Source organism: Helicobacter acinonychis (assembly GCF_900461455.1).
GTDB lineage: Bacteria > Campylobacterota > Campylobacteria > Campylobacterales > Helicobacteraceae > Helicobacter > Helicobacter acinonychis.
The window spans coordinates 865,071-980,413 of sequence record NZ_UGIA01000001.1 but is presented as its reverse complement, the minus strand read 5'-3'; the positions used below and the strand labels follow the sequence as shown (position 1 = coordinate 980,413).

General features: G+C 38.1%; 100 protein-coding genes, 4 tRNA genes and 11 pseudogenes (1 of these 115 only partly in view). 51 read left to right on the top strand and 64 right to left on the bottom strand.

The window, feature by feature from the left end:
- Window positions 1-61 precede the first annotated feature (61 nt).
- Together DYI00_RS04680 and uvrB are read left to right on the top strand one after the other, a co-directional pair.
- Window positions 62-337: pseudogene (locus DYI00_RS04680) on the top strand (hypothetical protein); the annotation flags it as partial.
- 83 nt (window positions 338-420) lie between these two features.
- On the top strand, window positions 421-2,397 hold the full coding sequence (uvrB, locus tag DYI00_RS04675; RefSeq protein WP_011577373.1) for an excinuclease ABC subunit UvrB: 1,977 nt from the start codon (window positions 421-423) through the stop codon (window positions 2,395-2,397).
- Here uvrB and DYI00_RS04670 read toward each other — a convergent pair.
- The 6 genes from DYI00_RS04670 to DYI00_RS04645 all read right to left on the bottom strand — a co-directional run bounded on the left by DYI00_RS04670 (window position 2,394) and on the right by DYI00_RS04645 (window position 7,911).
- Window positions 2,394-3,227 carry an outer membrane protein gene (locus DYI00_RS04670; RefSeq protein ID WP_011577374.1) on the bottom strand — a complete coding sequence of 278 codons (834 nt, stop codon included), beginning with the start codon at window positions 3,225-3,227 and terminating at the stop codon, window positions 2,394-2,396. The genes uvrB and DYI00_RS04670 overlap by 4 nt on opposite strands.
- A 110-nt stretch (window positions 3,228-3,337) precedes the next feature.
- On the bottom strand, window positions 3,338-4,660 hold the full coding sequence (purB, locus tag DYI00_RS04665) for an adenylosuccinate lyase (RefSeq protein WP_011577375.1): 1,323 nt from the start codon (window positions 4,658-4,660) through the stop codon (window positions 3,338-3,340).
- A 92-nt stretch (window positions 4,661-4,752) separates the two neighbouring features.
- Window positions 4,753-5,697: a thiamine pyrophosphate-dependent enzyme gene (locus tag DYI00_RS04660; protein WP_011577376.1), complete on the bottom strand. Its 945-nt coding sequence runs from the start codon at window positions 5,695-5,697 to the stop codon at window positions 4,753-4,755.
- A 12-nt stretch (window positions 5,698-5,709) separates the two neighbouring features.
- A complete protein-coding gene (locus tag DYI00_RS04655) occupies window positions 5,710-6,933 on the bottom strand; it encodes a 2-oxoacid:ferredoxin oxidoreductase subunit alpha (RefSeq protein ID WP_011577377.1) in 1,224 nt (407 codons plus the stop codon).
- A gap of 9 nt (window positions 6,934-6,942) precedes the next feature.
- A complete protein-coding gene (locus DYI00_RS04650) occupies window positions 6,943-7,335 on the bottom strand; it encodes a 4Fe-4S dicluster-binding protein (RefSeq protein WP_011577378.1) in 393 nt (130 codons plus the stop codon).
- Between the two features lie 15 nt (window positions 7,336-7,350).
- Window positions 7,351-7,911 (bottom strand): pyruvate flavodoxin oxidoreductase subunit gamma, encoded by a 561-nt coding sequence (locus DYI00_RS04645; protein ID WP_104709332.1) that lies wholly within the window; start codon window positions 7,909-7,911, stop codon window positions 7,351-7,353.
- Window positions 7,912-8,174: 263 nt separating this feature from the next.
- Between DYI00_RS04645 and DYI00_RS04640 the strand changes: the two genes are divergently transcribed.
- Entirely contained in the window at window positions 8,175-8,828 is a 654-nt protein-coding gene (locus DYI00_RS04640) for an outer membrane protein (RefSeq protein WP_011577380.1), read from the top strand.
- Window positions 8,829-8,830: 2 nt separating this feature from the next.
- Here the strand turns inward: DYI00_RS04640 and DYI00_RS04635 are convergent, their stop codons facing one another.
- On the bottom strand, window positions 8,831-10,141 hold the full coding sequence (locus tag DYI00_RS04635) for a hypothetical protein (protein WP_011577381.1): 1,311 nt from the start codon (window positions 10,139-10,141) through the stop codon (window positions 8,831-8,833).
- 178 nt (window positions 10,142-10,319) lie between these two features.
- Here DYI00_RS04635 and DYI00_RS04625 point away from each other — a divergent pair, with 178 nt between their 5' ends.
- Window positions 10,320-11,576, top strand: coding sequence for a glycosyltransferase (locus DYI00_RS04625; RefSeq protein ID WP_104687410.1), 1,257 nt, complete (start codon window positions 10,320-10,322; stop codon window positions 11,574-11,576).
- A 12-nt stretch (window positions 11,577-11,588) separates the two neighbouring features.
- On the opposite strand, the gene DYI00_RS04620 is transcribed toward DYI00_RS04625, so the two are convergent.
- The 4 genes from DYI00_RS04620 to DYI00_RS04605 form a co-directional block, all read right to left on the bottom strand.
- The gene (locus DYI00_RS04620; protein ID WP_011577383.1) at window positions 11,589-12,641 is read right to left on the bottom strand and encodes an NAD(P)-dependent alcohol dehydrogenase; all 1,053 of its coding nucleotides are present in this window, start codon (window positions 12,639-12,641) and stop codon (window positions 11,589-11,591) included.
- A 306-nt stretch (window positions 12,642-12,947) separates the two neighbouring features.
- On the bottom strand, window positions 12,948-13,958 hold the full coding sequence (locus DYI00_RS04615) for a glucokinase (protein WP_011577384.1): 1,011 nt from the start codon (window positions 13,956-13,958) through the stop codon (window positions 12,948-12,950).
- Window positions 13,945-14,628 (bottom strand): 6-phosphogluconolactonase, encoded by a 684-nt coding sequence (gene pgl, locus DYI00_RS04610; RefSeq protein ID WP_011577385.1) that lies wholly within the window; start codon window positions 14,626-14,628, stop codon window positions 13,945-13,947. Before pgl ends, DYI00_RS04615 begins: the two co-directional genes overlap by 14 nt.
- Before the next feature lie 10 nt (window positions 14,629-14,638).
- Complete coding sequence (locus DYI00_RS04605) at window positions 14,639-15,916, bottom strand: glucose-6-phosphate dehydrogenase (RefSeq protein WP_011577386.1); 1,278 nt, start codon at window positions 15,914-15,916, stop codon at window positions 14,639-14,641.
- A gap of 62 nt (window positions 15,917-15,978) precedes the next feature.
- Here DYI00_RS04605 and edd point away from each other — a divergent pair, with 62 nt between their 5' ends.
- The 3 genes from edd to DYI00_RS04590 all read left to right on the top strand — a co-directional run bounded on the left by edd (window position 15,979) and on the right by DYI00_RS04590 (window position 19,428).
- The gene (edd, locus tag DYI00_RS04600; protein WP_011577387.1) at window positions 15,979-17,805 is read left to right on the top strand and encodes a phosphogluconate dehydratase; all 1,827 of its coding nucleotides are present in this window, start codon (window positions 15,979-15,981) and stop codon (window positions 17,803-17,805) included.
- Window positions 17,806-17,827: 22 nt separating this feature from the next.
- On the top strand, window positions 17,828-18,460 hold the full coding sequence (locus tag DYI00_RS04595; protein WP_041600261.1) for a bifunctional 4-hydroxy-2-oxoglutarate aldolase/2-dehydro-3-deoxy-phosphogluconate aldolase: 633 nt from the start codon (window positions 17,828-17,830) through the stop codon (window positions 18,458-18,460).
- 95 nt (window positions 18,461-18,555) lie between these two features.
- A complete protein-coding gene (locus DYI00_RS04590) occupies window positions 18,556-19,428 on the top strand; it encodes an SEL1-like repeat protein (protein WP_041600262.1) in 873 nt (290 codons plus the stop codon).
- A 102-nt stretch (window positions 19,429-19,530) separates the two neighbouring features.
- On the opposite strand, the gene DYI00_RS04585 is transcribed toward DYI00_RS04590, so the two are convergent.
- A complete protein-coding gene (locus DYI00_RS04585; RefSeq protein ID WP_104709333.1) occupies window positions 19,531-21,066 on the bottom strand; it encodes a hypothetical protein in 1,536 nt (511 codons plus the stop codon).
- An 87-nt stretch (window positions 21,067-21,153) separates the two neighbouring features.
- On the opposite strand from DYI00_RS04585, the pseudogene DYI00_RS04580 reads away from it, so the two are divergent.
- Window positions 21,154-22,287: pseudogene (locus tag DYI00_RS04580) on the top strand (DUF3519 domain-containing protein); the annotation flags it as partial.
- A gap of 93 nt (window positions 22,288-22,380) precedes the next feature.
- Here DYI00_RS04580 and ureB read toward each other — a convergent pair.
- The 15 genes from ureB to pheS all read right to left on the bottom strand — a co-directional run bounded on the left by ureB (window position 22,381) and on the right by pheS (window position 41,719).
- Entirely contained in the window at window positions 22,381-24,090 is a 1,710-nt protein-coding gene (gene ureB / locus DYI00_RS04575; RefSeq protein ID WP_011577392.1) for an urease subunit beta, read from the bottom strand.
- A gap of 10 nt (window positions 24,091-24,100) precedes the next feature.
- Window positions 24,101-24,784, bottom strand: coding sequence for an urease subunit alpha (ureA, locus tag DYI00_RS04570; RefSeq protein ID WP_011577393.1), 684 nt, complete (start codon window positions 24,782-24,784; stop codon window positions 24,101-24,103).
- Between the two features lie 422 nt (window positions 24,785-25,206).
- The gene (cheW, locus tag DYI00_RS04565; RefSeq protein ID WP_011577394.1) at window positions 25,207-25,704 is read right to left on the bottom strand and encodes a chemotaxis protein CheW; all 498 of its coding nucleotides are present in this window, start codon (window positions 25,702-25,704) and stop codon (window positions 25,207-25,209) included.
- Window positions 25,701-28,124 (bottom strand): chemotaxis histidine kinase/response regulator CheAY2, encoded by a 2,424-nt coding sequence (gene cheAY2 / locus DYI00_RS04560; protein ID WP_011577395.1) that lies wholly within the window; start codon window positions 28,122-28,124, stop codon window positions 25,701-25,703. The genes cheW and cheAY2 overlap by 4 nt, the downstream gene beginning before the upstream one ends.
- 55 nt (window positions 28,125-28,179) lie before the next feature.
- Window positions 28,180-29,118: a chemotaxis protein CheV3 gene (cheV3, locus tag DYI00_RS04555; protein ID WP_011577396.1), complete on the bottom strand. Its 939-nt coding sequence runs from the start codon at window positions 29,116-29,118 to the stop codon at window positions 28,180-28,182.
- A gap of 3 nt (window positions 29,119-29,121) precedes the next feature.
- Window positions 29,122-29,883, bottom strand: a complete 762-nt coding sequence (locus tag DYI00_RS04550; protein ID WP_011577397.1) for a UDP-2,3-diacylglucosamine diphosphatase — start codon at window positions 29,881-29,883, stop codon at window positions 29,122-29,124.
- 1 nt (window position 29,884) lies between these two features.
- The gene (locus DYI00_RS04545) at window positions 29,885-30,553 is read right to left on the bottom strand and encodes a YggS family pyridoxal phosphate-dependent enzyme (protein ID WP_011577398.1); all 669 of its coding nucleotides are present in this window, start codon (window positions 30,551-30,553) and stop codon (window positions 29,885-29,887) included.
- 9 nt (window positions 30,554-30,562) lie between these two features.
- Window positions 30,563-32,413: a menaquinone biosynthesis decarboxylase gene (locus DYI00_RS04540; protein WP_011577399.1), complete on the bottom strand. Its 1,851-nt coding sequence runs from the start codon at window positions 32,411-32,413 to the stop codon at window positions 30,563-30,565.
- 2 nt (window positions 32,414-32,415) lie between these two features.
- Window positions 32,416-33,990, bottom strand: coding sequence for a phosphoglycerate dehydrogenase (gene serA, locus DYI00_RS04535; RefSeq protein WP_011577400.1), 1,575 nt, complete (start codon window positions 33,988-33,990; stop codon window positions 32,416-32,418).
- 15 nt (window positions 33,991-34,005) lie between these two features.
- Entirely contained in the window at window positions 34,006-34,518 is a 513-nt protein-coding gene (locus DYI00_RS04530; RefSeq protein ID WP_011577401.1) for a hypothetical protein, read from the bottom strand.
- Between the two features lie 28 nt (window positions 34,519-34,546).
- The gene (locus DYI00_RS04525; protein ID WP_011577402.1) at window positions 34,547-36,205 is read right to left on the bottom strand and encodes a 30S ribosomal protein S1; all 1,659 of its coding nucleotides are present in this window, start codon (window positions 36,203-36,205) and stop codon (window positions 34,547-34,549) included.
- A 117-nt stretch (window positions 36,206-36,322) separates the two neighbouring features.
- A complete protein-coding gene (locus tag DYI00_RS04520; RefSeq protein ID WP_041600179.1) occupies window positions 36,323-37,147 on the bottom strand; it encodes a 4-hydroxy-3-methylbut-2-enyl diphosphate reductase in 825 nt (274 codons plus the stop codon).
- Window positions 37,137-38,426: a 3-phosphoshikimate 1-carboxyvinyltransferase gene (gene aroA / locus DYI00_RS04515; protein ID WP_011577404.1), complete on the bottom strand. Its 1,290-nt coding sequence runs from the start codon at window positions 38,424-38,426 to the stop codon at window positions 37,137-37,139. Before aroA ends, DYI00_RS04520 begins: the two co-directional genes overlap by 11 nt.
- Window positions 38,427-38,441: 15 nt before the next feature.
- A complete protein-coding gene (gene pheT, locus DYI00_RS04510) occupies window positions 38,442-40,733 on the bottom strand; it encodes a phenylalanine--tRNA ligase subunit beta (protein ID WP_011577405.1) in 2,292 nt (763 codons plus the stop codon).
- Window positions 40,733-41,719 carry a phenylalanine--tRNA ligase subunit alpha gene (gene pheS, locus DYI00_RS04505; RefSeq protein ID WP_011577406.1) on the bottom strand — a complete coding sequence of 329 codons (987 nt, stop codon included), beginning with the start codon at window positions 41,717-41,719 and terminating at the stop codon, window positions 40,733-40,735. Before pheS ends, pheT begins: the two co-directional genes overlap by 1 nt.
- A gap of 80 nt (window positions 41,720-41,799) precedes the next feature.
- Here pheS and DYI00_RS04500 point away from each other — a divergent pair, with 80 nt between their 5' ends.
- From DYI00_RS04500 to DYI00_RS04450, 11 genes and pseudogenes are all read left to right on the top strand, one after another.
- Window positions 41,800-42,114, top strand: coding sequence for a histidine triad nucleotide-binding protein (locus DYI00_RS04500; protein ID WP_011577407.1), 315 nt, complete (start codon window positions 41,800-41,802; stop codon window positions 42,112-42,114).
- 18 nt (window positions 42,115-42,132) lie between these two features.
- Complete coding sequence (locus tag DYI00_RS04495) at window positions 42,133-43,455, top strand: aminotransferase class V-fold PLP-dependent enzyme (protein ID WP_011577408.1); 1,323 nt, start codon at window positions 42,133-42,135, stop codon at window positions 43,453-43,455.
- A gap of 25 nt (window positions 43,456-43,480) precedes the next feature.
- Window positions 43,481-44,071, top strand: coding sequence for a DUF3972 domain-containing protein (locus tag DYI00_RS04490; RefSeq protein ID WP_011577409.1), 591 nt, complete (start codon window positions 43,481-43,483; stop codon window positions 44,069-44,071).
- 329 nt (window positions 44,072-44,400) lie between these two features.
- Window positions 44,401-44,880 (top strand): hypothetical protein, encoded by a 480-nt coding sequence (locus DYI00_RS04485; protein ID WP_011577410.1) that lies wholly within the window; start codon window positions 44,401-44,403, stop codon window positions 44,878-44,880.
- A gap of 10 nt (window positions 44,881-44,890) precedes the next feature.
- Complete coding sequence (guaA, locus tag DYI00_RS04480; protein WP_011577411.1) at window positions 44,891-46,417, top strand: glutamine-hydrolyzing GMP synthase; 1,527 nt, start codon at window positions 44,891-44,893, stop codon at window positions 46,415-46,417.
- Between the two features lie 78 nt (window positions 46,418-46,495).
- Entirely contained in the window at window positions 46,496-47,245 is a 750-nt protein-coding gene (locus tag DYI00_RS04475) for an HpaA family protein (protein ID WP_011577412.1), read from the top strand.
- A gap of 180 nt (window positions 47,246-47,425) precedes the next feature.
- Window positions 47,426-47,503: transfer RNA gene (locus DYI00_RS04470), tRNA-Pro, on the top strand.
- A gap of 62 nt (window positions 47,504-47,565) precedes the next feature.
- Window positions 47,566-47,642 (top strand) — tRNA-His (locus tag DYI00_RS04465).
- A gap of 64 nt (window positions 47,643-47,706) precedes the next feature.
- Window positions 47,707-47,783, top strand: a tRNA-Arg gene (locus tag DYI00_RS04460).
- Window positions 47,784-47,800: 17 nt separating this feature from the next.
- A tRNA-Arg gene (locus tag DYI00_RS04455) sits at window positions 47,801-47,877 on the top strand.
- 764 nt (window positions 47,878-48,641) lie between these two features.
- Window positions 48,642-49,379 (top strand): annotated as a pseudogene (locus tag DYI00_RS04450) (SPOR domain-containing protein).
- Window positions 49,380-49,510: 131 nt separating this feature from the next.
- On the opposite strand, the gene DYI00_RS04445 reads toward DYI00_RS04450, so the two are convergent.
- Complete coding sequence (locus DYI00_RS04445) at window positions 49,511-50,041, bottom strand: hypothetical protein (RefSeq protein ID WP_011577414.1); 531 nt, start codon at window positions 50,039-50,041, stop codon at window positions 49,511-49,513.
- Between the two features lie 201 nt (window positions 50,042-50,242).
- Between DYI00_RS04445 and DYI00_RS04440 the strand changes: the two genes are divergently transcribed.
- The 3 genes from DYI00_RS04440 to gdhA all read left to right on the top strand — a co-directional run bounded on the left by DYI00_RS04440 (window position 50,243) and on the right by gdhA (window position 53,799).
- Window positions 50,243-51,466 (top strand): M48 family metallopeptidase, encoded by a 1,224-nt coding sequence (locus DYI00_RS04440; protein WP_011577415.1) that lies wholly within the window; start codon window positions 50,243-50,245, stop codon window positions 51,464-51,466.
- The gene (gene prmC / locus DYI00_RS04435; protein WP_011577416.1) at window positions 51,463-52,293 is read left to right on the top strand and encodes a peptide chain release factor N(5)-glutamine methyltransferase; all 831 of its coding nucleotides are present in this window, start codon (window positions 51,463-51,465) and stop codon (window positions 52,291-52,293) included. The genes DYI00_RS04440 and prmC overlap by 4 nt, the downstream gene beginning before the upstream one ends.
- Window positions 52,294-52,452: 159 nt before the next feature.
- A complete protein-coding gene (gene gdhA, locus DYI00_RS04430; RefSeq protein ID WP_104687421.1) occupies window positions 52,453-53,799 on the top strand; it encodes an NADP-specific glutamate dehydrogenase in 1,347 nt (448 codons plus the stop codon).
- A 128-nt stretch (window positions 53,800-53,927) separates the two neighbouring features.
- Here the strand turns inward: gdhA and DYI00_RS04425 are convergent.
- The 8 genes and pseudogenes from DYI00_RS04425 to hemH all read right to left on the bottom strand — a co-directional run bounded on the left by DYI00_RS04425 (window position 53,928) and on the right by hemH (window position 63,059).
- Window positions 53,928-55,248 (bottom strand): annotated as a pseudogene (locus tag DYI00_RS04425) (GmrSD restriction endonuclease domain-containing protein).
- A gap of 59 nt (window positions 55,249-55,307) precedes the next feature.
- On the bottom strand, window positions 55,308-56,576 hold the full coding sequence (locus DYI00_RS04420; protein WP_115365292.1) for a glycosyltransferase family 10 domain-containing protein: 1,269 nt from the start codon (window positions 56,574-56,576) through the stop codon (window positions 55,308-55,310).
- A 180-nt stretch (window positions 56,577-56,756) separates the two neighbouring features.
- Entirely contained in the window at window positions 56,757-57,380 is a 624-nt protein-coding gene (gene serB / locus DYI00_RS04415) for a phosphoserine phosphatase SerB (protein ID WP_104709353.1), read from the bottom strand.
- A 15-nt stretch (window positions 57,381-57,395) separates the two neighbouring features.
- The gene (locus DYI00_RS04410; RefSeq protein WP_011577426.1) at window positions 57,396-57,899 is read right to left on the bottom strand and encodes a ferritin; all 504 of its coding nucleotides are present in this window, start codon (window positions 57,897-57,899) and stop codon (window positions 57,396-57,398) included.
- A 220-nt stretch (window positions 57,900-58,119) separates the two neighbouring features.
- Window positions 58,120-58,455: pseudogene (locus tag DYI00_RS04405) on the bottom strand (glycosyltransferase family 10 domain-containing protein); the annotation flags it as partial.
- Between the two features lie 9 nt (window positions 58,456-58,464).
- A complete protein-coding gene (gene ccsA, locus DYI00_RS04400; RefSeq protein ID WP_104687424.1) occupies window positions 58,465-61,275 on the bottom strand; it encodes a cytochrome c biogenesis protein CcsA in 2,811 nt (936 codons plus the stop codon).
- Between the two features lie 9 nt (window positions 61,276-61,284).
- A complete protein-coding gene (locus DYI00_RS04395) occupies window positions 61,285-61,959 on the bottom strand; it encodes a SoxW family protein (RefSeq protein WP_011577429.1) in 675 nt (224 codons plus the stop codon).
- 83 nt (window positions 61,960-62,042) lie between these two features.
- Entirely contained in the window at window positions 62,043-63,059 is a 1,017-nt protein-coding gene (gene hemH / locus DYI00_RS04390; RefSeq protein ID WP_011577430.1) for a ferrochelatase, read from the bottom strand.
- 65 nt (window positions 63,060-63,124) lie between these two features.
- Here hemH and DYI00_RS04385 point away from each other — a divergent pair, with 65 nt between their 5' ends.
- The gene (locus tag DYI00_RS04385; RefSeq protein ID WP_011577431.1) at window positions 63,125-63,544 is read left to right on the top strand and encodes a hypothetical protein; all 420 of its coding nucleotides are present in this window, start codon (window positions 63,125-63,127) and stop codon (window positions 63,542-63,544) included.
- Window positions 63,545-64,225, top strand: coding sequence for a 16S rRNA (uracil(1498)-N(3))-methyltransferase (locus tag DYI00_RS04380; protein ID WP_011577432.1), 681 nt, complete (start codon window positions 63,545-63,547; stop codon window positions 64,223-64,225).
- 117 nt (window positions 64,226-64,342) lie between these two features.
- Here the strand turns inward: DYI00_RS04380 and DYI00_RS04375 are convergent, their stop codons facing one another.
- The 3 genes from DYI00_RS04375 to dcd form a co-directional block, all read right to left on the bottom strand.
- Window positions 64,343-64,900: a hypothetical protein gene (locus DYI00_RS04375; protein WP_011577433.1), complete on the bottom strand. Its 558-nt coding sequence runs from the start codon at window positions 64,898-64,900 to the stop codon at window positions 64,343-64,345.
- Window positions 64,900-65,862 carry a type II restriction endonuclease gene (locus tag DYI00_RS04370; protein ID WP_011577434.1) on the bottom strand — a complete coding sequence of 321 codons (963 nt, stop codon included), beginning with the start codon at window positions 65,860-65,862 and terminating at the stop codon, window positions 64,900-64,902. Before DYI00_RS04370 ends, DYI00_RS04375 begins: the two co-directional genes overlap by 1 nt.
- Window positions 65,863-65,941: 79 nt before the next feature.
- A complete protein-coding gene (gene dcd / locus DYI00_RS04365; RefSeq protein ID WP_000523107.1) occupies window positions 65,942-66,508 on the bottom strand; it encodes a dCTP deaminase in 567 nt (188 codons plus the stop codon).
- A gap of 123 nt (window positions 66,509-66,631) precedes the next feature.
- Between dcd and accB the strand changes: the two genes are divergently transcribed.
- The 4 genes from accB to DYI00_RS04345 are packed head-to-tail and all read left to right on the top strand — an operon-like array spanning window position 66,632 to window position 69,440.
- The gene (gene accB / locus DYI00_RS04360) at window positions 66,632-67,105 is read left to right on the top strand and encodes an acetyl-CoA carboxylase biotin carboxyl carrier protein (RefSeq protein ID WP_011577436.1); all 474 of its coding nucleotides are present in this window, start codon (window positions 66,632-66,634) and stop codon (window positions 67,103-67,105) included.
- 5 nt (window positions 67,106-67,110) lie between these two features.
- Window positions 67,111-68,478: an acetyl-CoA carboxylase biotin carboxylase subunit gene (locus tag DYI00_RS04355; RefSeq protein ID WP_011577437.1), complete on the top strand. Its 1,368-nt coding sequence runs from the start codon at window positions 67,111-67,113 to the stop codon at window positions 68,476-68,478.
- Window positions 68,479-68,499: 21 nt separating this feature from the next.
- A complete protein-coding gene (locus tag DYI00_RS04350; RefSeq protein WP_104709330.1) occupies window positions 68,500-68,925 on the top strand; it encodes a hypothetical protein in 426 nt (141 codons plus the stop codon).
- Entirely contained in the window at window positions 68,907-69,440 is a 534-nt protein-coding gene (locus DYI00_RS04345; RefSeq protein WP_104709329.1) for an FkbM family methyltransferase, read from the top strand. The genes DYI00_RS04350 and DYI00_RS04345 overlap by 19 nt, the downstream gene beginning before the upstream one ends.
- 439 nt (window positions 69,441-69,879) lie before the next feature.
- Here the strand turns inward: DYI00_RS04345 and DYI00_RS09035 are convergent, their stop codons facing one another.
- The 11 genes and pseudogenes from DYI00_RS09035 to murJ form a co-directional block, all read right to left on the bottom strand.
- Window positions 69,880-70,098 carry a hypothetical protein gene (locus DYI00_RS09035; RefSeq protein WP_011577441.1) on the bottom strand — a complete coding sequence of 73 codons (219 nt, stop codon included), beginning with the start codon at window positions 70,096-70,098 and terminating at the stop codon, window positions 69,880-69,882.
- Between the two features lie 86 nt (window positions 70,099-70,184).
- Complete coding sequence (locus DYI00_RS09030; protein ID WP_011577442.1) at window positions 70,185-70,319, bottom strand: hypothetical protein; 135 nt, start codon at window positions 70,317-70,319, stop codon at window positions 70,185-70,187.
- Between the two features lie 24 nt (window positions 70,320-70,343).
- A pseudogene (locus DYI00_RS09025) lies at window positions 70,344-70,784 on the bottom strand (hypothetical protein).
- A gap of 63 nt (window positions 70,785-70,847) precedes the next feature.
- Window positions 70,848-71,063 (bottom strand): hypothetical protein, encoded by a 216-nt coding sequence (locus DYI00_RS09020; RefSeq protein WP_496559737.1) that lies wholly within the window; start codon window positions 71,061-71,063, stop codon window positions 70,848-70,850.
- Window positions 71,064-71,170: 107 nt separating this feature from the next.
- Window positions 71,171-71,491 (bottom strand): vacuolating cyotoxin family protein, encoded by a 321-nt coding sequence (locus tag DYI00_RS09015; protein WP_256594185.1) that lies wholly within the window; start codon window positions 71,489-71,491, stop codon window positions 71,171-71,173.
- A gap of 16 nt (window positions 71,492-71,507) precedes the next feature.
- A complete protein-coding gene (locus DYI00_RS09010; RefSeq protein ID WP_256594183.1) occupies window positions 71,508-72,059 on the bottom strand; it encodes a vacuolating cyotoxin family protein in 552 nt (183 codons plus the stop codon).
- Window positions 72,060-72,241: 182 nt separating this feature from the next.
- Window positions 72,242-73,168, bottom strand: a pseudogene (locus tag DYI00_RS09005) (vacuolating cyotoxin family protein).
- The gene (locus DYI00_RS09000) at window positions 73,143-73,433 is read right to left on the bottom strand and encodes a vacuolating cyotoxin family protein (RefSeq protein WP_011577452.1); all 291 of its coding nucleotides are present in this window, start codon (window positions 73,431-73,433) and stop codon (window positions 73,143-73,145) included. The pseudogene DYI00_RS09005 and the gene DYI00_RS09000 overlap by 26 nt, the downstream one beginning before the upstream one ends.
- Before the next feature lie 66 nt (window positions 73,434-73,499).
- Window positions 73,500-73,694, bottom strand: a complete 195-nt coding sequence (locus DYI00_RS08995; protein WP_011577453.1) for a vacuolating cyotoxin family protein — start codon at window positions 73,692-73,694, stop codon at window positions 73,500-73,502.
- Between the two features lie 361 nt (window positions 73,695-74,055).
- Window positions 74,056-75,453 carry a cysteine--tRNA ligase gene (gene cysS / locus DYI00_RS04335; RefSeq protein ID WP_011578109.1) on the bottom strand — a complete coding sequence of 466 codons (1,398 nt, stop codon included), beginning with the start codon at window positions 75,451-75,453 and terminating at the stop codon, window positions 74,056-74,058.
- Window positions 75,454-76,914: a murein biosynthesis integral membrane protein MurJ gene (gene murJ / locus DYI00_RS04330; RefSeq protein WP_104687617.1), complete on the bottom strand. Its 1,461-nt coding sequence runs from the start codon at window positions 76,912-76,914 to the stop codon at window positions 75,454-75,456.
- 93 nt (window positions 76,915-77,007) lie between these two features.
- Between murJ and DYI00_RS04325 the strand changes: the two genes are divergently transcribed.
- Window positions 77,008-78,843, top strand: coding sequence for a hypothetical protein (locus DYI00_RS04325; RefSeq protein WP_104709362.1), 1,836 nt, complete (start codon window positions 77,008-77,010; stop codon window positions 78,841-78,843).
- Window positions 78,844-78,873: 30 nt separating this feature from the next.
- Window positions 78,874-79,425 carry a Holliday junction branch migration protein RuvA gene (gene ruvA / locus DYI00_RS04320; protein ID WP_104687615.1) on the top strand — a complete coding sequence of 184 codons (552 nt, stop codon included), beginning with the start codon at window positions 78,874-78,876 and terminating at the stop codon, window positions 79,423-79,425.
- 77 nt (window positions 79,426-79,502) lie between these two features.
- Here ruvA and DYI00_RS04315 read toward each other — a convergent pair.
- From DYI00_RS04315 to DYI00_RS04310, 3 genes and pseudogenes are all read right to left on the bottom strand, one after another.
- A pseudogene (locus DYI00_RS04315) lies at window positions 79,503-80,975 on the bottom strand (outer membrane beta-barrel protein); the annotation flags it as partial.
- Window positions 80,976-81,084: 109 nt separating this feature from the next.
- Window positions 81,085-81,498, bottom strand: a pseudogene (locus DYI00_RS08735) (hypothetical protein); the annotation flags it as partial.
- A 216-nt stretch (window positions 81,499-81,714) separates the two neighbouring features.
- A complete protein-coding gene (locus DYI00_RS04310; RefSeq protein WP_011578101.1) occupies window positions 81,715-82,446 on the bottom strand; it encodes an NYN domain-containing protein in 732 nt (243 codons plus the stop codon).
- A 132-nt stretch (window positions 82,447-82,578) separates the two neighbouring features.
- Between DYI00_RS04310 and ruvC the strand changes: the two genes are divergently transcribed.
- Window positions 82,579-83,052: a crossover junction endodeoxyribonuclease RuvC gene (gene ruvC, locus DYI00_RS04305; protein ID WP_011578100.1), complete on the top strand. Its 474-nt coding sequence runs from the start codon at window positions 82,579-82,581 to the stop codon at window positions 83,050-83,052.
- A 273-nt stretch (window positions 83,053-83,325) separates the two neighbouring features.
- Here the strand turns inward: ruvC and DYI00_RS04300 are convergent, their stop codons facing one another.
- Window positions 83,326-85,695 carry a TonB-dependent receptor gene (locus DYI00_RS04300; RefSeq protein WP_104709336.1) on the bottom strand — a complete coding sequence of 790 codons (2,370 nt, stop codon included), beginning with the start codon at window positions 85,693-85,695 and terminating at the stop codon, window positions 83,326-83,328.
- Window positions 85,696-85,995: 300 nt separating this feature from the next.
- Here DYI00_RS04300 and DYI00_RS04295 point away from each other — a divergent pair, with 300 nt between their 5' ends.
- The 3 genes from DYI00_RS04295 to DYI00_RS04285 all read left to right on the top strand — a co-directional run bounded on the left by DYI00_RS04295 (window position 85,996) and on the right by DYI00_RS04285 (window position 88,822).
- The gene (locus DYI00_RS04295; protein WP_011578098.1) at window positions 85,996-87,513 is read left to right on the top strand and encodes a catalase; all 1,518 of its coding nucleotides are present in this window, start codon (window positions 85,996-85,998) and stop codon (window positions 87,511-87,513) included.
- Between the two features lie 150 nt (window positions 87,514-87,663).
- Entirely contained in the window at window positions 87,664-88,539 is an 876-nt protein-coding gene (locus DYI00_RS04290; protein WP_011578097.1) for a hypothetical protein, read from the top strand.
- A gap of 67 nt (window positions 88,540-88,606) precedes the next feature.
- Window positions 88,607-88,822 (top strand): hypothetical protein, encoded by a 216-nt coding sequence (locus DYI00_RS04285; protein ID WP_011578096.1) that lies wholly within the window; start codon window positions 88,607-88,609, stop codon window positions 88,820-88,822.
- A 38-nt stretch (window positions 88,823-88,860) separates the two neighbouring features.
- Here DYI00_RS04285 and DYI00_RS04280 read toward each other — a convergent pair.
- A pseudogene (locus DYI00_RS04280) lies at window positions 88,861-89,209 on the bottom strand (zinc ribbon domain-containing protein YjdM).
- Between the two features lie 239 nt (window positions 89,210-89,448).
- Here DYI00_RS04280 and cdh point away from each other — a divergent pair.
- From cdh to gmhA, 15 genes are all read left to right on the top strand, one after another.
- Window positions 89,449-90,189, top strand: coding sequence for a CDP-diacylglycerol diphosphatase (gene cdh / locus DYI00_RS04275; RefSeq protein ID WP_011578094.1), 741 nt, complete (start codon window positions 89,449-89,451; stop codon window positions 90,187-90,189).
- Window positions 90,190-90,408: 219 nt separating this feature from the next.
- Entirely contained in the window at window positions 90,409-92,565 is a 2,157-nt protein-coding gene (flgE, locus tag DYI00_RS04270) for a flagellar hook protein FlgE (protein WP_011578093.1), read from the top strand.
- Between the two features lie 60 nt (window positions 92,566-92,625).
- Window positions 92,626-92,979, top strand: a complete 354-nt coding sequence (hypA, locus tag DYI00_RS04265; protein ID WP_000545288.1) for a hydrogenase/urease nickel incorporation protein HypA — start codon at window positions 92,626-92,628, stop codon at window positions 92,977-92,979.
- A 5-nt stretch (window positions 92,980-92,984) separates the two neighbouring features.
- Window positions 92,985-93,443 carry a nickel-binding protein Mua gene (gene mua / locus DYI00_RS04260; protein WP_011578092.1) on the top strand — a complete coding sequence of 153 codons (459 nt, stop codon included), beginning with the start codon at window positions 92,985-92,987 and terminating at the stop codon, window positions 93,441-93,443.
- Window positions 93,443-94,525 (top strand): lipid-A-disaccharide synthase, encoded by a 1,083-nt coding sequence (gene lpxB, locus DYI00_RS04255; protein WP_011578091.1) that lies wholly within the window; start codon window positions 93,443-93,445, stop codon window positions 94,523-94,525. Before mua ends, lpxB begins: the two co-directional genes overlap by 1 nt.
- 40 nt (window positions 94,526-94,565) lie before the next feature.
- A complete protein-coding gene (greA, locus tag DYI00_RS04250) occupies window positions 94,566-95,060 on the top strand; it encodes a transcription elongation factor GreA (RefSeq protein ID WP_011578090.1) in 495 nt (164 codons plus the stop codon).
- Window positions 95,050-95,487 (top strand): dUTP diphosphatase, encoded by a 438-nt coding sequence (dut, locus tag DYI00_RS04245; protein ID WP_011578089.1) that lies wholly within the window; start codon window positions 95,050-95,052, stop codon window positions 95,485-95,487. The genes greA and dut overlap by 11 nt, the downstream gene beginning before the upstream one ends.
- A complete protein-coding gene (locus tag DYI00_RS04240) occupies window positions 95,484-96,110 on the top strand; it encodes a hypothetical protein (protein ID WP_011578088.1) in 627 nt (208 codons plus the stop codon). Before dut ends, DYI00_RS04240 begins: the two co-directional genes overlap by 4 nt.
- Before the next feature lie 25 nt (window positions 96,111-96,135).
- Window positions 96,136-97,812, top strand: a complete 1,677-nt coding sequence (pgbB, locus tag DYI00_RS04235; RefSeq protein WP_104709338.1) for a plasminogen-binding protein PgbB — start codon at window positions 96,136-96,138, stop codon at window positions 97,810-97,812.
- Window positions 97,813-97,816: 4 nt separating this feature from the next.
- Window positions 97,817-98,482 (top strand): type III pantothenate kinase, encoded by a 666-nt coding sequence (locus tag DYI00_RS04230; protein WP_011578086.1) that lies wholly within the window; start codon window positions 97,817-97,819, stop codon window positions 98,480-98,482.
- Window positions 98,473-99,225, top strand: a complete 753-nt coding sequence (locus DYI00_RS04225) for a sulfite exporter TauE/SafE family protein (RefSeq protein WP_172460803.1) — start codon at window positions 98,473-98,475, stop codon at window positions 99,223-99,225. The genes DYI00_RS04230 and DYI00_RS04225 overlap by 10 nt, the downstream gene beginning before the upstream one ends.
- A complete protein-coding gene (gene gmhB / locus DYI00_RS04220; protein ID WP_011578084.1) occupies window positions 99,215-99,736 on the top strand; it encodes a D-glycero-beta-D-manno-heptose 1,7-bisphosphate 7-phosphatase in 522 nt (173 codons plus the stop codon). Before DYI00_RS04225 ends, gmhB begins: the two co-directional genes overlap by 11 nt.
- Before the next feature lie 8 nt (window positions 99,737-99,744).
- Window positions 99,745-100,737, top strand: a complete 993-nt coding sequence (rfaD, locus tag DYI00_RS04215; protein WP_011578083.1) for an ADP-glyceromanno-heptose 6-epimerase — start codon at window positions 99,745-99,747, stop codon at window positions 100,735-100,737.
- Complete coding sequence (rfaE1, locus tag DYI00_RS04210; protein ID WP_011578082.1) at window positions 100,734-102,125, top strand: D-glycero-beta-D-manno-heptose-7-phosphate kinase; 1,392 nt, start codon at window positions 100,734-100,736, stop codon at window positions 102,123-102,125. Before rfaD ends, rfaE1 begins: the two co-directional genes overlap by 4 nt.
- Window positions 102,118-102,696 carry a D-sedoheptulose 7-phosphate isomerase gene (gmhA, locus tag DYI00_RS04205; RefSeq protein WP_041600215.1) on the top strand — a complete coding sequence of 193 codons (579 nt, stop codon included), beginning with the start codon at window positions 102,118-102,120 and terminating at the stop codon, window positions 102,694-102,696. The genes rfaE1 and gmhA overlap by 8 nt, the downstream gene beginning before the upstream one ends.
- 2 nt (window positions 102,697-102,698) lie before the next feature.
- On the opposite strand, the gene DYI00_RS04200 is transcribed toward gmhA, so the two are convergent.
- Window positions 102,699-103,796, bottom strand: coding sequence for a hypothetical protein (locus tag DYI00_RS04200; protein ID WP_011578080.1), 1,098 nt, complete (start codon window positions 103,794-103,796; stop codon window positions 102,699-102,701).
- Window positions 103,797-103,805: 9 nt separating this feature from the next.
- Window positions 103,806-105,341, bottom strand: coding sequence for an MBOAT family peptidoglycan O-acetyltransferase PatA (gene patA / locus DYI00_RS04195; protein ID WP_041600214.1), 1,536 nt, complete (start codon window positions 105,339-105,341; stop codon window positions 103,806-103,808).
- Window positions 105,342-105,453: 112 nt separating this feature from the next.
- Between patA and DYI00_RS04190 the strand changes: the two genes are divergently transcribed.
- Complete coding sequence (locus tag DYI00_RS04190) at window positions 105,454-107,055, top strand: ABC-F family ATP-binding cassette domain-containing protein (protein ID WP_011578078.1); 1,602 nt, start codon at window positions 105,454-105,456, stop codon at window positions 107,053-107,055.
- A gap of 1 nt (window position 107,056) precedes the next feature.
- Entirely contained in the window at window positions 107,057-107,974 is a 918-nt protein-coding gene (locus DYI00_RS04185; protein ID WP_104687606.1) for an HrgA protein, read from the top strand.
- 241 nt (window positions 107,975-108,215) lie between these two features.
- On the opposite strand, the gene DYI00_RS04180 is transcribed toward DYI00_RS04185, so the two are convergent.
- The 7 genes and pseudogenes from DYI00_RS04180 to DYI00_RS04150 all read right to left on the bottom strand — a co-directional run.
- Window positions 108,216-108,908 carry a phosphatase PAP2 family protein gene (locus DYI00_RS04180; protein ID WP_011578076.1) on the bottom strand — a complete coding sequence of 231 codons (693 nt, stop codon included), beginning with the start codon at window positions 108,906-108,908 and terminating at the stop codon, window positions 108,216-108,218.
- Between the two features lie 163 nt (window positions 108,909-109,071).
- Window positions 109,072-110,024: pseudogene (locus DYI00_RS04175) on the bottom strand (HaeIII family restriction endonuclease).
- Window positions 110,021-111,004, bottom strand: a complete 984-nt coding sequence (locus DYI00_RS04170) for a DNA cytosine methyltransferase (RefSeq protein WP_011578074.1) — start codon at window positions 111,002-111,004, stop codon at window positions 110,021-110,023. The pseudogene DYI00_RS04175 and the gene DYI00_RS04170 overlap by 4 nt, the downstream one beginning before the upstream one ends.
- Window positions 111,005-111,141: 137 nt before the next feature.
- A complete protein-coding gene (locus DYI00_RS04165) occupies window positions 111,142-111,879 on the bottom strand; it encodes a hypothetical protein (RefSeq protein ID WP_011578073.1) in 738 nt (245 codons plus the stop codon).
- Window positions 111,879-113,156, bottom strand: coding sequence for a bifunctional phosphopantothenoylcysteine decarboxylase/phosphopantothenate--cysteine ligase CoaBC (gene coaBC, locus DYI00_RS04160; RefSeq protein WP_011578072.1), 1,278 nt, complete (start codon window positions 113,154-113,156; stop codon window positions 111,879-111,881). Before coaBC ends, DYI00_RS04165 begins: the two co-directional genes overlap by 1 nt.
- Window positions 113,153-114,136, bottom strand: coding sequence for a UDP-N-acetylglucosamine 4,6-dehydratase (inverting) (pseB, locus tag DYI00_RS04155; protein ID WP_041600287.1), 984 nt, complete (start codon window positions 114,134-114,136; stop codon window positions 113,153-113,155). Before pseB ends, coaBC begins: the two co-directional genes overlap by 4 nt.
- Before the next feature lie 21 nt (window positions 114,137-114,157).
- Window positions 114,158-115,343: the 3' portion of an OmpP1/FadL family transporter gene (locus DYI00_RS04150; protein WP_011578070.1), read on the bottom strand. It continues 581 nt past the right edge of the window; the window shows 1,186 of its 1,767 coding nt (coding positions 582-1,767); its start codon lies beyond the right edge, outside the window; the stop codon is at window positions 114,158-114,160.

Sequence of the window (115,343 nt, the reverse complement as noted above, 5' to 3'; positions counted from 1 at the left end):
GACGGAGTGGGCTACCATTGAAATGTTACCACAAAAACTTTAACCAGTCAAGGAGGCATGCATGAACACCCTTAACTTACCTGACAGCGTGCTAGGAATAAGCGAACAACCGCGAGTCAAAGAACTCATGAACGCGTTGTTAAAAGAATTGCAAGACGCTTTAAAAGAAAACAGCCACTTTACCGATCAAGTCCGGCTCAGCCTTAAAGGCATCGTTAGGATTTTAGAAGTGCTTTTGAGTTTGGATTTTTTCAAAAACGCCAACGAGATTGATAGCAGTTTGAGGGATTCTATTGAGTGGCTCATTAACGCCGGTGAGCAGCTAAACAAACGATTGTTATCAAAACATTGATTTTTTTGAGTTTGAATAAGGCGTGTTAAAAACTACTATAATACCCCTAAAAAATGCGAGTTTAAAAGATGCCATTATTTGATTTAAAAAGCCCTTATTCACTAGCTGGTGATCAGCCCCAAGCCATAGATACCTTAACGAAGAGCTTAAAAAATAAAAACCATTACCAAACTCTCGTGGGCGTTACAGGGAGCGGTAAGACTTACACGATGGCTAATATCATCGCTCAAACCAACAAACCCACTTTGATCATGAGCCATAATAAAACCTTATGCGCACAGCTTTATAGCGAGTTTAAGGCGTTTTTCCCGCACAATAGAGTGGAGTATTTTATCTCCCACTTTGATTACTACCAGCCTGAGAGCTATATCCCTAGAAGGGATTTATTCATTGAAAAAGACAGCTCTATTAATGACGATTTGGAGCGTTTGAGATTGAGCGCGACCACCTCACTTTTAGGTTATGACGATGTGATTGTGATAGCGAGCGTATCGGCTAATTATGGTTTGGGTAACCCTGAAGAATATTTGAAAGTCATGGAAAAAATCAAAGTGGGTGAGAAGCGTGCTTACAAGAGCTTTTTACTCAAACTAGTGGAAATGGGGTATAGCCGTAATGAAGTGGTGTTTGATAGGGGGAGTTTTAGAGCGATGGGGGAATGCGTGGATATTTTCCCCGCTTATAATGATGCAGAATTTATTAGGATTGAATTTTTTGGCGATGAGATAGAAAGGATTGCGGTCTTTGACGCCTTAGAAAGAAATGAAATCAAGCGATTAGATTCTGTCATGCTTTATGCGGCTAGTCAATTTGCAGTAGGGAGTGAGAGGTTAAATTTAGCCATTAAAAGCATTGAAGATGAGCTTGCTTTAAGATTGAAATTTTTTAAAGAGCAGGATAAAATTCTTGAATACAACCGCCTTAAACAACGCACCGAGCATGATTTAGAAATGATTAGTGCAACCGGTGTGTGTAAGGGTATTGAAAATTACGCACGCCATTTTACAGGTAAAGCCCCTAACGAAACACCTTTTTGTTTGTTTGATTATTTAGGGATATTTGAGCGAGAGTTTTTAGTCATTGTAGATGAAAGCCATGTGAGTTTGCCGCAATTTGGGGGGATGTATGCAGGGGATATGAGCAGGAAAAGCGTTTTAGTGGAATATGGCTTTAGATTGCCTAGTGCTTTAGACAACCGCCCCCTAAAATTTGATGAATTTATCCATAAAAATTGCCAATTCCTTTTTGTGTCCGCTACGCCCAATAAACTAGAATTAGAGCTTTCTAAAAAGAATGTCGCTGAGCAAATCATTCGTCCTACTGGGCTTTTAGACCCTAAATTTGAAGTGCGAGACAGCGATAAACAAGTCCAAGATTTATTTGATGAAATCAAATTAGTGGTGGCTAGAGATGAAAGGGTTTTGATTACCACGCTCACTAAAAAAATGGCAGAAGAATTGTGTAAATACTATGCTGAATGGGGCTTGAAGGTGCGTTATATGCATAGCGAAATTGATGCGATTGAAAGAAATCACATTATCCGCTCTTTAAGGCTTAAAGAATTTGATGTTTTAATAGGGATCAATCTTTTAAGAGAAGGGTTGGATTTACCTGAAGTGTCTTTAGTAGCAATCATGGATGCGGATAAAGAAGGGTTTTTAAGGAGTGAAACAAGCCTCATTCAAACCATGGGGCGAGCCGCTAGAAACGCTAACGGAAAGGTTTTATTATACGCTAAAAAAATCACTCAAAGCATGCAAAAAGCCTTTGAGACCACTACCTACAGACGCGCCAAGCAAGAAGAATTTAACAAACTCCATAATATCACCCCTAAAACCGTTACACGCGCTTTAGAAGAGGAATTGAAATTAAGAGATGATGAGACTAAAATCGCTAAAGCTTTGAAAAAGGACAAAATACCTAAAAGTGAAAGAGAGAAAATCATTAAAGAGTTGGATAAAAAAATGCGAGAATGCGCGAAAAATTTGGATTTTGAAGAAGCGATGCACTTGAGAGATGAAATCGCTAAATTAAGAACGCTCTAAAAACTATAAGTGTAGTTGAAATAAATTGCATAATTGCGCCTGAAATCAACCCGATACAACAAGCTATTAATCCCATATTCCAAAAATCGCAAAACTTTTAGGACATATTCGTTGTTGTTACTGATATTATTCATAGAATAATAATGGTTAAAATAATAAGTAGGGATTTTAATCCCAAAGCCAAATTGGTTGTGTTTATTCCCTAAACGAACCCCTAAATTCACTAAAAACTGGAAGCCATTTGGATCCACTTTTCCGCCAAAAGTGTCTTGAAGAAGTGCTTGATATAATAATGCATCACTCACTTTATCATACACTCCGGCAAATGCAATCCCTAGATTAAACCCAGCAAAAAACTTATCCCCATTATAAGCGTTGAGCAATGCATCCATATAAGTGCCATAAGTGGAAATGATAATGGACTGCGATTCTTTGGAGCCATAAAGAGAGGCACTCAAGTCATAAAATAGCCCCCACCTAAAGCCAAACCACTTCGTTTCTTCATGCTTACCCACCCATTTATAGCCCACTTGGACGCCAAGACCATTAGACACATACGAATTTTTAAAAACAGGGCTTAGACTATCGCTAAAAATGATCTGACTCTTACTAAATTGTTGGAATAAATTCAAATTGCTAAAGTTGTGCTGAATGCTCCCTAATTGATACCCAAGCCCTAAATAAAACGCCGATTGATCCGCATAGCGTTTGATAGGCGAAACCACCTTTTTATTGGCAAAAGTATAATCCCCCTTAGTCAAAACATCTTTAAAACTATCCGCATGCAGGGCATAAGAAAGCCCCAAAATTAAACATAATACTCGCTTCAAAAATCCCCTTTGAGTGAAATTTTAATTTTTTAAAAAATGAAAACTTTATTTTATTATTTTAAACTTTATCACTCAATGAATAAAGCCAAAATTTTTTGTAAAATCGCGCCTTATTCAAACACCCTTTTAAAAATCGCATCTACATTTTTAGTGTAATAGCTATAATCAAAACACGCTTTGATTTCATCCTTGCTCAAATATTTTTTCAAGCGTTCATCATCAAGCAGGGCGTTCAAAAACAAATTTTCATCAGCGTTTTTAAAGGTGCCTTGTTGCAAAACTTCCCATATTTTCATCGCATTTTCTTGCACGATTTTATAGCTTTCTTCTCTGCTCAAACCTTTTTTAGGCAATTCTAATAATACTCGTTGCGAAAAGACTAACCCCCCACTCAAGGCTAAATTTTTAAGCATGTTCTTGGGATAGACCACTAAATTTTCAACCACGCCATTCAAGCGGCTGAGCATAAAATCGCTAGTGATAAATAGATCGGGTAAGGCAAAACGCTCCACAGAGCTATGGCTCATGTCTCTTTCATGCCATAGGGCAACATTTTCTAGCATAGGGGTCGTAAAAGAGCGAATCACCCTACAAAGCCCAGTGATATTTTCGCTCAATATGGGGTTTCTTTTATGGGGCATCGCAGAGCTTCCCTTTTGCCCTATTGAAAAGTATTCTTCCACTTCATAGACTTCACTGCGTTGCAAATGGCGGATATTGATAGCGATTTTTTCACAACTGCTCGCTAAAAGAGCCAAATCGCATGCAAGCCTAGCGTAGCGATCTCTTTGAATGACTTGATTGCTGATACTGGCTGTTTTTAAACCTAAAAATCCGCACGCTAATTCTTCTAATTCTAAGGGAGCGTGCGCGAAATTCCCCATAGCTCCACTAATCGCCCCCACGCTAATAAACTCCATCGTCAAATCCAAGGCTTTTAAATGCCGTTTGATTTCATCAGCAAAAAGGGCTAAAACTAAACCAAAAGTGATGGGTTCGCCAAACACCCCATGGCTTCTGCCTACCATTAGCGTGTCTTTATGCTCTAAAGCCCTATTTTTAAGTGTTTCATAGAGGTTTTTAACGCTTTTTTGAATGAGCTTTAAACTTTTTGTCATCAATAATGCCATAGCTGTGTCAATGCAATCACTAGAAGTGATGCCATAATGAAAAAAGCGAGACTCTTCGCCCAAGCTTTCAGCCACGCACATAGTGAAAGCGATTAAATCATGTTTAGTGGTCTTTTCAATTTCTTTGATGCGCTTCAGGTTAAACTTCGCTTGAGAGCAGATTTTTTCGCAATCGCTATCATTGATTTGTCCAAGCTTATTCCATGCCCTAACCACAGCTTTTTCCACTTCTAAATAGGTTTCAAACTTGGTTCGCTCGCTCCATAAGGCTTTCATTTCTTCATTCGCATAGCGTTCTAACACCAACAATCCTTAAAATCTAGAATTTATTCGAAAGGGGTAAAATCAAGGGGATAAAAGATGCACCCAAAAAGCCCCTTGATTTGATTGAAGAGTTATACTTTAGCTTCTTCTCTGCGTTGCAAGTATTCCCAACGCTCATTCACATCTTTTTGCAATTCTTCAATGACATGCTCGTTTTCCTTTTTGAAAAGGTGTTTGAAGCGTTTTTGTGCCCCTAAATAATCCCTTACAGGAATGATATTTCTTGGGCGGTAAGTGATTTTTAATTCTCTGCCATTAAAAATTTCAAATAAGGGGAACATCAAGCTATCCACAGCCATATCCGCTAATTCAATGGTTTTATTGGATTCAAATTTCCATTCAGTTGTGCATGGGCTAAGAGCGTTAATAAAGCAAGGCCCTTCAGTGTCTAGTGCAGTTTTAATCTTTTTGTTCATGTCTTTCCATTTGTTAGGAGAGAGTTGTGCCACATAAGGAATTCCGTGGCTTGCCATGATATTGACAATGTCTTTTTTCTTTTCTTTTTTGCCAAAGCTAACTGATCCCGCTGGCGTGGTGGAAGTGCTTGCCCCTAATGGCGTAGAACCGCTTCTTTGACCACCGGTATTGGCGTAGTTTTCATTATCTAAGCAAATATAAGTCATGTCATGCCCTCTCTCCATGCAACCGCTGATAAATTGAAAACCAATATCATAACTAGCCCCATCGCCTCCAAACGCCACGAATTTGGGCTTTTGACCATTATAACGACCCTTATTCACTAGTGCCTTATACATAGCCTCTACCCCTGAAATAGCCGTAGAGCCATTTTCAAAACCAATATGAATCCAAGGCACATCCCATGAAGTGTGCGGATACACAGCCGAGCATACTTCTAAACAACCGGTAGAATTACCTAAAACAATAGGCCCATCTACGGCGTTTAGAACTTCACGCACGATAATGCCATGCCCACAACCTGGACAAAGCAAGTGCGAGCCTTGGAATTTTTCAGCACTTTGGCTAAAACCTTTGAGTGTTTTGACTTCTTTTACCATGATATTTCCTTTTTAAAAAAAGCTTATTTTAGGACCGCGCAAGCCTACGAATTGTTGGGTAGGGTGCGTGAGCGTGCTTTTAAGAGCGTCTTCATTGATTTCTTCAAAAATCTCGCATAAATGCGCGATCGTCATATCCCTTTCGCCTAAACCATAGATATAGTTAGACACTACCGGATGTTTAGTCCCTTGGGTTTGATACACCGCACTCGTTACTTCATTAAACATCGCCCCCATAGCACCGGCTGGAGAGCTTTTATCCAAAATTGCTAAAGCTTTAAGATTTTTCAAATCCTGCCCCAATCTTTCATAAGGGAAGGGGCGTAAAGAATGGATGGTCGCCACGCCGGCCTTAATGCCTTTTTTACGCATTTCTTTAGCTGCTACGATAGCGGATTCATAAGTAGTCCCTAACGCAAAGATAGCGATTTCAGCGTCTTCTAGCTGGAAAGTTTTGGTTAAATGGTATTGCCTGCCTGTCAGTTTAGCGAAATCATTAAACACTTCTTCAATCACAGAAGGCGCGTTCATGATCGCATGGTGGAGTTGGGCTTTATGCTCATAATGCCATTCTTCTTCAGCTTGTGCTCCATAGCTTACCGGTTTATCAAAATCTAAAAGGGAATGTTTGGTTTGGTATTCGCCCACAAATTGATAAGCCACTGCATCGCTTAAGGGACGGACATTTTGCACGGTGTGTGAGCATAAAAAACCATCTTGATTGACAATAGTAGGCACGCGCACCTTTTGATGCTCTGCGATCCTAAACGCCATTAAAGTGAAATCATAGGCTTCTTGAGGGTTGCATGTGCATAAACTTATCCAGCCAGAATCCCTACTCAAATACATATCAGAATGATCGCCATGGATATTTAAAGGGGCTGCTAAAGCACGATTGACCAAGTTTAAAACAATAGGCAAACGCATGCCAGAGGCTTGGTATAAAACTTCTACCATTAGCGCTAAACCTTGAGAGCTAGTCGCAGTGCTCACCCTTCCTCCAGCAGCGGCCGCTCCTACGCATGCACTCATAGCAGCATGCTCAGATTCCACTAAAACAAATTCGCCATCAATATAGCCATTATCCTTAAATGAGCCATAATTTTGTACGATGGGCGTCGATGGGGTGATAGGGTAGGCTGCGATGACATCAATTTGAGCCTGTCTTAAAGCGTTAGAGCTAGCGGTATTGCCATCCCACACTTCTATTTCTTGCAATTCAATACTTTTTGCCATATTTTTTCCTTATGATTTTTTCTTTTCTTCTTTTTGCGGCCATTGAGTGAGTGCGGTGGCAGGCTCAATTTGTTCTTCAAACATCCATAGCGATTTAGGGTTGGTGGGGCAGACACTCACGCACACGCCACAGCCCTTACAATGAGAATAATCTACACCCTTTAACTTGCCCTCTCTTGAAAGAATGGCAGCGTCTGGGCAATAAACCCAACAATTAAAGCAATTGATGCAAATGTTATTATTATGCACAGGCTTAGCCACACGCCAATGAGCCACTGAAGTGGTGAAGTAACTTTGCTTTGTGTAATGGCGCTCATCGTTGTGTTTTTCTATTTCGCTTTGCGCGTTTTTTTCAAAAGGGAATAGCACCGCTCCCATTTCAAATTCATTCCAATCTTTCATCTTTTTTCCTTAATGTTATTGAACTTCTTCATAAGCTCTTTGGATAGCGAGCATGTTAGCGTCAATGACTTCTTGCGTGAGTTTTTTGCCTAAAACTTTCTTAAAAGCTTCTTTAAAAGCCCCAATTTCAAGCATGCCAGACACTTTCATCAACGCTCCCAACATAGGCGTGTTAGGGATAGGGCGCTTCAAGGTTTCCATAGAGATTTTTAAGCAATCCACCAAAAACACCTTACGGGTTTTTAATTCGGGTTTTTTTTCAAACAACTCTTCTTTGCTGAGGTAACTAGTGATAATATAGGTAGTGTCTTCTTTTTCGTCAGCGAAGATATTTTCAATGAAAACCAAACCCGGATCAATCACTAGCACATAATCAGGCTGCATGAAGTGCTCATGGTTTAAAATAGGCTCATCATCAACGCGGTTATAAGCCATCATAGCAGCCCCCCTTTTGGCTGAACCATAAGAAGCGAACGCTTGCACTTCTTTACCTGTTTTTGAAATCACATCAGCTAACCCTTTAGCGCCTGTGATAGCACCCTGACCAGCTCGTGCATGCCATCTAATTTGAAGCATGATAGTATGTCTCCTTAATATCGTATAAAAATAAACTGAATATATCCAAATTATACAAGAAAAACCACTAACATGTCTTATAACAGCACCTTTTTAGGAATTTTATAAAAAAATAGGGGGCATATTGCCAAAAATTAAGGTTGTTTTTACGGGTATTTGATAAAAACCGCTCATATTTATTTTAAACTTTGTTATTATTTAGGGTGCGATTTGATCTTAATGTGGGGCGAGTGTGGGGCAAGATAAAACAAAAGGGTTTGGTTATGGATAAAGCAACGATCAAAATATTGATTGGCATGGCGTTATTATCATCGCTTCAAGCCGCAGAGCTTGATGGAGCGAAAAAACCTAAATTAGCGGACAGGAATGCGTTTTATTTAGGGGTTGGGTATCAGCTTAGTGCGATCAACACATTTTTTAGCTCTAAAACGACAAATGAATCGTATTTTATGACAGGCAATGGCTTTGGCGTGGTGCTAGGGGGGAAATTTGTGGCTAAAACAAAAGATATAGAGCATGTGGGTTTGCGCTATGGGTTGTTTTATGATCAGACTTTTTCTTCGCACAAATCCTGTATTTCTACTTATGGTTTGGAATTTAGCGCTCTATGGGATGGTATCAATTCGCCAAAAAGGTTTTTGGGGGTAGAGTTTGGTTTGGGAATTGCAGGGGCGACTTACACACCAGGAAATGCTATGCATGGGGTTATCGCTCAAAATTTAGGCAAAGAAAATTCGCTCTTCCAACTGCTTGTGAATGTGGGCGTTCGTTTGGGATCTTTTCATAATGAAATCGCTTTTGGGTTGAAATTCCCTGTCATTCCTAACAAAAAAACGGAGATTATTGATGGCTTGAGCGCGACCACTTTATGGCACCGCTTGCCGGTCGCTTATGTGAATTATATTTATAATTTTTAAAGTTACTTATTAGGAATTTTAGATTTGACAAAATCAATTAGCTCTTGTGTGTCTATGGATAGGGTTAAAAATTGCTGATAAGTGGTGATCCACTTACCCCCTTTGCCATACAAATGATACCCATCGCCCCCACCTAAAAAGTTAAAAAACGCATCCGCTCGCACGCTCACCCATTTATTTTTATAAACATAATAAAGACCTATCATATCAAAATTAGGGGCTCTATACCATGGCAACCCAGTATAAAGGGATTGGCCATAAGTGGCATAAAAGTGCATTTGGGGTTTGTTGGAAAAATAATACCTGTTAAAAATCCCAAAGCCTTTGTATTGCACTTGGGCGTAAAATTCTCCCCCAAAGCTGTTATAAAATTGAGCGTTTTTACACTCACTAGCATAACGTACGCAATAATGAGTTTGAGACGATTGCGTGCCAAAGGTCATAAAGATATTATCCATATAAGGCATGAGGTTTTTAAAATCCGCTTTAAGATAAGCATGGTAATAAATCCTATCCAAAATGGTAGGGTTAGAGTATTTTCCTATTTCGCCACCTTGTGGATTATCTTTTTGACTGAAATAAGGGTAGCCATTAGGCCATTGTGGGGTTGCATCGCCTGGTTTAAAGTAGGAATTCCCACCATAAGGGTAGTTATCTCCCATGCTATGAGAGCTGGCGTTATGAAAGATCACAAGTTGTCCCCCTAAACCTAAATACCCTTTAAGAAATTGAAATTCTGAAGAAACAAAATACAAAAATTGGCTGAAGTCGTAATTTTTCTTTTTGGGCTGATTATTCCAATTACGCCCCCCATACCAATCAACAACGCTCTCAAACCACCCATTCCACCAACGATTAGGATCATAAGCCGGTTTGAATTGGAACGCCCCTCCCCTAAAAGTAGGATCGATAAACCAAAAAAGTTTTTTAAAAGCGCTCAAAGGGTAATGCCCTATTTGATAGCTTCGTGGCACAATCCCTAAAAAAAATCTCAAATTTTTCCCTATGTATTGATAATACATCGTAACCCCCCACGAATAGGGGAAATAGCTATAATGCGTGTGTAAATTTTGAATGAACCACGCTCCAAGCATTAAGGCTTGTCTTTTGTCTAATTGGACGCCAATTTGAGGTATGAGACGCACTTTCATGTTGGTTAGGCTATTCCAATAAGGGTTATTTGGAGGGGAAAGTAAATTGTAATTAAAGCTCATAAACTTCAAGTCATAGACAAAACTAGCCGCTTTCATTAAAGGTGCTATTAAAAAACTTGAAAACAACAACGCACAAAGAGATTTTTTCAAGAAAATCAAATTAAACACAGCCCCTTTCATCATCTTTTAAAATTGTAGCATTAAAGATAAAATGCAAGGGATATTTTTAGATTGTTTGCCATTAAGATATATAAAATGGATAGACGGAACCATTTCAAGTTTGGTTTTTTTTTTTTTTTTGGATAAAATAGCTTTAAAAAAGGGCGTTTAATTTTCTATGGCTTTAGTTTCAAACCATTCTCTCAAAGAGCAAGATTCTCATATTCCTATCGCTTTTGCATTTGATAAAAATTACCTCATTCCTGCGGGTGCGTGCATTTATTCTTTATTGGAAAGTATCGCTAAAGCTAGTAAAAAAGTGTGTTACACTCTATACGCTTTAGTGGTAGGTCTAAATGAGCAAGATATAGCGAAACTCCACCAAATTGCAGAGCCTTTTAAAGAATTTGCCGCTTTAGAAGTGAGAGATGTTGAGCTTTTTTTAGACACTATTCCTAACCCTTTTGATGAGGATTTTACCAAGCGTTTTTCTAAAATGGTGTTAGTGAAGTATTTTTTGGCGGATTTATTCCCTGAATATTCTAAAATGGTGTGGAGCGATGCGGATGTTATCTTTTGCAGAGAATTTAGCGCTGATTTTTTAAACATTAAAGAAGATGATGAAAATTATTTTCATGGGGTTTTGGAAGTTGAAAAGAACCACATGATGGAAGGGTTTTTGTTTTGTAATTTAGGTTACCAACGCGAGAAAAATTTTGCTTTAAAAATGCATGGGCTTTTAAAGAGGAATAAGGCTAAAGAGGAATTGGATTTTACAAAGTGGTGTTGGCCTAACATGAAAGCTTTAGGGATTGAGTATTGCGTTTTCCCTTGGCATTACACGGTTAAAGATTTTTCTAATGCATACTTAAACGAGAATTATAAAAAAACCATTTTAGAGGCACGAAAGAACCCTATCATTATCCACTATGACGCTTGGTGGGGTGCGGTGAAACCTTGGGATTACCCTTTTGGTTTGAAAGCGGATTTATGGCTAAACGCCTTGGCTAAAACCCCTTTTATGAGCGATTACACCAGACAAATACATCTTAATGAGAGCTTTTACACCACAAAAATGGCTCAACAACATTATTTTTCTTCAACAAAGTCTTCAAAAGACATTCTTTTTAAAACTCCGTATTTGTTTTTCAAGTCGTATTTGTTTGTTGTGTTTAAAGAAAGAAAAATCCATTCAAAAATTTTTGATATAACTTGTGCTTTAGTGAAAAGATTTTTCAATAAGCTTATTCATCTAGTGTTTTTTATGCCTAAATCATTAGCTATAAGGGCGGTTCGTAAGGTTCTTAGAATCCTAAAGAGACTTGTTTTTTTGGTGTTTTTTATACCTAAAAAGGTGGTCAGTAAGATCCTTAAAGTTCTAGGACTTCATGGGATTGTAAAAAAAATCTTAATCAAGCTCTTAAAAAAGAGCTAGAGTTAAAAGTCTTTAGTCAAACGATTTTTTCATATCAATCACATAGCGGAATTTTGCTTTCCCATGGGTTAGGTTATGGTAAGCCGTATCAATATCCTTGCCTAAAATCAAATCTATTTCAGGGTAAATATTGTGTTTAATGGAGAAATCCATCATCTCTTGGGTTTCTTTAATGCCCCCAATCAATGAGCCATAAACCTTGCGATTACCCAAACTGATAAAATCAAAAACATTAAGCGTTGGAGCCACTTCTATAGGGGGGAGTCCCACAAGGGCTAGATCGCCGTTATAAGTTAAGAGCTTGAGATAGTCCTTTAAATCATAGTGGGTGGGAATGGTTGAAATGATAAAATCCAATTCTTCTTTACAATTTTTAGGGTCAGTGTAGAAATGTTTAGCCCCCATGCTTAAAGCGTCTTGTTTTTTGTGTTCGTTTCTTGCAAAAACGCTCACTTCAGCCCCCATGACCACAGCGTATTTAACCGCCATGCTTCCTAGCCCACCAAACCCAGCGACGCCGACTTTTGTGCCTTTAGTAACCTTAGAAAATTTTAAGGGCGAATAAGTGGTGATGCCCGCACAAAGCAAGGGGGCTACTTTTTCTAAAGGAGCGTTTTTATCCACGCTAATCACATAATTTTCATCTACCACAATGTTATTAGAGTATCCGCCCATGTGGGGTTCATTGTCATGGAAATAATCCAAACAATCATAAGTGAATACCGTTTTGTGGTTAGCACAAAATTGCTCTTGGTGTTCTTTACATGGCTTACAAGTTTTGCATGAATTGACAAAACAGCCCACTCCCACCACATCACCCACTTTAAATTTCTTAACTTCCTTACCCACTTCTTTGATGACCCCAGCAATTTCATGCCCAGGAATCATAGGGTAGATGCCTTCTTTCCATTCGCTATAAGCGCTATGAATATCGCTATGACAAATCCCTGCATAATGAATGTCAATCAACACATCTTGAGGGCCTATAGCATGGCGGCTAAAATCATGGGGTTTGAAATGCCCGTCTTTAGAAAAAATAGCAAAACCTTTAGATTGGACTCTCATAAAAACTCCTTATTTCATAAAATACCGTTATTGTATCGTTTTTATGGTTTGCTTGTATTTTTATGGATTTAACTATTTTTACAATTATTGGTTATATGGTATCGTTGTTCAAATAAGACCGCTTTTTAAAGCTATCACTTGACTAGTGTCAAGCTCTTTATTGTTTTAGAATTGTAAAAAACGCTTTTTAGCATTTTTTAGATTTAATGATCAATGCACTATTGAAATAAAACCAAATCAAACACAGAGCTTGCGTTATTGCACTGGTTTTAAAAACGCTTTTTAATCGCTTCCATTTGAACGGCACTATATTTTATCATGCAGTAAATAATTCTCTAACGCAATGCCTACTCCGTCAAGTCCTGGAGTTTTTTTCAACACGACATGCACAGGGATAGAAGCGAGAAACGCTCCCATGCGCCCTTTTGTCTCAAAACGCGCTCTAAAAGGCGAGGTTTTAAAATAGTCAATAAATCGTGGGATAATCCCCCCACACAAATACACCCCACCTCTAGCACCCAAAGTGAGAGCCACATCAGCAGCGAGTGTGCCAAGCATGGAGCAAAAAGTATCCAAAGTCAATCTGCACAAAGGGTAATCCCCATTCAAAGCACGTTCGCTAATGATTTGTGGGGTCAATTCAGCCTTGCTCAATTTAGCCACCTTTTCCATGCTTTTTCGTTTAGATAGGGCTTCATAAATCAACACCAAGCCGCTCCCACTCAAAAACCTTTCTGCACTCACATGATTGAATTTAGAGCGGGCGTATTGCCACACTAAAATTTCCAAATCATCAAAAGGGGCAAAGCTCACATGCCCTCCTTCACCGGGTAAGACTTTCAAAGAACCATCGCTATTTTGAATAAGAGTGCTTACCCCAAGCCCAGTTCCTGGCCCTAAAACCGCTTTAGGGGCGTTAATTTCGCACTTGATTCCGCCTACTTGAGCCAGATCATTTTCTTGCATCGTGCTGATGGCAAAGGCTTGCGCGACAAAATCATTGACGACAAGCAATCTCTCTAATCCCAAACATTGCCGTGTCGTTTCAATAGAAAAAGTCCAGTGGTTGTTTGTCATTTGGACAAAATCCCCCATAATGGGCGTAGCCACAGCAAAAGAGCCATAAATAGGGCATAATTTAAGGCTTTCTTGGTGTTTAGAAAGATAAAAACGCACCGCATCGCTCAAGCTTTCAAAATCTTCGCATCGCAAGACTTCAATGCATTCAATTTGTCGTGAGGCGACTTCCAAACCAAAGCGTGCATTTGTGCCGCCAATATCGGCTAATAGTCTTGGGTAAGTTTCAGTTTTTGGCATAAAAAACCTCCGTGGTAACTTTTTTAGAGTGTAAAATCCGAGCAATTGGTAGAGAATAAGGGGCGTTTTCTTTTAAAGCCTTTTCTAAAACTCCCCTTTTTTCCGCTCCACTAATGCTTAAAAAAAGTTTTTCGCAATTTTCTAAGGCGTTAATAGACATGCTCAGGCGTTCATAAGGAGCGTTAGCTGGCTTAGTTAAGACGATATTTTCTTTTTCTTCGTTTAAAAAAGTGCTCGTTTCAGGAAAAAGGCTAGCCGTATGCCCATCTGTCCCCATGCCTAGAATGGCTAAATGTGGCTGTTTGAAGTGCTGGTTAGCAAAATTTAAAAGCGCGTTTTGATTGCAAGAAATCTCTTTGGGTAAAAGCGGAATGAAAGAAGCTTTTAGGGCGTTATTTTGCAACAAATAATCGTGTAATAACTTGGTATTACTATCCTTATGGCTTGTATCTATAATGCGTTCATCTACTAAACTGACTACACATTCATGCCACTTGAGATCTAAAACGCTCAATTTTTGCAACAAGCTAATGGGCGAACGGCCTCCAGAAAAAGCAATAGAAACTTGATGATGCTTTTTTAAGGTAGCGTTAAAAAATTCTTTAAAATGCTCTATTAAAGCCTTATTACAATCTTCTAAACTTTCAAATTCAAATAATTGATAACCCATGAAATTCCTTTTATTGATAGAGTGGTTTTAAAAATTCTAACTCGTTTAGGTTGTGGCTTTCATAGAAATGTAAGGGCGTGGCGTTATTGATAAAACCCTCTATAAGCGTGTCAATAAACACCCATGACGCTTCTAATTCTAGCTGGTGGGCGAAATTATTGTGGTTATTTTCTATCGCATCATAGAGCAATTTAGCGTAGGGTTGTAAAAATTCTTGCACATTGTGGCTTTCTAAAACAAGGGGGGCTTGATTGTCTTTTAGGGTGAGAGTGATTTTATCTTTTGAGAGAAAAAATTCTAGCGTGTTGATGGCATTAAAATGGATTTTCACACTCGCTTGATTGTGGGGCATTTTTTTAGCGGTTTTAAGGTAGAAAGGCACGCCTTTAAATTTAGGCGTATCTAAAAAGGCTTTAATAGCGACAAGAGTCTCTGTTTGGCTTTCTTTATGGACATTATTTTCATTTCTATAACCTTGATATTGGGCACGAATAACCTGTTTTTTAAAATCTTTAGGGGGTTGTAAGGTTTTTAAAACTTTGATTTTTTCTTGCCTTAAATCTTTTAAATCGTTGGGTAAATCTGTAGCGATAAGGGATAAAATTTGCAAAAGATGGTTTTGAACCATGTCCCTTAAAGCTCCGATTTTATCGTAAAATTCGCCCCTTTCTTCCACCCCCAAGGTCTCATACACGCAGATTTCAACCGAAGCGATTTGCTCCCATAAAGTGTTTAAAATAGGGTTATTTAAGCGTAATTCAAGGATATTTTGAACGCCTTTTTTCCCTAAATAATGATCGATTCTAAAAATTTGCTCTTCTTTAAAAAAAGTGCTAATGCTTTGAAAAATCTCTTTACAAGTCTTTAAATCATGCCCTAAGGGTTTTTCTAAAATCAAGCGGGTGTTGGCGTGATTGAGCGTGTTTTTGGCTAAATTTTGAGCGGTCGTTGCAAAAAAACTAGGGGAGATAGAAAAGTAGAAAATCAAGGGTTTATTTTTTGTAGCGATTTTACTCAATTCTTCAAAGTCTTTAGGGTTATCCAAACGAACGCAAAAATAACTAATATGGGCTAAAAATTTCTCGCCCTTTTCTCTTGAATGCAGTTGTGTCTTCTCGCAAAGAAGCGTTAAAAACCCTTCATTAGATAGTTCTTTACGCCCAGATGCGATAATTTTAGAACTCTCTTTAAAACCATAATGGATATAAATTTCATAGAGCGAAATGAAGAGCTTACGCATGGCTAAATCCCCAGTCGCGCCAAAAAGAACCAGATCAAAATCTAACATCAATAACCCTTTTAGAGTGTTTTTGAGTTATTATATATTAAATCTTAATTGAAGGGGTGTGTATGCCTAAACATTCTTTAGAACAAATCAAAGAAAAAATTACGGAGCGTAGCAAAAAAACCAGAGAGCTTTATTTAGAAAATATCTTTAACCCTAAAAACCAGCCCAAGATTGAGAATTTGGGTTGTGCAAATATCGCGCATGTTACAGCGAGCATGCCAAAGCATTTAAAAATGCCTTTAGGTTCGCATAAAAGAAAGCATTTTGCGATCATCACGGCTTATAATGACATGCTTTCAGCCCACCAGCCTTTTAAAGATTACCCTGACTTGATTAAAAAAGAACTGCAAGAGCATAACGCCTATGCGAGCGTCGCTAGTGGGGTGCCAGCGATGTGTGATGGTATCACGCAAGGTTATGAGGGCATGGAATTGAGCTTGTTTAGTAGAGATGTGATCGCGCTAAGCACCGTCGTAGGGTTAAGCCATAATGTTTTTGATGGGGCGTTTTTTTTAGGCGTGTGCGATAAAATCGTGCCAGGCTTACTCATAGGGGCGTTAAGCTTTGGGAATTTAGCGAGCGTGTTTGTGCCAAGCGGGCCTATGGTGAGTGGGATAGAAAACTTTAAAAAAGCCAAAGCGCGTCAAGATTTTGCAATGGGAAAGATCAACAGAGAAGAGCTTTTAAAAGTAGAAATGCAAAGCTACCATGATGTGGGGACTTGCACTTTTTATGGCACGGCTAATTCCAATCAAATGATGATGGAATTTATGGGATTGCATGCGGCTAATTCTAGTTTTATCAACCCTAACAACCCCTTACGAAAGGTTTTAGTAGAAGAGAGCGCGAAAAGATTAGCGAGCGGGAAAGTCCTGCCTTTAGCCAAACTCATTGATGAAAAAAGTATTCTCAACGCTCTTATAGGTTTAATGGCAACAGGGGGTTCTACTAACCATACTTTACATTTGATCGCTATCGCTAGATCTTGTGGGGTCATTCTCAATTGGGACGATTTTGACGCAATCTCTAATCTCATACCCCTTTTAGCTAAAGTCTATCCTAACGGATCAGCCGATGTGAATGCTTTTGAAGCGTGTGGGGGCTTAGCGTTTGTGATCAAAGAGTTGTTAAAAGAGGGGCTTTTATTTGAAGACACTCATACGATCATGGATACCGAAACGCAAAAAGGCATGCAAAATTACACCAAAACCCCCTTTTTAGAAAACAATCAATTGGTGTATAAAGATGCCATCAATCATAGCTTAAATACCGACATCCTACGATCCGTTAGCGAGCCTTTTGCCACTAATGGGGGGCTTAAAATCTTAAAGGGTAATTTGGGGCGAGCGGTGATTAAAATCTCAGCCATTAAAGATGAACATAGGAAAATTAAGGCTAGAGCGATTGTTTTTAAAACCCAAAGCGAATTTTTAGAGCGCTTTAAAAATAAAGAATTGGAGAGGGATTTTGTGGCTGTTTTACCTTTCCAAGGGCCGAAGTTTAATGGCATGCCAGAATTGCACAAACTCACCACGAATTTAGGGGCTTTGCAGGATATGGGCTACAAGGTCGCGCTTGTTACAGATGGGCGCATGAGTGGGGCGAGCGGGAAAGTACCTAGCGCGATCCATTTAAGTCCTGAGGGGGCGTTGAATGGGGCGATCATTAGGATTAAAGATGGCGATTTAATAGAATTAGACGCTCCTAATAACGCTTTAAATGTGCTTGAAAAGGATTTTGAAAATAGAGAAATCAACCCCTTGTTTTTAGAAATCTTAAAAGATCTAGAAAAGCCAAGTTTTGGGCTAGGTAGGGAATTATTTACGAGCTTAAGATTGAATGTCAATACGGCTGAAGAGGGTGCCATGAGTTTTGGCATAAAAATATAAAGGATATAAAATGCAAAATAAAATACAAGATAAAGTAATAGAGGTTTTACAAATTAGCCCCATTGTCCCTGTGGTGGTGATTGAAGATCTGAAAGACGCTGTGCCTTTAGCGCAAAGCCTAATAGAGGGGGGTATTCCAATCATAGAAGTTACTCTGCGTTCAAACTGCGCTTTGGAAGCCATAGAGCTTATCGCTAAAAATGTGCCAAAAATGCATGTGGGTGCTGGCACAATTTTAAATCTTAATCAATTAGAACAAGCTCAAAATAGGGGGGCTGAATTTTTGATTAGCCCAGGTCTTACGCCTAGCCTTTTAGAATACGCAAAGAAAAAAGACATGCCCCTAATACCTGGGGTTTCTAGCAGTAGTGAAGTCATGCAAGCTTTAGAGTTGGGCTATAACGCCTTAAAATTTTTCCCAGCAGAATATTGCGGAGGCGCTAAACTTTTAAACGCTTTTAATGGCCCTTTTAAGGGGGTGAAATTTTGCCCTACTGGGGGCATTAGCGTGGATAACATGCATGCTTATTTGAAATTAGAAAATGTTTTGTGCGTGGGAGGGAGTTGGCTTACCCATAGAAATTTAGTGCAAAATAAAGAGTGGGATAAAATCATAGAACTTTGCAAACAAGCGTTGGCTAACATTAAAACCTAATTGGCATTTAAAATAATGTTTAAAATAATGGGAGTGTGGTTTTGTATTTGCTTAATAACACTATAATAAGATTTTTAATAAAAAGGAGAATGATGATGTTAGGAAGCGTTAGAAAAACCGCTTTTAGGGTTTTATGTTTGGGTGCGTTGTGTTTAGGGAGCTTGATGGCAGAGCAAGATCCTAAAGAGCTTGTGAGTTTGGGGGCAAAGAGCTACAAGGAACAAGATTTTTCTCAAGCTAAGAAATATTTTGAAAAAGCTTGCGATTTAAAAGAAAATAGTGGGTGTTTTAATTTGGGGGTGCTTTATTATCAAGGGCAGGGCGTGGAAAAGGATTTGAAAAAAGCCGCTTCATTTTATACGAAAGCGTGTGATTTGGATTATAGCAATGGGTGTCATTTGCTAGGCAATTTGTATTATGGTGGGCAGGGCGTGTCTCAAAATACCAAAAAAGCCTTGCAATACTACTCTAAAGCGTGCGAATTGAAATACGCTGAAGGGTGTGCAAGTTTAGGGGGGATTTATCATGATGGTAAAGTGGTCACTAGGGATTTTACAAAATCTGTGGAATATTTCACGAAAGCGTGCGATTTAAACGATGGTGATGGTTGCACGATATTGGGGAGTTTGTATGATAACGGCAGGGGCACGCCTAAAGATTTGAAAAAAGCGCTCGCTTCGTATGATAAAGCGTGCGATTTAAAAGACAGCCCAGGGTGTTTTAACGCAGGGAATATGTATCATCATGGCGAAGGTGTAGCGAAAAATTTTAAAGAGGCTATCGCTCGTTATTCTAAAGCATGCGAGTTGAAAAATGGCGGAGGGTGTTTCAATCTAGGGGCTATGCAATACAATGGCGAAGGCATAGCAAGGAATGAAAAGCAAGCCATAGAAAACTTTAAAAAAGGTTGCAAATTAGGCGCTAAAGGGGCATGCGATATTCTCAAGCAACTCAAAATCAAAGTTTAGTTTTAATAAAGCTTGATTAAACGGCTTTCGTTTAATTGGCTTTAATCTTTCTTGTTACTCTATTTTAAAATGCACACTCCATGACTATTTCCTAAAAATAGGTTAAAAAAGCCCCTTAAGTCCTTTTTCAAGCTTTTCTTTGAGCTTATTATCTTTGAGCAAATGGTCTAAACCTTTTTTAAGAGTGTCGTTTTTTAGGATTTCTTTTAAACCTTGTTGCAGGTTTTGTTGGATGGCTTTTTCATTTAAAATGAGGGAAAATTTAGGTTGGTGCATGTTGCCTTGAAGTTTCATTTTAAAAATAAATTTAGAAATTTCTGCATCCATGAGCATGTCCATTTGCTTGGTGTCTAAATCCAATAAACCATTATTGATTTTTAATTGGGTTAAAGGGCTTTTTAAGTTCAAATTAGAGAGCAGGCGTTGTTGGTTGATTTGGCTTGTCAAACTGACATTGTTATAGATTTCTTTAGTAATATCAAATTTAGAAATGGCGTAGAGGAAATCGCTGAATGAATTTTTGAGGAATTTTGCATTTTTAAGGTGGGCTTTCAATACGCCTTGCTTGGTGCTAAGGTCATAATCCAAGTTAGCGTCTGCATTGGATTGGAAAAACTTAGGATAATAGAGTAAATCTAAGGCTTTTAAAGTGGAAATATTGGAAAAACGAGCCTTTAGATCTTTATTTAAAAGCGTGAAATCCAGCACGCCATCTAATAAATTTGAATGGCCACTGACTTTTAAAAGTTTAGGGCTTTGCTCTATATCGCCCTTTAAAGTCAAAGACCCTTTTAAGGGGTGGTTGGTAATGTTTTGGAGTTTGGCTAGATTGGGGATTTCCAAAGTGTAGGGGGCGTTGAGTTTTAAAGTGGGAAAAGAATATTCGCTTTTTAGGGCTTTGAAATGAGCTAAAGGGCTAGTAAGGGTGGTATCGCTGATGGCTTGTTGCCCTTTAAAATCGCTTGAGTGCGAGAGGTTGAAAACAAGCGTGTCTTTAAGGTTTAAATGAAAAATTTGATTGATTAGGGCGTTATTGATTAAAGCGTTGTTGGCTGTTAGCGTCAAATGCCCTTCTAAAGGCTTTAGAGAGTTGAAATCCGCTTGTAAGGACACTTTTGCGTTCGCATAAGCGGGGCGATTGAATAAATAAAGCAAATCTTTTAAATCAGCGTCTTGCGTATTCAAATTTAAGCGAGAGAGTTTGAAATCATTTAAAAGGGCGTTGTAGGAAGTGTTAGATTGAGCAGCATTAGAGACGCCTTGAATCACAAGGGCTTTTCTATACCCCTTAATGCTCCCAGAAGTAGCGATAGCCCCCCTTAAAGGGTAGTGCATCAAATCTTTAAAAGAGCGTAAATCCTTAATATCTATATGGTAATTCAAATCCACGCTTTGCTTTAGGAGTGAGAAATTCCCCTTAAGAATGAGCGTGGAATTGTCGTTTGCTTGGGCTTTAAAGTCTAAAGAGTTGAGTCTTAATGTGAAAGTTTTAACGCTCAAGTAGCGCTCGTTCGGGTTGATTTTTTTCTCTATGTATGAAGCGATGATTTTATTCCCCCATTCTGTAAAAAGAATAAGATAGGGCACTAAAAAAATGATTAAAAAAAGCGCGAGTAGGATAGAAAGAAGTTTTTTCATGTTTGTTTGTCCTTGAAGTGAATTGAATAGAATATATTAGCTTGTTTTGTAAGGGTTTCTAATATTTTTTGCTACATTCTAAGACTTGATTACCCTGAGTTTGCTTTAAGGCCTAAAGAAGCGTTAGAGAAACTCTTGCAAGAAAAGAACGGGCAAGTTGCAGGTGCAGCGTATAGGGACGATTTAGGGGGGATTGATTTCGTGTGGGGGACAGCTAAGACTAAAGACAGCAACGGATATGGTTTAGCTCATATATCAGAAAAGAGAGAAAAACAATACAAAAGGTTAGGATTGACACCAGAACAAGCCAAAGAAAGGACTAATGAATTATTAAAACAAATACCAGAAGTGATAGAGAAAGGTATTAAAGATGATGATTATATTGGGCATGCGACCATAAGATATAATGATATTGAAGTGGGTTTAAGTAGTCAAAAAGGAAATACGCCTTTAAAAAATCATCATATGATTACAAGTTTTGAAAGAGATGAAAAGGTTTTAAGGGAGTCAGAGACCATTGCGACACTCTCTAACGATTACAGAGATGGCATCAACTATAGCATCTCAAGCCTTGAACCCCATCCTAGCGCAAACGCGCTTAAAACGCAAGAGTCTTTATTAAAAAAACCAGAAAACCCTAACGAATTGACACCAGAAACTCCAAATTTATCCCCCCACAAACAAGCTAACGCCGAAAAGCTTGCGAAGTTAGAACGAGAAGCACAAGAAAGCGAACAGGAATTTTTAAAAGCCAAAGAACAAGAAGCTAAAAGGAAAGAAGCCTTAAAACGCAAATTAGAACACGAGCGCGGCAACGCCGGTAACCTTGAAAGCCAGACTAAGATAGAAGTGGGAGAGGATATCCCCACACAGATTTTAGCGAGCATCCCTAAGAGTCGGGTGCGCTTGAACGAAAGAGAGATTTACGACTTAGACTACGCGATCGTGAATGCAAAAGATCTAAAGCCCAGTTTCACTACAGGAGGCACGCAAAAGCGCACCGCCATGAACGAAGAACAGATCCAAAGCATCGCGCGGAATTTTGACCCTAAAAAGATATTCGGGAGCGGAGGGTTTGAAGACTTGCCCATCATCTTGCATGACGGGCAGGTGATCGCGCCCAACCACTGGGTAGAAGGCATGCTCAACTTCACGCCTAAAAGCCGATACGCTTACGATAAAGCGATCAAAGAATACTACCGCGTCCACCTGAAGCCTGACTATATATTCCATACCGATCTTATTTGACAAAAATAAAAGATGCAGAGTTTTTAAACTCCCTTAAGGAAAATATCCCTTAAGGAAGCGTTTTTTCTAAAAGAAAGTGTATCGTTGCGCTAAAGGCAATTCGCTCGCTGGCTTGGAAGTGCAAAGTTTGCCCTCCAAAAAGACTTCAAAGCTTTTAGGGTCAACGGTGAGTTTTCCTGTGGTGTTGTTGAACTTAAAGTCTTTTTTAGTGATATTGCGCACATTTTTGATGGGCAATACCTTTCTTTCCAATCCAAGCTTTTCTTTAATGCCCTTTTCATAAGCGAGCTTATTGACAAAAGTGATGCTCGTGTCAAATTTAGCCTTTCCATGATGACCAAACATTTCTCTGTAATAAACAGGTTGAGGGGTTGGCACAGATGCGTTGCTATCGCCCATTTCAGAGAATACGACCAAACCGCCTTTAATGATGATTTTAGGTTTCACCCCAAAAAAGGCCGGATTCCACACGACTAAATCAGCGATCTTTCCTGCTTCCACAGAGCCAATGTATTCGCTCACGCCATGCGTAATAGCAGGGTTAATGGTGTATTTAGAAATGTAGCGTTTGATGCGGAAATTGTCATTCCCATTTTGAGCGTCTTCTTTTAAAGGACCAAACTCTTTCTTGTTTTTATCAGCGGTTTGCCAAGTTCTTGGAACGACTTCGCCTGCTCTTCCCATCGCTTGAGAGTCAGAGCTTGTCATAGCAATCATGCCATTGTCATGCAAAACATCTTCAGCTGCAATACTGCCTGGGCGGATACGGCTTTGTGAAAATTGTAAATCCTCTCGGATCTTTTTGTCCAAATGGTGGCAGGTCATTAGCATATCTAAGTGTTCTGCAACCGTATTTATGGTATAAGGAATAGTTGGGGTGGTGGAACTGGGTAGGATGTTTTCTTCACCGGCCATAGTGATAACATCTGGGCTATGTCCTCCGCCTGCCCCTTCAATGTGGTATGCATGGATGGCACGCCCATTCATCGCATTGAGCGTGTTTTCCACATACCCAGCTTCATTCACGGTGTCTGTGTGGATGCACACTTGCACATCGTATTCATCAGCGACGCTTAAGCATGTGTTAATTGCGCTAGGAGTCGTGCCCCAATCCTCATGCAATTTAAAGCCTATAACCCCAGCTTCAATTTGTTCCACCAATTGGGTTTTGCTTGAAGAATTCCCTTTCCCTAAAAAGCCCACATTCATGGCGTATTCTTCAGCGGCTCTTAACATTCTGTGGATATTCCATTCCCCTGGAGTGATGGTGGTCGCATTCGTGCCATCTACCGGACCAGTTCCGCCACCAAACATAGTGGTTACGCCATTAGCTAGAGCTGTGGGGAATTGTTGAGGGCTTAAAAAATGCGTGTGGCTATCAATCCCACCAGCGGTAACTATCATGCCTTCTCCTGCTAAAGCTTCTGTGCCCACGCCTACGACTAAATTAGGGCTAACACCATCTTGCATGTCCTTATTGCCTGCTTTCCCAATGCCTGCAATCTTGCCGTTTTTAATCCCAATATCAGCCTTATAAATGCCGGTATAGTCAATAATAAGAGCGTTGGTGATCACTAAATCCAAAGTGTTTTCATCATGGCTGTTGCTTTGCCCCATGCCTTCTCTAATGGTCTTGCCTGCACCAAATTTCAACTCTTCGCCATAGATGGTATAATCATGCTCTACTTCTGCCCAAAGCTCTGTATCGCCCAATCTTACTTTATCCCCTTTAGTGGGTCCGTAAGTATTGACATAATCAAGTTTTTTCATTTTCATAACAAACTCCTTATTTTAAAAATCCATGTTTTTTAGCGTTTTCTATCGCAAAAGGTTTGTGGCGTTCATTGGCGATATTGTTTGTAAGCCCATTCATGCCTATCACTTTTTTAGAGCCTCCAATATCAATCAAAGTCACTTCTTTAGTTTCGCCCGCACCAATCCTTAAAGTGTTACCGCTAGGAATATCCAATCGTTTGCCATAAGCTTTTTCTCTGTCAAATTCTAAAGCTCTGTTCGCTTCAAAGAAATGGAAATGGCTACCTACATGCAACGATCTTGTGCCGTTGTTTTTCACTTTAAGCTTAATAGCGTTAGCTTGCTTGTGGGCGTTGATTTCAATGTCTTCATCGCTACCAAATTTGATTTCCCCTGCTTTATGGTTATCAGGCTCTACAGGCCAATTCACTGTGACAAGTTTAGTGCCATCAGGGAAACAAGCTTCTACGCCTAAATCAGGAATCATATTCCCCACGCCTTCCATGACCTCATCTTTTTTCAAAAAGTGCATGCACTCTTGCATCAAATCAGCCACCGTTTTTTTACCACGCCTTGCTTCATCCATGATGTGTGCACTAACATAGGCAATGGCTTCTGGGTGGTTGAGTTTCAAGCCTTCAGCTTTACGCTTTCTGGCAACTTCTCCTGCATAATACAACAAGAATTTTTCTTGCTCTTTGGGAGTTAATCTCATCTTTTCTCCTTGTGAATAAAATTTAAAGGCGAGGCAATCATAACACATTTTGTTATTAACTTTTTTAAGAAAGTAATACTTTTAAACAGAACAATAAGGGAAAAAAGGGAGTTATTGCCATCCAATAATCCTAAAGAAACCCCTAAAATAGGAGACTAATCGTTTTTAAATCAAAATTTTTGCAAAGTAAACAAGAAAATGCAAAAAAATGCAAAAAGTATGAAATTTTTTAAAAAAAGCAACACTAAATGGTAAGAAAAAAGAAAAAGAAACGATTGAGTGCAATCTTTTTTGATAATTTTTATTGGTCCTATCCCATCAAAACGCTTTAACTAATTTGCATGGGATTGTCAATTTTGATGAACGCTAGGATAATAGAGCAAGTGTTTAAAAGCCCATGATAGGGGCTTAAGCTAGAAGTTTTAAAAGTCTTTTTTTAGGATTTCTTCCACTCTTAAAATGGTTACCAATCGGTCGTTTTGCTTCCCAATACCATAAGTTAGATTGTTGTTATCGCTCAAAGTCTCTGGCACAGGGTCAATATCCGTTTGTTTGATGCGAATGGCTTCAGTCAAGCGATCAATGAAAAACCCAGCGATCTGGTCGTTATGGCGCACCACCAAGTAACGAGTGTCTTTATTTTGTTTTTCCGCTTTCAAGCCAAATTTCAAGCGCAAGTTAATCAAAGGGAAGACATTACCCCTTAAATTGAACACGCCAAGCACATAGTTTGGCGTTTCAGGAACTCGTGTGTAGCCGATGGGTTTGACAATCTCTAAAATATTCAAAATAGGAATGGCATACTCTTCATCGCCGATAATAAAGCCAATGAATTGCAAGACTTCTTCATTATCTTCTTGCTTGGGGTTGGTGTTGGCTTCTTTTTGTTTTTCAAATAAATCTTTCAATGGATCGCTCATGATTGGCCTCCTTCTAATTTAATGCTGCGCTTCACTACGCTCGCTAAATACTCACCGCTATAAGGTTTAGTGATGTATTCAGTCATGCCCGATTCAACGCCACGCATCCTGTCGGTTTTAGTCACCCGACTAGTGACCGCAATCAAAGGCAAGTTTTTGAATTTATTGTATTTGCGCACTTCAGAAGCGAAAGTGTAGCCATCCATTTTGGGCATCTCAATATCCACTAAAATAGCGTCCGGAATCTTATCGCCACTTTTAAGCATTTCTAATCCCTCTAACCCATTGGTGGCCTCTAAAAGCGTGATACCTAATGGTTTTAAACATTTGCGGATAATCGCTCTGTCCGTGCTGCTGTCATCAATCGCTAAGACGACATAGTCGCTAGGAGAATTTTTGTTTTTCGTGTTTTCTGATTCATTCATCAAATTAGTGATATTGACTTTGATGCTTTTTGCCATATCCATCATCGCCCCTACATCTACAATGAGAGTGATTTTCCCATCACCTCTCACCGTAGCACCGGCAATACCTTTGGTGTTTTTAAGATAATAGCCTAAAGATTTGATGACCACTTCTTCTTGACCGATCAAATAATCCACGATCACGCCAATTTTTTGATCAGCCAAGCCAATGATGACCACATACACATCAGCACTGGATTCAAAAATAGCATCCACTTTAAAAATATCAGAAAGGCGCACCAAAGAAAGCACCTCATTTCTTAAGCGCAACACACTCTTGCCATCAACGGTGTAAATTTCATCCTGAATGATGCGCACGGTTTCTAAAACTGAAGAAAGTGGGATAGCGTAATATTCTTCTTGAACGCCCACGAGTAAAGCTTGAATGATAGCTAGAGTGAGAGGGATTTTAAGCTTTTGAGTCGTGCCTACCCCCACTTCTGAATCAATTTCAATGATCCCATTAAGCTTTTCAATATTGGTTTTCACCACATCCATGCCCACGCCTCTGCCTGAAACATTAGAAACGGCTTTTGCGGTAGAAAAGCCTGGCTTGAAAATAAGGTTAAACGCTTCCCTATCGCTCATGCTTTCAGCATCTCTTTCGCTAATCACCCCTTTTTCAACCGCTTTTTCTTTAAGCATTGCAGGATCTAACCCCTTACCATCATCAGAGATTTTAATCACAATGTGGTTACCCTCATTATACGCGCTCAATTGCACTTTACCGGTTTCAGGTTTGTTAAGCCTTTTTCTTTCTTCCAAAGGCTCGATCCCATGATCGCATGAGTTGCGGATAATATGAATGAGCGGATCGCCAATTTCTTCCACAATAGATTTGTCCAATTCGGTTTCTTCGCCTTCAATGATTAATTCAATGCTCTTGCCTAACTCTCGGCTCAAATCCCTTACCATGCGAGGGAATTTGTTAAACACCTTACCCACCGGTTGCATTCGTGTTTTCATCACTGCAAGCTGCAAGTCTGTCGTTACTGCTGAAATAGAAGAAACCACCTGGTTTAATTCCTCTAAAAATTTCTCCCCATCATACCGCTCTTCCACATCGCTATAAATCCTAATCAAGCGGTTTTTACCTAAAACAAGCTCACCAATTAGATTCATCAAATGATCTAATCGGCGCACATCCACCCTAACGGTTTGCTCCACGCCAATAGAGGGGGCTTTATTTTCTTCTCTATCTGTTTTAACCTTGGCTTTAGTTTCTGTTTTAGGGGCTTTGGGAGTTTCTGTTTTTTGGGGTTCTTTTGCTGGTGTAACTTCTTGTTTGGGGTTAGCTTGTTTTTTTTGGGCTCTTCGTTCTTTATCGGCCTCTTGGCGTTTGTTAAGCAACCGTTCAATTTCGGCTTCCACTTCTTCAGCGCTCATGTTAGCGTAATCCAAATCCGGCTCATCCGCTAATGGGTTATCGCTTGTGGGGTTTTGTGTGGTAGGGGTTTTATTTTCTTTGGTTTCTTGTTGAGCTTCTTTTTTAATTTCTTCTTTATTTTCTTGTTGGGGGGCTTCTTTAGTTCCTAAAGTTTCCTGAGCGCTCTCTGCATTTTGGCTTGTAATGGCTTGAAGTTGTTTGACCACTTCTTCAATCTCATTTTCCTTGCCGTTATTGTTATCAGAGCCGGTATCTCTAATCGTTACGAGCAAAGTTTTCATCAAATCAATGGAGCGCAACACGACATCCATAATATCAGGCGTGATCTTGATCTCGCCTTTTCTGGCACGATTTAAGACATCTTCCATGTTGTGCGTGAGGTGCGTGAGAATGTTAAGATTCAAAAACGAGCTAGAGCCTTTAATGGTGTGGGCGACTCTAAAAATGCGATTGAGTAATTCCAAATCTTCAGGATTATGCTCTAATTCCACTAAATCCTGATCCAACTGCTCATTCATTTCAAAGGCTTCAATCAAGAAGTCTTCCATTATTTCTTGCAAATCATCCATTTAAAACCCCTTTTAGCGTTTGAGATAAGAGTATTCTACAATTTTATAAAAAGAATTACGCATTCTTGTCTAAAATCTTAGAAATTTCTTCGGTGAATTTTTCTGCGTCAAACTTGACTAAATACGCCACAGCCCCCATTTCTTTAGCCCTTTCAGCGCTATAATTATCGCAAATAGAAGAATTAAAAATCACTGGGATATAAGCAAACCTTGGGTCTTTTTGGAGCTTGAATAAGAAATGATAGCCATCCATTTTAGGCATTTCAACATCTGAAATAATGAATTTTAAATGATTTCTTAAATCGTCCCCATATTTTTTGAATAACATCTCTAATTTATTCAACCCATCTTCCCCATCCACGGCTTCAGTGATATTAAAACCCAATTTGCTCAAATGGTTTTTTAAGGTTTTTCTCGCCGTTTTGCTATCATCTAAAAACAACACTTCACCTTCAAAACGCTCTTTAGGGGTAAAATTCTCTGTTTTGTTAGCGTTTTCATTAAGCTTTAAATCGTCTAAAATGCTTTCTAAATCCAAAATGAGCAAGGTTTTATCGTTTTCAATGCGCGTGGTACCGGTGATATTTTCTTTATGGATACTATTGGATGCACTAAAGGTTGCAGGCTCTACATCTTTCCAACTAATGCGTCTGATACGCCTAGCTGAATGGACTAAAAAACCCAATTTAACATTATTAAACTCCGCAATAATGACAATTTTTTCATTTTCCTTGCTTTTATCTGGAACAATCCCTATCCATTTAGCCAAGTCAATAAGCGGAATGATCGTGGAGCGTAAGTCAAACACGCCGATAATATAATCCAAATTCGTGGGGTATTCAAAAAGGGTGGGCATGGGGATGATTTCTTGGACTTTGGCTACATTGATGCCATAAATCCCCTCATAAGGGACACCCTCTTGCATGCCATAAATACGAAAATCCACGAGCTCTATTTCGCTTAATTTTAAAGCGTTAGCCATTTTTTCTGCCATGATTTAGGCGTCCTTATTGTGAGATGATTCTAAAATGCTTGATGATACCTTAAAAAGGCTTTGTTTGTAATAAAAAGAGGGCAGTGGGCAATAAATAGGTGCACTCAAGGGGGTTTTTATATCGCTTTTGAGATGAAAATGCCCCTCTATAATCCCATCAATTCCGTTAATTCCTTTAAGATCTTTGATATAGTTTTGATAGGCTTTTAAGCGCTGATTAATAAAGGCTTGCAATGGTTGTGGCTCTAATTCCCAAAGGCGGATGGGTTTTTTATAGATGAGTTTTTTCAAAAAGGGGTATAAGGTTTTAAAACTCATTAAATTTAAAAAAGTTAGAAAAAATCTCGCCCAAGTGGAAGTGAGTTGCGTGATGTAAAATTCATACGCTTTAGTGATGAACAAATCCCCATGGGCTAGTAAAAAGCGTTTGTTGTGGTATTGGAATAATGCGGGCTGGTTGTGGCGCTCAAAAATAACCACTTTAGGGCTGAGAACAAAACGCATGGAAAAATCATGGTTGCCTTCAAAATAAAAAACTTGCACGATTTCGCTTAAAGCGTTAATCAAATCAATGATTGTTTGTTGCTCTTCATCTAGGGGTAAATAGCCCACAAGGACATGGAAAATATCGCCCATAAAAAAGACTTGTGGGGGTTTAATGCATAAAAGTTCTTTAAGCGTATTGATTAAATAAGGGCTTTTAGGTAAAAAATGTGCATCAGAGATAAAAACAGCCCCACTTTCAAGCGTAAAAATTTCTAGCACCTCACTCTTTAAACAAAAAAGAGCCAATCCTTAAAAGATTTGCTCCGCAAGCAATCGCTAATTCAAAATCATTACTCATGCCCATTGAAAGGATGCTCGCATTCTTTAGTTGATCAAAAAGTTTTTTGGTCATTATAAAGGATTTTTCAATTTTTGCTTCATCATCAGTGTGTGCTCCTATACACATAAGCCCCTTAAGCTTGATATGTTTGCAAGTTTTACTGATTTGAGAATAAAAATCTAGCGTTTCTTCAGGTCTTACCCCACTTTTACTTTTTTCATACGCGCTATTAACCTGTAAAAGGGCGTTTAAGGTTACACCTAGGGTTTTGCAACGCTTTTCTATTTTTAAAGCGAGTTCTAAAGAGTCTAAAGAATGCAAAAGGGCGGGTTTTAAACTTAAAAGCGTGTTGATCTTATTTTCTTGTAAAGAGCCTACCATGTGCCACTCAAGGGGCAAATGTTCTAAATAGTGCATTTTAGTTTTTAAATCTTGAACTTTATTTTCTCCAAAAGCCCTTTGAGAGCAATTGTAGTAATGCTGGATGGCTTCTAGGGGAGCGTTTTTTGAAATAGCCACGATTTTTACAATATGGTGTCTTGAATAGGCGATGCGTGCTTTTTCTATTTTTGCAATGAGAAAATCAATTTTTTGGCGATAATCTATCATAGATCTTCTTTATAGTTCTTCTTTATGGGTGCTAAAAGAATGCGTGAGATGGAATTTTTGATTCAACTTTTCAAAATCCTTTAAAAACCCTTTCTTTTTTAGATTCTCTATGACTTCCATAGAGCAATTCGTTTCTGTGGGCCATTCTCTAAAATGTTTGTCCATAATGCCCTTATTGGTAGCGTCTATAAAAAAGCAATGTTTAGAGGTGAGAATATCGTGCTGCGCGTCAATATTATTAACAACGCGCCACAATAACATGTAGGGGTTATTCAAATCGTTGCTTGTATGCTCTACAAACACCACAATGCGTAAATATTCTTCAAAACCTAACAAGTTTTTAGCCAATTCAATGATGCTTTTATCTTTCTTTTCCACGCTAATCACACAAATAGGGTTACGAGTGTGCGGATAGTATTGTTTCAAAAGAATGATATTTGGCATTTTATCTTGTAAAAGTGCCAATAGGGCATTGTCATCTAAAAGCGTGGGGTAGGGGGTATTGCTTTTAGAGGTCGCATCAATACCAAGTTTCCCCCCCATAGCGTATTCAGGGCTTGCATGATCTAATGCATCACACACGCCTTGAGAGATGAGCGCGTTTTCTTTAGAAAAATTTTCTAATACATACTCAATGATAGCGTTGGTGTCTCTTAAATTGGGAGCGTCTTCATTGACAAAAATCGCATGTTTGACAAAACTCATTTGCCCCACCCCCCAAAAAGCATGCATGACTTGTTTGGCATGGGCGTTGTAGTGCGTGTGTATTTGAGCTAAAATCAAATTATGAAACACCCCATTTTCTGGCATGTAATAGTCTATAAGATTGGGGGCGTTGGTTTTTAGCAAAGGCAAGAATAAGCGTTCAGTCAAATACCCCATGTATTTGTCTTCTAAAGGGGGCTTACCCACTACGGTGGCTAAATAAATGGAATCTTTTTTGCAACTAATGGTTTTGACTTCTAAAATAGGGTAAGGCTCAATGGGGGTATAATAGCCAGTGTGATCCCCAAAAGGCCCTTCAAGCTCTAGCTTTTCGCAATCCACAAACCCCTCTATCACAATGTCGCAATCTTTTGGCACGCTTAAAGGATTACTCAAACATGGCATCACTTGTGCTTTTTTCTCTCTAATAAACCCATAGAGCATGAGCTCATAAATACCATAAGGTAGGGGGGCAGTAGCACACCATGTATAGAGCAAATCCCCACCAATCGCAATGCTTACAGGCATTTTGACTTTAGCTTTAGCGTATTCGTGGAAAAAGAGTTGGGAGTCTTTATGGATTTGCCAATGCAAGCCTAAATGGTTTTTATCATAAACTTGCAAACGATACATGCCTAAATTCTTTTTTTTATTATCTAGGCTTTGGGTATAGACTTGCCCCATAGTGATGAAAGCCCCACCATCTTTTTCCCAAGTTTTTAAAACAGGTAGATCCCATAGATTAACCTCTTCGTTTTGTTTGGTGATGAGGTTTTTAGGGCGAGCGGTTTTTTTAGGGAAAATGTGTCTTAAAGCCCATAAATCCTTTAAGACTTTCAAACTTTCAGCGAAATTTTTAGGAGCACTAAAGTGCAAGAAAGCTTGCATGCGTTGTTGCAAATCCTCTATGGGGGTTTTTAATAAAAGCTCTAAGCGTTTGAATGAGCCAAAAGCGTTCATTAAAATAGGCATGTCAAAGGTTTTGATTTGATTACGCTCTTTTCTTATGGGGTGCGTGAATAAGAGAGCTTTGCCTCCATTAGGTTTTTTCGCTTCTATATAAGCCAAATGAGCGATTTCTAAATCCACTTCAAGGGGAGCGTCAATGATTTCTAATTCATTATGCTCTTTTAAAAGCTTTACAAAATCTCGCATGCTTAAATAACCACATAATGAACGCTTAAACACGCAGGAATGTTTTTAAGCTCTTCTAAAACTTCCAAAGAAACCTCTTCATCTACAATAATGAGCGCTAGGGCTTCTTTTTGCGTGTTGCGCCCCAAACGAAAGTCAGCGATATTAATGCCATGTCTAGCAAATACATTCCCCACGCTTCCGATAACGCCTGGAATATCCGTATTCCTAAATAAAAGCATTTTGCCCTTTGGCTCTATATCAATATGAAACCCATCAATCTCAGTGAGTTTTAAAATATCCTCTTCAAACACCGTGCCGCTCACGCTGATCGCACCATTAGTTGCATTTAGGGTTAAAGAGAGCATGTTTTTATAAGGTAAAGCACTTTCTTTAAGGCTAACCTTGATTTCAATGCCTCTTTCTTTGGCTACAAAGGGGGCGTTAATGTAATTGATTTTATCCCCTACAATGGGTTTTAATACCCCCACTAACATGAAAGCAACAAGAGCGTCTTTAAATTGATTGATCTCTCCACAAAGACTAAAATCAATCTTTTGGCACACGCTCTTATGGATTTGACTGGAAAAATAACCTAGTTTTTGAGCTAAATTCAAGTAGGCTTTAGTGCTGGCATCAAAAGCTTGCATGGGTAAATTTAGGGCATGCGGATGGCTTGAACCCCTTAAAGATTCCATAACCCCTTGGGCGGCTTGCTTGGAAATTTCTTCTTGGGATTCTAAAGTGTTTGCACCAATATGGGGGGTCGCATAAACATTAGGCAAGTCTAAAAGCTTGTTATGAATACCTGGCTCTTTAGAAAAAACATCAATGCCAAGCCAACGCACTTTTTTAGTTTCTAAAGCTTCATAAAGAGCGTCTTCACTATAAAGCCCACCCCTAGCGCAATTGATCAAGATAACCCCTTTTTTCATGCGTTCAATCTCTTTAGTGCCTATCATGTTAATGGTTTCTTTATTTTTAGGGGTGTGGATAGTGATCATGTCGCATTGTAAAATATCTTCAAAATTTTTTGTGTAAATGACTCCTAAATCAGTGGCTTTTGAAGAAGGGATATAAGGGTCATAGGCTAGAACTTCCATTTCAAACGCTTTTGCTCTAATGCCCACCCTAGAGCCAATATTCCCAAAACCAATAATGCCTAGCTTTTTATTTTTCAATTCCGTTCCATACCAATCTTCTCTCTTCCATAGCCTTTGGTGTTTGATTTGATCATTCGCACAAGGAAACAATCGCACCGCATTAATTAAATGCGCCATGGTCAATTCCACAGCGGCGATCGTGTTAGCGGTAGGGATATTCATCACTACAATGCCTTTTTGAGAGCAACTTTCTAAATCAATATTATCCACTCCTACACCCGCTCTTACAATGGATTTTAAATGGGTTAGAGGCTTTAAAAAATCGCTTGTGATAGGGGTCATGCTACGAGTGATGAGTGCATCCATAGGAATGAGTTTTTCTAAAAGCTCATTTTTAGAGCATTTGGAATAATCATGCAAAACAATATCTTTTTGAGCTTCTAAAATTTGAATGCCTTTGGCATGGATGGGGTCGCAAATGGCTACTTGATACATTTTTATCCTTTGAATTTAAAAAACAGCATGATAGCGTATTTTATAGTAGTCTAAATCAGCTAAAAAGCGTTCTTTTTTATTTTCATCTAAATAGACGATGAGATTAGATTGGTTGTTGGTGTTATCATAAGCGTAATCAATTTGTTCTTTTTTGAGGATTTCTTTCAAGCACAAGAATTGATAATCCTTTAAATCCTTAATGATAAGCTTTGAATATTCCCTTTTTCCCTCTTCAAAAGGGACTTCAAAATGATGTTCTATGACAGGGTAATTGATGGAATCTTGTGCATCAAGGTTTTGAGAAAGGGTGTTGTTATGGGTTTCTTCGTTATGGGGGTTATTAGCACTTTCATTAGGGTTATTAGGGGTTTCTTCTAGGTTAATGTCATGGCTTTTTTCTGTTTGAGATGGGTTTTTGTTTATAAAAGAGACGGTGGGGATTTCTTTTTTAACGCTCAAAAACAAATAGGCTAAAACGCCAAGAGCGGCAGCTAAAGAGATAAAAGCAACAACACTCTTAAATCTCATGCCATTCCCATGTTTTTAAATCAAGTCTCTAGAGTTTTTCTTTAAGAATATCCCCTAAAGTCATTTTATCATTGTTCGTGTTAAAGGCTTGCAATTCTTCTTTTTCTTTTTTACGCTCTAGCCTATGCACAGAAGCACGCACTTTGTTGTTAGACTTTTCAATCGCAACAACCACGCAAGTGATTTCTTGCCCCATTTTAATTTCATCTTTTTTCAAGGGGTTTAAATCTTCATTTTTAATCAACACATCAATGCCATCAGCATGGATAAAGACGCCAAAATCCTTGATACTCACCACTTTGCCTTGGATCACGCTATCCATTTTATGCTTTTGAGCGAATTTTTCCGTGGGGGAAGTGAGCAAGTGTTTCGCACTCAAAGAAACCTTTTTATCTTTTTTGTTGATTTTAAGGATTTTCACTTTGATCACATCGCCAATTTTATAGTGGTCTTTGCATTTTTTATCTTTATCCCAAAAAGCGTCGTGGTTGTGGAGCAAACCATCCACCCCACCCAAATTTAAAAACGCCCCAAAATCCGTTAGAGTCGCTACTTTGCCCTCTATAACATCTCCCACTTGATATTTAGTTTCAAAAACATCAAAGGGTCTGTTGGTGAGTTGTTTTAAAGAAACCCTTAAGCGACGGTTTTTAGGATCAATATCAATGATTTTTACATCAATCTCTTGCCCCAAACTCAAGTAGGTGTTAGGGTGGCTGACATTTTTATCCCAAGAGATTTCAGAAACATGCAAAAAGCCTTCAATATCATTCCCAATATCCACAAACACCCCATAATGTTCAATATTGCTCACCACCACCTTAATGGCGTATCCGGATTTTAATTTGCCTTGGATCTCTTCCCATGGGTCTTCTATGGTCGCTTTTATGGATAGCGAAAGACGCCTTTTTTCTTCATCATAAGCGATAGCTTTGACATAGACTTCGTCGCCCTCTTTGTAGTATTTCTCAGGATTTACCGGACCCTTATGGCTGATTTCAGAATAATGGACTAGACCTTCGATCCCTTTAGCTTCTACAAAAACGCCAAAAGGGGCGATCTGCCGCACAATCCCTAACACCGGCTCTGCAGATTCTAACAATTCTTTAGAAATTTCAAGCTGTCGTTTGTCATTAACCTCAAAGAATCGTTTGCGAGAAATATTGATAGAGTGGTTTTCTTTATCCACACGAATGATGCACGCTTTAATGCACTTACCGATATGGTTTGCGTCATTTTTTAAAGAAGAGTGCGAGCGGGAGAGAAAGTACTCCACGCCTTGAGACTCCACGATATAACCCCCTTTATTCTTGCCTACAATCTTGCCCTCAATAATGGCGTTTTCGTAATTTTCGCCTAATTCTTCAATTTTAGCTTGAACTTTCTGTTGGGAGATCGCTTTTTTGTAAGAAACGCTAGGGCGTTCGCCTCTTTCAGAGACATGCACGACAATGGGGTCATTTTTTTGATACAACAACTGCCCCTTTTCATCTTTGATCTCACTCAAAGCCAAACGACCTTCTGTCTTACCGCCCACGCTCACCATGGCATAACCATCATTCTCATTGATGGAAACGATTAACCCTTCTTTGATGGTGCCCTTTTCTAGGGCTTCTTCTTTTTCTAAAAGTTTTGCGAAGTCTTCCTCCTCGTCATTAAAATACTGATGATCTGCTAGCTTGCTCATTGACTGCCTTATGTACTAAATATAAAATCCTTAAGATCATTGTATCTTTTTTTGACTTACAAAATCGTTTAAAAACCAACAATTAGCTGTTTTTTTAAAGAAAAATTTCAAAATGTGTTAAATCGTGCTAATTTTTTGCTTGACATTTTCTATAATCCAATCCGGCGTGGAAGCCCCAGCGGTAATTCCGCACAATTTTTTATCCTTAAACCACGCCATTTCCAATTCGTTTTCATCTTCTACCAAGTAGCTGTCTTTACAATGCTGTTTGGCGATGCTTAAGAGCTGTTTGGTGTTTGAAGAAGTTTTACCGCCCACGACTATCATAATATCCACTTCTTTACTCAAATCCAAAGCGGCTTTTTGGTTGTAGGAAGTGGCGTTGCAGATCGTGTTAAAAATACGCACTTCAGTGCATTTTTCAACCAAATAAGAAGCGATTTGTAAGAGTTTTGGGGTTTGTTTGGTGGTTTGAGAGACTAGAGCCACTTTTCGTTGGAGCTTTTTTTCTTGCAATTTTTCTAAAGAATTGACTACTAAAGCTTGATTAGTGGCATAGCTAATCACGCCCTTGACTTCAGGGTGGTTAATATCCCCAAAAAGCACGATCTGATACCCCTCTTTACTCATGGATTCTACGATTTGTTGGGGTTTGATCACATACGGACAGGTCGCATCAGTGATTTTTACCCCCTTATTTTTCAAATATTCTAAATCTTGCTTGGGAATGCCATGGGTTCTTATGATCACGCTCTTGTCTTTAGGGATTTTTTTAGGATCTTCTTCAATTTTCACATTGAAGTTTTTTTCCAAACGATTGATTTCTTTAGCGTTATGGATGAGCGAGCCAAAAATCAGGCTATTTTGATTTTTTTCAGCGATCTGTATCGCTCTTTTGACACCAAAACAAAAACCATAATCCTTAGCCATTTTAATTTCCATGGAGACTCCCTTTTTTAAATAAATTGAGCAAACGCTTGAATTGCGGGAAAGAAATGTTTGCACATTCTAAATTATCAATTTCTAAAGGCAGCATTAAGGTTAAAATAGCAAAACTCATCGCGATCCTGTGGTCATTAAAGCTTTTAATAATAGGGGGTTTAATTTGAGAAAAGCGCTGCTTTAACTGGCTTATATCTTCTAATCCCTCTATATAAAATCCGTCTTCAAATTCTTCGCATTCAATTCCTAAAGCTTTGAGGTTAGAAATAAGTGCTTTGATCCTATCGCTTTCTTTAGATCGTAAATCTTTAGCGTTTTTGACCACGCTTTTACCTTTTGCAAAAAGCATAGCGATACCTAAAGCGGGGATTTCATCAATAAGACTAGCGATATTTTGATCAATAGTGATCGCTTTTAAAAGGGCATGTTCTATATAAATATCGCCTATAATTTCTAAATCTTTGGACTTGATAACACACTCTATATGAGTGCCCATTTTTTTCAAAACTTCAAAAGCTTCTATGCGAGTGGGATTGAGTAGGACATTTTTTAAAAGAAGGCGGCTTTTTGGCAGAATAGCGCAAGCGAGAGCGAAAAAAAATGCACTAGACGGATCATTGGCTATCTTAAAATCAAAAGCTTCTAGGGGTTTTTCTAGGGGCGAAATTTTTAAAACGCCGTCCTGATCTTTAATATTAGCTCCTAAACTTTTAAGCATGATTTCTGTGTGGTTACGGCTAAGCTCGCTTTCTCTATAGGTGCTTGTGCCTTGAGCTTGCAAGGCACTTAAAATAAAAGCGCTTTTGACTTGGGCTGAAGCGATAGGGCTTTCATAATCGCAAGCTTTTAAAGGACTCCCTAAGATCACTAAAGGGGCGAAATGGTTATCCTCTCTCCCCAAAATTTTTGTCCCAAAAGCCTTTAAAGGCTCAATGATTCTTTTCATGGGGCGTGAATTTAGGGAATTGTCCCCACTTAAAACAAAAAGCCCTTTTTGAGCGCTTAAAAGCCCACTGTATAAACGCATGCTAGTGCCAGAATTGTTACAATTTAAAATCTTTCTAGGCTCTTTTAAGGCCCATGGGGGCGTGATCTTAAAAGAATTTTTGGCGATATTCTCTACTCTAGCCCCTAAATTTTGAGCGATTTCTAAAGAACTTAAACAATCTCCTCCCATTAAAAAATTCCGCACAAAACAAGGCTTTTTGGCAAGCAGACTAAAAATGACGGCTCTGTGTGAGAGCGATTTGTCGCTAGCGTTAATATCAAGCTCTATCAAATACTATCCTTTATCTTATCCTTTGAGGCGGACGTTAAAATTTTTTTCTAAAATTTCTAGTACTCTTTGCACGGCTAAATTGACCTCTTCATCATTTAGGGTTTTTTCTAAAGAATGGATCATGCAACGCACGCTTAAAGCTATTGCGTTATTGTTTTCTTTAAAAATATCAAGGGGTAGAATTTCGCTTAAATTAGGGATTTGAGCGTCTTTTAGAGCTTTTTTAATTTTATTAAAAGCGGTATCCTCATCAATGATGAGAGTCAAATCCCTCACACTGCTAGGGTAAATGCTAAAGGGTTTTAATAACATGGTAGGGTGCTTGAGTTTAGAAGCGTCTATTTCAGCATAATAGCTTTCCAATAAATCCAATTCTTGGATAACTTTAGGGTGGATTTTGGCGATTACGCCTATTACTTCATTATTTTGAATGATTTTAGCGCTCTGGTAGGGGTGGTTAATGGGGGTTTTAGTGTCTAGTTTTTCCAAGCTAAAATCCCCTACAATTTTTGAAACGCATTCGGCAAAAGAGTAAAAATCCCACGCCTTGCCTTTGGCATAAGGGTAACTTTCTTTAGTTTGTAAGCCGCTCGCTAAAAAGCCTAGTTTTTGGATTTCTTCTCTTTTAGAATTATACACGCTTCCCTTTTCATACAAAGCTATGCTTTTAAACCCTAAATTTTTATTCCTTAAGCTTGCGTCTAAAAGCCCGCAAACAAGACTCGTTCTAAGAGTGTTTAACTCCGTTGTGATAGGGTTTTGTAATTCTAGGGGATCTTCTAAAATCTCAAAGCCCAATTTTTGTTGTTTTTCTTTAGAATAAAACACATAATGGATCACTTCTTTAAAACCGCAAGCAAGAGCCTTGTGTTTAAGGTTTTCAAAAAAGCGGTGCGTTTCATAATGGGGGTTTGAATTTTTACTGCTAACACAATGAAGGGGTTTAGAAATCAAATTATCAATCCCTAAAAAGCGTAAGATCTCTTCAGCAATATCTTGGATCGTTTTAATATCATGCCTAAAGTTGGGCGTTATAACTTCTATATTTGACCCTTTTATTTTGACTTCAAAGCCTAAATTTTTTAAAACGCTTTGAATTGTTTCTTCCTCTATAACAAGCCCTAAAATTTCAGCAATGTCTTCAACTTTGAATGTAAGGGCGTGGTTTTTTAAAGAATACTTGGTTTGTTTGCTTTCCAAAATAGCGGTTTTTAAATGGGTGCTTAAAAAATTCAAGCCATCTAATAAATTAGGGTTGCTCCCCCTAGTGCTTCTATAAATAAGGGCGTTGTCTTTTTGAAGCGTTTTGTTTTTTAGGGCGTGTAACCTTAAAGACAGGCTAATAGGATCGGTATAACTCGCTTCTAAAAGCAAATACTCGCTTAAATTGTCTTGATTTTGATGCTTGATAGCGATAGTGGAGAGTTTTTGATGATTAATATAAACGCTTTCAAGGTTGTTTTCATCGTTTTTGACGCTTAAATCAATAGGGGTATTTAGGCTATAAGCGTTCAAATAATAAATATTCATTATTACCCCACTAAAATGCATGCTAAATTCTATGAAATTTTTTAGATCATTCTCACTCAAGGCGTTATTATGAGCGAGTGAGAGTTTGATGTTTAAAGGGGTTTTTAAAGAATGGTTGTGGATCAAATAATAAGCCAAATGCGACTGGATATTTTCATCAATATCAAGCACGATTGAATCGCTTTTTTGCGTAAAATTTAAAGCCTTAATAGGTTTTAGGGGCGCGCGATAAAACGCGCTAATTTCTCTAGCAACGCCTAAAACACTCAAGCAATCCCCACGATTGGGGGTTAATGAAATTTCTAAAACATGCGTGTTGAAAGGGGCGTATTCACTCAATTCTTTCCCTACGACCAACTCCCCAACACTCTCATCTAATTCTAAAATACCATCATTGATTTTAGGAAAGCCTAATTCAGCGCTAGAACAAATCATTCCATGGCTTTCAACCCCCCTAATCTCAGTTGGAGCGATTGTTGTTGAGCTTATTATCGCCCCATTCAAAGCGACTGGCACGAATTGATCTTGTGCAACATTTTTAGCCCCACACACGATTTGCAACACTTCCTTGCCAATATCCACTTGACACACGCTGAGTTTTTCGGCGTTTTTATGAGAGGCTTTTTCTAAAACCTTACCCACAACCACATTTTTAGGAGCGACACAAGAAACACAGCCCTCCACTTCTAAACCTAAGCAACTCAAATTTTCACAGAGTTTGGTTATATTTTTAGGCGTATTGACAAAAACATTCAAATCATTAACGCTTAGTTTCATTAAAAACCCTCCAACACCCTTAAATCAGTTTCAAAGAAACTGCGTAAATCATTGATTTGACAAGTTAGCATGGCTAATCTTTCAATCCCCATGCCAAAGGCAAACCCACTCATGCCCTTATACCCTATGGCTTCAAACACCGCATTATTGACCATGCCACAGCCTAACACTTCTAGCCAGCCCATATGCGAGCAAACCCTACAGCCTTCTTGCTTGCAAAACACACAACTAATATCCACTTCAGCGCTTGGCTCTGTGAAAGGGAAAAAGCTAGAGCGCCACCTTAATTTCACGCCCCCAAAGAAATAATGCAAAAAGTCTTCTATCACGCCCTTTAAATGCGTGAAATGGATATTCCCTTTTTGATCCACGACAAGCCCTTCAATTTGATGGAACATGGGCGTGTGGGTCAAATCATAATCGCGTCTAAAGGTTTCGCCTAAACAAATCATTTTAATGGGGGGGGTTTGTTCTTGCATGGTGTGGATTTGCACAGGCGAAGTGTGGGTCCTTAAAAGTTTGTGATCTTTAAAGTAGAAAGTATCTTGCATATCTCTTGCCGGATGGTAAGGGGGCAAGTTTAAAGCGCTAAAATTATGAAAATCATCTTCCACTAAAGAGCCGATTTCAAGCTTGTATCCTAAAGGGGTAAAAAATTCAATGATTTTATTTTTAGTGTAATTTAAAGGGTGAGAAGAGCTTGTTTTGGTAGTGTTAAACAAACTCACATCAATTTTTTCTTTTTTCAAGCGTTCTTCTAACTCAAGCTCTATGATAGCCTTTTTTTTCAATTCAAAGGCTTTTTCAAACGCTTGTTTATAATGGTGGATTTCTTTAGCAAAGGCGTTTTTTTCTCCGCCGTTTAGATTTTTAAGTTGGTTGAATTTATCCGCAAAAACCCCTTTTTTACCCAAAGCATTCAAGCGCACTTCTTCTAATTCTTTGTTATTAGTAACCTTTTCTAATCGCTCTATTAAGGTGTGCAATCCCTATCCTTATATTTTATTTTAAAAAGCTATAATACAACTTTAATAAAAGAAAAACCTTAAAAGGGAGCAAAAAGCATATGAATGTGTTTGAAAAGATAATTAAGGGCGAACTTCCTTGTTCTAAAATTTTAGAAAACGAGCATTTTTTGTCCTTTTATGATATTAACCCTAAAGCTAAAGTGCATGCGTTAGTGATCCCTAAAAAAAGCATTCAAGATTTTAATGGCATCACTCCAGAGCTTATGGCGCAAATGACAAGTTTTATTTTTGAAGTGGTGGAAAAATTGGGCATTAAGGAGAATGGTTACAAGCTTTTAACCAATGTGGGTAAAAACGCAGGGCAGGAGGTGATGCATTTGCATTTTCATATTTTAAGTGGGGATAAACATTAAAAGCGTTGGTGGTGTTTTGTGCAAGCGTTTTTAAATAGGAGTTTCGCTCCCTTACTTAACCCTAACGAAAGCCCTTTAGAGCAGGTTAAATCTAGTATTATTTTAAAAAAAGGGGTGTCTTATTTTGACTGGGGGGCTTCAGGTTTAGCGAGTGCTTTAGTGGAAAAGCGCGTGAAATCTCTACTGCCTTATTATGCGAACCCTCATTCTATCGCTTCTAAACATGCGATTTTAATGGGTATGCTTTTAAATGAGTGTCAAGAGAGGTTAAAGTGCTCTTTAAATTTAAGCGAAGATCATTGCGTTTTGAGTGCAGGGTATGGGGCGAGCTCAGCGATTAAGAAATTTCAAGAAATTTTAGGGGTGTGTATCCCTTCAAAAACAAAGAAGAATTTAGAGCCGTATTTAAAGGATATGGCTTTAAAGCGTGTGATTGTAGGGCCTTATGAGCATCATTCCAATGAAATTAGCTGGCGTGAAGGCTTGTGTGAAGTGGTGCGTATCCCTTTAAATGGGCATGGCTTATTGGATTTAGAAATTTTAGAGCAACATTTAAAAAAATCCCCCAATAGTTTGGTTTCTATAAGTGCAGCTTCTAATGTAACTGGGTTGCTTACGCCCTTAAAAGAAGTTTCATTATTGTGTAAGAAATACCAAGCTACTTTAGCTTTGGATTTAGCGAATTTTAGCACGCATGCTAACCCTAAAGATTGCGAATATAAAACCGGTTTTTATGCCCCTCATAAGCTTTTAGGGGGTGTTGGGGGGTGTGGTCTTTTGGGTATTTCTAAAGATTTGATTGACACTCAAATCGCTCCGAGTTTTAGTGCAGGGGGTGTGATTAAATACGCTAACCATACAAGGCATGAATTTATTGATGAATTGCCTTTGAGAGAAGAGTTTGGCACGCCAGGGTTGTTGCAATTTTATAGGAGCGCTTTGGCGTATCAATTAAGAGATGAATGCGGTTTGGACTTTATCCATAAGAAAGAAAATAACCTTTTAAGAGTGCTTATGCATGGTTTAAAAGACTTGCCCGCCATCAATATTTATGGGAATTTAACAGCACATCGTGTGGGGGTGGTGGCTTTTAATATTGGAGGGATTTCGCCTTATGATTTAGCGAGAGTTTTAAGTTATGAATACGCTATTGAAACTCGGGCAGGTTGCTCTTGTGCAGGGCCTTATGGGCATGATTTATTGAATCTTAACGCCCAAAAGTCAAGCGATTTTAATACTAAACCTGGATGGCTTAGAGTGAGCTTACACTTCACGCATTCCATAAACGATATTGATTATTTGCTAGATAGCTTGAAAAAAGCGGTTAAAAAATTGCGTTAAGCTAAAACTATTTTTAAGGAAAAATTTGGATATTTTAGATTTAAACAAAGCACAAGTGGCACAACAAGATAAGCAAGAGGCAGAAATTAAAGAAAAAGAGTCTAAAGAGCCGGTGGTTTTAGAAGATTTGAGTGCTTTAGCGTGGCTTGAATTAGAGGAGTTTAGCCATCTTTCAGGGCTTCCTAAAGAAAGGATCTTAGAGTTAGTGAATATTGGTAAAATTAAAAGCAAAATAAGTAACAACAAGCTTTTAATTGATGCGAGCAGTGGGACAAACGCCTTGATTAAAAAAGTGGAAAACAATTTGATTTCTATGGATATGAATGGGCGTTCTTTAGAGCCTGTGTTTGTAGAAAAGACCATTAACACGATTTTAAATTTGCATGATAAAGTCATTAGCGCTAAAGATGAAACGATTTCAGCCTTTAAAAATGAAAACATGTTTTTAAAAGACGCTCTAATCTCTATGCAAGAAGTCTATGAAGAAGATAAAAAAACCATTGATGTCATGCGAGATGAACTCAATAAAGCGAGGGAAGAAATTGAATTTATGAAAAGGAAATACCGCTTGATGTGGGGGAAAGTCGCCGACATGAGCAGCGTGAATAAAAAGTAAAATTTATTCTTATATTAATCATAAAATTTAAAAAATGCTTTTGAGCATTTTTGCAACAAACATAATAAAAGAGCTTGCGAAAAGCAAGCGATAATCTCTTAAAAAAAAGCAGTATTCTCGGATTAGTAGGTTACTTAAGGGGGTTGTAGGGGAGAGTTATTTCAAAATACCCCCTATCCCCTTAAGAGAATGGGTTTTAAAATAAAGTAATCAAAATCCCATTTTTTAAGGAATTAAAAGCATAGATCAATCCTTTAGTTTTTATATTATAATACCCAACCAATGCCTTTAATTTCTGTTTTCAATATTAACGCTTAAAGGATTAAAAGATGAATATTTTTCAAGCGAGTTTGTGTGTGGGATTACTTTTTTTTGGAGGGGTTTTATTGGGGGGTTCGCCTAAAGTCTTTAAAGTTAAGGTGGATAAAAGTTGGGGCGTGCCTTTTTTAAATGTGCTTTCTATGGCTTTTAAACAAGACATGCAAAAAGAGATCATTTTTGTGATCACAAAAAACAACAAATTGAATAAAAAAGTGCTTTGTGATTTTGACGCCTTTTTATTGCCTGAGTCTGAAATGAGAGACATGCCCGCAAAAGCGCTTTTCGATAAAGAGTTTTTATTCCAGTCTAAAGAAAATAAAACACTCTATACATTTTCGCTCATTGATGCTCAATATTGCTCAAAAAGTAGGAATTATCAATACCAATTAGAAGCTTTGGAGCGTTGGTTTATGCAAAAAGTACCTGAATTAGCTGAAAGTTATAGGGTGAATTACAAAAACCAATACGACAAAAAAACAAAGCAATAAAGAATAAACGATGATTGTAGTATTAGATTTTGGGAGCCAATACACACAGCTGATTGCTAGAAGATTAAGAGAGAGCGGGATTTACGCTGAAATAGTCCCCTTTTTTGAAAGCACAGAAAACATCCAAAAAAAAGCCCCTAAAGGCTTGATTTTGAGTGGGGGGCCAGCGAGCGTGTATGCTAAAGACGCTTACACGCCCAGTGAAAAAATCTTTGATTTGAATCTACCGATTTTAGGGATTTGCTATGGCATGCAGTATTTGGTGGATTTTTTTGGGGGGGCAGTGGCTTGCGCGAATGAGCAAGAGTTTGGCAAGGCCGCTTTAGAGATCATTCAAGATTCTGTGATTTTTAAAGGCGTGAAAGCAAAAAGTCTCGTGTGGATGAGTCATATGGATAAGGTCATAACATTGCCTAAAGGTTTCACTACCATTGCAAAAAGCCCTAATTCGCTCCATTGTGCGATTGAAAGCGGCAAGGTTTTTGGCTTGCAATTCCACCCAGAAGTCATTCAAAGCGAAGAGGGGGGAAAAATTTTAGAAAATTTTGCCCTTTTAGTTTGTGGCTGTGAAAAAACTTGGGGGATGCAAAATTTCGCTCAAAAAGAAATGACGCGATTAAAAGAAAAAATTTCTGACGCTAGGGTTTTATGCGCGGTGAGTGGGGGCGTGGATTCTACAGTGGTCGCTACGCTATTACACAGAGCCATTAAGGATAATTTGATCGCTGTTTTTGTCGATCATGGCTTGTTGCGTAAAAATGAAAAAGAAAAAGTCCAAGCGATGTTTAAGGATTTGCAAATCCCTTTAAACACCATAGACGCTAAAGAAATCTTTTTGTCTAAATTAAAGGGCGTGAGTGAGCCTGAATTGAAGCGAAAAATCATCGGCGAGACTTTTATTGAAGTGTTTGAAAAAGAAGCCAAAAAGCACCATTTGAAAGGCAAAATTGAATTTTTAGCCCAAGGCACTTTATACCCTGATGTGATTGAATCCGTGAGCGTTAAAGGGCCTTCAAAAGTGATAAAATCCCACCATAATGTGGGCGGACTGCCTGAATGGATGGACTTTAAGCTCATAGAGCCTTTAAGGGAATTGTTTAAAGATGAGGTGCGTTTGTTGGGTAAAGAACTGGGCGTTAGCCAAGATTTTTTAATGCGCCACCCTTTTCCAGGGCCTGGACTTGCTGTAAGGATTTTGGGCGAGGTTAGTGAGAGTAAAATCAAATGCTTACAAGAAGCGGATTTTATTTTTATAGAAGAGCTTAAAAAAGCGAATTTGTATGACAAGGTTTGGCAAGCTTTTTGCGTGCTGTTGAACGCCCATTCTGTGGGGGTGATGGGGGATAATCGCACTTATGAAAACGCTATTTGTTTAAGGGCGGTGGATGCGAGCGATGGCATGACGGCGAGTTTTTCGCATTTAGGGCATTCTTTTTTAGAAAAGGTTTCTAACCGCATCACCAATGAAGTGAGCGGAATCAATAGGGTGGTGTATGATATTACTTCTAAACCACCAGGAACGATTGAATGGGAATGATTATCCGCAAAATTAGAGGTAAAAAGTGGGATTTTTTGGGTAAGATTAGAAACTGATTTTAAAAAAGAAAGGAAGTTAATGAAAAAAGGTAGTTTGGCGTTAGTTTTAGGATCGTTGTTAGTGAGTGGGGCGTTTTATACGGCTTTAGCTGAAGAAATGCCCACAAAGCACCAACATAATAATATGGGCGAGTCGGTAGAATTGCATTTTTACTATCCTATTAAAGGCAAGCAAGAACCTAAAAATAGCCATTTAGTCGTGTTGGTTGAACCTAACATAGAGGTTAATAAAGTTATCCCTGAAGATTATCAAAAAGAGTTTGAAAAGTCTTTAGTCTTTCAGTTGAGCAGTTTGTTAGAAAAAAAGGGTTATAGCGTTTCGTCATTCAAAGATGTTAGCGAGATCCCCCAAGACACAAAAGAAAAGGCGTTGCTCGTTTTACGCATGGATGGGAATATGGCGATTTTAGAAGATTTGGTGGAAGAAAACGATGCAACGAGAGAAGAAAAAGTGATTGACATGTCTTCAGGGTATTTGAATTTGAATTTTGTTGAACCCAAAAGTGAAGACATTATCCATAGTTTTGGCGTTGATATTTCAAAAATTAAAGCTGTGATTGAACGAGTGGTGTTGGATCGCATGAATTCTGGAGGTTTTGTCCCTAAAACTTTTATACATAAGATTAAGGAAACCGATCATGACAGAGCCATTAAAAAGATCATGAATCAAGCTTACCACAAAGTTATGGCACAAGTTTCTAAAGAGTTGAATAAAAAGAACATGGGGCGTTATGAAAAAATGGCGAGCGAGATGAAAAACCGCAAGTAGTTTTAAGAAAAAGTTTAAAATCATTTAGAGCCGCTTTTAAATGGCGGCTTTTTTAAAAGCGTGGGGGAGTTGGATTAGGGTATTTTTTGAGCGTTGTTTTTTAATTTTTAGCTGTATGTTGAAAAATTGCGTTCAAAAATCAAAAAATTCAGTTATAATAGCAATTTATGTGAAAAATCTCGGGGCGTAGCGCAGTCTGGTTAGCGCACTTGGTTTGGGACCAAGGGGTCGAAGGTTCGAATCCTTTCGCCCCGACCACTTTTTGCATAATGTGTTGTTTTGTTTAAAATTCTTTGGTAAAATATCGCTCTCTTTCAATGGTGGGAGTAGCTCAGTCGGTTAGAGCATCAGATTGTGGTCCTGAGGGTCGTGGGTTCGATTCCCATCTTCCACCCCATCTCATAAAATAAGCGTTTTTTACCAAGTTTATATTATTAGTCGTTTCTTTATTTAAATTGTAAGCGTTCGTAGCTCAATTGGATAGAGCACCAGACTTCGGATCTGGGGGTTAGGGGTTCGACTCCCTTCGGGCGCACCACCTAACGCCAATATCATGCGCTTGTAGCTCAGCTGGATAGAGCAACAGCCTTCTAAGCCGTAGGTCGCAGGTTCGAGTCCTGCCAAGCGCACCATTTTAACATTCTTTAAAGAGGAATTATGGATTCTTTAGAATGGGGATTGCTCATTTTTTTAATTCTTGTTTTTCTTGTAGGCATAGGATACTATGTTTTTATGGTTTTTTCTTCCAAAGATTGATTATAAAATCCCTTTAACACTTGTTTTAACCCTTTTGAAGCTTGAAAGCGTTTTTAAAAAATGATTAGTGAAATATAAACAAAGTGAGAATGGGTCACCATTTCCGCCCCATAGCCCAATTACAAGAGATAGGGTTGGAACTCTCTAAACTCACAGCGTAAATCCTACACAAAAAACATTAATAATAAGAGTGGTTATAAAAAGCTAAAGAATAAGAATAAGAGATATACAAATAAATGCACACATTATCCGTGACTTTATTGCACCGAGCAGAGAAAGTTTTTTGACTATGACCCATGCTTGAAGTCTTACTAAAAAAAGATAAATCAAGCAAGAGTTTGTTAAAAGAAAAGAATTGTTATATCAAATCTCATCGTTATTGATTGTTTTATGGCAGGATTGGTTAAATAGAGTTTAAAGAAGAAGCTAAACGCTCTCCATTTTTTTATAATCAAGGGTCTATCAACTTGGCTTGCCCTCTAAAATTCCTCACTTTTTTAAAATCCGCAATAATCTGTTTTTAATGGTTTGTTTCGTGGTGTGGTTGTGGTTTGAAAATTTTGGTTGGCTTTTATTTTCGTTCCTCGTGTGAGTTTTTGCTATCATTTTACTATGTATTGGCTTTACATGGGAATGATAAATGCAAAAGAATATATTAAAAATTACGCTGTTGTTGGTTTTTCTCTTTTTGAGAAACGCTGTTGGTTTAGAGGGCAAAAAGATAACCACCTAGCCTAAAAGCCCTCAAAATGCGCCTAAAAATTTACCCCCATCCAATCAAGGCTCAACCAAACCCTATGAAGATCTTATCAAAATGTTAGATAATATGGGAAAAAGCACGCGGTATGAGTTCCCTAAAATTAAAGAAATCCTAGAGCAAAGCGAAGAAGAATGGCTCAAAGTCGCCCATGAAGAATGCATAGCGTTAGTCATGTTAATAAGCCCCAAGGCTACTATTGAAAATAGTCCGATTTATAAGAATTGCTATGAAGCTTATGTGAAGCAAAGAATCCATGATTTATATGATTTTTGTATAGAGGGCAAAAAGGTGAAAAGAAAAATCAAAAAAGCCCATAAGCATGAGGTTGCTCTCAATCAATCCCAGCCCTTAAAAGAACCACCTAAAAATGAGCATCAAGAAAAACCTAGCTTAAAAGATGCGAGTATCCCTAAAGGGTATTATTTGCAAGTGGAGGCTTTTTTAAACACGCCCAGCAAGGATTTTTTACAAACGCTCAAAAATTTCCCTTACCAAATAGAGAAAAAAGACTCTCTCATGCATTATTTTTTGGCCCTTACAAAATCAAAGAAGAAGCCCTAAAACAGCTTGAAAATGCGGCTAAAAGCTTTAAAAATACCCATGTTGGTGGAAAAATGATTGTTTTAGTTTCAATTCTCAATAGCTTTTTCTAATGGCGTGTTGATTATGAAAACTAAAAAACTCAAAAGTATTTTTTAAATAACAATAAAAGAGCTTGCATTAAGCAAGGGATAGTTAAAAAAGCGGTCTTATGAGATTTTCATTTGATAAAGCCACCTGGCTATCAATGCGATAAACAAACTTGCGCTTAAAAACGCATAGCCTGCAATTTTATAAAGGGGGATAAAGGTTTTTTGGATCTCTTCTTCTGCGATAATGATTTTAGAGATCCCTAAGCGGTTATTTGGGGCGTTATCTATGAGGTAAAAACCCTGTTTTTTAAGCACAAAATAGGGGGTTTTGATGGGCGTTTCATTTTTAAAAGAGACCACAAACGCCCCAACATTAGAAAGCTTGACCTTATTGCCTGTATCCAGCAAGACAAAGGGGGTGTTTTTGAATCGCTCTTCTAAGATTTTTAAAGGCTCTAAAGAAGAGATATTATCCAATTCTAAAAGGCTTTTAGCGATAGCATCAGCAGTGTATTGCATGCGTATTTGGGTATTTTCTATGAGACTATTTTTCGCATAAAAGATGAATAACGCTAATAAAACCCCCACTAAAAGCAAGGTAGAAGAAATATAAACCATCAAAAAACGCTTTTTAAAAGAATGGGGCATGCAAGACCTTTTTATTTGTCGTGGGTTTAATCATACAACTTTTAACCTGTGGCGATAAAAATTTCAAAAATAGCCTTTTTTCTATCATGTTTATTTAATGCGATAGTAAATGTTTAAAAAACACTGTTACAATCATCACTTATTGCAGTTTTACTGATATTGCAGTTTTACTGATAAATTGATTAAAAAGGAGTTTAGAACATGCTTGATGTATGGATAGATATGATAATTTTTATTTTCTATTTGCTCTTTTTTACGGCTCCTCATATTCTAGGCGATGTTTTGCAAGTGTATTTTATCCGCCAAAAGCTTTGCGAGAAGCCTATTTTGCTCCCCAAAAAGGATTATGAAAAAGCGGGCTATTATGCCATTAGAAAAATGCAATTATCTATTGTTTCTCAATTTTTGGACGGCATCATCTTCGCTGGCTGGGTCTTTTTTGGTCTGACGCATTTAGAAGATTTAACGCATTATTTAAACCTTTCTGAAACGCTAGGTTATGTGGTGTTTGCATTGTCATTTTTAGCGATTCAAAGCCTTTTATCCTTACCGATTAGCTACTATACCACCATGCATTTGGATAAGGGATTTGGTTTTTCTAAAGTGAGTTTATCGTTGTTTTTTAAGGATTTTTTCAAAAGCTTGTTGCTCACTTTAGGCGTGGGGTTGTTATTGATTTACATTCTTGTTATGATCATTCAACATGTAGAGCATTGGGAGATTAGCTCGTTTGTCGTCGTGTTTGCTTTTATGATTTTGGCTAATCTTTTTTACCCTAAAATCACACAGCTTTTCAACCAATTCACCCCCTTAAACAATAGGAATTTGGAAAAGCAAATTGAAAGCATGATGGATAAAGTGGGTTTTAAATCCCAAGGCATTTTTGTGATGGATGCTAGTAAGAGAGATGGGTGCTTGAATGCGTATTTTGGAGAGTTGGGTAAAAATAAACGAGTGGTATTGTTTGACACTTTGTTTTCTAAGGTTGGGACAGATGGGCTTTTAGCGATTTTAGGGCATGAGTTGGGGCATTTCAAAAATAAGGATTTGCTGAAAGGTTTAGGGATTATGGGAAGTTTGCTCGCTTTGGCATTTGTGATCATTTCCTATTTGCCGCCAATCGTCTTTGAAGGCTTTAATGTTTCAGAGACGCCAGCGAGTTTGATCACCATTTTACTTTTGTTTTTGCCGGTATTTTCCTTTTACGCCATGCCTTTGATCGGATTTTTAGCCGCAAGTAATGAATACCATGCCGACAAATTTGGGGCGAGTTTAAGCTCTAAAGAAACTTTAGCCAAAGCTTTAGTGTCTATCGCCAATGAAAATAAGACTTTCCCTTATTCGCACCCCTTCTATGTTTTCTTGCATTTCACACACCCGCCACTTTTAGAGTGCTTGAAAGCTTTGGATTACAAAATTGAATGACCCTTTCACAAGCCCTAAACAAAGCCAAAAAAGGATTATCCCAAAAAGGTTTTAGGGGGGGGTTAGAGTCTGAAATTTTGTTAGGCTTTGTTTTGCAAAAAGAGAGGGTTTTTTTGCACACGCATGCACATTTAGAATTAAACCATAGAGAAGAAATGCGTTTTTTTGAATTGGTAAAAAAACGCTTGAACGACTACCCCATAGAGTATTTACTAGAAAGCTGCAGTTTTTATGGGCGCTCTTTTTTTGTGAATGAGCATGTTTTAATCCCACGGCCTGAAACGGAGATTTTAGTTCAAAAAGCGTTGGATATTATTTCTCAATACCATTTAAAAGAGGTGGGCGAAATAGGCATAGGGAGCGGTTGCATTTCGGTGAGTTTGGCTTTAGAAAACCCTAATCTCTCTATTTATGCGAGCGATATTTCACAAAACGCTTTAGAAGTGGCGTCAAAAAATATTGAACGCTTTGACTTGAAAAAGTGCCTTTTCTTAAAAAAAACGCATCTTTGGGATCATATGCCAACAACACCAATGCTTGTCTCTAACCCACCCTATATCGCTAAAGGTTATCCTTTGGATAAATCCGTTTTAAAAGAACCGCATGAAGCCCTTTTTGGTGGGATCAAAGGCGATGAAATCTTAAAAGAAATCATTTTTTTAGCCGCTGAATTGAAAATCCCTTTTTTGGTTTGTGAAATGGGGTATGATCAGTTGAAAAGCTTGAAAGAATGCTTGGAATTTTGCGGTTATGATGCAAAGTTTTACAAGGATTTGAGTGGCTTTGATAGAGGGTTTGTAGGTATTTTAAAAAGTTTTTTAAGATAAATGATAAAGAGCTTGATTTAATCAAGCGATAGCTGAGTTTGAAAAATTAAAAATAAAATTTTAACTATCCCTTTTGATGAGAAAAGCCAAAAGAATTAAAACTTAATTACCCTTTTAGTGTTACAATAAAAACCTAAAAACAATAAAGGAATGCCGCTCATGTATATTGAAAAAATCCTCCAATCTTTACAAAAAAAATACCCTTATCAAAAAGAGTTCCATCAAGCTGTCTATGAAGCTATCACTTCGTTAAAACCCCTTTTAGACAGCGATAAAAGTTACCAAAAGCATGCGATTTTAGAGCGTTTGATTGAGCCTGAAAGAGAGATTTTTTTTAGAGTGTGTTGGCTAGATGATAATAATCAAATCCAAGTCAATTGGGGGTGTAGGGTTGAATTCAATTCGGCTATTGGTCCTTATAAAGGGGGTTTGAGATTCCATCCTAGCGTGAATGAAAGCGTGATCAAATTCTTAGGCTTTGAGCAAGTGTTAAAAAATTCGCTTACTACTTTGGCTATGGGGGGTGCTAAGGGGGGGAGCGATTTTGACCCTAAGGGAAAGAGCGAGCATGAAATCATGCGTTTTTGTCAAGCGTTCATGAATGAATTATACCGCCATATTGGAGCCACAACTGATGTGCCAGCTGGGGATATTGGGGTGGGTGAAAGAGAGATTGGCTATTTGTTTGGGCAATACAAGAAATTAGTCAATCGTTTTGAGGGCGTATTGACCGGTAAGGGGCTTACTTATGGGGGGAGTTTATGCCGAAAAGAATCTACCGGTTATGGGTGCGTGTATTTTGCTGAAGAAATGTTACAGGAAAGAAACAGCTCTTTAGAGGGTAAGATTTGCAGCGTTTCTGGGAGCGGTAATGTCGCTATTTATACGATTGAAAAATTGCTTCAAATAGGTGCTAAACCGGTAACTGCAAGCGATTCTAATGGCATGATTTATGATAAAGAGGGCATTGATTTAGATCTTTTAAAAGAGATTAAAGAAGCGCGTCGTGGGAGGATTAAAGAATACGCTTTAGAAAAAACAAGCGCGAAATACACGCCTGTAGAAAACTACCCCAAAGGGGGGAATGCAATATGGCATGTGCCTTGTTTTGCAGCTTTTCCTAGCGCGACAGAGAATGAATTGAGCGTTTTAGACGCCAAAACCCTCCTTTCTAACGGATGTAAATGCGTGGTTGAAGGGGCAAACATGCCCTCAAGCAATGAAGCGGTTGAATTGTTTTTGCAGGCTAAGATTTCTTATGGTTTAGGCAAGGCGGCTAATGCTGGGGGGGTGAGCGTGAGCGGTTTGGAAATGGCACAAAATGCGAGCATGCACCCATGGAGTTTTGAAGTGGTGGATGCAAAATTACACCATATTATGAAAGAGATTTATAAAAATGTCTCTCAAACCGCTAAAGAGTTTAAAGACCCTACTAATTTTGTTTTAGGGGCTAATATCGCTGGTTTTAGAAAGGTAGCGTCTGCGATGATAGCCCAAGGGGTTTAAAGGGTTGTTTAAAAACCCTATTTTAAGAAAGTCTCTAGTAATCGCTTGAAAAAGCCTAAATTTAAAAAGACTAAAAGGCGTTTTTTAAAGGGTGTTTTACTATAAAACACCCCCTAAAAGGAGAGTTTTTAGTTGGCAGTGAAATCCTTAAAAAAGTATTGATCAACCATTCTTTCATTTCTTTTTATCAATCCCTTTTTATTGAAGTTTTTTGCATCAAAGAGTTTGTCAGATCTGTTAAAAGGGATTTTACTCTCCTTGTAGATTTCACACTTCCCATACAAATCTTTATTGCTTGCTTTGATATTGAGCGATTTCTCCAAGGAGATCAAATTACCATACGCGTCAATGTGTTTTCCAAGATCATCCTTGTTTTCAAATCCAAGGTTTTGGATCTCAACTTCATTTCCTTGTCTCAATAAATCAGTAGGAATAATATGCTCTTTTTCTTGAGCAAGTTGTTTCCCTTTGATTAAATTTTTTAGATCGTGAAACTCCATATCTTTGCATTTCTTTTCAAAGAATGCGTAGTGGAAGTAATCTGAATTGAATGCATTGCTTACAAAGTTTTGAGAAGCCAACTCTATATTAATCTTAGGATGAAATTTGCATTGGGCAATCATTTCATTTTTCAATCCCTCTTTGCCACTTTCAAGATACTTATAAATTAGATAATGAGCCGGTGCGTTCAATGTTGTGCCACTTTTAAAAAACAAAATACTGACTTTTGCAAAAAGTATTAGCATCTCATCGTCTAATTCCTCGTTGATTTTCAAGCGGATGAGCGAATTGTAAAAATGCTAATTAATGCTCATGAGCATGACTTTAAAGGTGGTTGGATTCTTACCAATTTCATCCAATAATTTCAAAAAAGCTTGGTAGAATTCTTTCAAATCGCTGACATAGTCTCTGATAAACTTTTCCAAGCTATTTTCTTTAACTTTTTTAGTTTACCCTTGAGTGTTATAGGCGTTTTCTTTGCTTGCTTCGTTGTGTCCAAAAATTTCTCCAAAATGATCGTTGATAAATTTGTCTAGCAAATGAAGAGGCACTCCCCTATCATTCACGCTTTGAAATGTTTTGATCGCTCTTTCAGAATCAGGTTCTTCTAGCCACACCACAACCATTTCTAAAAGGGCTTCCAAATGTTCATTGATCTCTTCTTCATTCAATGGACTGACCTTATCCAAAATAGTTCTTAAGACTTCTAAGAGATTTTTCTTACCCTCAGTGTCTATGTCTATAATTTCTGCACAATGGCTAATATTCCCTTTTTCTGCTTCTTCTAAAATCGTTTTAAAGAAATCTTGATTTTCTTCAGCGACTTCTAATTTCAATTTTTAAATCTTCAAAATTCTTTTCTTTCCAAGCATGATCCCTTTGATAATTGGGGATGCTGTATCCGTCCTCTAAAAAGACATTTTTTAGGGTGGTTTGACCATTTTGCATGCGGCTATCCTTTGTTTTGAGTTAATAACTGATGTTATAAAATAAATTATAAAATAAATTTACTTTTTAACTAACTTTCTTGCCATGCACAGTAAGGGTAAGGTTTTTTGGTAGATTTTGTGATAGATTTTAAAAGAGGTGGTTTGAGACAATTCCAATAAAGGTAAGGCGCTCTTGAAGAGATGGTCATAGTCTGTTTTCAAACCATCATAATTATCCTTTAGCAGCAATAAATCCGCTCTCAAATTATCAATTGACACTAATGGCTCATGCAAATCGCGATCAAAAACAAAAGGGTTATTGTGGTAAATCGTGTCATTTTCTAAAATCGTTTTAAAAAAATCTAAGATTTTTTTAAAACTCAAATCTTGGTAAAAACAAGCTTTCCCATCAATCACATTTAAAGGGTTTTCATAAAGCATGTCTAAATACGCGTTTTCGTGGGTGTGCAAGTATCTTATATAATCAATCGCTCCATCAAAATCTTTAAAATCATGCACATTCACAAAACTTTTAGGGTTAAAGTCTTGCGCCACGCTAGGACTCCCCCAATAAATAGGGATAGTGTGGCTAAAATAAGCGTCAATGATTTTTTCAGTCACATAGCCATAGCCTTGAGCGTTTTCAAAACAGAGATTAAACTTGTGTTGGCTTAAAAACTCGCTCTTGTTTGTGACATTATAGCCTAGAGTGTTTTTCACTGCTCCTCCCCCAGTAACTGGCTCAACAGAATTTAAAGCCTCACAGAAAGCGTTCCTTATAGGGGCGTTAGCGTTACTCGCTACAAAACTTGCAAACCCTCTTTTAAAAGGGTCACTCTCGCCTTTCACTACAGAGCATAAATGAGGGTGGTATTCTTTAAAACGATGGGTAGGCTTTTTTAAAGCATAAAGGCTATCAGATTTAAGAGTGTAGGGTGCAGTGGTGTCATTCACGCTTTGAGCCTTATCATGCAAACGGGCATAATACAAAGGCATCCTTAAATAACGCTCTTTAAAATCCAATCCATCAAAGCCTATGGCGTAATCAAAGAGGTTGAAATTGGGCGCTTCATTTTCGCCGGTGTAAAACACTCGTTTAGTGTTTTGATACGATAGGATTTTTCTAGCTTGTCCAAGGGGGTTACTAAAAACTAGGTCTGCAGGTTTGTTGGGGTTTTCATGAAGGGCGATTTTATAACGCCAACTTAAGATAAAATAAAGAACGCTCGCTTCAAATCCTTTAGTGCCTCCCCACCAATTCGCTATGGCTATATTTAAGGGGGGCTTGTGGTCTGATGCATCTGAATAAGCGCTGTCTGTATAAGCGTCTAGTAGGGGTTGGAACATTTGTATGCTTGTGTATCCTTGTATTATAAAAGCTTTATTTTAATGAAATATGGCTTAAAACAACTTTATCTTTAATTTTTAAAAACAAATTGTGGTTATTTGATTTTAAATTTTTTTTAAGAAACTATCGCTTGACTGAAATCAAGCCCTTTACTATTGTAAAAAATGCTTTTAACCTTTTCAAATCAAAGGCTTGATTAGCGCTAAATCAGGCTCATTGATGCAATGCGTGGCGTGTTGTTTTAAGATTTCTTTAGCGTTGAAAGCGATTTTTATGCGGGCATGTTGGAACATGCTCAAGTCATTCGCCCCATCGCCCACGACTAAAGTGCGATCTTTACTGATATTTAGTAAGCGTTGTAAAGCGAGCAACATTCCGCCTTTAGAGTGCGAAAACATCATATGCCCAGTTACTGAGCCGTTTAAGGCGTCATTTTCCACGATGAGCGTGTTGCTAAAAGCCGCATCTAAATTTAATAAATCCCTATAATAATTCGTCGCTAGATCAAAACCCCCACTAAAGCAAACCACTTTGTAGTTTTTCTCTTTTAAAGCGCTAATGAGCTCAAGCGCCCCTTCAGATAAAGGCAGACTTTCACAAACTTCTTTGGCCAGTTTTAAAGGCATGTTTTTGAGTTTGGAGACCCTTAAAATAAGACTCTTGTGAAAATCTGTCTCGCCATTCATGGCTTTCAAAGTGATTGTATTCACTTCATCAAAAACCCCCCACGCCCTCGCTAAAGACTCAATCGTCTCAGCATTGATAAGCGTGGAGTCAAAATCAAAAACGGCTAGTTTTTGCACCCAATGACCCTAAAATTAAGATTTCCTGCCTTTAGCGATCCCTTTGATATACTGATCAGCCAAATACAAGCCGTGGTTTTCATTACCAATCAACTCAATTTTATCCAAAATATCCTTGAAAAGCACTTCTTCGTCATGCTGTTCAGCCACATACCATTGCAAGAAATTGAAAGTCGCATAATCGTTGCTTTTTAAAGCGTGATCCACGATGTTAGCGATAGACTTGCTGATGTCTTGCTCATGCTTGTAAGCTTTTTGGAAAATTTGAGTCAAGCTTTCAAACTTATGCTCAGGCGCGCTGATGCTGTTGAAATGTGCAGGCACATTGTTTTCGTTCAAGAAGACAATAAGCTTTTTAGCATGCTCGTATTCTTCAGCCGCATGGTCAAACAAGAAAAGCCCTGCACCATCTAAGCTATGGGTATAGCACCAAGAACTCATGCTCATATACAAGTTAGAAGAGTTCATTTCTTTATTAACTTGTTCGTTCAATAATTTAATGGTATCGTGTGATAACATAAAATCTCCTTTGTGTTGAATTAAATTTGTCTCATAATTATAGCATAAATGATAATAAAAAAGTAAACGAGTGCATGAAAATTTTCAAAATTCAGTAAAAATGAGAAAAATACAAGCCAATGGCTCAATAAGGCTTGGATTTTATCACAAAATGTAATCACAAAATGTATATGATTAAGAATTAGTTTTAACTAAAAAAGGAGGTTTGAATTTTAATTTTTTCCTCAAAGCCTATGGCGTAATCAAAGAGGTTGAAGTTGGGTGCTTCATTTTCGCCGGTGTAATACACTCGTTTAGTGTTTTGATAAGACAGGATTTTTCTAGCTTGTCTAAGGGGGTTACTAAAAACTAGGTCTGCAGGCTTTTTAGGGTTTCGGTGATAAGTGATTTCGTAATATTGGCTTAAAATAAAATGCAAGATGAAACGCCTAAACCCTTTGGTTTCTTTTTTGCCTAAAGACCACCCATTCGCTATGGCTATATTTAAGGGGGGCTTGTGGTCTGATGCATCTGAATAAGTGCTGTCTGTATAAGCGTCTAGTAGGGGTTGGAACACTTTTATCCTTTAAACTAATTTAGGCAAACTCAAATGGCGTTTGAAATACGCTAAAACTACGAGCACAAAAGGTATCGCTACCAAAAAATACAAGAAAGTAGGGATCGGCAAGGGATCGCCTGCGGCATAGCTGTGCAAACCAGAAAGGTAGTAATTCACGCCAAAATAAGTCATTAAAACCGAATAAAACCCCAGCACGCTGCTGCTCGCTAAAATAAAGGGCCAATTTTTAGAGCCTAAAAAACGCAAATGCAAGATCAAAGCATAGACACAAATAGAAATCAACGCCCAGGTTTCTTTAGGATCCCACCCCCAATAACGCCCCCAAGATTCATTCGCCCACACCCCACCTAAGAAATTCCCAGCTGTGAGCATGAATAAGCCTAAAATCATGCTCATTTCATTGATAGCGCTAATGGAAAGAATGGTTTTGTCTAAATTGAAACGCCCTTGTTTGCGTAAAATAAACAAAACCAAGCTTAAAATCCCTAGCACAAAACACAAGCCCAAAAAACCATAACTAGCGGTAATGACAGAGACATGGATATTGAGCCAATAGGATTTTAACACCGGCACTAAATGGCCAATTTGAGGGTCCATAAAGCCTAAATGAGCCACAAAGAGTGCAATACCGGCTAGAAAGCTGGAAGCGGATAAGGCGAGTTTGGAGCGTAAAATAAACCCTGCAACAATAGAAGCCCATGCGATATAGAGCATGGATTCATAAGCGTTACTCCAAGGCGAATGCCCGCTCACATACCAACGCAAAAATAACCCCATAGAATGAGCGAGCGCGCAGAGTAAGATGGCGGTATAAAGGATTCTAGTGATCCAAATATTAGGGGGGGTGTTTTTAATAAGAGAGCTGATCACAACGATAAAAAGCAATAGCCCAAGAAAAATATAAGGTAAGGTTAGGCTGTTAAAAAAATTCGTGTGGTTTAAGAAAATTTCAGAATCAACTTTAGAAGGGGACAAATAGAGATTTTTAGCATGCTCTTGCTGATAGATGCTTAAATCTTGTAGGGTTTTTTCTACTTTATCCCATCGATTGGTTCTTAAAGCGTCATCAAACCCACTAAAAATATTTTTTAAAAAATCCGTTGCCACGCTTGAAATTTCTTTATTAGGGCTATTGATCGCTTCAATGGGCGAGAGCCAAGCACTAGTTTTATCGCTAGGGAAAATGCGTAAAAATTGAGCGCTAAAAAGCGTATAAACTAAATTGATACGCTCATCCACTTTTAAGACATCTTTATCTAGCTCATTGCGCTCATTAGGGGATTTTTGATTGACTTCTTCAACTAGATTTTTCAATTTATACCCACGGCTATCAAACACATCTCTAAAAGCGATACGGCTTTCATCTAAAGGCGTGCCAATAAGCTTTCTTAAGGCTTTAGTGGAAGTGTAAATCATTTTAATACTGCGCCAATCATCAGGAAAAAACATGATCCCTAAAAGCGCTTGCATGGCGTTTAGCCCTTGAAAATCATCTTTTCTTAAAATCTTATGGATATATTCAATGCTAATGGTATCAAGGGGTTTGATACGCCCATCAAAATCCTGAACTTGAAGCCTTTGAAAGGTTTTCAAATGGTCTTTGGAATACTCTCTTAAATGTTTCAAACGCTCTAAAATAGCGTTTTTAGAATCTTCTTTGTTAGCGGAGTTTTCTACATCTTGGCGCTCTATTTTAGGGCTTTTGCCCCCATGCGTATCAATTTTAGCCTCATCAGCGAACGAATGAGTTAAAGGGCTTATTAAAATGAAAGCGAGTAAGAAACTAGCCATTTGTTGGGATTTTAAAAAGCGTGAAAGCTTTAAAAAACGCCCATTTTTATCCAAAAGCAACCACAAAGCCCCTAAAATAAGTATCGCATACCCTAAATAAGTGGGGATTTTGCCTGGGTCTTTATTGACAGAAAGGATCGTGCCTTTTTCATCCATATCATAGGAAGATTGGAAAAAGCGATAGCCTTCATAATCTAAGACATGGTTCATAAAAATCCTATAAGGTTTGATTAAGGTGTTATCCAGTTTTAACACTTCCACTTCTGAAGCGTAAGATGAAGGGCTCATAGAGCCAGCGTAGCGCTCTAATTCAAAACGCTTCAATTTGATTTGGAAAGGCAATTCAATATAAGCCGATCCAAAACTTAAAGAAAGCTTGTCGTCTTTAAACATTTCGCTCTCTTCTATGCCTTCATTTCTGTTGGTTTTAATAAGGTTGAATTTGTGGCTCACGCCATTATAAGTCGCTTTTAGCACTAAAATAGTGGCGTCATCTTTTTTAATGGCGTTTTGTTTGTAAATCTCTAATGGTTCTAAAATTAAAGGCTTGTGATCTAAAGTGGCATGAATAGGTCTTAATCGTTTGGGATGATAAAAGGTTAAAGGAGTTTTTAAAGAAAGTTTAGTCGTGTCATTCAAACTGATGTTAAGGTAAGTGTCCGTGCTTTCAAAAGAGCTTTGAACACTATTTTCTCGCACATGCATAAGGCCTTCCACGCCAAAAAAACGCGTGATCGCTGCCCCTAAAATGATTAAAATCAACGAGCTATGGAAAAAAAGGCTCGCATACCTTTTGCGCTCCAAAGCTTTAGACTTAATGAAAGTGCCTATTAAAACCACCAACAAATACGCATGCAAGAAATTAAACCAAGGGGTGTTATACACAATAGCCTTACTCGCGCTTGTGCCGTAGTCGTTTTCTATAAAAGTGGCTATCGCGCATGCCAAAGCGTAAAGGATAATTAAAGGGATAGCGACCCAAAAAGAAGCTAGCAAAAGAGAAAGCAAGCTTTTGAGACTTTTCATTAGCATTTCCTAGCTAGACTTGTTTTTAGAAAGATCGGTTTTGTATTTGATGTAAGCTTTTAATTGCTTGATGAAATCCTTATCGCTTGCTGCTTTTTGGTATTCTCCATTGCCAATAAATTCCAACACGGCTAAAAATTGTGTAGAAGGCATGTAACCGGGCAATTCATAGATGGTTTTACCGGTTTTGTCAGATAAAACAATGCTAGGGGTGGATTGGACGGCATAAATTTGCGCCAATTCTTCTGTGGACATTTTGATTTCTTTTTCATCATTTTTATCTTTATCGCCGACTTTAAAATTATGCATTTTAGGGTAGCTGATATTGATATAGTAAGCGCTAAAATGATCCTTAACATAATCATGCAATTCCTTGACATTCTTGAGATCTTTTTTAAGCCTTTCACAATAGGAGCAACCATTACGCCCAAAAACTAAAAGCATGTATTTATCATTGGGGCTAATGAACTTGGTGTCTGAGAAAATATCCTCTAAACCGGCGTAACTCTTTTTGTCTATATTGTCTCGCTCATCGTCTAATTCTTTAGAGCTTTGAGAGCCTGAACTTAAAAGATTTTCGTCTAATTTGTCCTTATTGTTGGACTTGCAAGCGCTTAAAACTAATGAAATAAGCAGTAAAACGCTTAAAAATTTTTTGGAAAAAAAATAAGAAAATGAAAACATAAAATAACCTTTTTTGCAATAACTTTTTTGTCATAATTTGAAACTCAATATCTTACTACAATAATCGCTTTTTTATGCAAGTTTCACTCATCTTTAAGATTTTTCACTAATTCAATGATGAACTTTGCAAACTCTATGGAGTCGTTTAAACACGGACAAACTAAATATTCTTTAATCGCTAGGCGTGCTGCCATTAAGCGGTATTGTATCTCTAACTCATAGAGCGTTTCAGAATTGTCAATCGTAAAAGCCAAAGGGTAGATGATAATGTTAGATTTGCGGTGCTTTTCTATCAATCCTTCAGTGCTTGGCTCTAACCATTTCATGGGTCCTAGCTTGGATTGGTAAGAGAGTAAAACCTGTTTAAAATGGATATTTTTTTGTCGCATCAAATCTTTTAACAAATCCACATGGTGTTCGCATTCTTGCTGGTAAGTATCGCCTGCGTCAATAATGCTTTTAGGTAAGCCATGGACTGAAAAGATTAAGACAAAATCTTGGCTTTTGTGGTTGTTTAGGGTGCTTAAAATCGTGTTTAAAATGATTTCATTAAGTTTTTCGCTCGCATAAAAGCGCTCTATCACTCGCACTTTAGGGCGGAAAGTTTCTAAAGATTTTAGGGCGTTAAAAGCGTCATTGAAACTAGAAAGGGTGGTGGTGCTAGAATATTGAGGATACATAGAAAAAAACACTAGGCTTTCTACCTCTTTTAAAGCTAAATCTTGCAACACCATGGACGCATAAGGGGGGGTATAACGCATCGCATAAGTGTAAAAACGAGAAGGATCTAATTCATTCAAACGCTCCGTAAGGGCGAATGTGATAGGCGTTAAAGGGGATTTGCCTCCTAATTTTTCATAGATCTTTTTGGATTTTTCTATGCGGCTATTGACAATCATTTTACCCACCATTTTACGCATGAAATTATTTTTAATGGTAAGGATAAAGGGGTCATCAAACATGTTTTTTAAAAACACCCCCACTTCATAAAGGCTGTTAGGCCCTCCCATATTCAAAAGAATGACCGTTTCTTTAGGGGATTTTGTGGCGTTATTTCCTAGGTTGTTTGGGCTGTTAAGGTTTTCTTGGGCTAAATTCATTGTTGCATGATAGAATAAAAGGCTTAATCAAACATAAATCACTAAAAGGAAATTTATACTTAAAGATGAGTTTGCAAGCGCTAAACACACAAGATTCTGTAATGGCTCAACCCTTACTTATCCATGCCTTTTTTGCCGCCTTGCTCGCCCTAGCTTTTATCATCAATCTTTACACCCTTTTTAGAGAGAAGAATTTGATCCAATTAAACCGAAAAATCTATCTTGTCATGCCTGCGATTTATATCCTTTTAAGCATCGCTTTTTTGAGCGGGATTTTTGTTTGGGCGATGCAACAATTCGCTTTTTCTTTTAAGGTGATTGTCATGCTTTTGGGGTCATTGTCGGTGCTTATAGCAGAAATCAAACGCCATAAAAGCGCGAAATTCGCCATCACTAAAAAAGAACGGATGGAAGCTTATATTAAAAAAGCTAAAATCCTGTATTTTTTAGAAACGATTCTTATCATTGTGTTAATGGTAGTTTGAATGCGTTTTGTCTATCACCCTTTAGCCAAAGAGCCTACTTTAAAAATAGAGGGCGAAAGTTATACGCATTTATACCGTTCAAGGCGCATAAAAAGTGCGAGTGGTTTGGATTTAAGAAACTTAAAAGACAGCTTTTTATACACCTATGAGCATGTGGAAATTACCAAAAAACATGCCCTTTTAAGGTTAGTGGGTCAAAAAGAATTAGAGATCATGGCTAGCAAAAAAACGCATTTGATTTTAAGCGTGATTGAAGTTAAAAGCATTGAAAAAATATTGCCCTTTCTCAACCAATTAGGCGTGAATAAGTTAAGTTTATTTTATGCGGATTTTAGCCAGCGTAATGAAAAAATAGACAGCGCTAAATTAGAGCGGTTTCAAAAGATTTTGATCAATTCTTGTGAGCAATGCGGCCGTGGTGCTTTAATGGAATTGGAAGTGTTTTCAAACACTAAAGAAATGCTAAAAGCCTACCCTAAAGCGTGCGTTTTGGATTTTAATGGCAAAATGTTACAAACAAATTTTAGTGCTGAAAAGGGCGTTATCATAGGGCCTGAAGGGGGCTTTAGCAAACAAGAAAAAGGGCAATTTAAAGAGCGTGAAATTTATCGCATCCCATTAGATATGGTGCTAAAATCTGAGAGTGCATGCGTGTTTGTAGCGAGCATAACACAAGTTTAGGGGGATTATTATAGTGATGGATATAGAAAAGGATTAATCTTTGTATTTCTCATAAAAATTAATATTAGAGACAAGCAAACTCTATTCCTAAAAACATTATAATTTAATTAATCTTATCTAAAAATATTTATCTAACTCTAAAATTCCTTCTAACTCTTTGATGAGATTTACAATTTCTTTCAATTCTTTAAGATTGAGAGTGAGCTTATAATTGACTTGATTATCAGGATTCATTGGTACCAATTGCTTTTTAAATTCATTTTGTTTCATAAAGTATTTTCTTTCTTTATGAATGTAATTGATTTCATCTTTTTTAAAAACTCTATAAAGTAATTTGTCCTCGCACACTCCTAAGCAAATCAAAAAATGATAATTGTATCGTGGGTTTATGCCATTGAATTGAAAAGTGTTGTTAGTTCTACCTTTTCGTGCTGTTTTAACTTCAAAGGACGCACCGCTTTTTGTCATAATATCGTATTCATCATGGATGATGCCATCATTAATCACTTCATCTATAGCGTTAAGCACGCTTTTTAAAAATTCTTCGCCAATCTGCCCTATAGCGTTGGCTTCAAAATCTCTAATTTTTGAAAAAATAGCGTTGTAATCTTGCCCTAAATTCAATTCTTTATGTTTTTTTTCAATAATTTTTAAAAAAGTTTGTTCTAAGTCCATCAATTACCCTTTAAGCTATCAAAATGATCATGGAGGGCTTGAAAAATATGGCTTTTTCCTAAATGATAGCAAGAATTAGTCGCTAAACTTGCGTATTTTGTCCAATCAATTTCTTGGAATAGTTTTTTTAATTTAGTGTTTAAAACCTTGTCAGCACTAGTAAATACCACAGCAATACCAGATTTATACTTAACTTCCTCAAAGTTCTCTACAATTTGTGTGCTTTTATAAAAAGTTGATGAAATGTAAAAGGATGCTTTTTGATTAAAAATCCACTCTTTACCGCATTCTCTGTTTTTAGCCAATGAAACCGTGAAAACTTTGATATATTCGCTAAAGGGTTCTTTATAGCGATTCTTATACCAAGAAAATTCACTTTTTTTATTTTGATATTTTTTGCTCCAAATTTGAAACACACAATGCACATCCACTTCTTTATTTTTAAAATCTATAAATGCATTTTTTTCTAAGCGTTCGCTATGAAGCAGATTTAAACCTTTCACACGATACTTAATAGAGCCTTTTCCTTGACTTTCAAAAAACATGGGCAAGATAAAACACACAAAATCACAATTTCTAGCATGGTTGATAAATTCTAATGCCATAACCCCACGGTGCCCAAAAGGAGGGTTACCCAAGCAAATCACTTTTTGATGTGTGGGCAATTCATAATTTAAAAAATCGCATTGAATAAATCCATCTCTTTTAGGTTCAATATCTATACCAATGCGTCTATTTTTAGGGAACAAGTCATAAAACACCCCATCGCCTGCACTCGGCTCTAGAAAAATAAAGCCATCTAGCTTTTCGTATTTTTTAATAACTTCACAAGCTTTTTGAAAGCATTTTAAAGCCACGCTAGGTTTAGTGAAATATTGATCTAGAACATTGCTAGAATTTTCTTTCATTTCATTGCCATTGACATAGCGTTTAGGGGTAATTTCTTTAAACAAGGTTTGCATGAAAAAATTTTACTATAAAACGACAAAACCTAATGCTGATTTTTTCTTGTATTTGAATCTTTTAAACTCTACTTTTTCCTTACTTCAGAATCTTAGGTAAAGTGATACCCACTTGCCCTTGATACTTACCGCCTCTGTCTTTATAACTTTGCTCGCACACTTCATCGCCTTGTAAAAACACCACTTGCGCAATCCCTTCATTCGCATAGACTTTAGCGGGTAAATTGGTGGTGTTAGAAATTTCAATAGTGATATAGCCTTCAAATTCTGGCTCAAAAGGCGTGACATTCACAATAATCCCACACCTAGCGTAAGTGCTTTTCCCTAAACAAATCGCTAAAGTGTCTTTAGGCATTTTAAAATACTCTATCGTATGGGCTAGGGCGAACGCATTAGCCGGTAAGATAAAATAACCCTCTTTACTCGCATCAATTTTAGTCGCATTATTAGGATCAAAGTTTTTAGGGTCAATTAAAGCGTTTTTATTATCAAAGAGCATGAACTCACTCCCCACTCTAATATCATACCCATAACTGCTCAAACCATAGCTAATCACATTCTTACCGACTTGTTTTTCGCAAAAGGGACTAATCATACCATGCTCCAAACTCATTTTTTTAATCCAAGAATCCGCTTTCAATCCCATATGCATAAAGCCTTTAAAGTTTGTTAATAATTATGTTATTATAACAATAATTTTTTGCTAAAAACGCTTATAGCTATAAGATTATGTGTTTGTGGCGTATTTTAAAATAAGGAATAGATTGTTATGAACCTTTCTGAAATTGAAGAGCTGATCAAAGAATTTAAGGCTTCTGATTTGGGGCATTTGAAATTAAAGCACGAGCATTTTGAGTTGGTTTTGGATAGAGAATCCGCTTACGCGAAACATAAAAACGCGTTGAGTCCTACTCATTCTCCAGCCCCCATTATGGTAGAAGCGAGTATGCCTAGTGCTCAAGCCCCTGTGCCTATGGTATGCACCCCCATTATTGATAAAAAAGAAGATTTTGTGCTTTCGCCCATGGTAGGCACTTTTTATCATGCACCCTCCCCTGGGGCTGAGCCTTATGTCAAAGTAGGCGATACGCTCAAAAAAGGGCAGGTTGTGGGCATTGTAGAAGCGATGAAAATCATGAATGAAATTGAAGTGGAATACCCTTGCAAGGTCGTTTCTATTGAAGTGGGAGACGCTCAACCGGTAGAATACGGCACGAAACTCATCAAAGTGGAAAAGCTTTAAAATCCATGGCTAAAGAAAATAAAAAGGTGGAAAAAAAAGAGCTTTCGCGCATTTTGATCGCTAATAGGGGCGAGATCGCTTTAAGGGCGATCCAAACCATTCAAGAAATGGGGAAAGAATCCATAGCGATTTATTCAATTGCTGATAAGGACGCCCACTATCTCAATACAGCTAACGCTAAAGTGTGTATAGGGGGGGCAAAATCCAGCGAAAGTTATTTGAATATCCCAGCCATTATTAGCACGGCGGAGTTGTTTGAAGCGGATGCGATTTTCCCTGGGTATGGGTTTTTGAGTGAAAACCAGAATTTTGTAGAGATTTGCTCGCACCATTCTTTGGAATTTATTGGCCCAAGCGCAAAAGTGATGGCTTTAATGAGCGATAAATCTAAAGCCAAAAGCGTGATGAAAGAAGCCGGCATGCCTGTGATTGAGGGCAGTGATGGGTTGCTTAAAAGCTATCAAGAAGCAGAAGAAATTGCTGATAAAATCGGCTATCCTGTCATCATTAAAGCGGCTGCTGGTGGGGGTGGGAGAGGCATGCGTGTCGTAGAAGATAAATCCAAGTTAAAAAACCTCTATTTAGCTGCAGAAACGGAAGCTTTGAGCGCGTTTGGTGATGGGAGCGTGTATTTAGAAAAATTCATCAACAAGCCCAAACACATTGAAGTCCAAATTTTAGCCGATAAGCATGGCAATGTCATTCATGTGGGTGAAAGGGATTGCTCCGTGCAAAGACGCCAGCAAAAGCTCATTGAAGAAACCCCAGCGGTGGTTTTAGAAGAAAGTGTTCGTAAGCGTTTGTTAGAGACAGCGATTAAGGCTACTAAACACATCGGCTATGTGGGGGCTGGGACTTTTGAATTTTTGCTTGATTCTAACATGAAAGATTTTTATTTCATGGAGATGAACACTCGTTTGCAAGTGGAACACACTATTAGCGAAATGGTGAGTGGGTTAAACCTCATTGAATGGATGATAAGAATCGCTCAAGGTGAAGAATTACCCAAGCAAGAAAGCTTTTCTCTTAAAGGGCATGCGATAGAATGCCGCATCACTGCAGAAGATCCTAAAAAATTCTACCCAAGTCCGGGTAAAATCACTGAATGGATCGCTCCTGGTGGGGTGAATGTGCGCCTTGATTCGCACGCGCATGCCAATTATGTCGTGCCTACGCACTATGATTCCATGATAGGCAAGCTCATTGTGTGGGGTGAAAACAGAGAAAGGGCGATCGCTAAAATGAAAAGAGCTTTGAAAGAATTTAAAGTAGAGGGCATTAAAACGACCATTCCTTTCCATATTGAAATGCTTGAAAATGCACATTTCAGGCAAGCAAAAATCCACACGAAGTATTTAGAAGAAAATTTTTAAACTTAATTGCAAGGAGATTTAATGAAGCAAATGATTAAAAAAGTTCTTAAAGGTTTGTTACCCACTAGGGTTTTAAACGCATATCGTCATGTTGAAAACTTGGGAGCGATTAAAGATCAAGTTAATTTGATAGCCAATCAAGTCAATTCTATCCTTTGGCGAGCAGAAAGGGTCATGACCATCAATGAATTGTTTATTGAAACCCCTAAAGAAAAGATAGAAAGTTTTATTAAAAGCTTGCATCCCATTAAGACAGAGCATGAGTTAGTGCGTTTAGGGGCAAAACATGATGGAGGTTATTTGGTGCCTAAGGATTTTAAGGGGATTAAAGCGCTCTTTTCTCCAGGTGTGGGTCACACAAGTGCGTTTGAAGAAGATTTTTATCGTCAATGCAGGCTTGCAAACTCTAATGATATATATATATATATATGGCAGACAAATCGGTAAATGAACCGATATTAAATATCCCTAAAGAAAACTACTCCTTTATTAAAAAATTCATCGGTTGTTCTAATGATGAAGATTTTATTACTCTAGACACTTGGGTGGATAATTCTCAAGTGGGCGAAGGGGATTTGGTGTTGCAAATGGATATTGAGGGGGGCGAGTATCTTTCCCTTATCAATGCGAGCGATGGATTATTAAATCGTTTTAGAATTATTGCTTTAGAAATCCATTGGTTAAAATATTTATGGGATAAAAGCTATTTTGAAATGGTTCAAAGCGCTTTAAATAAAATTTTAAAAACGCATTATTGCGTGCATTTGCACCCCAATAATTGCACTAGTGCTTTTACCTATAAAGATTTGAATATTGTTGAAGTGCTAGAATGCACTTTTATTAGAAAGGATAGGGTAAACAATATTTTGGGCTATTGCACTGATTTTCCGCACCCATTAGACACGGATAATGTGGTTGAAAATCCTACACTAGTTTTACCTAGAAATTGGTATGGAGGCTAAAGCCTTTCCATATTGAAATGCTTGAAAATGCACATTTCAGGCAAGCAAACATCCACACGAAGTATTTGGTATTGTCTCTTAAAGCTCAAACCAACCCAATCTCTCATCAAGGAGCTTTACCCCCTTACCCAAACAACTCCCTTTATCAATCCAATAACCTTGATAAAAGGATAGTTGGTAGCAAATAACTTGCATCCAATTTTAAGCAATTCTAACTATAAAATTGAGCGCGTTAATGTTTGATAAGAATAGAGTTTTGTGTTGAGCGATCAAGCGCGTTAAGGGTTTGGCTCAATCAATCCAACTTTGCAAGATAAAGAGAAAAAATATCTTTCAAATTGCTAAAGAGATTAAGACTTTATTGATTTCGTTTTAATATCCCCCATAAACCCATGCCAAGCATGGGTTAGAGAAGCGATCAGAAACTATATCCCATTCCTCAACTGGAAGCGAAACGGCTCGCATTGGAAATCAAGTTGTCCAAATCAATGAAGCCCCAATTCAAAAACACTTCTTTAGCCAAATCCAATTCCCCACCCATCATCACTCTGGCATGCGTGTTTAAAGGGTTGCGAGCGGCATTTGCTTTGAAGGCGTTCAAAGACACAGCGTGGTTGGATTCAAAGTTGGCAAACTCTTGTAAAACTCCAGCATGCAAACAGAAGCATGAAGTGTCTCGGCAATAATAGCGGGCTTGTAGGTTGCCGTCAGCGTTGGATAAATGCTGACCGCTTGCACCATCGCTTAAAGCCGCTTTTGGGCGCTATTGCTTTCAAAGTTGGTTGAACCTAAATGATTATGAATCACTCCCACGCTTGGTTTTAGCGCTAAGGCGTTTTTGAAAAACCCAAAGCCATAACCATAGCTGGCGTTAGCCATAGCGCCACAAAGCGCCTTTGCAATTCAAGCTTGATTGATCGCTTTCCACAGCCCAGCTTGAAAGTCAAATTTTTGTTGGTCAGCCAAGATACGGTTATACACGCCAAAATGAGCGTTATTGCCATCAGAGTTAAGAGGGCTAGCGCGGTTACTGAAGGCGCTATAACCATCGCTTCCAAACCCGTCAACAAGAGCTTCCACTTCCCCGTTAATGCAAGTATCCACCCCTGCGCTTGTGCCCTATAATGAAGTGTTGCCACCACTATTCAAACTCGCTCCCTTGATAGCATTAGCCCAAAGATTTTTAAGTTTTTCATGGTTAGGAGCGAACTTATACAACACTTCTGCCGCGCTTTCTGTGGGGCTAAATTTTTGGTCTTTTAAAGCTTGCAAGCGTTTAGCGAATGAGCCAATATTGTTGGTGCGCTTCCTGGAGAGATTGGCTAAACGAGAATTCAAAACCATCGCATTGCTCAAACTCAAAGTTTGCAAACCACTTGTTTTGCGATCCAAACGGGCTATGCTGTTTCAAGTGTCAGTTGCCGCATCCAATTGCTTGGTGGTTTCGCTGGCACTTGTGTTATCAATCATTTCTCTGGCATAGCCTAATATCATGATGATCAACCAATAAGGTTTGCAAGAGATTCCTGCCTTGCGTGCCTGAATGGGCATAAAGCGCGTCAATATCTTTGGAGCGGTTAGCCAATTCAAACGCGCTCTCAAGGGTGCCAAAATGAGGCTCATGGATGTGGACTAAATTAGGAGTGGCGCTTTAGAAGAGGCGCTTGCGTTTGACCAAAGGAGCGTTTTTTATGAGAGCGTAGGAAACGCGCCTGTCTGTTGTTTGTGGGTCAATTTGCAGCATTGTTGTCATGCCCACTAGGCATAGAATTGTTACCCAAACGAACAGAGGTTTTAGCGTTGTTGGCTGTTTGACTAATGCCTGTATTTTTCCATGCCTTACCTTCAAGATACTTGTAATGGTTAGGGTTACTGTTCATGTCATGATTACCGATAGCCATTCCGCATGCTTTAATACCGTTGGTGTTGCCTTTTTGCGCCACACAAATACCCATACGGGTATTGTTGTTATAAAGGGCTAGGCGCTCTTTGAATTGCTCTTGCAGATTAGCATTGCTTGCAAAAACAGCATCATAACTAACGCCTTGCACTCCCGCTCAATGATCATCAATGTTTCGCGCTCCCACCAAAAACATGCTCTGTGCTTTTAGTGAGGTTTTGAGCGTTATTGATCTTAATGAGCGGTTTGTAAAATCCGGTTGTGTTGTCTGTCATGTTATTAAACAGCATGCTTGCTTGATGGCTTGCATTCAAGGTTGCTGCACGCCAGTTTTGAACAAAAAGATCCATCACGCCTTGATTGTTAATAAAATGCCCCTGAAGGGTTAAATCCAAATCTTTACCATAATCCATGCTTGCATGATGACCCAAGGTTAGGTTATTAAGCCCTATCTTGCCTGCAAGGTTTCCTAGGGCTCCAAAAAGAATTTTCTTGGTGGTTTCAACACCGGTAGTGTTTCTGGCGTCAAAATAATTCCAAGGAGCATGGCACATCCCATCTATAACGGGTTTTTTACCGCTTTTAAATTTAACCCCTCTAGCATAGAGCGGGCTATATCCCGTTTCTAAACGCACGGTAGTAATGCGCGATTTATCGCCTATATCCCCGCTAAATGGAGAGCATTTTCCCGCACTCATACCATGGGTTGTAACAACCAATTCCTTAATACTGAAGTTTTCAATGGCAGCATGAGTGGAAGCTGTGCTTGTTGGTATTGGCCATGCCTAATAACGTTCCTAAAATCCAAAGTGGTAGCGTTGATGCCATTACCACCCTTATTGGCATCAATATCTTTAAAACTAGCGGTATTGGCACCCCCTTTAAAATGCGTAAATTTTCCTCAATACGCATCACCATTAAAATTAACTGCATGCACACCCGCTTTTAAATCCACCGCTTTTCCCAAACGGGTATCGTTATTAAAAGCGGCTGCACCCTTTTGGGTATCCACACCAACTTTAAATTCAAAATTCGCGCTTGAACCTGGCAAAGCACCACCCACTTCTTTATTCACCCTTAATGCCCCATTAACGGTGGTATTCCCGGTTAGATTTCCCGCTAAAAGAGCGCGCCCACTCGTTGAATTGGATAGATGGATAGCGCCTTCGCCGACATTCAAATGAGCCGCACTGGCGCTAACAAAAGCTTTATGCCCTCCCGCTTTAATCGTCCCATCAGCGTCAGTGTTTCAGTGGAAAATATTCACGACCGTGCCCCTAGCGCCAGCAAAAGTCCCGTCAATGACTTTCATGGGTTCAACTTCTACTTTTTGCACGCTATTGGGCGGGTTAATGGCTTGAGCGCCATTCATGGTTTTGGCTATTCGTTTGGCTGCTATTTTGTTGGGTATTGTCAGCGTTATTTTGAGAAGTGGTCTTTTTATAGCCACCTTCTGGAGAAGCAATAAGGTTTAATCCTATGCTTTGTCACAAATCCAGCGCGCAATGTCAGTCTTTTCATTAGCAGCAATGCCTGCTTGAGCGGCGTTGTGATCACCCACAACGAGATGGCACCAATTCACATCCCCTTGCACCTTTGAAGTGTTTATCGGGCGCTAGAACAAATGCGAAATATTGTAGTGGGTATTTAAAATGCCAAGATGCTTCACCATGCTCCATGAAGGGGCTAAATACGCTCCCGCATATTGCAAACGGCCCATCCACACCTTACCCAATAAATTCACAGCGCGCGCTCCTTGCAAATTAAGGGTAGTGCCATCATAAAGAGAAATTTCAGCGTTTTCAGCGCTTGCAATCCCTTCTTGCACTTTGTAAAGTTAAAATCGCAGAGCTGGCTTTTCTCCTAGCCCCAGAACCCATGCGGTTATGGATCTCTAAAAAATTACCGATTATGACATTTTTAGCGTTGGAATTCACCCTTGTGGCGCGATTGGCAGCCTCTTTAAAGTTTGTGGAAGAGCTGCCATTGGATTGGCCCAAGCGCCAAGCGGCTTTTTGCATATTGGCATCTAAATCCCCACCGGTATAGTTTCTGAGCCCTGAAAGGTTATAAGCCCCTACGGCGTTTTTCATACCCGCTTCAAACTGATTGCGCTGCTAGCCTTTGACCCAATCATGCCTAGCAGCATTCCCCCAATCCTAACCTCTTTGAATGTTGCTAGACAATAGGGATTTGTATAAGCCGTATTGCTTGTTAGGGGAAGAATCAAAGCCTCTCCCTGCTTGAATGCGCCAAATTTTATTGGTTTGTTTGAGCGCCCCACCAAGAATCCCTCCGGCTGTTCTTGAAGCGACACCTGCGATCATACCACTAAGGATGGCTAGAATAATCACGCCTGATAAAAGGGCGCGATTTTCAACATGGATGGGAGCGGGTTGTATTTAGTGCTAATTAATGCTCCCGCTCAAGCGAGAGGAACCATAGGGCGCTTTATTTTGCGGTGTTTATGGTGTGTTTGTTGTGGTTCCATTTTCTTTCCTTTCTTCTTGTAAAACGATTATTGACACCAATTGCGCGGCTTTAAACTCGGCAATTTCTATTGCATCTATGCAAGTGGAGAGTATAGATATTGCAATCTATAACCATGAGTTAAATTTTATTAAATTAAAGTAAATGTGATATAAACTTATAAGGCTAAAACGCAAAGTTATTGAAAATTTTTGCTAGAGTGTGTCAATTATAAAATTTATAAGCTTAAAAAAGCTTCTCCCATGTGGTGCCTTGTGGGGTGTCCATTAAAGCGATTTTGTGGTTTAAAAGCTCTTCTCTAATGCTATCGGCTTTAATAAAATCCTTTTGTTCTTTGGCGCGTTTCCTTTCTTCTATCTTTTTTTCAATTTCTTGTTTTTCGCTTTCCTTCACGCCTAATTGAAAATATTCAGTAGGGTTTTTAAAACCAATGCCAAGCAATTCTTCTACGAATTTCAAATTCGCTAAAATTTCACCTTTCAAAGCCTTGTTTTTAGGATTCTGATCAAGTTTTTCATTCATAGAAGAAAGCATGCTTTCTAAAACGCTCAACGCTTTAGAAATGTTTAAATCATCTTGCATGCACTCTAAAATTTCTTTTTTAAAGTTTAAATCAATGTTTCCAAGAGATCCCAAAACACGCTGTTTTAGGCGATAGATTTTATCCAAGCGTTTTTTACTCACCAGTAGATCTTCTTCGTTAAAATTCAAAACAGAGCGATAATGCACCCCCAATAAATAATTACGCAAAATTTCGCCATCATAGTTTTTGAGTGCATCTTTAACAAAAAAGCTATTGCCTAAACTTTTAGACATTTTTTCATTATTGATATTCACAAAACCATTGTGCATCCAATATTTAGCGATCTCCACTCCAAAGGCGCAACGGGTTTGGCACGCTTCATTTTCATGGTGGGGGAATAATAGATCCACTCCGCCTGCATGAATATCAATTTGATAAGGGGTGTTAGCGAGCGCTAAAGTTTTAAAAACCATGCTAGAGCATTCTATATGCCAGCCAGGGCGCCCCTTGCCTAAAGGGCTATCAAAACCCACATCATTATCCCCCTTATAGCTTTTCCACAGTACAAAATCCTGTTCAAGCCGTTTTTCTTGCACTAAACCAATACGACCAAATTCAATACTACTATTATGCACGCTCAAAGAGCCGTAATCTTTATCCTTGCTCGTGTCTAAATAAATATCCCCATTAGAGACTTTATAAGCGATATTTTTTTCTAAAAGCGTTTCAATCATGCTAACCATAGCGTCTAAATACTCGCTCGCTTTAGGCTCTAGGCTAGGTTTTTTCACATTCAAAGCGTTTAAATCCCTCGTGTAAGATTCAATATAAATGCTGCTTAATTCTTGAATGCTTTTATTTTCTTTGAAGGCTTTATTGATAATCTTGTCATCAATATCCGTGAAATTCCTAACTAACACCACTTCATAGCCGCTCAATTCAAGCGTGCGTCTTAATAAATCAAAAGCGATCGCACTCCTAGCATGCCCTAAATGAGCGTCATCATACACCGTAGGCCCGCACACATAAATATTCGCCTTTTTTGGGGCTAAAGGCTCAAAAGGGACTTTTTGTTTTAATTTGGTATCATAAATCAACATTTAAAAACCTTGAAAATAATAAAATAAATATAAACGCGTTATTAACGACTTGAACACTAAGAGCAATAAGATTTCTGCACAAGCGAGAAAAAGAATTACAAGCCATAACTTTAAAGGTTTAATTATACCCAAGAATGATTGAAAGCCAAACGCTTTGATTGTTAAAACAAATAAAAATAACCCGCTCAAACTATTCGCTAACGCCAAACCTAAAACCCCTAAAAAGGGCATTAAACTTAAAGAAGCCACTAAACCTAAAAAAAGCGAAATTAAAGAGATTTTAGCCGCTTTTTTTTGTTCTAATTTCGCATAGAGCCATAAAGAAAAGAGTTTGGTTAGCCCAAAAGGGAGCAAGCCTAAAAGATAGAGCGAAAAGACTTGCGAAGTGATTAAAGTGTCTTTAGGGCTAAATTGCCCCCTTTCAAATAAAAGCTCTGTGATTTCTTTGCTTAACATAATCCCCCCAATGCTGCAAAATAGCAAAACCCCTACCAAAAAAAACCACGCCTTTTGCAAGCGTTGTAAGATTAAATCCTGATTGTTGTTTTTAAGTGCGATTGCAATGCTAGGGAAAAGGGCTGTGGATATAGCAATAGCAAATAAAGCCAAAGGGAGTTGGAACACCCTATTAGCGTAATACAAATAAGACACGCTCCCACTCGCTAAAAAAGAGGCGATCGTGGTGTCTAAAAAAGAAGCGATTTGTGCACTGGAATTGCCTAAAACGCTGGGGAAAAATTGTTTGAAAAACCCTTTCAAATCCTTTTTAACTTGATTGAAACGATATTCTTTTTTGAGTGCGTTTTTAGTTTTAAAGCTTAACAACCCTTTTGATAACAGATTGAATAAACCTAATCTCATTAAAGGATAAAAATGCAATAAAATTTGAGCCACGCCCCCTAAAAGCACGCCATAACTCAAATAATACAACGCTTCTAAGTGCGGTTTTTCTTTAGAAATAAAAAGGGCTAAAATCATGCACAAATTGAGTAAGCTTGTACTATAAGCGCTAGCAAAAAAGCTGTGTTTGTATTGTAAAAGCGTGCCTAAAAAAGTGGTGATAAACACCAATAAAAGATACCAAAAATTGATCGCTACAATAGGGGCACATAGTTTGAGCGTCTCTTCATCAAAGCCATAAGCGAGAAGTTTGGTTAGCCATAAGGGATTTAATGCCACTAATAAGCACCACACCAATAAAACATTGCAAAAAATAAGCCCCATTAAACTCGCAAAACTCCCTTTAACAGAGCTCCGTATAAAACTCGGTAAAAAGCTTTGCGAAAACGAGCCTTCCGCAAAAATACGCCTGAATAGATTGGGCAATTTGAAAGCCACAAAGAAAATATCGCTAAACACCCCAGCTCCTAGAATATTAGCCATCATCAAATCCCGTAAAAAGCCAAAAATCCTAGAGCATAAAATCCCTAAACTATTTGTTAAAAATATTTTTTTTAGCATACCAATCGCAGTTATTACCTAATTTTCAGTGTTTTTTTGTTAGCATTATGTTATTTTTCATCTTTTTATATTATACCATTTAAGGATTAAAAAATGAGCTTGGAGCGTTTTGCCCCTATAAAAGTCGAGCGGTGCAAAGACATTCAAAAAGAATTGAAAAAAGTGGCCGCTGAAAATAAATTGCAAATAGAAGATCTGTGGTTTGAGATTTTAAAAACTTCTATTTTTATCAAAAACAGCGCTAAAGATGAGTTTAGCGAGGCTTTTGGTGGGGAATTGCAACAATTAGAGGAAGAGGAATACTATGAAAAAAAAGAGCTCACCCTCTATCAAACCCACGATATTAAGATCAAATTAAACGCTTACAAACGCTTTTTTGAAGTGAAAGTGGATGCGGATTTGAGCAAGATAGAGATTATTTTAGACGAGTGTTTTATCATCCTAGACACTGAAGAGCATTACCAAGAAATGTTTGGGTATATTAAAGAGTGTTTAGCATTTGAGGGCGTGGTGTTTCGCCACCTTTCAATGATGTATGAAAACCTAAAAATAGAATTAAGAAATCATAAAAACAAAACCCAAACTAAGCACTTTATTTTATACGCTTCTTCAACCTTTATCCCTAACACAGAAGAAAAATCTCATTTTTTATTAGAAGAAGAATACATTCCAACGCATTCAATCCCTTTAATCGAACAAGAAGAGTCTTTTGTTAAAGAAAATTATTATATTGCTAAAGAAAATCAAAAAGTTGCTTGGGTGAGTTACCCTAAGCAGGGTAGAGAAGGCCGTAATCTTAAGGGCTTTTATGTTGAATTGCCTAAAGTCGCAAGCTCGCCCACCCCTATAGGGCATGATAAAAACGCTTTTGAAGAAAGAGAAGAATATAACGCCCTATCGTATTACTCCAAAGCCTTACAGGGGGTTAAAATGGAAAAAGGGCGTTTGGTTTCTAAGCAAGATTTTATCTTTAAAAATGGGATCAAATCCATTGAAACGCCCAATCTTTTAGGGGGAGTGGAAAGTGCAATGGTGTTAGAGATCCAAGCTAAAGATGAGCTTAATGATGCGATTGATTCTAACCTTATTTTAGAAGCGAGTGCGATTAACATTAAGGGCAATGTGGGTAAGAATGTGATCTTAGTGGCTAAAGAAATCACTATTGAAGGGCAAATCCATCCTGAAAGCTATGTGTATGCCAATAAGGTGCGTATCACTAACCATAAAGGCGTGTGCTACGCTAAAGAGTTTGAATGCAAGTATTTAGAGCGCGCTAAAGTGTATGCCAATAGCGTTAAAATAGAAGCGAGTGCAGGGAGCGTGGTCTATGCGAAAGAGATCGCTTTAGAAAAGCTTAAAAGCGATAACAAGCTGTATTTTTCCAAACAATGCTTGATTGATGAAGTGGATGGTAATGGCAATCGCTTTATTTTTTACGCCTTTGGGGGGCGAGAAAATCAAGAAGAATTAAAGATCGCTAAACAAAAGCTCAATGCATTAGGGGTAAAATCCAAAAAAATCATCGCTCAGCACCAGTCTTTAAACCACTTGGTCAAAAACAATCAAACGATTATGGAAAAGCTTAAAAACGCCACCGAAGAAATCAAACGCTCTTTAATGCAACAAGAAAGCGTGAAAGACGCTTATAGTGAGTTTATGTTCGCTTTGAAGCGTTTGAAAATCTTAAAAGCCCAAATGTTAGAATTGCAAAAAATTAATAACGAATGCTACGCTAAACTCATTAGCATAGAAAATAGTTTCCAACATGCAAGCATTATGACTAAGAACCCTTTCAAGCAAGAAAATATCGTGATCTATCATCGCAATTACCCTAAAGTGAGCAATTTAACCGCCATGTTAAGCCATAATGAAAGCGTGGATGTGATCTATGAAGACCATAAAATCAAAAAAATTCCTAAAAAGCGCTAAAAAAGGCTAAATGACAAGAAAGAGACAAAAATGATAGTGGGTTTAATAGGGGTCGTGGAAAAAATTTCCGCTTTAGAAGTGCATATAGAAGTGCAAGGCGTTGTTTATGGGGTGCAAGTTTCTATGCGAACGGCGAGTATGCTTCAAACGGGCCAAAAAGCGCGTTTGAAAATCTTGCAAGTGATTAAAGAAGACGCTCATCTTTTATATGGGTTTTTAGAAGAGAGCGAAAAAATCCTTTTTGAAAGGCTTTTAAAAATCAATGGGGTAGGGGGGCGTATCGCATTAGCCATTCTTTCAAGCTTTTCACCGAATGAATTTGAAAATATTATCGCTACTAAAGAAGTCAAAAGACTCCAGCAAGTTCCAGGCATTGGGAAAAAGCTCGCTGATAAGATCATGGTGGATTTGATTGGTTTTTTCATTCAAGATGAAACTAAACCTGTACATAATGAAGTCTTTTTAGCTTTAGAGAGTTTGGGCTTTAAAAGTGCAGAAATTAATCCCATTTTAAAAAAGCTCAAACCTAATCTCAGCGTAGAAGAAGCGATTAAAGAAGCCTTGCAACAACTACGCTCTTAAAAAAATGATAAAATGCGGAATGGATTTTTTTAAATCTTATAAAAATAAAAATAGGTTTTAGTGGCAGGGTTTTAAACCTAAAACACCCATCCGTAATTAAAAAACGCTTTAAAATGGCTCGCTCCTTCATTCAAAACGATAGAGTTTGTATAAGTACCGCTATTGGAAGCGATTTTAACGCTCCTTTGGATCAAAGGGATGCTAATGCCTATGGAATATTTAGAATGGTTGTGGCGGTAATTAAACCTAGTCACGGCATTAAAATTGCCATTCGCTTTAACTTGATTGAGCGTGCGGTACTCATTATACAAGCCCCTTAACCCTCCAAGCACTCCAAAAGAACTCGCATGGGTGGTGATAAGATCCAGTAGCAAATCTATCCCACCGCCATAGCTCAATTGTTGGACTTTTTCATTAACAGCTTTAGCGTAGTTGTATTTGATGATACCATAATAAGCTAGCCTTATAACATATTAAAATAGTGTTGGTAGCCTATTTTAACATTGACCCCTAAAATAGGGCTTCTAAAATTTTGCGAAGTTTTTGAGGCGCTGTAAGTGGTGGTAGTGGAAAAATTTTGCACGATCGCATTGACCATAGGAGTTGCAAAATTATGCGTGTTCAAACCGGCGTTTAGGTGGTTGTTTGGGCTGTTTAGATTAGCGAAATTAATATAGAGGGCGTTTTGGTTGATGGGCTTACTGCCAAACAGCGGTTGTAATGCCTATAAGCCCAATAGGGACATGCGTGCAATCTGTATAAATGGAACTGGGGTAATTGCCAGTTGTGTAGGCTTGGTGGTTGTCCTTATAAAAAGAGCATACATTATAAGTGTAACCATCCTTGTCTCGTGCTTCGTGTCCGTTGCTAAATTCTAGCTCTTCTTTCCCGTTTTTATCTACTTCCCTTCCGCCTTCACATTCTTGTATGGTCCCACCGTCTTTTTGGCATAAACGCACCCTTTGATAAGTCATATTCCCATTATGGGTATAGCCTTTAGTGTGGCTAAATTCATGGATAATATCTCTTAAGTTTACAACATCAACTTTGTCTAAATTCTCACCAAACAGCTTTTTGGGATCCAAAGAAGACGCTTCTATCCCTAGATTACCATCGCCATCGTCAAGCTCATACCCTAGCCCTATAAACCCTGATTTTAGGATATTCACTTCAAGATTGATCGTTCTTCTAAAAGCGTCTATAATGCTTTGTGGGGTTAGCACACATTTTTCATGAATGTGAGCGACACGCCCATTATTGAAAGGATTCACGCACTTAGGAAAGTCAATACCGCACTCTGATGAGCTGTTAGAAAATTGGAAAGGGGCGTTTAAAATGGCTTCTTTCCAAGCCGGGGAATCAAACACTGCAACCATATTGAGCATTAAATTAGTCAATTCTTCTGCGGTTTGTGGGGTGAAATCTGACACGCAATTGCTGCAATTACCCTTAAAATTGTTAGTATCGGCATTTTCATAACTCATTGTCACATTGGTTGTGATCTTACCGATCTTGTCAAACAAACTCTCTGTGCCTCTATCAGAAAAGGTGTGGCAATGGTTTGGAGTTGTTAGAAAATAAAAGGATTTTTTTGATAAGCTTTGGATCGTTAAGATCTGGGTCATTAAACAAGCTTAAGGGCAAAACAATTTGAGATTATTTGGGGATCGTTTCTATCACGCCCAAATTGATTATTTTGTCTTGCTTATCTTTAAAACTGATTTCAACATTGTGTAAATTGTAAGGCAGAAAGTTTTGTATGGTTACGCTCCTATTAACCGTGCTCGCATACGCAAGATTTTGAGAGTAAAAGGTTAAATTGGGGATATTTTTTGTGGTGAATAAAGCCGTCGTGTTTTTTGAAATGGTGCTTTTAGGGATGTAGTATTTCCCGTAGGCACTTAGGCACTTTGGGGGGGTGGCTATGGTGTGCTCTTTAGTTTGCGTGCCTTGTAATAGCCCAATTTCAAACCCAACTTCTACAGAAAAGCCGTCTTTTTGGTGGTAGGCTTCTAAAGGATTGAACAAACTCATTAAGGACAAACAAATCGTTTTGCTAGCATTCTTTAGCATGGTGTTTCCTTGATTTTTAAATCTTTACTTCTTTACTGAAAAGTAGAATATATATATAAGTCTTAACTTTCTTATTATACTCTCTTTTTAAAAATGCTTGGTGTTATTTTGGCTTTGTTTTGAAAAAATATGGACCATAAAAACGCTCAAAGGCATTTTTTAATTTTTATTACCAACAATGAGTGAGATAAATCGATATTTTTTAATATTTATCGTTTAATTTAAAGCCCAATTGGTTTTAGTGAGGTTTTCTCTGATGGAAAAAAGCTTGTCTTTGACTTCATTACTGCTTAACACTCTCACTTTATCCGAATTGTATTTCAAATCGTGGCTAAGGAGGGATAATCTATCCGATAAATCAGCAATATCCACCCTTAACCCTTCATTCCTTGCTATTTTGAGTGCAGGGAGCAAATCAGTGTCTTTGGAGAATACTAAAATCCTGTCGGCTATTTTTTTAAAAGCGATTCTTTGAATGTCAAGACCCATGAGCATATCAACCTGCTTTTGTTCCAATAACGCCCTATAACTTCTATCAAACTCCATTCTTATTGCATGCAATTTTGTTCTTCCTAATCGCAATTCCACATGATCCAATGACGCTAAATCGTGCTGGAAATTTTCCACATCCTTATAGATTTTATCCCATCTGATCGCTTCATTGCTTTGCAATATTTCTTTTATATCATTGCTAGTGAAGATTTTCATCTCTGTCCCAGGATTTTTTTCATTTAAGATGGCGTCATTCTTTTTATCCCATAACGCCTGTTCAAAATCAAAAGGTGGGGTGGTGTAGAAATAAATACGACTGATGCGTTCATCATCTAACAAAAAGGCTCTGATAGTTGCGATCACATCTAAAGCGATATTGTAATTAACGCATTTTGTTTGCTTAATATCGCGCCTAAAATTCTCCCAATCCACTAATATGATTGTGTTTGCTACCATTTATTGCTCCGTTATTTAATATATTAAATGTTTTAAAAGCTCTCAATATAATCTTGTATTTTACACCCACAAGAAACATGGATATAATAATAGCGTTTTTTAAACCTTGAGATAAATAATAGGAATGACTGCATGCATATTTTAGGAATAGATCCAGGCAGTAGGAAATGTGGGTATGCTATCATTTCTTATGCTTCTAACAAGCTTTCTTTAATCACGGCTGGGTTTATCAATATTACCACGACGCACTTGCAAGAACAAATCTTGGATTTGATAGAAGCCCTAGATTGTTTATTGGATCGTTATGAAGTGCATGAAGTGGCGATTGAAGATATTTTCTTTGGGTATAACCCAAAAAGCGTGATCAAACTCGCGCAATTTAGGGGAGCGTTGTCCTTAAAGATTTTAGAAAGGGTTGGTAATTTTAGTGAATACACGCCCTTGCAAGTTAAAAAAGCTCTCACCGGTAACGGCAAAGCCGCTAAAGAGCAAGTAGCCTTTATGGTCAAACGGCTACTTCATATCACAAGCGAGATCAAGCCTTTGGATATTAGCGATGCGATAGCCGTTGCCATCATGCATGCACAACGATTAAAACTTTATTGATTGAATGCAAAACGCTGCAATAAAAAGCTTTGTTTTTAAAAAGTGGGGTTTTAATTACTTTATTTAAAACTCATTCCCTTAAGGGGATAGGGGGTATTTTGCGATAACACCCCCCTTAACCCCCAACTAAATCCCCCTAACCCCAAGAAGACCGCTTTTTAAAGAGGCTATCGCTTGCTTTAGGTAAGCTCTTTTATATGTTTATTTTTAAAAAATGCTTTTCAGCATTTTATTGCCAACATCAATGAGAATAGAGCCATTAAATGCGATTACTTACCACTTATAAGCCACTTCAAAGCGCGCGTTAAAACCAGGCTCTGCAATCGCTCTTTTAACAGCGTCAGTGCCTGGCATGTCCGGGCTCATGACATAAGGGCTTGTTTGATCCACATAGAATTTATTAAAAACATTGTTAAACACCGCCGAAAGCAACAAACCATTCCAGCGACTTTTGGCTCTAGGACTCCAATTGACATAAAAATTACTCACGCCATAGCCTGGCTTATGCATATGCACTAACCCTAATTGAGATCCGCATTTGGCTAGATCTGTAGGGGTTTTGGGTTTCTCAGCCGTCCCATAATCAGGCAAGTAAATATCAAACCCACAATAATCTAAACCGGTCACAAAACGGCTAAGCCATGCAAGATTAATCCCTGTTTTAGGAATAGTGTAATCCAATTTGACGATAAAAACATTACCGGTGCTTGCAGCGAGTTCATAGCTATCCGCCATTAAATACCCCCTAGTGGTGGGCCAAGTGCGCGAGATCCCTATATTCAAACTCACGCCCTTATATTTGAAAGTCCCACCCACTTCATAGCCATAAATACGGATCGCTTGACTTAAATTAGTGACAACTAGATTTTGCGCATATTGGGAGATGAAATTATCTAAAGCTTGATAAAACGCCGCAGCCCTCCCGCTAAAATACTGGCTTGAATAATCAATATTAAATTCAGCGTTAGATCCCACTTCAGGCTTGATATTTTTAGCGTATCGCAAGTCGTTTTGGCGCATATACACGCCATCTCCTGGCATAACCCCCCTTGTCACTTGAGAATAAGTGATCTTTAAAGATAAAGGCTCAATAGGGCTAATCACAAGAGCCGCGCTAGGGCTAAAGCCTTGAGTGTAGCGGTGGTTCCAATCCTTATCATAAAGCGTGTATGCATCCCATCTTACCCCAGCTCCAAAAGTGATGATTTTATGAGGCGAGTAATTCGCTTGCACATAGCCTCCATAAATGTTTCCATTGGCTTTCCCTCTTTGGCATAGCGTGGGGTCATTGGGGTTATTATCCACAAGACTGCAAGCGACTTGTTTTTGCCCTTCATCATCAATATAAACTTGATTGGGTCTGTATAATTCTGATTTAGGGATGCGAGCGTCAAAAACGCTTAAATTTTGGTAGTTGAATCCGTATTCAAAAAGGCTGTCTGTGGCTTCATCAATCACATGCGCAACTTTGAGGTTTAATCCGGTGTTGTTTAAGAATAAATTCCTAGGCTGTGAGCTTGGTTTGTCAATATCTGAAAAACTTGGGGTGCAATACCCACCCTCAATGCATGGGTAATTTTCTCTTTCCCATTTTGTCGCTTGAGAAGTGGGGAATTTGGCATAAACGCCGTTAGGGTCAAATAGGGGATCAAATTGGGCGTTTCTAATGCTTGTATAAAGGGTAAAATCTAGCCGTGGGTCGCCAAAAGAATGACCCGCTTCCCTTTTGTATTGCAGTGAAAGATTGTTGGCGGTATTGGTAGAATGATACAAATACCTCGTAAAGCTATCCAACACATTAGGGCATCCCTGAGAACTATCAGGGCTAAAGGGGGCTTCACAAGGATAGGCTAACCCTATGGCGTTACTCCTTAAAGGGCGTGTGGCGTTATCTCGTGTCATGTTCCAGCTAAAAGTGAGAATATCTCTATCGCTCAAATAACCATTCATTTTAATCAAAGCGTTGTTTTGCTCGCTAGGAGTTCCTGGCTCTTTATCGGCTTGCGTGGGTTTGAAGAGGTTTTTAGTCGCCGTAGCACCGCTTCTATAATAAAAGATATTTTGGTGCGTGTAATAAGCGATAATATCAAAATGGGTGTTTTGATAAGCCGCTCTAAAAGTCTCTCTGTCCCCAAAATTGGTATAAAAACTCACCGCCCCACTAGCCGCATAACTTTTCCCCCTAGGGATAAAATCAGCTGCACCTTTAGTCTCCATTTTAATCACTCCTGCAATCGCTCCTGGCCCTGCACTTGCATTCGCTGATCCTTTAGTCACTTCTATGCTTTTGAGCATGCCAGGGTCAATCACGGTGTTGCCTTGGTGGTGGAAAATATTACCATTTTGTGCAGCCCCATCCACCGTAACCCTTAAAAGCCTGTCTTCAACGCCTCTCACATAGATTTTTTGCCCCATCACGCTCCCTCCACCCACATTCACATCAGGGTTAGTCCTAAACAAATCTTTGACTTCATTGCTTTGGCGTTGCTCCAATTCTTTAGAAGTAACCTCAAACTCATTGTTATAAGTGAAAATCCTTTTGGCTTCGGTGGTAACCTTGCCTAGAGTGTGATCCGCACTATAACAAGCATCAATTAACAATGGGAAACATAAAGCGTGTTTAATATTAGATCTTAAAGACATCCAACAACTCTCCTTAATTTAAAATTCAACAAAATAAAACAAAAAACCAACCAATGAATTGACTAGAATATTATAGTAACTATTATTAAAACCAGATTATAAAATTTGGAGTTTAATTTTTATTGTTTTCAATAATTGTTACGAATAGAAATATTTAAGGGGTTTTTTATTCTTAAAAAAGATCTTTTTTTAAGGAAATTGTGTATTGTTGGAGTTCGTATAACAAATTGTGCGATAATCACTCAAGTAATTGGCTAACGCTAAATTACGAAATTTTGAATTCAATACAAAGGAAGAAAGATGGTTAATAAAGACTTGAAACAAACTACTGCTTTTGGTGCTCCCGTTTGGGATGATAACAATGTGGTTACGGTTGGTCCTAGAGGTCCTGTTCTTTTACAAAGCACTTGGTTTTTGGAAAAGTTAGCGGCGTTTGACAGAGAAAGGATCCCTGAGAGGGTTGTGCACGCTAAAGGAAGTGGGGCTTATGGCACTTTCACAGTGACTAAAGACATCACTAAATACACTAAAGCGAAAATTTTCTCTAAAGTTGGCAAAAAAACGGAATGCTTTTTCAGATTTTCAACCGTTGCTGGTGAAAGAGGCTTTGCGGATGCAGTGAGAGACCCTAGGGGTTTTGCGATGAAGTATTACACTGAGGAGGGTAATTGGGATTTGGTAGGGAATAACACACCAATCTTTTTTATCCGTGATCCGATCAAATTCCCTGATTTTATCCACACTCAAAAAAGAGACCCTCAAACCAATTTGCATAGCCCTACTATGGTATGGGATTTTTGGAGCAATGTCCCTGAAAGCTTGCACCAGGTTACATGGGTTATGGGCGATAGGGGGATCCCTAAAACTTACCGTCATATGGATGGTTTTGGCAGCCACACTTTTAGCCTTATCAACGCTAAAGATGAGCGTGTTTGGGTAAAATTCCACTTCAAATGCATGCAAGGTTTGGCACACTTGACTAACGAAGAAGCCGCAGAAATCAGAAAAAATGATCCGGATTCACACCAAAGAGATCTATACGACGCGATCGCTAGAGGGGATTTTCCGAAATGGAAGATGTGCATTCAAGTGATGCCAGAAGAAGATGCTAAAAAGTATCGATTCCATCCGTTTGATGTCACTAAAGTTTGGAGTCAAAAAGATTATCCTTTAATGGAAGTGGGCATTGTAGAGTTGAATAAAAATCCGGAAAACTATTTCGCAGAAGTGGAGCAAGCGGCATTCACACCAGCCAATGTCGTTCCTGGAATTGGTTATAGCCCTGATAGGATGTTGCAAGGGCGCTTATTCTCTTATGGGGATACACACCGCTACCGATTAGGTGTTAACTACGCTCAAATACCGGTCAATAAACCAAGATGCCCATTCCACTCTTCTAGCAGAGATGGTCATATGCAAAATGGATACTATGGCGCTTTACAAAACTACACGCCTAGCTCATTGCCCGGCTATAAAGAAGACAAGAGTGCAAGGGATCCTAAACTCAATTTAACTCACATTGAAAAAGAATATGAAGTGTGGAATTGGGATTTTAGGGCTGACGATAGCGATTACTACACCCAACCAGGCGATCTATACCGCTTGATGAAACCGGATGAAAAAGAAAGGTTGTATGATACTATCGGAGGTTCTTTAGCGCATGTTGAGCATAAAGAAATCGTGGATAAGCAATTGGAACATTTCAGAAAAGCTGATCCCAAATACGCTGAGGGAGTTAAAAAAGCTCTTGAAAAACACCAAAAAATGATGAAAGACATGCATATGAAAGATATGTCTCACACAAAAAAGAAAAAGTAAGCTTTTTCTTTAGGCGTCTTTATTTCTAGGGGTGCTGTGTCTTTTTAAATTTAGGTTTTTGAGATAGCCACCAATCCTTAAAGGCTTGGTGGTTTGTCTTGCTTTTTCATTCATTCAATAAATTTAAAAATTACAATAAAGAGTTATGTGATGAAACGAAGAGATTTTATTAAAACAACTGCTTTAGGTACTATGGGCGTTGTTTTAGGAACACAGATTTTACAGGCAAAGGGAAGCGAAAAAAACGCTACAAAATATAAGATAGAGGCTGAGTATAGCATTGATTTTGATTCTGCAGAACGCACTTCATTGTTCATCCCCATGCCGAGCGTTGTAGCGAGCAATGTGCATTTACAAGGCAATCATGTTAATTATAAGAGCATGTTGAGTTTTGGCGTGCCTTATTTGCAAGTGGATTTTTTAAAAAGCGCTCAAAAAAAGCAAGTCCATTTGTCTTATGAAATCGCTAGCTATCAATTAAAGGATCGTTTGTTTGAAACGAGCGATTTTGTAGCGATCGGGCGTTATGAGAGGGATGATGCGAGTGTGGTGAGCATTGCAAACCAGCTTAAGGGAATGACCCCCAAAGAAAGCGTGCACAATTTTTATGCGTTCATTAAGCATGAGATGCCTAAAAGGCAAAAGGCTTTAGAGGGTAAAGAAAATTTACCGAAACGAGAGAGTTTGCCTTGGTTTGCAACCATCTCTAAAGAAAGCATGTTTGTGTCTCTATGCCATGCATGTGGGATTAAGAGTGCTGAAGTGCAAGGCTTGAAACTGGGTCAAAACAGCGTGGTGAAAAACGCCCCCATGGTGGAAGTGTATTTGAACGATTCTTTGTTGGCGTTTGATTTTCAAGGCGATCATGAGGAAGTCTTTATCCCATTGAACCGCCATAAAGACATGCAATTAGATTCTGCCTTATTACCGACTTTTGGCGAGGCTTTCGCTCTTGTGGATGGTAGGGATTTAGGCAATTATGAGAGCAAACTTTTTGAAAAAAGAATGTCTTATACGGCTGTTTAAGATTTTTGAGTTAATAGTGAGCTTTCCTTTTTAGGAGGGTTTGCAAAAAGATTTAAAGGGTTGTTTTGTGAGAGAAATTTTTGAGCAACTTTTCAAGGAATACAAGTCTAAGCTTTTTGTGATTTATTGGCTGAGGTGGATGTTGAGTGCGGTGGTAATGTTGCCTTTTATGGAGGTTTTCCATTATTTTAATTTCCCCTTATGGCTCAATCTTTTCTTGGGGCAAACCATTGGAGCGGTGATTTTTTTCAAATTGGATAAGTTGATTTTCTCTAAAAAATAACCTTTCAAAAGCTTAAAAATTCTTAAGCTTTTTTGCTTTTAAGCTTTCTTGAGGAATTCAGATTTTAAAGACAAGCTCTGCCTTTCTACCTTGCAATCTACACTGTGACCGCTATTGACAAGCTTGATATTTTTGATTTTGGTGCCTTTTTTAAGTACCAAAGATGAGCCTTTAACCTTTAAATCTTTAATGAGGATAACGGAGTCTCTGTTTTGTAAAATATTATTGTTACAATCTTTAACGATCAATTCTTCATTATTAGCCTTATGTAGCCTTATGAACCTTGTTTTCATCCCATTCATACAAACAGCTAGAGCAAACCAATTGCACGCCGTCATGATAGGTGTATGTGTCGTTGCATTTAGGGCATGGGGGTAAATCTTGCATGGTAATTATCCTTATTTGATTTGATATTTTCATGTTAATGTTATCTAAAGCAAGGTTATAAAACGCTTTATTTTGATAGGTTTTGATTTAATTGAAGTTTTTAAAACAAGTTACCAAATTCCACCAATAAGTTAAATTCCATTAAAATAATCACAACAATTAAAACTTTTAAGCAACTATTGTAGAAAAATAACAGGAGAGTTTGCAAAAACTCTCATCAAAAAACAAGGAGTAAAAAGATGAAAAAAATGGGCTTTCTTTTTTGGGCGATGACAGCTATCGTTGTTATGACTAATAGCTTAAGCGCTAAAGATCCGAACATATTGCGTAAGATTGTTTTTGAAAAATGTTTGCCTAATTATGAGAAAAACCAAAATCCTTCGCCATGCATAGAAGTCAAACCTAATACCGGCTATGTGGTTTTAAAAGATATTAACGGTCCGTTGCAATATTTGTTGATGCCAATAAATCGTATTGACGGCATTGAAAGCCCTTTGTTGCTTGATCCTTCTACACCTAATTTTTTTTGGTTATCTTGGCAGGCACGCGAATTTATGAGTCAAAAATACGGCCAACCGATTCCTGATCGCGCGATCTCTTTGACGATAAACTCTAGCAAAGGACGCTCGCAAAACCATTTGCATATCCACATTTCTTGCATCCGCTCTGATGTGCGCAAACACTTGGATAATAATCTAAAAAACATCAATAGCCGTTGGTCGCCATTACTGGGTGGTTTGCAAGGGCATAAATACTTGGCGCGTCGGGTAACAGAGAGCGAGTTAGCGCAAAAAAGCCCATTTGTCATGCTTGCTAAAGAAGTGCTAGGAGCGCATAAACGCATGGGAGATTATGGGTTAGCGGTGGTGTTGCAAAATGATAACTCATTTGTCTTGTTGGCGACGCAATTTGACCCACTGACTTCCAATCGCGCTTCAGCCGAAGAAATTCAAGATCATGAATGCGAAATTTTAAATTGAAGCGAGTCAAATTTTAGGGCTTGAGCGATAGCTTTTAAAAGCGTTGTTAGGGGGTAGTGTTACAAAACCCCCTATCCCCTTATGAGTTTGACTAACCTTTTTACAAACAAAACTTCCAAAAAACCTTAAAATCCGCAATCAATCGTTTTAAAAAGCCATTTGGGAACGACTTTTGCTTTATTTGGCATAGATTGAATTTCTTTAAATTAAAGGATAACCATGCTTAGGTCTTTATGGTCTGGTGTTAATGGGATGCAAGCCCACCAAATCGCTTTGGATATTGAAAGTAATAATATTGCGAATGTGAATACCACCGGTTTTAAATATTCTAGAGCTTCTTTTGTGGATATGCTCTCTCAAGTCAAACTCATCGCTACTGCACCTTATAAAAACGGGTTAGCAGGGCAGAATGACTTTTCAGTGGGGCTTGGGGTAGGCGTGGATGCGACGACTAAAATCTTTTCACAAGGCAATATCCAAAACACGGATGTCAAAACCGATCTAGCGATTCAAGGCGATGGCTTTTTTATCATTAGCCCTGATAGGGGGATCACTCGTAATTTCACTAGAGATGGGGAGTTCCTTTTTGACTCGCAAGGGAGTTTGGTTACCACCGGAGGGCTTGTGGTGCAAGGGTGGGTGAGAAATGGTAATGATACCGGTAACAAAGGGAGTGATACAGACGCTTTAAAAGTGGATAATACTGGTCCATTAGAAAATATTAGAATTGATCCAGGAATGGTGATGCCAGCTAGAGCGAGTAACCGCATTTCTATGAGAGCGAATTTAAACGCTGGAAGGCATGCGGATCAAACAGCGGCGATATTTGCTTTGGATTCTTCAGCCAAAACCCCATCAGATGGCATTAACCCTGTGTATGATTCAAGCACAAATCTAGCTCAAGTCGCCGAAGACATGGGCTCTTTATACAATGAAGATGGCGACGCTCTTTTATTGAATGAAAATCAGGGGATTTGGGTGAGTTATAAGAGTGCCAAAATGGTCAAAGACATCCTCCCTTCTGCAGAAAACAGCACGCTTGAATTGAATGGAGTTAAGATTTCTTTCACTAACGATTCAGCGGTGAGTAGGACTTCAAGTTTAGTGGCGGCTAAAAATGCGATCAATGCGGTTAAAAGCCAAACAGGGATTGAAGCTTATTTGGACGGCAAGCAATTGCGTTTGGAAAACACCAATGAATTAGACGGCGATGAAAAGCTTAAAAACATTGTGGTTACTCAAGCTGGGACTGGGGCGTTCGCTAACTTTTTAGATGGCGATAAAGATGTAACGGCTTTCAAATACAGTTACACACATTCTATTAGCCCTAACGCCAATAGCGGGCAATTTAGGACCACTGAAGACTTGCGCGCTTTAATTCAGCATGACGCCAATATCGTTAAAGATCCTAGCTTAGCGGATAATTACCAAGACTCAGCCGCTTCTGTGGGGGTTAGCATCAACCAATACGGCATGTTTGAGATCAACAACAAAGACAACAAAAACACTATTAAAGAAAACCTTAATATCTTTGTGAGTGGGTATTCTTCAGATAGCGTCACGAATAATGTTTTGTTTAAAAATGCGATGAAAGGGCTCAACACCGCTTCTTTGATTGAAGGAGGGGCGCCAGCGAGCAGCTCTAAATTCACCCATGCTACGCATGCAACAAGCATTGATGTGATAGATAGTTTAGGCACCAAGCACACCATGCGCATTGAGTTTTATAGGAGTGGGGGGGCGGAATGGAATTTCAGGGTGATCGTGCCTGAGCCTGCGGAATTAGTGGGGGGTTCAGCGGCTAGGCCGAATGTGTTTGAAGGAGGTCGTTTGCATTTCAATAATGACGGATCGCTCGCTGGCATGAACCCGCCTCTTTTGCAATTTGACCCTAAAAATGGTGCTGATGCCCCCCAACGCATCAATTTAGCCTTTGGTTCATCAGGGAGTTTTGATGGATTAACAAGCGTGGATAAGATTTCTGAAACTTATGCGATTGAACAAAACGGCTATCAAGCAGGCGATTTAATGGATGTCCGTTTTGATTCTGATGGGGTGCTTTTAGGGGCGTTTAGTAATGGCAGGACTTTGGCGCTTGCCCAAGTGGCTTTAGCGAATTTCGCTAACGATGCGGGCTTGCAAGCTTTGGGAGGGAATGTCTTTTCTCAAACCGGAAACTCTGGGCAAGCCTTAATTGGTGCGGCTAATACGGGGCGTAGAGGCTCTATTTCAGGATCTAAATTGGAGTCTAGTAATGTGGATTTAAGCCGGAGTTTAACGAATTTGATTGTGGTCCAAAGGGGCTTCCAAGCGAACTCTAAAGCGGTAACCACATCCGATCAAATCCTTAACACTTTGTTAAACCTTAAGCAATAAGGATCAAAAATTACTCTAATACAATATAATGGAGGCATATTTTAAAGATTAAGGTTTAGTATGCATGAATACTCGGTCGTTTCTTCTTTAATCGCTCTTTGCGAAGAGCATGCGAAGAAAAATCAAGCCCATAAGATTGAAAGAGTCGTGGTCGGTATTGGCGAAAGAAGTGCCATGGATAAGAGCTTGTTTGTGAGCGCGTTTGAGACTTTTAGAGAAGAATCTTTGGTATGTAAAGACGCTGTTTTAGACATTGTGGATGAAAAGGTTGAGTTAGAATGCAAGGATTGTTCGCATGTTTTTAAGCCTAACGCTTTGGATTATGGGGTGTGTGAAAAATGCCACAGCAAAAATGTAGTCATCACTCAAGGCAATGAAATGCGTTTGTTGTCTTTGGAAATGTTAGCGGAATAAGATTGATGCAAGAAGCCGAGTTGAACGCCTACCAGCAAGAAATTAAAGACACTAGAGAAGTTTTAAAAAAAATCCGTTTGGAATTGAAACAAGTCCAAGAGATATTGCGTAAGAAAAAAAATAACTTAAAAGGTTTGAAGCAACAAATCTATCAAAAAAAATTAGAAGAAGAAAATTTGAACCAAAAATTGCCCCACATAGAAGAAGAATGGATTTTCCCTAAAGCCCTTGAAGAAGTGGAGATTTGCACTGATGATAATCAAGTAATGATGGCTAAACCAAGCAAGCGCGTGTTTAATGAAGAGCTTTACTTGCAATACCGCAGTGTTTTGCGCGAAAACAGGCTCCTTAAAAACCATCTCTCTAAAAAAGATTTTGAAATTGCGTTGCTCAAAATTGAATTAAGGGATTTGCATAAAGAAATCAAGCTCTATCAAGTCCAAAACCTTTTGGAAGACAAATAATGCCCACAATTTTAGTGAGCGCTTTAGAAACGAGCTCCAATGTGCATTTGGAGGAATTACGCCGTAATTTGCCTAAAGATTATCGTTTCATTGGCGTGTTTGAAGGTAGTGGTGCGCTTTATAGCCCAAGGGAATTTTCTGTCATGGGTTTTAGAGATGTGATAGGCCGTTTAGGGTTTTTATTCAAAGTGTATAAAGAAATGATCCAATTAGCCAAGCAAGCGGACATGGTGCTTTTAATGGATTCTTCTTCTTTTAATATCCCCCTAGCCAAAAAGATCAAAAAGCAAGACTCTCATAAAAAAATCATGTATTATATTTTACCACAAGTTTGGGCATGGAAGAAATGGCGCGCTAAAACCCTTGAAAAATATTGCGATTTTTTGGGCGCGATTTTGCCTTTTGAAGTGAGTTATTACCAAAAAAAAGCCCAATATGTAGGACACCCCTTACTAGATGAAATTAAATATTATAAAAAAGATATTAAGGGCGAAACTTTAGTTTTTATGCCGGGGAGTAGAAAAAGTGAAATCGCTAAAATATTCCCTTTGTTTGTTGAAGTGGCTCGCATTTTAGAACAAAACGAAGGGTTTAAAAGGCGTGTGTTGGTAGTGCCAAGTTTCTTTAAGGGGTTGGATTTAAAAGCTCTTTATGGAGAAGGCATTGAATGGTTTGAAATTTCTTATGATGCACATAAGAGTTTATTTGAAGCGGAGTTTGCATTCATTTGCAGCGGCACAGCGACTTTAGAAGCCGCTCTTATTGGCACGCCTTTTGTGTTAGCGTATAGGGCTAAAACGATGGATTTTTTGATCGCTAGAATGTTTGTCAATTTGCATTACATAGGATTAGCCAATATCTTTTATAACGCCTTAAATGATGAGACTCCAGGGCTTGGGGAGAGCCAGTTACACCCAGAGTTGATCCAGCATTTTTTGAGCGTGGAGAGTTTGATTAGGGCTTATAAGGACATGGATAGAGAGCGTTATTTTAAAGAAAGCTTGAAATTGAGAGAATATTTAATGCATGGGAGCGCGAGAAAAATCGCTAGTGAAATAGCTTTTTTGCTGAATTTAACTTAATTTTTACTATAATCTCTACTGAGTAGGATTAGGAGATTGAATGAATAGAGAACCTATGAGTATGCATGGATACAATAAAATCTGTGCGGAATTGAAGCAATTAAAAGAGGTGGAACGGCCTAATATTGTGAAAGAAATTGATATTGCTAGAGGGCATGGGGATTTGAAAGAAAACGCTGAATACCATGCCGCTAAAGAAAAACAACGCTTCATTGAGGCAAGAATCGTGGATTTGAGCGAGATCATTTCTAACGCTCAAGTGATTGACCCAGGTGCTTTGATGCATAATAAAGTGAGTTTTGGAAGCACGATTAAAATCCTTAATTTAGATAACGATAAAGAGTTTTCTTATACGATAGTAGGGAGCGTAGAGAGTGATCCGGCTAAAGGGTTGATTTCTTTTGGTTCGCCGATCGCTAAGAGTTTGATCGGTAAGAGCAAGGGTGATGTGGCAAGCATTCAATTACCTAATGGGGAGAGCGATTTTGAAATTTTAGACATTTATTATAAAGAGATTTGTTTTGATGAAAATTAAAATCCAAAAAATCCACCCAAACGCCCTTATCCCTAAATACCAAACTGAAGGTTCTTCAGGCTTTGATTTGCATGCGGTAGAAAATGCAGTGATCAAACCTCATAGCGTGGGGTTAGTGAGGATAGGGATTTGTTTGTCTTTAGAGGTGGGGTATGAATTGCAGGTGCGTACCCGTAGCGGTCTAGCGTTGAACCATCAAGTGATGGTGTTGAATTCTCCTGGCACGGTGGATAATGATTATAGGGGCGAAATTAAGGTCATTTTAGCGAATTTGAGCGATAAAGATTTTACAATCCAAGTAGGGGATAGGATCGCTCAAGGGGTGGTTCAAAAAACTTATAAAGCCGAATTTATAGAATGCGAACAATTAGATGAAACTTCAAGGGGGAGTGGGGGGTTTGGCAGCACAGGAGTGAGCAAGGCATGAGTATTAAAGAAAATTTAGAGCAGGTTAAGAGTGAATTTAAAAGCGATGAAAAGCTTTTAGAGGGGGCGTTTAGATTAGAAAAATTTTTCAAACGCTATAAGTGGGTTTTATTGTTTATTGTGGTGGCTTTTATCGCTTATTTGGGGGATACAAAATTGCAAGATTATAAGCACCAACAAACTAAAGAGCGGATCACTCAAATTTATAATGAAGTGCTAGAAAGCCCTGATAATCTCGCTTTGCAAAACAAACTCAAAGAAGTCGGTCCAGAGTTGTATGATTTGTATCAATTCGCTAGAGCGAGCGAGAGAAACGATATAAACGCGTTTAAAAAACTTTCGCAATCGTCTAACGAGATCGTCAAAACTTTTGCAGAGTATTCTTACGCATCGCTCTCTAGAGATAAAAATTTGCTTGAAAAAAGCCCCATTCTTAAAGAAATGAGTGCTTTGCAAACGGTGGATTTATTGTATGAAGAAAATTCTAAAGATGCGATCACAAACGCGCATAAAATTTTATCAACGATCCCTTTAAGTTCTTCACTCTATGCTATGATTTCTATGTTAAAACATTATGGCGTGTTAGAAAATATTGAAAAAAATTCTTCCAAACCAAAAAAATAAACGATTTAAGGGATGCATTGATTTGATGAACAAACCATTTTTAATCTTACTGACAGCCTTGATTGTCTTTAGTGGCTGTAATACGAGGAAATATTTCAAACCCGCCAAATACCAGATTAGAGGCGAAGCACCTTTTTCTAACCACTTGCAAGAGAGTATTGTGTCGTCCAATCGTAATGGAGCGATTTTAAAAAATGGGGCGGTGATAGGTCGTGATGGTTTGACGCAGTTAAGAATCGGTAAGAATTTCAATTATGAAAGCAGTTTTTTAAATGAGAGTCAAGGGTTTTTTATTCTCGCGCAAGATTGTTTGAATAAGATTGATAAAAAAACAAGAAAAGGCAAGGTGGCTAAAAGTAAAGAAACGGAGCTAAAATTAAAGGGCGTTGAATCAGAAGTTCAAGATAAAGCCTGCCACCAGGTGGAATTGATTAGCTCTAACCCTAACGCTAGCCAAAAATCCATCATTATCCCTTTGGAGACTTTTGCTTTGAGCGCGAGCGTTAAGGGGAATCTTTTGGGGGTGGTGTTAGCGGATAATTCAGCGAATTTATACGATCTAAATTCTCAAAAACTGCTTTTTAGCGAGAAAGGTTCTCCAAGCACTGCGATCAATTCCTTGACGGCGATGCCTATTTTTATGGACACGGTCGTGGTGTTCCCTATGTTAGATGGGCGCTTATTGGTCGTGGATTATGTGCATGGAAACCCTACACCTATCAGGAATATCGTGATCAATAGCGAGAAATTTTTCAACAATATCACTTACCTTATTGTAGATGGCAATAATATGATCGCTTCTACGGGAAAACGCATCCTCTCGGTGGTGAGCGGTCAAGAGTTCAACTACGATGGGGATATTGTGGATTTGCTCTATGATAAGGGGACTCTATACGTGCTCACGCTGGATGGGCAGATCTTGCAAATGGATAAGAGTTTGAGGGAATTAAACAGCGTGAAATTACCCTTTGCTTCGCTCAATACGATTGTATTAAACCACAATAAATTGTATTCTTTAGAAAAGCGTGGCTATGTGATAGAAGTGGATTTGAATGATTTTAACTCGTATAATATATATAAAATCCCATCTATCGGCAGTTTTAAGCTTTTTTCATCCAATCGTTTGGATAAAGGGGTGTTTTATGGTAAAAATCGGGTGTATTATGACCGCTATTTTTTAGATTATAACGAGTTTAACCCCAAGCTTTACTCCGTTGTGGCAAAACCTTTACCTAAAAAAGGAAAAGAAAATTCTCCGATTTATTTGCAAGAAAGGCATAAAACTAGAGAAGTGAAACAGCCTTTAAAAGAGGAAAAAATCAAACCAACTCAAGGGAATAGCGGTTTTGAAGAAGAAGAGATTAAGGCTAAAAGGCGCGATATAGATCAAGAACCCAACAAGGATCAAAATAACGCCAACAATGAAAGCAATCAAAATAAAGAGGGCAACGAAAACGACGCCACTAAAAAAGACGCAACAAAAAGCACTGAAAATGAAAACGCCCCTATTTCAAAAGAGAATGCTATTAAAAAAGAAGAGCCAAAACTCAGCCCTAGAGAAGAAAAACGCCGTTTGAAGGGAGAAAGGAAAAAAGCCAAAGCCGAACAAAGGGGTAGGGAATTTGAACAAAGAGCGAGGGAGCAACAAGAAAGAGATGAAAAAGAGCTTGAAGAAAAAAGAAAGGCTTTAAAAGCGAAGTGATCCCATGCCAGAATGTTTTAAAGAAGCAAAAGATTTGATTTTATGCGATATAGGTAATACATGCATCCATTTTGCACAAGGCTATCAGCTCTTTTCAAGCGCTAAAGAAGATTTAAAGCGTTTGGATATTCAAAAAGAAATTTTTTACATTAGCGTGAACGAAGAAAATGAAAAAGCCCTTTTAGATTGTTACCCTAACGCTAAAAATATTGCAGGATTTTTTCATTTAGAAACCGATTATATAGGGCTTGGGATAGACCGGCAAATGGCGTGTTTAGCGGTGGCAAATGGCGTGGTGGTGGATGCGGGGAGTGCAATTACGATAGATTTAATCAAAGATAGTAAGCATTTAGGGGGGTGTATTTTACCTGGGTTAGCCCAATATACCCATGCGTATAGAAAAAGCGCGAAAATTTTAGAGCAACCTTTCAAAGCCTTAGATTCTTTAGAAATTTTACCCAAAAATACTAGAGACGCTGTGAATTATGGCATGATTTTGAGCGTGATTGCTTGTATCCAACATTTAGCCAAAGATCAAAAAATCTATCTTTGTGGGGGCGATGCGAAATTTTTGAGCGCGTTTTTAGTGCATTCTGTTTGTAAGGAGCGCTTGGTTTTTGATGGGATGGAGATCGCTCTTAAAAAAGCGGGGATATTGGAATGCAAATGATGCAAAATCTGAGTTTTTTAGGCATGTTTTTAGCCGCCTTGAGCATGTCTTTAGGGCATTGTGTGGGCATGTGTGGGGGGATTGTGAGCGCGTTTAGTCAAATAAGATTTTCTAAAACTACAAATTTTTCTTACCAGCTCACTTGCCATGCCCTTTATAATTTAGGGAGGATCAGCACCTACATGCTATTAGGGGTTATGGCGGCAGGTTTGGGGCATAGTATTAGTGTGGGCATGGGTTTTAGGGGTGCTTTATTGATGAGCATGGGGATTGTTTTAATCCTTTTAGCGCTTTTAGGTTCTAAAGTAGAAAAATTAAGCTTTGAAATCCCTTTCATTTCTCTCTTGATGAAAAAAACTTTGCAATTTCAAAGCGTTTTGGGGTTGTATTTTTTAGGTGTGTTGAACGGGTTTTTACCTTGCATGATGGTGTATTCGTTTTTAGCGAGCGTGATTCTTAGTCATAGCGCGTTCACAGGAGCGATGCTAGGCCTTTCTTTTGGGCTTGGCACTAGCGTGCCGTTGTTTTTAATGGGGATTTTTTTGAGTAAAATTTCTACTTCTTATAGGAAATTTTTTAATCTTTTGTCTAAAAGTTTGATGGGGGTTTTTGGGCTTTATGTCCTTTATATGGGGATCATGCTCATTAACCACCAAACACCCCATGTGATGCATCATCAAAACGGTGCAATGCACCACCAAAACGACACCACACCACACCAAGAAAGCCACCATGACCACTAACAAAGCCCTTTTTTTAGACAGAGACGGCATTATTAACATTGATAAAGGCTATGTGAGCCAAAAAGAAGATTTTGAATTCCAAAAAGGGATTTTTGAATTGTTAAGGCATGCGAAATCTTTAGGCTATAAACTGCTTTTAATCACCAATCAATCTGGGATCAACCGAGGTTATTACACCCTTAAAGACTTTGAAAACCTTACCGCATATCTCCAAGAAAGCTTGCTTGAAGAATTAGGTTTTAATTTAGATGGTATTTATTTTTGCAGACACGCTCCAGAAGAAAATTGCACTTGCAGAAAGCCAAAACCTTATTTGATTTTACAGGCCGCTAAAGAGCATCAAATTTGTTTGGAAAAATCTTTTATGATAGGCGATAAAGAAAGCGATATGTTAGCCGGCTTGAACGCTAAAGTTAAAAATAATCTCTTATTGAGTGCAAATTTTTTAAAAACTTCTCATTCTTGGATACAATGTAAAAATCTTAAAGAGATGATTAATTGGATTAAATAAGGATAATAATGCGTTATATTGATGATGAATTAGAAAATCAAACTATTTTAATTACCGGTGGGGCTGGTTTTGTGGGCAGTAATCTGGCCTTTTATTTTCAAGATAACCACCCTAAAGCTAAAGTGATCGTTTTAGATAAATTCCGCAACAACACGCTTTTAAGTAATGGTTGCCCGAGTTCTTTGGGGCATTTTAAAAATTTAATCGGTTTTAAGGGTGAAGTGATCACAGCTGATATTAATAACCCTTTAGATTTAAGGCGTTTAGAAAAATTGCATTTTGATTATTTGTTCCACCAAGCCGCTATCTCTGATACAACCATGCTAGATCAAGAATTAGTGATGAAAACCAACTATCAGGCTTTTTTAAGGCTTTTAGAAATCGCCCAACCAAAAAAGGCTAAAGTGATTTACGCTTCTTCAGCAGGCGTTTATGGTAACACAAAAGCCCCCAATGTTGTAGGCTCAAACGAAAGCCCTGAAAATGTTTATGGCTTTTCCAAGCTTTGCATGGACGAATTTGTCCGATCCTATTTAAGCGATAACATTCAAGTGGGCTTGCGATATTTTAATGTCTATGGGCCTAGGGAATTTTATAAGGAAAAAACCGCCTCGATGATCTTACAGCTTGCTTTACAGGCGATGGCGTTCAAGGAAGTTAAGCTTTTTGAATTTGGCGAGCAATTAAGGGATTTTGTCTATATTGAAGATGTGATCCAAGCGAATGTGAAAGCGATGAAAGCTCAACAAAGCGGGGTTTATAATGTGGGCTATTCACAAGCTAGGAGCTATAATGAGATTGTTAGCATTTTAAAAGAGCATTTAGGGGATTTTGAAGTGAGTTATATTAAAAACCCTTATCCTTTTTTCCAAGAGCACACGCAAGCGCATCTTGAACCTACTATTTTGGATTTAGATTACACCCCCTTATACGATTTAGAAAGCGGTATTAAGGATTATTTACCCCATATCTATACAATTTTTGAAGGAGGGAACGCATGAGAAAAATCTTAGTCATAGGGGATTTGATCGCTGATTATTATTTATGGGGGAAGAGCGAACGCCTTTCGCCTGAAGCCCCTGTGCCTATTTTAGAAGTCAAAAAAGAGAGCAAGAGTTTAGGCGGAGCGGCTAATGTGGCCAATAACCTCATCTCTTTAGGGGCTCAAGTCTTTTTATGTGGGGTAGTGGGCGATGATCTAGAGGGCAAGCATTTCATTAACGCTTTAAAAATAAGAGAGGTTGACACTTCAGGCGTTTTAATAGATAAAACCCGTTGCACCACACTCAAAACGCGCATTATCGTGCAAAACCAGCAAATCGTGCGCGTGGATAAGGAAATCAAAGATCCCTTAAACGCCGATTTAAGAAAGAACCTTTTAGACTTTGTCGCAGAAAAAATCCAAGAAATGGATGGGATTATTCTTTCAGATTACAATAAGGGCGTTTTAGATTTTAAGATCACTCAAACTATCATCGCATTAGCCAACAAACACTACAAGCTCATTTTATGCGACCCTAAAGGGAAAGATTATAGCAAATATTCCCATGCGAGTTTGATCACGCCTAATCGTTTTGAATTGGAGCAAGCGCTTCATTTGAAATTAGACGGCGATGCCAATTTATTGAAAGCGCTTCAAATCTTACAAGAAACTTACCATATTGCCATGCCTTTAGTTACTTTGAGCGAGCAAGGCATCGCTTTTTTAGAAAAAAACGAGCTAATCAATTGCCCCACCATCGCTAAAGAAGTTTATGATGTAACTGGGGCTGGCGATACAGTGATCGCATCTTTAACGCTCTCTTTATTGGAATCAAAAAATCTTAAAGAAGCTTGTGAGTTTGCCAATGCAGCAGCAGCTGTGGTGGTGGGTAAAATGGGGAGTGCGTTAGCGAGTTTGGAAGAAATCGCTTTGATTTTAAACCAAACGCACCCTAAAATCCTTTCTTTAGAAAAGCTTTTAAACATTTTAGAGTATAATAAGCAAAAAGTCGTTTTCACCAATGGTTGTTTTGATATTCTCCATAAAGGGCATGCGAGTTATTTGCAAAAGGCTAAAGCTTTAGGGGATATTCTCATTGTAGGGTTAAATAGCGATGCTTCCATTAAAAGGCTTAAGGGGGATAAACGCCCCATAGTGGGCGAAAAAGACAGAGCGTTTCTTTTAGCGAGTTTGTCTTGCGTGGATTATATCGTGGTGTTTGAAGAAGACACGCCCATAGGATTGATTCAAGCCCTAAAGCCTGATATTTTAGTTAAGGGGGCGGACTATCTTGATAAAGAAGTCATAGGGAGCGAGTTTGCTAAAGAAACTTGTTTGATGGCATTTGAAGAAGGGTATTCTACAAGTGCTATTATAGAAAAAATTAAAAGGGCATACAATGATTAATGATTTGATTAAAAAAGAATTTTTAGCCCATAAGGAAGCGTTAGAAAAAAGTTTAGAAAGTTTGGAAGAATCTTTGATCCAAAGCGTCCAACTTTTGATAGAAACTTTAGAAAATGAAGGAAAAATCCTTATTTGCGGTAATGGGGGGAGTGCTAGCGATGCACAGCATTTTGCCGCTGAATTGACTGGGCGCTATAAGTTGGAAAGGAAAGGTTTGAGTGCAATAAGTTTAAGCACGGATACCTCAGTCCTTACTGCCATTGCGAATGATTATGGTTATGAAGAAGTGTTTGCTAGGCAAGTAGAAGCGCTAGGGAATCCACAAGATATTTTGATAGGGATTTCTACAAGCGGTAATTCCAAAAATGTCCTAAAAGCTTATGAAAAAGCTAAAGATTTAGGGATTAAAACGATTAGTTTGGTAGGGCGTGATGGAGGGAAAATGAAGCCTTTAAGCGATATAGCCTTAATTGTCCCAAGTGGTGATACGCCACGAATCCAAGAAATCCATATTCTTATAATCCACATTTTATGCGATTGTATTGAAAGGCATTTCGCTCATCAAAATTAGCCCTAATTTTGGATTTCTTTAGGGATTTGATAGTTTTCTATCATTTGGATGAGTTTTTGATTAAATGCATCAATGTTGTTTTGATTGAGTAGGTATTTCTTGCTTGCTATGGCTTGCAAGACTTCTTTGGAGCCTATGGGATCATAATGTCCTATATCTTTATAACGCTCTATCTCTTTAGTGAAAGGCATGGTGCGTAGGTCATGAATTTCTACATTAGGATACTTTAAAAGCGTTTTTAAGGCGTTATGGATGATGTTTAAATTATTTATCAATATGGTATGGCTAGGAACTTTGTATTTTAAGAGTGAGTCTGTTCTTGTCCATAAAATAAAATGTTTATCTCTGTGTTGTTGGATAAAATCTTCTAGCTGTTTGGTAACTTTATGAGTACCTTCTTCATCCCAAACCAATTCATTAGGATTCTTTAACGCTGATAGGTAGGATTTTTTCACATTATGCAGTGTATAATCGTAGGGGTTATTATGGTTAAACATGAAATCAAAATCATAACGATTTAAAACACTGTTGCAAAAATCATATACTTGCAACCAAGAATCAAGCTTGCAAAAAGATTTTTCCTTGATTTTGAGATAATTTGTAGAGAAGTAGAAAAACGCGTTTTCAAAGACTCTAAAGTTATACAAATACACAAAACTCCCAATAAAATAGGGGTATTCAAAAAAATATTTTGAACGCTTGTGTGAAGAACCCCATCTAAGCAAGGCTAAATCCATAGCGATGGTATCTACTGGTTGGTGTTTAAAAGCAAAAGAAAGGAGTGGCAATACTTCTTTGATATTTATACCAGAAGCAGTGAGTTTGATAGGTTTTTTCAACCCTAGTAAGTTGTGAATATCTTTAAGGTTAAAATTCAAGCTTATGCTTGATCCTATTAATAAGCTGTCATAAGAATAATGTTTAACAACCCCCTCAAAAGGCAATAAACTTCCCCCAACTCTTTCGTGCCAATCTATAGGGTATTTTGCTTTTCTAAAATATAAAAAAGGGTCTATTGCGTAATTAAACAATCCAACACCTATAAAAAGAGAGAGGCAAAAAGAAACAATAATTAAAGTTTGTTTTTTATAAAACTCCATAGTAGTGTCCTAAAAATTAAAATACAAAAAGACAGACTGAGAATTGGCAAAAATAGATAAAAAACCTATAGCGAGCAAAAAACAAGTGCTTATTGTTTTAGCCAAACCCATTTGATTGGATTGGTATAAATGGGAACTATTTTTTAAACAAAAAGAGATGATTATGATAAAAACACACATTTTGAATGTAGGGGATGCATACATCATGGTGTGCCCCCACATGTCATCATTGACACGATTTAAAAAGTCTGATTTCTCTTCTAAAAAACGAGAAAAGACAACACCATTCAAACCAACCATCCCCTTTAAAACTTTCAAAGCGCTCTCTAAATCTTTTGCCCTAAAAAACACCCATCCAAGATTGACAAAATTAAAAGTGATTAACCAGGCTAAAATCTTTGGCGTAACAAAATGAAATTTTTTAGCGAGATGAGAATACATTCTATGAACGCTTAAAGCAATCCCATGCAACAGCCCCCAAATAATAAAAGTTAAACCAGCCCCATGCCAAAACCCTCCAATCAAAAACACTAAAATTAAATTCCTATACACGACTGATTCTCTCACTCTGTTCCCCCCTAAAGGGATATAAAGATACTCTTTTAAGAAGCGGCTCAAAGTGATATGCCACCTCCTCCAAAAATCTTGGATATTTAAAGCTTTATAGGGGCTATTAAAATTGATAGGGAGTTTGATATTAAAAAAGAGAGCGATGCCTATAGCCATATCGCAATAACCACTAAAATCAAAATATAATTGGAATGAATAAGATAAAGACGCCATCCATGCTTGAATAAAGCTTAAGCTAGCCGCCTTATCAAATCCAAAATCAGCAAAATGAGCGATATTATCCGCAATAACAACCTTTTTAAACAAGCCTATAGAAAAAATAAACAACCCCACAGCGATATTTCTGTAATTTAAAAATTGATTATTTTTATCTTTAAATTGAGGCATCATCTCGCTATGATGCACAATGGGTCCTGCAATGAGTTGAGGGAAAAAACTCACAAATAAAGCGTAATCTAAAAAATGCGAAAAAGAAGAAAATGGAGGGTTAGGGTTTAATGAAGCGTTAGCGTTCTCTCTCGTATAGTTGTTTGCATTGGTTTTATTATGTTTGTAAGTGTCCATCAGGTAAGCGATTTGTTGCAAAGTAAAAAAGCTAATCGCTAAAGGCAAGATTAAATGCAACAACTCAAAATGGCTCTTAAATAATAGATTGAAATTGGTTAAGAAAAAATCAGTGTATTTGAAAAAGCCTAAAAGCAAAACATTAGCGCTCAAACCCAAAATAAGCCATATTTTTTTATGCATTGCGTAAGGGGTTTGATGGATTTTTAAAGCTATAAAATAATTAAACACAATAGATCCAACCAATAAAGGCAAATACTTCACATTCCAAAAAGCATAAAAGAACAAACTAGCCAATACAAGCCATAGTTTAGGGAATAGAGTATTTTTAGCATAGGCTTGCAAGATAAAATACACTGCAAAAACACTAGGCAAAAAAGCAAAAATGAATAACGGCGTGTTGAATAACAGAAGCGACCCTTAATTGAAAGAATAAACTGACTAATTTTATACAAAAAAAAAACAATACAAGCTATGCTACAATAAACTTTCTATAAAATCCAAGGGAATAAGGAATCATAAGATGCTGCAAACCATCAACTTAACGCAACGCTATGCGACTAAAAAATTGTTTGAAAATGTGAATATCAAGTTGGATAAAAACAAGCGTTACGGGCTTATTGGGGCTAATGGGGCAGGGAAATCCACTTTTTTAAAGATTTTAAGCAAGAGCATTGATTGTAGCAGTGGGGAAGTCATCATCACAAGTGGCATGAGAATGGGGGTTTTAGGGCAGGATCAATACGCTTTTGAAGACTTGAGCCTTAAAGATGCGGTTTTAATAGGCAATAAGCGTTTGTATGACGCCATCAAAGAAAAAGAGCGTTTATACACAGAGAGTGATTTGAGCGATGATAAAGTGAATGCCAAATTAGGGGAGTTAGAAACCATTTGCGTAGAAGAAGATCCCATGTATGAATGCGAAGTGGTGATTGAAAAAATTTTAGAAGATTTAGGTATTCCTAGCTCTAGGCATAATGATTTGATGAAAACCCTGCCAAGCAGCGATAAATTTAAAATCCTTTTAGCTCAAGTGTTATTCCCTAAACCGGATATTTTGCTTTTAGATGAGCCTACAAACAATTTGGATTTAAACGCCATTGAATGGCTAGAAAACAACCTCAAACGCCATGAAGGCACGATGGTCGTCATTAGCCATGACAGGCATTTTTTGAATGCGGTATGCACGCATATTTTAGATTTGGATTTTCACAGCGTGCGCGAATTTAGTGGGAATTATGACGATTGGTATATCGCCTCTACTCTGATCGCTAAACAGCAAGAGGCTGAACGCAATAAAAAACTCAAAGAAAAAGAAGAGCTAGAAAAATTTATCGCTCGTTTTAGCGCTAACGCCTCTAAAGCCAAGCAAGCGACTAGCCGTCAAAAACAATTGGATAAATTAGACATTCAAAGCCTAGCGGTATCCAGCCGAAGAGATCCTAGCATTATTTTTAAACCCAAACGCACCATTGGTAACGAAGCTTTAGAATGCGAAAATATCTCTAAAAGTTATGATGGGCAAGTTATTTTAAATCAAGTGAGCTTGAAAGTGATGCCTAAAGATAAAATCGCTCTCATAGGGCCAAATGGCGTGGGTAAATCCACGCTTTGTAAAATTTTAGTAGAAGAGTTAAAGCCTGATAAGGGTGTGGTGAAATGGGGGGCTACCGTTTCAAAAGGCTATTTCCCCCAAAATGTGAGCGAAGAAATTAGCGGCGAAGAGACCTTGTATCAATGGCTCTTTAATTTTAATAAAAAGATTGAAAGCGCTGAGGTGAGAAACGCTTTAGGGAGAATGCTTTTTAATGGCGAAGAGCAAGAAAAGTGCGTGAACGCTTTAAGTGGGGGCGAAAAACACCGAATGGTTTTATCCAAGCTCATGCTAGAAGGGGGGAATTTCTTAGTCTTAGATGAGCCGACTAACCATTTGGATTTAGAAGCGATTATTGCTTTAGGCGAAGCGCTTTTTAAATTTGATGGGGCAGTGATTTGTATAAGCCATGACAGAGAACTGATTGATGCGTATGCAAACCGGATCATTGAATTAGTCCCAAGCCCTAAAGGCGCTCAAATCATTGATTTTAAAGGCAACTATGAAGAATATTTAGCGAGCAAGAAATAAAATGAAGCCACGAGACATTGAAATCATTCAAAGCGTTTTAGAGATTACAGGGCCTATTAGCCCTACTGAAGTTTATGGTAAAGCCAAAGAGCTTTTTGAAAAAGGCGAGATTACAAACATGTTTGATTATGGGGGCAACACTCCACACCAGAGCGTTAGCGCCCCTATTTATACAGCCTTAAAAGGGGGCGAAGAGGTGCCTTTTTTTAAAGTGCAAGAAAAACCAAACATTTTAATCGCTTTAAAAAGCAAAGAGTTGGATTTAAATGCTGAAAAATCAAGCGTCCCAATCGCGCATGAAAGGGATTTGCACCCTTTTTTAACCTTTATGGCTTTTCATAATGAAAATTTGAAATGCTACACGAAAACCATCTTCCATGAAGAAAGTTCAAAATCGCAAAAAGGCATGGACAGATGGCTTTATCCGGACATGGTGGGGGTTAGGTTTTTGCACGCAGAGCTGTCCAATGAAAATTTAATCGCTTTTTCTAAGAAGTTTGATACCTTGCCCATTAAATTGGTGAGCTTTGAATTAAAAAAAGAAATCAGCGTAACTAATTGTAGGGAGTATTACTTTCAAGCGATTTCTAATAGCTCTTGGGCTAATGAGGGGTATTTAGTGGGTTGTAATATTGATACACAAAACACTATTCTGATGAATTTATTGAAGCGTTTGCATGCGAGTTTTGGGATTAGCGTGATTGATTTAAGGACGGATGAATATAAAAGCATCATTTTATTAAACGCTAAATATAAAGAAAAAATTGACTATACCATGGCTCAAGAGCTTAGCGAAAAAAATAAAAAATTCCGTGATTTTTTAAAGAGCGTTGTGGATTATGACCCAAATTTCCCAAGCCGCTATAAGGACGAGTTTGATGAGATCAAAAAGAAAGATGAGTTATACCCCAATTCATAACTTTCTTTTTAAAAAAATGAATTATAAAAAATGCTAAAAAGCATTTTTACAACAAATAGCCAAGAGCTTGATGATAATCAAGCGATAGTCTCTTAAAAAAGCGGTCTTCTTGGGTTAGGGGGTTAAGGGGGAGAGTTATTTCAAAATACCCCCCATCCCCTTAAGAGAATGGGTTTTATCAAAAAATAGAATTTTAAAAAATTAAAATTTTAGTTATCAGTGTTTGGTTAAAACAAAGCCTTTATTGATTATAGGGGTTATAGAGGCGTTTCAAAAACCCTAAATAAAGCGCTAAAGAACAACACGACCAAGCGATCCCTAATAAAAACCCACCTAACACATCGCTAGGGTAATGCACCCCTAAAAAAACCCTATCATACGCCATTAAAAAAATCCAAAAAAATAAAACCACAGCGATAATCATTTTAAGGCGAGCGTCTGTATTAGAAAAGCACAACAACAACGCTAAAGAGCCATAAAAAAGCGCTGAAGCTAAAGCATGACCGCTAGGGAAGCTAAAGCCATGCGCTAAGGCTAATTCGCCATTAGTTACAGGCCGTGGGCGCGCTACTAAATGTTTAAGGAGTTTTAGGGTGATTCCACCTAATAAGATGCTAGAGAAAAACCACACTCCCAAAGCGATGCGTTTTTGAAACCCAAACCACAAGCTAATGAGTAAAGCGATAGAAGTGGTGAGCTTGCTTTTTGCAAACCATGTGCTAAAAAACACGAAAGAAAGCCACGCACTATTTTGAATAAAGACCGGATTGCGGATCAAATCTATAAAAAATAAATCCAGTTTTTGTACCCATTCTTGACGAAAAGCCACTCCTGTTATCACTAAACCAAACAAAATAAAAAAAACGACCCCCACCACCCCAAGCATCTTAGCCGCTTTTTTCTCTCTCACGCTTATTGTCCTGTCAAACACCATTCAAACCCCTTTTAATGCCTTTAAAAATGCGATTATAGCTTATTTGATCAAAAAATAAGTTTTACAACAAACATAAAATGGAGTAACCAAAAACTTATTTTTAAAAATTAACAATAAGCTTTGAATATCAATATTTGATGAAAGCGAGATCAAAATTTCTTGTCTAAAACTCTGTTATAAAGACTGCAACACTCACAGGAATTGCAAGCAATTTAATATCAAATTTCAAGCTTGGTTCTACTTTAGAGCTTGCATTATGGATGCGTAATGAAAATGACCACCCTTCATTTAAAATAAGTTCTAATGTGTTGAAACTTTTAGGTTTAAAATCAAAATGAATCATTCTGGTAGGCAATTTGCTTAAGGGGATAATTCTTTTTGGCTTATTTTTCACACTACGATTAAGAGTGTTATAAAGTGGTATGCCTCTAATTTAGTTTTTTGTTCTCTTTCTAACAAAATCGCTTTGTAAAAATCATATTTACCCAACAAATACCCCACCATTTTTTGCGGGATTTTATTTTTCTTATTTTCATCAATTTTTAAAATCTCTGTTTTAAAAGCTTGTAATAATGGGGCATAAATTTCTTGTTCTTTATTGGGAAAATCCCTCCATAACATGCCTTCTTTTTTAGCGTTTTCCAACCTTTCAAAGAGTGGTTTTATAGTGTCTTTGTAATTTTGAGACACTCCAACACCTAGCCATTTTTCTCCAAAATCCAAGTCCCTAGAAAGTCTAGAATGCTTTACGGCATCATGGTTATGTTTAATGCTTAATCCTATGCAAAATCTATCAAAATAAATTAAAATATCTCGGACATCACCTATTTCACCGAGTTTGTCTTTTTGTAAAGATAGTGTGATTTCATTTTGCGAATTATCTATTATTTCGCTTAACAATGGCTCACAATCCAACAAAAGCCCCACGCCTTGTTTAGCGCTTTCTAAATAACGCCTTTGTAAGGATTTTTCTAAACTTTCATAAGCTCTATAACATGCATTAAACCCATTTTGTTTATCCACTATGACTTTTTTAAAAGCGTTTAATTTCTGCTCTAAAGCTAAAAACCATGCGTATTCATACGCCCTACCTTGATTATTACTCTTATCGCTCAATGCAATACCTTATAAATGCTTGTAGCAATTTCTTTAGCCAAACTTATAGGCACAGCATTACCTATCATTTTATAAGCATCGTTAAGATTTTTATAAACAAAATGAAAACTATCATCAAAACCTTGAATCCTTGCACACTCTCGAACGCTCAAACGACGATATAAATGTTGGTGATTTTCTATGAATCTGCAATCATTTTTGCCAAACCTAACCATTTTAGGGGCTTGTGGGTGTAGTTGGCATTGTCTTCCTGATGCTTGTATAGTAAAAGCTTGTTCATCCCAATTCTTTACACGATTTCTGCTCATAAAAATCGGTGAATAAGAACCAATAAAATATTCATGGTTGTTAATGGCATTAGGGTTATGTTTGTTCTTTGCTAAAGCACACACCACGCTATCTTTTAAATCCCAAATAACATCTTTTAAGGTGAGTCTTTTTAAATGCGTTGATCCTTTAGGAAGAGTGTAATTGATTTTTAAATCTCTTCTAAAACCAATATAAAAAACCCTAAGCCTTTCTTGCGCTACCCCATAGTCTTTAGCATTCACTAAATGCGTATTGACTTCATAACCACACTCCTTAAAAGCATTAAGGATATTTTTTACGCTCTTTTCGTGGCGTTGAGCGAGCATGCCTCTTACATTTTCAGCTAAGAAAAATTTGGGCTTAAGCTCTTTTAAAAGGCGTAGGTATTCATAAAATAATTGCCCCCTAGCATCATCAATGCCTTTTAAATTCCCTGCCTCTGACCAACTTTGGCATGGTGGACCGCCAATAATCCCATCAACAGAAAAGTTAATTTCATTGGTTTGTAAATTTTTAATATCTTTTTCTAGCAGTTGTGTATTTTTATGGTTTAGCCTATAAGTAGGTGTAATATTTTTATCATATTCATTTGCAATTACTATCTTAAATCCTGCTTGCTCAAAGCCTAAATCTAGTCCTCCGGCTCCAGCAAATAATGAAAGTAAATTCAAAAAATTATCCTTATCGTTCCATTAAAGCTTAATATTTTATAGTTGAAAGAATTTTACAATAAAATTGGGTTATTTTAAAGAATAGGTTAGTATTGGTTAAGTTTTTAGTTATTGATATTTAGAACGGATTAAAAAAACTAGCCTATCGTATCCAATAAACGCTCTTCAAACGCAAAAAGCATGGGGGTTTTTTCGCACACGATTTCCACACAAGAAAAGCCTAAAAGGGTGTTTTGAGACTCTTTTAAAACCTCTTTAGTCCTTTGGAGGGTGGTTTTTAAAAAAAGTTGTTTTTCTTTTTCTTTCAAGTAGATAACGCCACCAATTTCGCCTAAATTAGGATAGAGAGCGTAAAAATCAATGCTTTGTTTTTTGGCTTTCATTTGCAAAAAGGCTTTTTTTTGTTCGTTTTGAATCACAAAACTTAAAACTTGCGATTGCAAGCTTAAAAGCATGTTGGCTATATTCAAAAACTCTTGCGAATTTTTAGCATGGACTAATTTTTCGCTTAAAAGTTCTTTATATTCTTTTAAAGGGGTGGTGTCTTTAGCGCTTAAGATTTCTTTTATTTTTTTCATTTCAAGGGTGGGTAAATCGTTTAATTCGTCTAAGATTTTTGGGGCAGGCACTAAGTTTTTAAGCACAATATCGCCCAACTGATTTCTTTGCATGGTTGCAAAATAAGGCTGATTGATTTTTAATTCCTGTTCGCTTTTAGTGGGGATAATCCTATTACCCACTTGCAAAAGAAAAAGGTCTTTATCTTGTTTTTCTAGCACCTTTAAAAGAATGGGTAAAGTGGCGTTAAAGTTATGTGCGGCGTTTTTGGAATTAAGGGCGTTAAGCTGATTGAGAGCGTTTAGGGCTTCTAGCATTAAAGGGAATTGTCTTTGATAAAATCAAGGATTTTAAAACTCGCTTCTAGTTTATTCATAGAAGGGATTTTTTGGGTTTTGTTATGACTAAAGAGCCATAATTCATTGTCCAATGAGCCAAAAGGGCGTGAATCTTTAATGAGATTCAAAGCGACCACAGAGCAATTTTTGCCGTTATTTTGAAAGGGTTTTAAAAGATTTTGCGCATTTTGTATGGCGTTTTGTTGATCGTCTTCAGCTTTAAAACCAATTTTAATAAATTGATTAGGATCAACAGAGGCTAACAAATCCTTATTTTGAACACATTCAATATTTAGAATTTCACCGATCTCGCTTTTTTTAAGTTTATGGTTAAAAGAAGTTTTAGGCACATAATCGCTAATGGCGGCTAGATTAAAGAGTAGGGGTTTTAAAGCATGGTTTTGTAAGTTTTTAGCGGCTTTATCTAAGGCGTTTTCATAAGACTTGGTATCACTGACTAGAATATTTGTGATTTCTTTAGGCAAAGGGGTAGGGAAGTTTGATGCAATGAAAGTAACTTTCGCTCCCTTAAAATATAATGCTAAAGCCAACGCACTCGCTTGAATCCCGCTAGAAAGATTGCTGATCGTTCGAACGCTGTCAATCTTTTCCACACTCGCTCCGCCCATAACTATCACTTCTCTATTTTCAAAATAAGCGTCTTTTAAGAGCGTTTGAGTAGCTTTAAAAAGGATTTCTAAAGGCTCAGCCATCGCCCCATCGCCTTTAGTATCGCATGCTAAAAGGGCGTTTTGGGTGTCTAAAATGATGTGATTAAAATCTTTTAAGCGTTGTAAATTGCTTTGAGTGATAGGGGATTTAAGCATGTTAGTGTTCATGCTAGGGGCTAGGATTTTAGGGGAAGTGCAAGCTAAAAAAGTCGCGCTAACGATATTATCCGCTAAAGCGTGAGTGATTTTAGACAAGCTGTTAGCGCTTAAAGGGGCAAAGATGAGTAAATCAGCGTTAGCAGCACATGCGATATGGTTATGGTGTAAGGCGTTTTTGTGGTTGTAATGCCATTTTTCATTATGATCATGTAAGACTTTATAATGGCTTAAGGCTTCAAAGCTTAAGGGTTTGATAAATTTTTTTGCGCTCTTGCTCATCACTACTTGAATATTAGCCCCACTTTTAAACAACAAGCGCACTAATTCTAGGGATTTATACACCGCAATAGAGCCGCTCACGAGCAATAAAATGCGTTTGTTTTCTAATAACCTTAAGGGGTAAAATAAATCTTCTAAAAAATTCATAATAATCTTAATAAATCATCAGGCTCTAGCCATTGGCTATTATTATGGCTGCTGTATTCAAAGTCAGGGGCGACTTTTTGGCCTTTTTCATGGAGTTTGGTGAGCGTGTAATCTTTGGGTGTTTGAAAGCTTATGGTAGGCTGAATGATGAAAAAGTCTTCAAATTCTAGGGCTAAATGGCTTTCATCTTTAGGGATCATCACTTCATGGAGTTTTTCACCTGGGCGAATCCCTATGATTTTAGTAGGAATACTAGGGGCCAAGGCTTTAGCGAGATCAGTCATTTTCATGCTAGGGATTTTTGGCACAAAAATTTCACCCCCATGCATTCTTTTCAGGCTTTTGAGCACAAAATCTACCCCCTCATCTAAAGTGATCCAAAATCTTGTCATGCGAATATCAGTAATAGGGATTTCACTCGCCTTGTTTTGGACTAATTTTTTAAAAAACGGCACTACGCTCCCACGACTCCCCACCACATTACCATAACGCACCACGCTAAATTGCGTTTGAGAAGCGCCTTTAAAGTTGTTCGCGCTCACAAAAAGTTTATCGCTGCACAATTTAGTCGCACCATAAAGATTAATGGGGTTAGCGGCTTTATCGGTGCTTAAAGCGACAACTTGGCTGATTGCATTTTTTAAGCATGCGTTAATCACATTGCTCGCCCCCATGATATTGGTTTTAATGCATTCTAGAGGGTTGTATTCTGCAATTGGCACGTGCTTGAGTGCGGCCGCATGGATACAAATATCCACGCTCTCTAAAGCGTAATTCAAGCGCTCTAAATCCCTCACATCGCCGATAAAAAAACGCATCCTACTATCATTAAATTCCATTGCCATTTCGCTTTGTTTTAATTCGTCTCGGCTATAAACGATGATTTTTTTTGCTTTTGTGGTGTTTAAGACTTTATGAACAAAGCGTTTGCCAAAACTCCCAGTGCCTCCGGTGATTAAAATCGTTTTGTTATCCAACATGTTTTGATTGTTTGGCATGTTTTACCAGCGATAGCCTAAAGAAGCGCTAAAGATTCTTAATTGCCCAATGGTTGGGGATTGATACAAACTGGACCGGTTACTCTTAAAGGTAAAACTCCCTGCTAAACCCAAATCAAAGCCCCTAAAATTGTATTTCGTCCCAAGAGCCACGGTATAGCCATTAGAGTCCGGAATACCTATCGCATCTTGGGGGCTTGGGGCTTGATCGTAATTGAAAGCACCCATTAAACGCAAACTTTTACCCATGTAAGTGATACCTAATCTAAAGGTGTTCGTATCCCTCCAGCCAGCCCCCATGTTCATCACGCTTTTAAAATTCGCTAAACCCACCATTTTTTTAAGCGTTTCAGCGTCCAAGGAAGCGACCGTCCCACTCAAGCCCTTGTAAGTGGCGTTTGCAAAATCAGGGGTGACTAAGAATTTATTCCCTTGACTCCAAAAAGTACGCTCAAACACTCCCTCAATTCTTAAGTGATCTTTAAAAAATTGATGGGCGTATGCTAGGCTCAAAGTTTTGGGGAGTGAAACATTGATATTTAAATTGCCTTTAGTCAATACGCTCCCTAAAGAAGGGCCAAGCTCTGTGATCGCGACCAAACCGCCTTTCATGTTAAAGGTGACCGAAGAATTATACACCACCGAAAACATCCCATGATCAAACACACGCAAACTCCCTCCCACTCTATACCCCCCTGATAAGCCTTTCCCATTGGATTTTTGCACCACTTTCGTCGTGCCATAGAGATTCGCACTCGCTTCCACTAAACCGCTATAACCCATGATTTTTTTCAAGCCGTTGTAAAACTCTTGACAGCTTTGATTGTTCATATCTCCGCCAGCTTTTTGGCAATTTAGAGCCGGCTGATAGCCAATATTACCCAATAAAGTCATCATATTGCTTGGCACTTGATCGGCAAAAACATCGTTAGGCAAGTTTAAAATTTGATTGGCTGTTAGCACTGAAGCACCTTCTAAAGGCACATAAACGGTGTTATTAAAGCTCCCGGTCGCATAAAGCCCTCTTAAACCCACCCCCACAGAAAAGCGGTTTTTAATGGTATAACTCATGCTAGGGGCAAGCTCTACCATCATGATAAAAACATCATGCAAAAATTCCCCCCCTTTACCATTCCATTTCATGCCCAACCCACTAGGAGCAGTGAAACTCCCCCCAAAAGTGAAGCCA

Excerpts from the sequence above, each read along its gene's own strand:
- uvrB (WP_011577373.1), top strand. The coding sequence starts at position 421 with ATGCCATTATTTGATTTAAAAAGCCCTTATTCACTAGCTGGTGATCAG.
- DYI00_RS04660 (WP_011577376.1), bottom strand. The coding sequence starts at position 5,697 with ATGGTAAAAGAAGTCAAAACACTCAAAGGTTTTAGCCAAAGTGCTGAA.
- DYI00_RS04655 (WP_011577377.1), bottom strand. The coding sequence starts at position 6,933 with ATGGCAAAAAGTATTGAATTGCAAGAAATAGAAGTGTGGGATGGCAAT.
- DYI00_RS04650 (WP_011577378.1), bottom strand. The coding sequence starts at position 7,335 with ATGAAAGATTGGAATGAATTTGAAATGGGAGCGGTGCTATTCCCTTTT.
- DYI00_RS04645 (WP_104709332.1), bottom strand. The coding sequence starts at position 7,911 with ATGCTTCAAATTAGATGGCATGCACGAGCTGGTCAGGGTGCTATCACA.
- DYI00_RS04640 (WP_011577380.1), top strand. The coding sequence starts at position 8,175 with ATGGATAAAGCAACGATCAAAATATTGATTGGCATGGCGTTATTATCA.
- DYI00_RS04625 (WP_104687410.1), top strand. The coding sequence starts at position 10,320 with ATGGCTTTAGTTTCAAACCATTCTCTCAAAGAGCAAGATTCTCATATT.
- DYI00_RS04620 (WP_011577383.1), bottom strand. The coding sequence starts at position 12,641 with ATGAGAGTCCAATCTAAAGGTTTTGCTATTTTTTCTAAAGACGGGCAT.
- DYI00_RS04615 (WP_011577384.1), bottom strand. The coding sequence starts at position 13,958 with ATGCCAAAAACTGAAACTTACCCAAGACTATTAGCCGATATTGGCGGC.
- pgl (WP_011577385.1), bottom strand. The coding sequence starts at position 14,628 with ATGGGTTATCAATTATTTGAATTTGAAAGTTTAGAAGATTGTAATAAG.
- DYI00_RS04605 (WP_011577386.1), bottom strand. The coding sequence starts at position 15,916 with ATGTTAGATTTTGATCTGGTTCTTTTTGGCGCGACTGGGGATTTAGCC.
- edd (WP_011577387.1), top strand. The coding sequence starts at position 15,979 with ATGCCTAAACATTCTTTAGAACAAATCAAAGAAAAAATTACGGAGCGT.
- DYI00_RS04590 (WP_041600262.1), top strand. The coding sequence starts at position 18,556 with ATGTTAGGAAGCGTTAGAAAAACCGCTTTTAGGGTTTTATGTTTGGGT.
- DYI00_RS04585 (WP_104709333.1), bottom strand. The coding sequence starts at position 21,066 with ATGAAAAAACTTCTTTCTATCCTACTCGCGCTTTTTTTAATCATTTTT.
- ureB (WP_011577392.1), bottom strand. The coding sequence starts at position 24,090 with ATGAAAATGAAAAAACTTGATTATGTCAATACTTACGGACCCACTAAA.
- ureA (WP_011577393.1), bottom strand. The coding sequence starts at position 24,784 with ATGAGATTAACTCCCAAAGAGCAAGAAAAATTCTTGTTGTATTATGCA.
- cheW (WP_011577394.1), bottom strand. The coding sequence starts at position 25,704 with ATGAGCGATCCATTGAAAGATTTATTTGAAAAACAAAAAGAAGCCAAC.
- cheAY2 (WP_011577395.1), bottom strand. The coding sequence starts at position 28,124 with ATGGATGATTTGCAAGAAATAATGGAAGACTTCTTGATTGAAGCCTTT.
- cheV3 (WP_011577396.1), bottom strand. The coding sequence starts at position 29,118 with ATGGCAGAAAAAATGGCTAACGCTTTAAAATTAAGCGAAATAGAGCTC.
- DYI00_RS04545 (WP_011577398.1), bottom strand. The coding sequence starts at position 30,553 with ATGATAGATTATCGCCAAAAAATTGATTTTCTCATTGCAAAAATAGAA.
- DYI00_RS04540 (WP_011577399.1), bottom strand. The coding sequence starts at position 32,413 with ATGCGAGATTTTGTAAAGCTTTTAAAAGAGCATAATGAATTAGAAATC.
- serA (WP_011577400.1), bottom strand. The coding sequence starts at position 33,990 with ATGTATCAAGTAGCCATTTGCGACCCCATCCATGCCAAAGGCATTCAA.
- DYI00_RS04530 (WP_011577401.1), bottom strand. The coding sequence starts at position 34,518 with ATGAGATTTAAGAGTGTTGTTGCTTTTATCTCTTTAGCTGCCGCTCTT.
- DYI00_RS04525 (WP_011577402.1), bottom strand. The coding sequence starts at position 36,205 with ATGAGCAAGCTAGCAGATCATCAGTATTTTAATGACGAGGAGGAAGAC.
- DYI00_RS04520 (WP_041600179.1), bottom strand. The coding sequence starts at position 37,147 with ATGGAAATTAAAATGGCTAAGGATTATGGTTTTTGTTTTGGTGTCAAA.
- pheT (WP_011577405.1), bottom strand. The coding sequence starts at position 40,733 with ATGAAACTAAGCGTTAATGATTTGAATGTTTTTGTCAATACGCCTAAA.
- DYI00_RS04500 (WP_011577407.1), top strand. The coding sequence starts at position 41,800 with ATGAATGTGTTTGAAAAGATAATTAAGGGCGAACTTCCTTGTTCTAAA.
- DYI00_RS04485 (WP_011577410.1), top strand. The coding sequence starts at position 44,401 with ATGAATATTTTTCAAGCGAGTTTGTGTGTGGGATTACTTTTTTTTGGA.
- guaA (WP_011577411.1), top strand. The coding sequence starts at position 44,891 with ATGATTGTAGTATTAGATTTTGGGAGCCAATACACACAGCTGATTGCT.
- DYI00_RS04475 (WP_011577412.1), top strand. The coding sequence starts at position 46,496 with ATGAAAAAAGGTAGTTTGGCGTTAGTTTTAGGATCGTTGTTAGTGAGT.
- DYI00_RS04445 (WP_011577414.1), bottom strand. The coding sequence starts at position 50,041 with ATGCCCCATTCTTTTAAAAAGCGTTTTTTGATGGTTTATATTTCTTCT.
- DYI00_RS04440 (WP_011577415.1), top strand. The coding sequence starts at position 50,243 with ATGCTTGATGTATGGATAGATATGATAATTTTTATTTTCTATTTGCTC.
- prmC (WP_011577416.1), top strand. The coding sequence starts at position 51,463 with ATGACCCTTTCACAAGCCCTAAACAAAGCCAAAAAAGGATTATCCCAA.
- gdhA (WP_104687421.1), top strand. The coding sequence starts at position 52,453 with ATGTATATTGAAAAAATCCTCCAATCTTTACAAAAAAAATACCCTTAT.
- DYI00_RS04420 (WP_115365292.1), bottom strand. The coding sequence starts at position 56,576 with ATGTTCCAACCCCTACTAGACGCTTATACAGACAGCGCTTATTCAGAT.
- DYI00_RS04410 (WP_011577426.1), bottom strand. The coding sequence starts at position 57,899 with ATGTTATCACACGATACCATTAAATTATTGAACGAACAAGTTAATAAA.
- ccsA (WP_104687424.1), bottom strand. The coding sequence starts at position 61,275 with ATGAAAAGTCTCAAAAGCTTGCTTTCTCTTTTGCTAGCTTCTTTTTGG.
- DYI00_RS04395 (WP_011577429.1), bottom strand. The coding sequence starts at position 61,959 with ATGTTTTCATTTTCTTATTTTTTTTCCAAAAAATTTTTAAGCGTTTTA.
- hemH (WP_011577430.1), bottom strand. The coding sequence starts at position 63,059 with ATGAATTTAGCCCAAGAAAACCTTAACAGCCCAAACAACCTAGGAAAT.
- DYI00_RS04385 (WP_011577431.1), top strand. The coding sequence starts at position 63,125 with ATGAGTTTGCAAGCGCTAAACACACAAGATTCTGTAATGGCTCAACCC.
- DYI00_RS04380 (WP_011577432.1), top strand. The coding sequence starts at position 63,545 with ATGCGTTTTGTCTATCACCCTTTAGCCAAAGAGCCTACTTTAAAAATA.
- DYI00_RS04375 (WP_011577433.1), bottom strand. The coding sequence starts at position 64,900 with ATGGACTTAGAACAAACTTTTTTAAAAATTATTGAAAAAAAACATAAA.
- DYI00_RS04370 (WP_011577434.1), bottom strand. The coding sequence starts at position 65,862 with ATGCAAACCTTGTTTAAAGAAATTACCCCTAAACGCTATGTCAATGGC.
- dcd (WP_000523107.1), bottom strand. The coding sequence starts at position 66,508 with ATGGGATTGAAAGCGGATTCTTGGATTAAAAAAATGAGTTTGGAGCAT.
- accB (WP_011577436.1), top strand. The coding sequence starts at position 66,632 with ATGAACCTTTCTGAAATTGAAGAGCTGATCAAAGAATTTAAGGCTTCT.
- DYI00_RS04355 (WP_011577437.1), top strand. The coding sequence starts at position 67,111 with ATGGCTAAAGAAAATAAAAAGGTGGAAAAAAAAGAGCTTTCGCGCATT.
- DYI00_RS04350 (WP_104709330.1), top strand. The coding sequence starts at position 68,500 with ATGAAGCAAATGATTAAAAAAGTTCTTAAAGGTTTGTTACCCACTAGG.
- DYI00_RS04345 (WP_104709329.1), top strand. The coding sequence starts at position 68,907 with ATGGCAGACAAATCGGTAAATGAACCGATATTAAATATCCCTAAAGAA.
- DYI00_RS09030 (WP_011577442.1), bottom strand. The coding sequence starts at position 70,319 with ATGGCTAACGCCAGCTATGGTTATGGCTTTGGGTTTTTCAAAAACGCC.
- DYI00_RS09020 (WP_496559737.1), bottom strand. The coding sequence starts at position 71,063 with ATGAGCCTCATTTTGGCACCCTTGAGAGCGCGTTTGAATTGGCTAACC.
- DYI00_RS09000 (WP_011577452.1), bottom strand. The coding sequence starts at position 73,433 with ATGAAAAACGCCGTAGGGGCTTATAACCTTTCAGGGCTCAGAAACTAT.
- cysS (WP_011578109.1), bottom strand. The coding sequence starts at position 75,453 with ATGTTGATTTATGATACCAAATTAAAACAAAAAGTCCCTTTTGAGCCT.
- murJ (WP_104687617.1), bottom strand. The coding sequence starts at position 76,914 with ATGCTAAAAAAAATATTTTTAACAAATAGTTTAGGGATTTTATGCTCT.
- DYI00_RS04325 (WP_104709362.1), top strand. The coding sequence starts at position 77,008 with ATGAGCTTGGAGCGTTTTGCCCCTATAAAAGTCGAGCGGTGCAAAGAC.
- ruvA (WP_104687615.1), top strand. The coding sequence starts at position 78,874 with ATGATAGTGGGTTTAATAGGGGTCGTGGAAAAAATTTCCGCTTTAGAA.
- DYI00_RS04310 (WP_011578101.1), bottom strand. The coding sequence starts at position 82,446 with ATGGTAGCAAACACAATCATATTAGTGGATTGGGAGAATTTTAGGCGC.
- ruvC (WP_011578100.1), top strand. The coding sequence starts at position 82,579 with ATGCATATTTTAGGAATAGATCCAGGCAGTAGGAAATGTGGGTATGCT.
- DYI00_RS04300 (WP_104709336.1), bottom strand. The coding sequence starts at position 85,695 with ATGTCTTTAAGATCTAATATTAAACACGCTTTATGTTTCCCATTGTTA.
- DYI00_RS04295 (WP_011578098.1), top strand. The coding sequence starts at position 85,996 with ATGGTTAATAAAGACTTGAAACAAACTACTGCTTTTGGTGCTCCCGTT.
- DYI00_RS04290 (WP_011578097.1), top strand. The coding sequence starts at position 87,664 with ATGAAACGAAGAGATTTTATTAAAACAACTGCTTTAGGTACTATGGGC.
- cdh (WP_011578094.1), top strand. The coding sequence starts at position 89,449 with ATGAAAAAAATGGGCTTTCTTTTTTGGGCGATGACAGCTATCGTTGTT.
- flgE (WP_011578093.1), top strand. The coding sequence starts at position 90,409 with ATGCTTAGGTCTTTATGGTCTGGTGTTAATGGGATGCAAGCCCACCAA.
- hypA (WP_000545288.1), top strand. The coding sequence starts at position 92,626 with ATGCATGAATACTCGGTCGTTTCTTCTTTAATCGCTCTTTGCGAAGAG.
- mua (WP_011578092.1), top strand. The coding sequence starts at position 92,985 with ATGCAAGAAGCCGAGTTGAACGCCTACCAGCAAGAAATTAAAGACACT.
- lpxB (WP_011578091.1), top strand. The coding sequence starts at position 93,443 with ATGCCCACAATTTTAGTGAGCGCTTTAGAAACGAGCTCCAATGTGCAT.
- greA (WP_011578090.1), top strand. The coding sequence starts at position 94,566 with ATGAATAGAGAACCTATGAGTATGCATGGATACAATAAAATCTGTGCG.
- dut (WP_011578089.1), top strand. The coding sequence starts at position 95,050 with ATGAAAATTAAAATCCAAAAAATCCACCCAAACGCCCTTATCCCTAAA.
- DYI00_RS04240 (WP_011578088.1), top strand. The coding sequence starts at position 95,484 with ATGAGTATTAAAGAAAATTTAGAGCAGGTTAAGAGTGAATTTAAAAGC.
- pgbB (WP_104709338.1), top strand. The coding sequence starts at position 96,136 with ATGAACAAACCATTTTTAATCTTACTGACAGCCTTGATTGTCTTTAGT.
- DYI00_RS04230 (WP_011578086.1), top strand. The coding sequence starts at position 97,817 with ATGCCAGAATGTTTTAAAGAAGCAAAAGATTTGATTTTATGCGATATA.
- DYI00_RS04225 (WP_172460803.1), top strand. The coding sequence starts at position 98,473 with ATGCAAATGATGCAAAATCTGAGTTTTTTAGGCATGTTTTTAGCCGCC.
- gmhB (WP_011578084.1), top strand. The coding sequence starts at position 99,215 with ATGACCACTAACAAAGCCCTTTTTTTAGACAGAGACGGCATTATTAAC.
- rfaD (WP_011578083.1), top strand. The coding sequence starts at position 99,745 with ATGCGTTATATTGATGATGAATTAGAAAATCAAACTATTTTAATTACC.
- rfaE1 (WP_011578082.1), top strand. The coding sequence starts at position 100,734 with ATGAGAAAAATCTTAGTCATAGGGGATTTGATCGCTGATTATTATTTA.
- gmhA (WP_041600215.1), top strand. The coding sequence starts at position 102,118 with ATGATTAATGATTTGATTAAAAAAGAATTTTTAGCCCATAAGGAAGCG.
- DYI00_RS04200 (WP_011578080.1), bottom strand. The coding sequence starts at position 103,796 with ATGGAGTTTTATAAAAAACAAACTTTAATTATTGTTTCTTTTTGCCTC.
- DYI00_RS04190 (WP_011578078.1), top strand. The coding sequence starts at position 105,454 with ATGCTGCAAACCATCAACTTAACGCAACGCTATGCGACTAAAAAATTG.
- DYI00_RS04185 (WP_104687606.1), top strand. The coding sequence starts at position 107,057 with ATGAAGCCACGAGACATTGAAATCATTCAAAGCGTTTTAGAGATTACA.
- DYI00_RS04180 (WP_011578076.1), bottom strand. The coding sequence starts at position 108,908 with ATGGTGTTTGACAGGACAATAAGCGTGAGAGAGAAAAAAGCGGCTAAG.
- DYI00_RS04165 (WP_011578073.1), bottom strand. The coding sequence starts at position 111,879 with ATGCTAGAAGCCCTAAACGCTCTCAATCAGCTTAACGCCCTTAATTCC.
- coaBC (WP_011578072.1), bottom strand. The coding sequence starts at position 113,156 with ATGAATTTTTTAGAAGATTTATTTTACCCCTTAAGGTTATTAGAAAAC.
- pseB (WP_041600287.1), bottom strand. The coding sequence starts at position 114,136 with ATGTTGGATAACAAAACGATTTTAATCACCGGAGGCACTGGGAGTTTT.